This is a genomic window from Ralstonia mannitolilytica, from assembly GCF_905397375.1.
GTDB lineage: Bacteria > Pseudomonadota > Gammaproteobacteria > Burkholderiales > Burkholderiaceae > Ralstonia > Ralstonia mannitolilytica.
In genome coordinates, this window is the sequence record NZ_CAJPVG010000004.1 from 1 (window position 1) to 114,368 (window position 114,368).

Consider the following 114,368-nt stretch of genomic DNA (forward strand, 5'->3'; position numbering starts at 1 on the left):
CGCGACACAAATCCAAGGGGAAGTCGCCATCTCGGGCGCGCCTTTCTTTTGCTTACTTTTCTTTGGCAAGACAAAGAAAAGTGAGTCGGTCCCGGCAGGGAACGAAAGGGGAGTGGACCACCAAGGCCCATCCCGAAACACCCATTACCGCACCCGCATCCCCGGCACCGCCCCAGAATGCGGCTCAAGAATATAAAGCCCAGGCTGAGCCTTCTCATCAGCAGCCGAAGCCGCCAACACCATCCCTTCCGACATCCCGAACTTCATCTTGCGCGGTGCCAGGTTGGCGACCATCACGGTCAGCTTGCCCACGAGATCTTCCGGCGCATACGCCGACTGGATGCCCGAAAACACATTCCGCGTCTGGCCTTCGCCCACATCCAGCGTCAGCTGCAGCAGCTTGTTCGATCCTTCCACGCGCTGGCAGGCGACGATCTTGGCGACACGCAGGTCGATCTTGGCGAAGTCGTCGATGGTGATGGTCTCGGCGATCGGCTCGATGGCGGCAGCACCGTTGGTGGCAGCAGCCGGGGCATCGGGGGTCGCCTGCAGGGACTGACGATTTGCCTCCACCAGCGCATCCACCTGCTTTTTGTCCACGCGCGTCATCAGGTGCGAATACGGCTGGATCGGCTTGGCCGACGACAGCTGCGAGTCAATCGCGTGCCAGGTCAGCGGCTCGATGTTCAGGAACGCTTCGATGCGTGCGACCGTGGCCGGCAGGACCGGCTTGAGGTAGATCGCGAGCAGGCGGAACGCTTCCAGCGCAACGGAGCACGTGGCGTGCAGCTTCTCGCGGTTCGCTTCGTCCTTGGCCAGATCCCACGGTTTTTCGGTGTCGACGAAGGCGTTGACGGCGTCGGCCAGTTCCATCACGGCACGCAGCGCCTTGCTGTACTCGCGCTTTTCGTACAGATCGGCAATCTGCGGGGCGGCTTCGCGCAGTTGCACCATGAGCGGATGGCCCAGCGCGGCATCGCTCACGCGGCCCTCGAAGCGCTTGACGAGGAAGCCCGCCGAGCGGCTGGCGATGTTGACGAACTTGCCGACCAGGTCGCTGTTCACCCGGGCGATGAAATCGTCCAGGTTCAGGTCCAGGTCTTCCATCGTCGCGTTCAGCTTGGCGGCAAAGTAGTAGCGCAGCCATTCCGGATTCAGGCCGGTGTCGATGTAGCTCTGCGCGGTGATGAACGTGCCGCGCGACTTGCTCATCTTGGCACCGTCCACGGTCAGGAAGCCGTGCGCGAACACGTTGGTCGGCGTGCGGTGGCCCGAGAACTTGAGCATGGCCGGCCAGAACAGCGTGTGGAAGTACAGGATGTCCTTGCCGATGAAGTGGTATTGCTCGGTGGTGGAGTGCTCGTTGATCCACGATTCGAAATCGAGGCCGAGCTTGCCGCACAGGTTCTTGAAACTGGCGTAGTAGCCGACCGGTGCGTCCAGCCACACGTAGAAATACTTGCCCGGCGCGCCGGGAATCTCGAAGCCGAAGTACGGGGCATCGCGCGAGATGTCCCAGTCCGACAGCTTGGCTTCGCCATCGTCGCCGAGCCACTCGCGCATCTTGTTGGTCGCTTCCGGCTGGGCCAGGTCGGCCACCCATTCGCGCAGGAACGTCTCGCAGCGCGGGTCGGAGAGCTTGAAGAAGTAATGTTCCGACGACTTGCGCACCGGCGTCGCGCCCGATACCACGGAATACGGGTTCTTCAGGTCGGTCGGCTGGTACGTCGCGCCGCAGACTTCACACGAATCACCGTATTGGTCCTTCGCGCCGCACTTGGGGCACTCGCCCTTGATGAAGCGATCCGGCAGGAACATCTCCTTGACGGGGTCGTAGAACTGCTCGACCTCGCGCACGTCGATCAGGCCGTTTTCCTTGAGCTGCAGGTAGATGCGTTCGGACAACGCCTTGTTCTCGTCCGAGTCGGTGCTGTAGTAGTTGTCGAACGAGATCAGGAAGTTGTCGAAATCGCGCTTGTGCTCCGCCCATACGCGCTCGATCAGCTGGCGCGGGGTCAGGCCTTCCTTCTCGGCGCGCAGCATGACGGGCGTGCCGTGCGTGTCGTCCGCGCCCACGTAGTAGGTCTCATGGCCGCGCATGCGCTGGAAGCGCACCCAGATGTCGGTCTGAATGTACTCGACGAGGTGGCCGATGTGGATCGGCCCGTTGGCATAGGGCAGGGCGGAAGTGACGAGGATGCGACGTTCGGACATGGGCAGGCCAGAAGAGTGCAGGCGGGCCGCAAACTGAGCGCGGCGCGCGGAGAAACGCATATTTTAGCGCGCCCGGGCCGCGCGAGCCCGCCACGGGTGAATACCGCCGATCTGCACGCCGGACCTGCGGCAGGACGCCGCATTCTGCGCAAGCCAAAAAAAAGCGCCGGTCTGAGCCGGCGCAGCTTTCCACAACGGAAAAGGAGGAGAAATCAGGTGCCGCCCGGGAGGTCAGCCACGCATCGCGAGCCAGCAACGTGTGGCAAGCGGCACCCGTTCTCTATGACTGGTCACCCTTGGATTGGTTTCAAATAAATTTCGACGCGGCGGTTTTGTGCGCGGCCGGCCTCGGTGGCGTTGTCTGCAACGGGCTGCGTCTGGCCGCGGCCTTCCGCGTTCAGGCGGTTGCGGGCGACACCGCGGTCAGTCAGGTAGCTGGCCACGCTCTGGGCGCGCTTTTGCGACAGCGTCATGTTGTAGTTCGGGTTGCCCGTGCTGTCGGTGTGGCCGACCACGGTGGCAGCCAGTTCCGGATGCTGCGTGAGCGTCTGTGCCACGCTATCCAGCGCGCCGCGGAACGAGGGCTTGATCACCGCGCTGTCGGTATCGAACGACACCTGGCTCGGGATGTTCAGCTTGAGCGACCCGTCGGGCTGTTCGGAAATTTGCGTGCCCGTGCCAGCGGTGTCACCGGCCAGCTTCGATTTGATCGCACCCCAGTTGTAGCCCACGGCTGCACCGGTTGCCGCGCCCAGCGCACCGCCGATGGCCGCGCCACGGCCATTGCCGACCAGCGCACCGATGCCGGCACCCACGGCCGCGCCGACCCCCGTGCCCACGGCGGTCTGGTTCTGCTGCTCGGTGGCGCAGCCCGCTGCCAGCAAGGCGACGAGCGAAACGGAAATAAGCTTGGCTTTCATGATTTCTCCTACGAGGTAACGGGATCGGTTCTTGTTGAGTCTGCCGATAGCCGGCGTGCCGAAGGGTTTTGGGGGGAATCGGACGAATGTTGCGCCGGCAAAATACAATAGCAAACCAGCACGTAGAGTGGCGAGTGCATTGCAAAGTTCATGTGACGCCCCTGTTGGACCGTCCCCCATTCGCATTAGATTCGTGGAGCAAATGTTGAGCGTAACCATCGAACTGATCACCGAAGCCTTGCGCGGCGTGGTCGATCCCAATACCCAGCGCGACCTGGTGTCGTCGAAATCGGTGCGCAACATCCGGGTCGATGGCGGCGAGGTGTCGCTCGACGTCGAACTCGGCTACCCGGCCAAGAGCCAGTTCGATGCGATCCGCAAGCTGGTGATCGGCGCGCTGCGCCAGGTGCAAGGTGTCGAGAATGTGAGCGTGCAGGTCTCGATGAAGATCGTCGCGCACGCGGTGCAGCGCGGTGTGAACCTGCTGCCGAACGTGAAGAACATCATCGCCGTGGCGTCGGGCAAGGGTGGCGTGGGCAAGTCGACCACCGCCGTGAACCTGGCGCTCGCACTGGCCGCTGAAGGCGCCAGCGTCGGCATTCTCGATGCCGACATCTATGGCCCGAGCCAGCCGATGATGCTCGGCATCCACGGCCAGCCGGAGTCGGCCGACGGCAAGACGATGGAGCCGATGGAGGGCCACGGCCTGCAGGCCAATTCGATCGGTTTCCTGATCGAGCAGGACAACCCGATGGTGTGGCGCGGCCCGATGGTGACCTCGGCGCTGGAGCAACTGCTCAAGCAGACGAACTGGCGCGACCTCGATTACCTCATCGTCGACATGCCGCCGGGCACGGGCGACATCCAGCTCACGCTGTCGCAGAAGGTGCCCGTGACGGGCGCGGTGATCGTCACCACGCCGCAGGACATCGCGCTGCTCGACGCCAAGAAGGGCCTGAAGATGTTCGAGAAGGTGGGGATTCCCATCATTGGCGTGGTCGAGAACATGGCGGTCTACTGCTGCCCGAACTGCGGCCACACCGAACACATTTTCGGTGCCGGCGGCGGCGAGAAGATGTGCGCGCAGTACGGCGTGCCGTTCCTGGGCAGCCTGCCGTTGAATCTCTCCATCCGCGAGCAGGCCGATTCGGGCCGGCCCACCGTGGTGGCCGACCCGGACGGCGCGATCGCCGGCGTGTACAAGCAGATCGCGCGTCGCGTCGCCATTGCCGTGGCCGAGAAGGCGAAAGACATGACGAGCAAGTTCCCGTCGATCGTCGTGCAGAACACATAAGCCATGGAACCGCGCGAGCCCTCGACCGAGCGCCCCTCCGTGCGGGTCGCGGTGGTGCTGTGCCGCCGTCCTACGGCCAACCGCTGGCAGCCGTTCCAGTGGCGGCTCGAGGCCGTGGTGCCGGATCTTGGCGAATACGGCACCGAGCCGCGCTGCCTTGATCGCACCGAGACCGAAGAGCGCTGGCTGACCCCTGGCTTTACCGTCACGCTGTTCCGCGACGAGGCCGAGGGCTACTACCTGAACGTGACGTCGGCCGCTCCATGCTGGTTTGTGCTGTGGCGCCTTGGCGAAGCCGGGACGGCCGATGAAGGACGTGCGGTTCCGCATACCGTCTGCCTCAGCTACAACGAGGCGGGCCGCTGGCTCGACGGCGGCGAGACGGTCGAGAACGCGCCGCTCGATGCCGCTGCGCTCGCGTGGCTGGAGGCTTACGTGGCCGAGAACTACCGGCCCGAGCCGAAAAAACGGCGCCGGCCGGAATCGTTCCTGCGGCCGGAAGATCGCGCCAAGTATTGATCGAGCGACATTGCCGTGAGCGACGAATCCTTCCTTTCACGCTGGTCGCGTCGCAAGGCCGCGCAGCGCCGTGGCACGCCCGAACCAGAGGCACCACCGCGTGCCGAGGTCGTGCGTCCACCGCAGCCAGAGTCGGCGCCTGCGCCTGCTGAACCGGCACCCGACGCACCGCCGCCGCTCACGCTGGAAGACGCGGCCAAGCTCACGCCCGCCGACGACTTTGCCCCATTCGTCGCGCGCGGCGTCGACGAGGTCGTCAAGCGTGCCGCCCTGAAGAAGCTCTTCGCCGATCCGCATTTCAACGTGATGGACGGGCTCGATACGTATATCGACGACTACTCCCAGCCCGACCCGATTCCGCCCGACATGCTGCGTGAACTGCGCCACACCGTAGAGCTGCGGCTGTTCGATCCGCTGGACGAGGAGGTTCCGCCGCCGGTGGCCGCGGAACCGGTATCCCAGGCAACGCCAGCCGTGACGGAGGAAACGCGCGCACAATCGCCCGCGCCGCCGGCGCAGGACGGCTCCGCCCAGGCAACCCCGCATGGCGAGGCCAGGCCGCCGTCCGTAGAATAAGAAAGCGGTCCGCGCGGCAGCCACCGCCCGGCCATGTCCCCACAGCCCGCGCGACAGACGCGGGCGTTCACGCACACATCCATGCCTACGCTGGTCTGCAGTTGCAATCACACCATGCCGCTCGATGCCGGGGCGGTGAGCGACGCCCTGCGCGCCGCCGACACGCCCATCGATGCGCCTGGCCAGACACACCACCTGCTGTGCCGCCGCGAAATCGGCGCTTTCACGCAGGCGCTCGGCGGCGCGGAGGACGTGATCGTCGCGTGCACGCAAGAGCAGGCGCTGTTTGCTGAAGTGGCCGCGCAGCAGGAAGGCGTGGTCGCGCCGATCCGCTTCGTCAATGTGCGGGAGACGGGCGGCTGGTCGGCGGGCGCCAGGCGGGACCGGCGCGGCTTTCACGCAAAGACGGCCGCACTGCTGGCCGTGGCGGGTCTGCCCGCCCCGGACCCGGTGCCGGTGGTGGATTACCGCTCCGATGGCAACCTGCTGATTGTCGGTCCGGCCGAGCGCGTGATGCCGTGGGCCGAACGCCTGGCCGATCAGCTGAGCCTGACGGTGCTGGCCACAGGCCGAGATCGCACCCTCGGGCCGCTGTCGGTGCCGATGGAACGCCGCTGGCCCGTCCACGCTGGCGAACTAGTGGCGGTCAAGGGCTGGCTGGGCGCGTTCGATGTGCAATGGCGCAGCCGCAATCCGATCGACCTCGACCGCTGCACGCGCTGCAACGCCTGCATCGATGCCTGCCCCGAAGACGCCATCGACGCGCTCTACCAGATCGACCTGGACCGCTGCCGCGATCACCGCGCCTGCGTGAATGCGTGCGGTGACGCAATGGCCATCGACTTTGGCCGTGCGCAGGCGCCGCAAACGCTATCCGGCCAGTTCGACCTTGTCTTCGATCTGAACGACGCACCCGCCTTCACGCAGCACCAGCCGCCGCAAGGCTATTTCCATGCCGGTGCGGACGCCGGGAAGCAGTTGAGCGCCTCGTTGGCGCTGCTGCAGATGGTGGGTGAATTCGAGAAACCGAAGTTCTTCCAGTACAAGGAATCCATCTGCGCGCACGGACGCAACGGGCAGGTGGGCTGCGATGCGTGTGTGCAGGTGTGTTCAGCGTCGGCCATCTCGTCGAAGTGGAAGGACGGGCGTGGCAGCGTGCAGGTCACGCCCAACCTGTGCGTGGGCTGCGGCGCCTGTACGACGGCGTGCCCGACCGGCGCGATGACCTATGCCTACCCGAGCGCGCCGTATCAGGGGCGCAAGCTCAAGACGCTGCTGAATGCGTATGCATCGGCAGGTGGGCGTGATGCCGTGGTTCTGCTCCACAACGGCGAGCGCGGCCGCGCCCTCGTCCAACACGTCGGGCGCGCCGCGCGCATCGGCAAGGCGCAGGGCCTGCCGGTGAACGTGCTGCCGGTCGAAGTCTTCCATGCGGCGTCGACCGGGCTCGAGCTGTGGTTCACGGCCCTGGCCTACGGCGCCGCACGCGTCGTCATCCTGCTCACCGAGGACGACGCGCCGCAGTACCGGGCGATGCTGGCCGAACAGGTGGCCGTGGCGCAAGCCGTGCTGCAGGGGCTGGGCGAGCCGGCCGATGGGTCGCCCGTCGTGCTGATCGACGTGACCGATGCCGCCGCGCTCGACGCGCGCCTGAACGCCGCCGACGTGTCGGGCCCGCTGCGAGGTTTCCGCCGCGACATGCCGGCCGCCACCTTCGCCGTGGCCGCCGCCAAGCGGGAGACGCTCGACTTCGCGCTGGACCACCTCGCACGTCACGCCAAGGCTACCGAGGCAATCATCCCGCTGCCCGCCGGAGCGCCGTTTGGCGCCGTCACCGTCGACCGGGAAAGCTGCACGCTGTGCATGGCGTGCGTGGGCGCATGCCCATCGCAGGCGTTGCGCGATACCGCCGAGCGCCCGGTGCTCGCCATGATCGAGCGCAACTGCGTTCAGTGCGGCCTGTGCGAGACCACCTGCCCCGAAGAAGCCATCGCCCTGGTGCCGCGCCTGAACCTGACCGCGCAGGCCCGCCAAGCCGTCACGCTGAACGAGACGCAGCCGTTCCACTGCATCCGCTGCAGCAAGCCGTTCGGCACCGCGCAGATGGTGGCGACCATGCTGGCCAAGCTCGGCGCGCATCCCGCCTTTTCGGGCGCGGCTGCCGAACGCCTCAAGATGTGCGGCGACTGCCGCGTGATCGACATGATGGAGCGCGGCGAACGCCCGGGCGCCACGCATTGAAGACTCCGTTCCCGATTCCATGACCGACGCCCAGCCCCTGCAATTCCAGCTCGCCGCCACGCCCCCCGACAGCGCCGAGGACCTGGCCCGTGCCGACCTGTACGGCTTGCTCGCGACGCTGTTCTTTCGCGCGCCCGATGCCGATTTGCTGCAGCGCATCGCCGCCGCGCCGCTGGACCCGGTGGACGACGGCAGCGCCGATCCGGCCGATGCCGAAGCCGCCGCCGGCAGCGCCCTGAGCCAGGCCTGGCGCCGCCTTGTCACGCGTGCCGGCAAGACTGGCGCCGCGCAGGCGGACGACGAGTACACCGACCTCTTCATCGGCGTCGGCAAGCCCGAAGTCTTTCTGTACGGCTCGTACTACCAGGCCGGCTTTCTCAACGAAAAGCCGCTCGTGGTGCTGCGCGACGACCTGCGCCGCTATGGCCTGGAGCGCGCCGAGGGCATCACCGAGACCGAAGACCACATTGCCACGCTGTGCGAGGTCATGCGTTACCTGATCGCGGGGGACGATGCGAAGCTCGGCCGCATTGAAGAGCAGCGCGCCTTCTTCCAGCGTCATCTAGCACCGTGGGTGGACACCGCGTGCGATGCTGTGTTGCAGCATCCGCGTGCGGGGTTTTATGCCGATGTCGCAGGTTTGGCGAAAGCGTTTTTTGATGTGGAACGGCTCGCGCTCGAACTCGCGTGACCGTGGTCCGCATCGTTGCCTAGAAAATAAGCACAACACGAAGACTTGCGCCCTGTGAGCATCCCGGCGGGGTGGGACAACGCTTGCCGATTGAAAAAATTCATCGGCAAATCGTCAGGAAAATCCCGAGTTGAGCGGTACTGAGCATGGTTTTCTGGTGCCGTTACTTCTAGAATGTGTCGGATATTTCCTATTACATTCGGTCATCGGTCCGGCAAAGCCGGGGAGCTTCGACATGCCAACCGTCCCTCACGCCCATGCTCAAGCGGATTCCCTTGATTCCGCACCTACGCGCCGCCGCTTCCTGATGGGCGCCGCCGTGGCGGCCGCCGGCACGGCCGCCACGGCAGGTCACCTGGCCCAGCAGGCCAGCGCCGGCTCCGCGCAGCCGGCCCAGCCCGCCGACGATGGCACCACGGGCTACCGTCTGACCGAACACATCCGCAAGTACTACAAGACGACCTGGATCTGACGCGCCGCGTTCGCGCGCCCGTTTCCATTTCGCAGACCCCACATCTTCAGGTGACCCCATGCTTCTGACCCGCAAACCGGCGGTACAGGACACCAAAGCCGCCCCGGCACGCCGCTCGGGCACAACCTCGCTCACGGGCAGCCTGGCCCGCAGCCTGGCCGGCGCGCTGCCGACCATGGACCGCCGCACGTTCCTCAAGCGCTCCGGCATTGGCGTGGGCGCGGGGCTGGCCGCCACGCAGCTTTCGCTCGTGAAGAAGTCGGTGGTGGGCGAGGCGCAGGCGGCCGAGGGCAAGGGGGACATCGTGGTGCGCCGTACCGTGTGCTCGCACTGCTCGGTCGGGTGCGCCGTCGATGCCGTCGTGCAAAACGGTGTGTGGGTGCGCCAGGAGCCGGTGTTCGATTCGCCGATCAACATGGGCGCGCACTGCGCCAAGGGTGCCGCGCTGCGCGAACACGGCCACGGCGAATACCGCCTCAAGACGCCGATGAAGCTCGTTGACGGCCGCTACCAGCGCATCAGCTGGGAGCAGGCGCTCAACGAGATCGTCGCCAAGATGAAGACCATCCGCGAGGAAACCGGCCCGGATTCGTTCTTCTTTGTTGGCTCATCCAAGCACAGCAACGAGCAGGCGTACCTGCTGCGCAAGTGGGTGTCGTTCTTCGGCACCAACAACTGCGACCACCAGGCGCGCATCTGTCACAGCACCACGGTGGCGGGCGTCGCCAACACGTGGGGCTATGGCGCGATGACCAATTCGTACAACGACATGCAGAACGCCAAGTGCGCGCTGTACATCGGCTCGAACGCGGCCGAGGCGCACCCGGTGTCGATGCTGCATCTGCTGCATGCCAAGGAGAACGGCTGCAAGGTCATCGTGGTCGACCCGCGCTACACGCGCACGGCGGCCAAGTCCGATGAATACGTCCGCATCCGTTCGGGCACCGACATCGCGTTCCTGTTCGGGGTGCTGTACCACATCTTCAAAAACGGCTGGGAAGACAAGCAGTACATCCACGACCGCGTCTATGGCATGGACAAGGTGCGCGAGGAAGTGCTCGCCAAATGGACGCCGGACAAGGTCGAGGAAGTGTGCGGCGTGCCGGAGGCGCAGGTGCACAAGGTCGCCGAGATGATGGCGATGAACCGCCCGAGCACACTCGTGTGGTGCATGGGCCAGACGCAGCACACCATCGGCAACGCCATCGTGCGTGCGTCGTGCATCGTGCAGCTGGCGCTGGGCAACATCGGCAAGTCGGGCGGCGGGGCCAACATCTTCCGCGGGCACGACAACGTGCAGGGCGCGACCGACGTCGGCCCGAACCCCGATTCGCTGCCGGGCTACTACGGTCTGGCCGCCGGGGCGTGGAAGCACTTCGCGGCCGTGTGGGGCGTCGATTACGACTGGATCAAGGGCCGCTTCGCCTCGCAGGCCATGATGGAAAAGTCCGGCACGACGGTCTCGCGCTGGGCCGACGCAGTGCTCGAGAAGAACGACCTGATCGACCAGGACAACAACGTCCGCGCCGTCTTCTATTGGGGCCATGCACCCAACTCGCAGACGCGTGGCATGGACATGAAACGCGCGCTCGACAAGCTGGACTTGCTGGTGGTGGTGGATCCGTATCCGTCGGCCACGGCGGCGATGGCCAACATGCCCTCGGCCGAAGGCACGCCACCGAACCCGAACCGCGCGGTCTATCTGTTGCCGGCTGCCACGCAGTTCGAAACGTCGGGTTCATGCACGGCGTCGAACCGCTCGCTGCAGTGGCGCGAGAAGGTCATCGAGCCGCTGTTTGAGTCGCAGCCCGACCACGTCATCATGCAGGCGTTTGCCGACCGCCTGGGTTTCGGCAAGGAGCTGTCGAAGAACTACAAGATCAGCGAATACAAGCGCGCCGGCATGACATGGCGCGAGCCCGAGATCGAATCGATCCTGCGCGAGATCAATCGCGGCAACTGGACGATCGGCTACACCGGTCAGTCGCCGGAACGCCTGAAGGCGCACATGCGCAACATGCACCTGTTTGACGTGCGCACCCTGCGCTGCAAGGGCGGCAAGGATCCGCAAACCGGCTACGACCTCACCGGGGATTACTTCGGCCTGCCGTGGCCGTGCTACGGCACGCCGGAACTGAAGCATCCGGGCTCGCCCAACCTGTACGACACCAGCAGGCACGTGATGGACGGCGGCGGCAACTTCCGCGCCAACTTCGGCGTGGAGCGCGACGGCGTCAACCTCCTGGCCGAAGACGGCTCGTGCTCGCTGGGCGCCGAGCTCACCACGGGCTACCCCGAATTCGACCACGTCTTCCTCAAGAAACTCGGCTGGTGGGATGACCTGACCGACGCCGAAAAGAAGGCCGCCGAAGGCAAGAACTGGAAGACCGATCTGTCCGGCGGCATCCAGCGCGTGGCGATGAAGCACGGCTGCCATCCGTTTGGCAACGCCAAGGCGCGCGCCGTCGTGTGGAACTTCCCCGACGGCATTCCGCAGCACCGCGAGCCGCTGTATTCCACACGGCCCGACATGGTCGCCAAGTACCCGACGCACGACGACAAGAAGGTGTTCTGGCGCCTGCCCACGCTGTACAAGACGGTGCAGCAGCGCAACATCGAGAACAAGGTCTACGAGAAATTCCCGATCATCCTCACGTCCGGCCGCCTGGTCGAATACGAGGGCGGGGGTGAAGAGACGCGCTCGAACCCGTGGCTGGCTGAGCTGCAGCAGGAGAACTTTGTCGAGATCAACCCGAAGGCCGCGGCCGACCGGGGCATCCGCCACAACGACTTCGTCTGGGTCAAGACGCCGACCGGCGCCCAGATCAAGGTGCGCGCGCTGGTGACGGAGCGCGTGGGCGTGGACCACGCCTTCATCCCGTTCCACTTCTCGGGCTGGTGGCAGGGCAAGGATCTGCTCGGCTATTACCCGGAAGGCGCTCACCCGATCGTGCGCGGCGAGGCCGTCAACACAGCCACCACCTACGGCTACGACTCGGTGACGATGATGCAGGAAACGAAAACGACGGTCTGCCAGATCGAGCGTTTCGCATAACGGGGAGCGATCATGGCGCGCATGAAATTCATCTGTGACAGCGAGCGCTGCATCGAATGCAACGCCTGCGCCACGGCCTGCAAGAACGAACACGAAGTGCCCTGGGGCGTGAACCGGCGCCGCGTGGTCACGATCAACGACGGCATGATCGGCGCGGAGAAATCCATCTCCGTGGCGTGCATGCATTGCTCCGATGCGCCGTGCATGGCGGTCTGCCCGGTGGACTGCTTCTACCGCACCGAAGACGGCGTGGTGCTGCACGACAAGGACGTCTGCATCGGCTGCGGCTACTGCTCGTATGCGTGCCCGTTCGGTGCGCCGCAGTTCCCGAGCCAGGGCACGTTCGGCGTGCGCGGCAAGATGGACAAGTGCACGTTCTGCGCCGGCGGCCCCGAGAAGAACGGCAGCGAGGAAGAATTCGAGAAGTACGGCCGCAACCGCCTGGCCGAAGGCAAGCTGCCGCTGTGCGCGGAAATGTGCTCGACCAAGGCGCTGCTCGGCGGCGATGGCGATGTCATTTCCGACATCCTGCGTAACCGTGTCATGAAACGCGGGAAGGGCGCGGAGTTGTTCGGATGGGGCACGGCCTACGGCGGCACGCAGGGTAAGGGCGGTCAGGCGGCACCGGCGGGCCAGCCTGCGCCCGCTGCACCGGCTTCCACGCCAGGAGCCCAATCATGAGCCCGCGCGTCAAGATGCCTTCGCGACCGACGGGGCTGCTGATCGCGCTCGGCGCGGTGCTGCTGCTCGGCGCTTGCGGCGAGCGCTCGCAAACCGCCCTTGCATCGCACCGCAAGGACGACGCTCCCGCCTACAAGGGCGCGCAGGACGATCCGTTTGTGGCCAAAGGCTGGACGCCCGGTGACCGCACGAGCTGGGTGAACCAGATCCGCGCGCGCGGCCAGTACCAGAACGAGTACAACAAGACGCCATGACGCGCGCAAGCGGAGGTCTGTCCATGGGTACGTCCTGGAAACACCTTGTGATGGCGGTGCTGTTGGGGGGAGCTGCCACGCTGGCGGTTGCGCAGCAAGCGGCCAGCGGGCCGGCAGCGAACGCGCAACCCCTCAATCCGGCCGTGCAGCCGGCGCAGCCGTTTTCCAACATCGTTTCGGAGAACGTCTTTGACGTGCAGAAGCGTGATCTCGCCAAGGAAGCGCAGGACCAGGCCGCGCGACGCACGACGCAGCCCGGCAACAATGCGCCCGTCTGGCGCGAGGTGAATTCGGACCAGGCGCACTACGCCAGCATCCCCGGGCTCGAGGCCGGCGTGCTGATCCAGCGCACGGGCCAGAAATGGCGTCTGTTCCGCAACGGCGTCATCACCGTGTGGGGCGGCTGGCTGCTGGTGCTGGTGCCGCTGGCCATCCTGGGCTTCTTCCTGTGGAAGGGGACGATCCGCCTGAAGGAAGCGCCCACCGGCCGCAAGATCGAACGTTTCACGCCCACCGAACGCTACGTCCACTGGACGATGGCGATCTCGTTCGTCACGCTCGGCGTGTCTGGCATCGTCATGCTGTGGGGCAAGCACTTCCTGCTGCCGGTCCTGGGGCACCAGCTGTTCGGCTGGCTGACGTATGTGCTGAAGAACCTGCACAACCTGGTCGGGCCGTTGTTTACGGTCAGCATCGTCGTTGCCTTCGTGATGTGGGTCCGCGACAACCTCCCGCGCCGCGGCGACCTCAAATGGCTGCTGAGCCTGGGCGGCATGTTTGCCGGCGACCACGGGGCCGAAGTCCCGTCGCATCGCTTCAATGCGGGCGAGAAGCTCTGGTTCTGGGGCGGCCTGGTCGTATTCGGGTTGATTCTCTCGGCGTCGGGCTGGGTGCTCGATCGCATCGTCCCGGGCGTCGACTATTACCGCAGCACCATGCAACTCGCCGAGATCATCCACGCCATTGCGGCGGTGGGCATGATGTGCATGTCGCTGGGCCATATCTACCTCGGCACGATCGGCATGGAAGGCGCCTACCGGGCCATGCGCGACGGCTATGTCGACGAGGCCTGGGCCAAGGAGCACCACGAGCTCTGGTACGACGACATCAAGGCCGGCAAGATTGCCGCGCAGCGCTCGCAGCCGCCCGCTCCCCCGGCGGCGGAGCATCCCGTCAAATCCTGACGCCATCGATTCAAGGAGCTTCACCATGCATGCATCCGCGATGACGCGCGCCGCACGTATGGCCGTCGCGGCCAGCCTGCTGAGTCTCGCGAGCGGGCTGGCTTTCGCAAAACTGCCGGCCCTGACAGAAGAGCAACAGGCACAGGCCGCGCTGGCCAAGGCCAAGGCAGCGTGGACCGACAAGGTGGCTGCATTCCAGACCTGCAAGGCGCAAGACAAGGTGGCGGCGGCGTATCGGGCCAGCGGCAAGGGCGCGCTTACGCAGCCGGGCACGCCGTGTGCGGATCCGGGGCCGTTCGTGGCGCCTGCGCCGGCCGCGCCGGCGCCCGCTGCAAAAGGCTGATCGGCTGCCGATGTTGCGGGTTCATCATCCGGCAGTACAATCGTCTGCTCGCAAGTGAACCCTGACTGGAGGTGACACATGAAGCAACTCGCGATTGGACTTGCCGTGCTGGGCCTGATGGCTGGCTGTGCATCGAATACCGGCTCGACAGCCAGGACGGCTGACTCGGCCATGGCCGCTTCGGCCGTGCTGGCGCCCAAGAGCGGCAGCACCGTGCAAGGCAGCGTGAAGCTGGTGCAACAAGGCGACAATCGGGTTGCCATGGCCGTGGACATTTCGGGCCTGCCGGCCAACGGCATGTTCGGTTTCCATGTGCACGAGAAGGGCGATTGCTCGTCGCCGGACGGCAACAGCGCCGGCGGCCACTTCAATCCGACCGGCCAGCAGCATGGCGATCCGCGCAGCGGCGCGCACCATGCCGGCGACATCCCGATGCTCCAATCCGACGCCAACGGCAAGGCCGTCGGCTCGATCGTCCTCTCCGGCGTGACGCTGACCCCGGGACCGACCAGCCTCGTTGGCCATGCGCTGATCGTGCATGCCGGCAAGGATGACTACAAGACCCAGCCCACCGGCAATTCCGGCGGGCGCATCGCCTGCGGCGTGATCGTGGCGAACTGATCGCCGGAGCACGTGCCCATCTGCGGATGGGCATTGCCTGCATGCCAATGCGCACGCCTGCCGTGCGCATTTTTGTTTGAAACCCGATTCGATGCCGCTGCGCCCTTACCTGACCAACGCTTCTGTTCCGCTGCTCGATGAGGTCGACGTCGTCGACGAGCTCGGCCGTACGCGCACCGTCCACATTCCCGGCGAGCGGCCACTCACCGTCTACCTCGACAAGCGCGAACTCGTGACGTTGATGACGCTCGGCGCCGCCCCCGAGGCGCTGGTGCTCGGCTACCTGCGCAACCAGCGCCTCATCGGAAGCATTGAGGACATCGCCTCGGTGCAGGTCGACTGGGAGACCGAATCCGCGGCGGTCACCACGCGCGCCGGCATTGCAGACCTGGACGAAAAGACCGCGCGCCGCACTGTCACGACCGGCTGCGGGCAGGGCACGGTGTTCGGCTCGCTGATGGACGAAGTGGACGCCATCCACCTGCGGCCCGACGCGCGCATGACGCAGACAACGCTGTACCGCGTGGTCGATACCATCCGCCTGCAGCAGTCGATCTACAAGCAGGCGGGCTCCGTGCATGGCTGCGCGCTGTTCGATGCGCGCGGCGAGCTGCTCGTCTTTATTGAAGACGTGGGCCGCCACAATGCCGTGGACGCGATTGCCGGCCGCATGTGGCTCGACGGCATGGAAGGCGGCGACAAGATCTTCTACACCACCGGGCGCCTGACCTCCGAAATGGTCATCAAGGGCGCGCAGATGGGCATCCCGTTCCTGCTGTCGCGCTCGGGTGTCACACAGATGGGCTACCAGATGGCACAGCGGGTGAACCTCACGCTGTTTGCGCGATGCACCGGCCGGCATTTTCTGCTCTATACCGGACCGGAGCGCTTTGTGGCCGAACCGGAGATGGCCGGGGTGGTCGGCGCGCGCGGCCAACTGCCGCAGCCCGTCAATTCCAGCGGGTAAGCCCTGCGCAAGCCATCGCCCGGCCCGGGGTTTTCCGTCACAGGTTTGGGAGTACAATCCGCGTTCCAAAGCGGACCGGGCATCGACCTTGCGACCCGGCGTGACCAAATGGGGACAGTTTTCGCACCGCGAAGGCTGCCCCCATTTGTTCATCCAAGGTATCTGGACGCTCCATGAGCATCAAATCCGACAAATGGATCCGCCGCATGGCCGAGCAGCACGGCATGATCGAGCCGTTCGAGCCCGGTCAGGTGCGCGAGGCAGACGGCCGGCGCATCGTCTCGTACGGCACGTCGAGCTACGGCTACGACATCCGCTGCGCCGACGAATTCAAGATCTTCACCAACATCAACAGCACCATCGTCGATCCGAAGAACTTCGACGAGAAGTCGTTTGTCGACTTCAAGGGCGATGTGTGCATCATCCCGCCGAACTCCTTCGCACTCGCTCGCACGGTCGAGTACTTCCGCATCCCGCGCACGGTGCTGACGGTGTGTCTGGGCAAGAGCACGTACGCGCGCTGCGGGATCATCGTCAACGTGACGCCGTTCGAACCCGAATGGGAAGGCTACGTGACGCTGGAGTTCTCGAACACGACGCCCCTGCCCGCCAAGATCTACGCCGGCGAGGGCTGCGCGCAGGTGCTGTTCTTCGAGAGCGACGAGGAATGCGAAACCTCGTACAAGGACCGCGGTGGCAAATACCAGGGCCAGCACGGCGTGACGCTTCCCAAGACCTAGTTTTCTCTCCGTTTCCGACCTACGGAGCGGTGCCTTTCTGCATTAAGGAACCACGATGAAATTCCGCTTTCCCGTCATCATCATCGACGAGGACTTCCGCTCCGAGAACGTCTCCGGGTCGGGCATTCGCGCGCTGGCCCAGGCCATCGAGCAGGAAGGGATGGAGGTCACGGGCCTCACCAGCTACGGTGACCTGACGTCGTTTGCACAACAGTCGAGCCGCGCGTCGACCTTCATCGTCTCGATCGACGACGACGAGTTCATCAACCCGGACAGCGACAAGCCGGAGCCGGAAGCGGTCGAGAACCTGCGCGCCTTCGTGGCCGAAGTGCGCCGCCGCAATGCCGACATCCCGATCTTCCTGTACGGCGAGACGCGCACCTCGCGCCACCTGCCCAACGATGTCCTGCGCGAGCTGCACGGCTTCATCCACATGTTCGAGGACACGCCGGAGTTCGTGGCCCGGCACATCATCCGCGAAGCGCGCAACTATCTCGATTCACTGCCGCCGCCGTTCTTCAAGGCGCTGATCGACTACGCGCAGGACAGCTCGTATTCGTGGCACTGCCCGGGGCACTCGGGTGGCGTGGCGTTCCTCAAGAGCCCCGTCGGCCAAGTGTTCCACCAGTTCTTCGGCGAGAACATGCTGCGCGCCGACGTCTGCAACGCAGTGGAAGAGCTCGGCCAGCTGCTCGACCACACGGGCCCGGTAGCAGCATCGGAGCGCAATGCCGCGCGCATCTTCGGCTCGGACCACATGTTCTTCGTGACCAACGGTACGTCCACGTCGAACAAGATGGTCTGGCACGCCAACGTGGCCCCCGGCGACATCGTCGTGGTGGACCGCAACTGCCACAAGTCGATCCTGCACGCGATCATGATGACGGGCGCGATTCCCGTGTTCCTGATGCCGACGCGCAACCACTACGGCATCATCGGCCCGATTCCGCAGAGCGAGTTCGAGCCGGAGACGATCGCCAAGAAGATCGCCGACCACCCCTTCGCCAGCCAGGCCAAGAACAAGAAGCCGCGCATCCTGACCATCACGCAGGGCACGTACGACGGCGTGCTCTACAACGCCGAGCGCATCAAGCACATGCTGTCGACCGAGATCGACACGCTGCACTTTGACGAGGCCTGGCTGCCGCACGCCGCCTTCCACCCGTTCTACCGCGACATGCACGCCATCGGCCACGGCCGCGCGCGCAGCAAGGACGCGCTGGTGTTTGCCACACAGAGTACGCACAAGCTGCTGGCCGGTCTGTCGCAGGCGTCGCAGATCCTCGTGCAGGATTCCGAGACGCGCAAGCTCGATACGTACCGCTTCAACGAGGCGTATCTCATGCATACGTCGACGAGCCCGCAGTACTCGATCATTGCCTCGTGCGACGTGGCCGCGGCGATGATGGAAGCGCCGGGCGGCACCGCGCTGGTGGAGGAGAGCATTGCCGAAGCGCTGGACTTCCGCCGCGCCATGCGCAAGGTCGAGCACGAATACCTGGGCGCGAATGGCGGCAACGGCCGCGGCGACGACTGGTGGTTCAAGGTCTGGGGCCCGAACGATCTGTCCGACGAAGGCATCGAAGATCGCGAAGCCTGGATGCTCAAGGCCAACGACCGCTGGCACGGCTTCGGCAACCTGGCCGAAGACTTCAACCTGCTCGACCCGATCAAGGCCACGATCATCACCCCGGGCCTCGACGTGGACGGCAAGTTCAGCGACTCGGGCATCCCGGCCGCCATCGTTACGCGCTACTTGGCCGAGCACGGCATCATCGTCGAGAAGACCGGCCTGTACTCGTTTTTCATCATGTTCACCATCGGCATCACCAAGGGCCGCTGGAACTCGATGGTGACCGAGCTGCAGCAGTTCAAGGACGACTACGACAACAACCAGCCGCTGTGGCGCGTGTTGCCGGAGTTCGTGCGCCAGTATCCGCAGTACGAGCGCATCGGCCTGCGCGAGCTGTGCGACAGCATCCACAGCGTCTACCAGGCCAACGATGTCGCGCGCGTGACGACCGAGATGTACTTGTCCAACATGGAGCCTGCGATGAAGCCGTCCGACGCCTGGGCCAAGATGGCGCACCGCGAAACTGAGCGCGTGGCGATCGACGAGCTGGAAGGCCGCATTACCGCCATCCTGCTGACGCCGTATCCGCCGGGCATTCCGCTGCTGATTCCGGGCGAGCGCTTCAACAAGACGATCGTGCAGTACCTGCAGTTCGCGCGCGACTTCAACCGCCTGTTCCCTGGCTTCGAGACCGACATCCACGGGCTGGTGGAAGAGGAAGTCGACGGCAAGATGGGGTACTTTGTGGACTGCGTGCGCTGAGATCCAGCCGCACAAAAACAAAACGCCGCGCAGAGATTGCGCGGCGTTTTTGTTTGGGGCTTTCGACGGATAGGGACACTGCAGGCCCTTATCGTTGCGGTACGGCCCTTTGCCGCTATACGTCAGTAACGTACGCCACAAAAAAATAGGCTTTTCACTACGGATCAATATCAGCCCATCTGCCGCTCTCGTTAGGTTGCTCGCAGGCGAAACGCACTGTAAGGAGGTTAAAGTGACTGTCCGTGCGCCACTCCGACACTTCTGTTATGACCACAAGAACAAAAATCACTGACCTTCGCGATTATCCGGCTATCAAGAAACTTGCTTCAGCGTTGCATCGCATGGATGCCCGTCATCACGGCGCTGCCATCATGGTTGGAGCCGGGTTCACCCGGAGCGCGGCCCTTCACGTCGGCGGAGAGAAAAAGGTTCCACTCTGGGGCGAATTTACAGGAAGTCTGGCGCGGGACCTGTATGGAGACGAAACGACCTTCAACTTTACTGATCCTCTGCGAGTTGCCGAAGAGTATCGAACGTATTTCGGACAAGGAGCGCTCAATGAAAGAATCCGCAATGAGATCGACGATAAAGCTTGGCGGATGGGGCCTCTCTACCAGGCGCTCCTGACCCTTCCCTGGTCGGAAGTTCTAACGACCAATTGGGATTCCTTACTTGAGAGAGCGGCAGAGGAAATTCACAGCCCTTATTACACCACTGTCACGAAGACTTCGGATCTTGCCTGGGCATCCTCGCCGCGCATCGTGAAGCTCCACGGGACCATCGGCGTTACGGACACCTTCATCGCAGCGCAAGAAGACTATCGCACGTACCCGGAGCGTTTTGCGCCTTTCGTAAACATGGCGCGACAGGTATTTATCGAAAACGAACTCTGTCTACTCGGATTTTCGGGTGATGATCCCAACTTCCTTCAATGGGCAGGCTGGGTTCGTGACCATCTCGCCGATCATGCACGAAAAATTTATCTCGTCGGTGCCTTGAACCTATCAGCGGCGCGTCGAAAACAGCTCGAGTCGATCAATATCGCGCCGGTTGACCTGTTTGCGGCAGTCGCGCATATCAGCGATCCAGACCTTCGTCATCAAGAAGCCATCTCGCAGTTTCTACAGGAAATGAGGAACGCGGAGGAGTTGCGGATCAAACCTCACGACTGGCGGCCTACCAGCTTGCACGGCGGCTCGGTAAGTAACGAAGAACACACGCGCATATACCGTGATGCCGAGTATGGCGCCCGTCTGCTTGCTAGCCAGTTGGAGACATTGCGCGAGGATCGAAAATCTTATCCAGGTTGGTTGGTATGTCCCCCCTCGTTGCGCTCAAGTTTGGTAGGCCAAGTAAGCACTCCTTTTCCGAATGCAGAAAACTTGGCTGCCCTAGCACCGGATGACCGGGCGAGTCTGCTGTATGAGATTGCTTGGCGACACAGTACTGCATTGGAATACATCCGACCTTGGCTTGTGGACGCCCTTTTTGAAGTGGCGCAGCAAGATCGGCCGTGCGGCATCAGCGAGCGTCAACAGGCGGAGATTGCGCTGGCGTTGCTCAATAATACTCGCTGGCTTTTGCCGGAAGATGAAGAGCAACAGCACGCTGTTGATCAGCGTGTTCAGGCTCTGATTGCTATAGTGGACAAACGCGCGTTCTACCTCCCTGACAGCACTGCTGAGGTGGCTTATCACCAAGCGCTCTCGGCGCGAGAGCAGCTTGACTATGATCGGCTAGCCGAGCTGGTTGAAAAAATATCCGGAGAAGACCCTGTTTGGAGGCTGAGAAAGGCGGCGTTGCTCATGGACCTAGGGCGTGCAGAGGAAGCGGGAAAATTGCTCGCATTGGCATACGGGAACTTGCGTGAGAACCATCGCCGGGACCGTCAGTCGATTCCCATCATGTCGCGATTGCTTTGGGCTCATTGGCTCATGGAAGCGGAGCGCCGCTGTCGTTGGCAGAGCAGGTCCGAGGAATTGCCACCTTTTGTCGAAAGTAACTATCGAAAATGGCGATGTGATCCCTGGTCGTGGCTGGACTCGCTTGATGACGCTGTTGAGAAGCGCCGGGAACAATATATCAAGCGTCGAAATCCGATCGAACCGCAATTCGCACAAGGCCACTACCTAGATCGTTCGCAGGAATCCTCGCACGGCAACGATATTTCTGACTTCCTACTACTCGATGGGCTAAGCAGAATCTGCGGGATTCCGTTGCGCATGGAAAGTGGTGGAGCTAACGTCGGTCTGTTGGCGGACAGAGCTTCACACGTCGTGCGTTATGGCGGCGTGGGTGATGAACTCCTTGATCTTGGTCTGGCAATACGCTCTGCCAGCAGCGAGGACTCTTCTGCGATCAAGGACGTTTTGGGGCGTGTCAATGTAGCTTGTTTCGCTCAACGTACTGTCGATCTACTGGTCTCTCGGCTTCTGTCGGCCATCAAGTATTGGCAGCGGGAGAGAAATAAGGCTCTCGACAGACGCGATAGCCTGTCCCGGCTTCGCGTTCTCATGGAGGTCCTCGCGCGGCTGGTAGTCCGCGTGTCTCCCGCCCAAGCGAAGGACATCTTCGTCTTCGCGGTGTCGATAGGCGAGCAACCGGAAATGCAGGATATGTGGCTCAGCGCGGCTCTCGACTCTCTGCTGACCAATTCGCTTACAAGCATTTCTGAATCCGAGCAAGCTAGTGTGCTGACCGTCGCGCTGAAATTCCCGCTCGCGCAAGAGATTGGCACGAGAAACACCCATCGGTGGCCAAATCCAGTAGTCGAACATCCCGGAGAACGCGTAGTCTCCTCCGCTATTGACGAGCGCATCGCTGAATTGATAGGTGCTGTGCGAGGAGCTGCCGGACCTTTTCGAGCCGCTCCCTTGCTCAGGTTACTTCCGCTAGTTCGTCAACCTGGGTTTCTAACTCAGGACGAACGTAACGATCTTGCGGATGCGGTATGGGGGGATGCTCCTGAATATGCTGTCTTGCCTGATGTTGGTTTGTTTCCACATGCGCTTATGATCCTTCCGACAAGAGATGTAGGGCGGGTGGAGGCGCTTCTTCGGTCGCATCTGTATGAGCACGGACCGGGAATTCAAGAGGATACTCAGAAGGAACTTCGCAGCCATCCTTCGCCGGAGATTAGCTCGGCTGTGTTGATATACGACGGGATGGCGAATGCCGCAGCAAATGATTTAATCGATCTGCTCCCGACCGCAGCCCAAGCCCTCGCTCTATTCGAGCGCCTTACTTCTTGGCGACCCGCTTCCAGGCAAGATGACCTCGAGAGTTTCTTCGGAGACCAGAGGAGGCCGCTTGCGAAAAGCATCGGTCGTGCGCTCGCATTTTCAATCGTCCCGGCGCTGGCGAGCGAGGAAAGAACTGCATCTCGGCTTCAAAAACTGATGGACTTCTATTCGGAAGTAGACGGAGCTAGAACGGCGCTTCCGGGTTTCGTCTACTTCTTGGCCGCAGATATGCGGTCAATCAAGATTGTGGAGAAAGCGATCGCATCTGCATTGCGTGGGCGGGATCCGGTTCAACTCCGCTATGGGGCATTAGCATTGCATTGCTGGATGGGTATGAAGGAATCAGCTTCCTCGCCAGAGTTCACGAAGCTTACGTCCATGGCAATTGGCATCATAGAGTCCGGCCGCACGATCGCGTTGCACCAGCTCCTTTGGCTCGCAAGGCAATTGTTTGCTGGCGATTGTTTGACGGACGATCAATGCACAACACTTTCCGATGTCGTGCCGGACATTTTTCGAGCGGTTGATTACAAGAACGTCGAACCAGGAGGGGAGGAAGCTGTTACCGCGTCAACTATAAGAGCCGAGTGTGTGAGGTTGGCGAGGGCGCTTGCCCAAAGATTTGAGGACAATCGGGAATTAAAGGAACTCGTTGCGCTGTCCAAAGCGGATCCTCTACCTGAGGTGCGATTCGCATTGAATTCAGATCGTTGAGGTGGTGCACGGCAGCGACAAAAACAAGACGCCGCGCAGAGATTGCGCGGCGTTTTTGTTTGGAGCGTTGCGCAGCTTATTCAGCCAGCGCAGCCCGTGCAAACGCAATGGCCTGCTTCACCTGCTCCGGCGCGGTCCCGCCGATGTGGTTGCGCGAAGCGACCGAACCTTCCAGCGTCAGCACGGCGTGCACATCGTCGCTGATCAGATCGGCCTTGTCGCCCAGGCCGCTGATGTCGCGCAGCTGCGCAACGCTCAAGTCGGCCAGGTCGCAGCGCAGGTCGTCGCAGGCGCGCACGGCGTGGGCCACGGCTTCGTGCGCATCGCGGAAGGGGAGGCCGCGCTTGACGAGGTAGTCGGCGAGGTCTGTGGCGGTGGCATAGCCCTGCAACGCGGCGGCACGCATGGCGTCGGCCTTGACAGTGATGCCCGACACCATGTCGGCAAAGATGCGCAGCGTGTCGACCACGGTATCGACGGTGTCGAACAGCGGTTCCTTGTCTTCCTGGTTGTCCTTGTTGTACGCCAGCGGCTGGCCCTTCATCAGCGTCAGCAGCCCGATCAGGTGGCCGTTGACGCGTCCCGTCTTGCCGCGTGCGAGTTCGGGCACGTCGGGGTTCTTCTTCTGCGGCATGATCGAGCTGCCGGTGCAGAAGCGGTCTGCAATGTCGATGAAGCCCACGCGCGGGCTCATCCACAGCACCAGCTCTTCAGAGAAGCGCGAGATGTGCGTCATGATGAGCGCGGCGGCGGCGCAGAATTCGATGGCGAAGTCGCGGTCCGATACGGCGTCGAGCGAGTTGCGGCACACACCGTCAAAGCCGAGTTGCTGGGCGACGAATTCGCGGTCGATCGGGTAGCTCGTGCCGGCCAGCGCGGCGGCGCCCAGCGGCAGGCGGTTGACGCGCTTGCGGGCGTCGAGCATGCGCTCGGTGTCGCGCGTGAACATCTCGACGTAGGCCAGCAGGTGGTGGCCGAACACCACCGGTTGCGCGACCTGCAGGTGCGTGAAGCCCGGGACGATGGTGTTGGTGTGTTGCTCCGCCAAGTCCAGCAGCGCGCTGCGCAGGGCCTTGAGCAGACCGACGATGTTGTCGATCTCGCTGCGCAGCCACAGGCGGATGTCGGTGGCGACCTGGTCGTTGCGCGAGCGGCCCGTGTGCAGGCGCTTGCCGGCGTCGCCCACCAGCGCGGTCAGGCGCGCTTCGATGTTCAGATGCACGTCTTCCAGGTCCAGCTTCCACTCGAACGCGCCGGATTCGATCTCCTGGCGGATCTGCGCCATGCCCTGTTCGATGGCGGCGCGATCGGCTTCGGCGATGATGCCCTGCCTGGCGAGCATGGCCGCATGCGCGAGCGAGCCCTGGATGTCGAACAGCGCGAGGCGCTTGTCGAAGAACACCGACGCGGTATAGCGCTTGACGAGGTCGGACATCGGCTCGTTAAAGCGGGCGGACCACGCTTCGGCCTTCTTGGCGAGTTGGGAGGTCATGGGCGGACTGCGGGAGGAGGGCGGCCAGGCAAACGCTTCGGCTGCAAATTCAGGAAACCGCGATTATATCGCCCGCCGGGTCTCCCGGCCGCCCGCTGGGGTGCCTACAGCGTGCTGCCGATCAGCGCCCCCTTGAAGACCACCGGCCCCGTCGGCCCCTCCGGATTGGGCGAGCCTCCACGCGGTTCCACGCTGATGGCGAGGGCCGGGACTTGCCGCAACGGCTGCAGCACCGTCAAGCGGACGGCGCGCTGGTGCCCGATCACCCCAAGTGACTGCGGATGCCCGCCGGGCGGCAGGGCCCACAGCTGCAAGGCCTGCTCGCCGGAAAGCGGCGTGGCGTCGAGTCGCTTGAGCGACAGGATGCCGGTCCGGGCGTCCCACGTGACGAGCACGGCCGCCTGCGCCTGTGCGTCCTGCAGCACGGCGACAGCGTCGGCAATGGGCGCCTCGCGCAACTGCTGCGCCAGCCGCAGGTTCAGCCCGACGGCCACGACGGCGACCAGCGCGGCGGCGGCCGTCGCTGCGCGCCAGAAGCCCGTGCCCTGCCAAAGCCGTTGCCACCATCGCTCGCGCGCCGGTGGAGGGTCGCGCCAGCCCAGTTGCACTTCCACGCGGCAGAGAATCTCGGGCAGCGGCGCGGTGGCGGGCTGCAGCGCCGGCAGATCCGCCAGATAGCGCTGCCAGCGCTCCACAGTCGCGCGCACGGCGTCGTCACGGCGAATGATCTGCTCGAAGCGCCGCCTGGCGCCCGCGCGTAGCGTGCCCACCGCATATTCGGCGGCCAGCTTGTCGACGAGATCGGGGTGGCGGCGAGGGTCCATCACGGCGCTCCGAGGCATGCGCGCAGGCGGTCCAGGCTGCGCCGCATCCACGATTTGACGGTGCCCAGCGGCAATGAGAGTGCCTGGGCCAGCTCGGTGTGCGACAGGTCGCGCAGATAGGCCAGCGTGACGACTTCACGCTGCCGCGGGTCCAGGCGCTTCAGGCATTCCGCGAGCGCCCGTGCCTGCTGGCCAGCGAGCGCGAGGTCAGCCGGACCGGGCGCGTGATCGGCCAGTACGTCGGCGTACGACGCATCCAGCGGTACGGATTCCTGCACCCGCTCTGCATGCTGGCGGCGCAGGCAGTCCAGCGCGCGGTTGCGCACGATGGTGGTCATCCACGTCATGGGGGCGGCCAAGTGCGGGCGGTAGTCGCCGGCGTGGCGCCAGATGTTGACGAAACTTTCCTGCAAGACGTCCTCGGCCCAATCCTTCCTGACCAAGATACGCAGCGCGAGCCCGAACAGTTTCGGCGCGCATCGCGCATAGAGCGCACGCAGCGCATCGCGCTCGCCCAGGCCGATGCGCTGCAGCAGGGCGGCCAGTTCGTCGGCCTCGCTTCCCTGCGGGCGTCCGGTTGCGGCCGCCGCTGGTGCGCTGGCGTTTTCGGCTGCGTGGTCTGCGGCGGTGCGCTGGAAGGTGAGCACGGGGCGGCGTTGTGGTGTGTCCTGCACGAAGTGTAGGAAGAATCCGGCGTCGTGGGGCAATTCACGATGAGGTCGGGAGGTTTTGCATCCAGTGGCGACTGCGCTCCGTATAAGCGGGCAGGCGGTGGATAAAACGCCGCCGGCCCGCATCCCGTGGGCCGCTTCCTCCACGAAAGCACAGGAGTCCAACCATGGATACGACGAAAGAGCGGGATCTGCTCGATACCGATACACCGCGCATGGACGCACGCCGCCGCGTACTGCTGCGCGCGCCGGGGCTGATGGCGCTCGGTTCGCTGGCGGCGGTGACGCTGGGGCGCTCGATGCCAGCCTGGGCGCAGACGCAGTCGGGCAGCGTGAAAGACGACATCAACATCCTCAACGTGGCGCTCGGGCTGGAGTACCAAGCCATCGCCGCATACCAGGTGGGGGCGGAGAGCGGGCTGCTGCAAAAGCCGGTGCTGGCGACGGCGGTGAAGTTCCAGGGCCATCACAAGGCGCACGCCGCCGTGCTCGCGGACACCGTTTCCAAGCTGGGTGGCACGCCGGTCATGGACAAGAAGGTGTCGGAATACAACTTCCCGATCAGCCAGTTGAAGACGCAGGCCGATGTCCTGCGCTTTGCCGCCGGGCTCGAGAAGGGCGCGACGTCCGCCTACATGGGCGTGATGCCCAATTTCCATACGCGTGAGCTGACCAAGGCTGCGGCCAGCATCATGGGCGACGAAGCCATGCACTGGGCGGTGCTGCTGTCGGCGCTCGGCGAGGATCCGGTGCCGGTCGCTTTCATCAGTTAGCCCAGATTGCGCCGCTGCGCCACCGGGCCCGTTACGGCGCAGCCGTCTTCTTGAGCGCGTCGAAGGCCTCGACGATGCACTCCATCAGCGCCCGGATGCGCGCGGTCTTGTGCAGATCGGCATGCGTGACGAGCCACACGTCCTGCATGCTGCGGCGGTTCGGCAGAACACGCACGAGTTGCGGATAGGCCTCGGCACGGCGGCATACCAGTTCGGTGATCCCCATGCCCGCGGCTACCGCCTCGATGAGTGCGGTCGCCGAATTGCTCTGCAGCACGACCCGGCCGCGCGTGATGGGCTCGCCGCAGAGGTCGTCCCACATCCATGGCACTTCGTTGCGCGGGTAAAGCACGAGGTCGTGGCCCGCAAAGGCGCTTCCCTCTTCGGGCTCGCCGCGCGCGGCGACGTAGCCTCGGCTTGCGTAGACGCCCGTTTCCATGTGTCCGATACGCCGGGCGATGAGGTCGGGCGCGTCCGGGCGCAGCGTGCGCACCGCCACGTCGGCCTCGCGCTTGGTGAGGTTGGCGATGCTCTTGGAGGCCATGCACACCACGTCGATACCCGGATGCCGCTGCCGCAACTGCGCAATGGCCGGCAGCACGAAGGTGGCGGCCATGGTGTCGGTGGTGGCCACGCGGATGGTGCCGGCGAGCTGCGCGTCGATGCCGGCCACGCGGCGCTCGATGGCGTGCGCGGCTTGCTCCATCGCCTCGGCCGGGGCCAGCAGCGCCTCGCCGGCGGGCGTCAGAACCAGCGCGGTGGATGTCCGCAGGAACAACTTGGCCGACAGCTCTTCTTCCAGTCCCGCAACGCGGCGGCCGACCGTGGCCTGATCGACGCACAGCCGCTGTGCCGCGCCGCGCAGCGTGCCGGTGCGCGCCACAGCCAGGAAAAAGCGGGCGTTGTCCCAGTTCATGGTTCGGCTCCTGGTCTTCGTAGTCTGGGTGATGCAGATTTGCAGCGGAGTGATGCAAAAACACTGCTTTTTTGCATGCCCTGCCAAGCCTACACTTCGGCGCATGAACTTGCCAAGATTGCCGAAGGATTCCGTCATGTCTTCTTGCAACGCCCACGCATTGTGTGCTCCTCAGCGGCCCGACCTCAGCCGCTGGCGCCGCAATGCCACGCTGGGCATCCTTACGTCGGGTGTGTTCATGGCCGTGCTCGATACGACCGTGGTCAACGTGGCCCTCATCGCCATGCGCGACAGCCTGCACAGCAGCGTCGCCGAACTTGCCTGGATCGTCGACGCTTACACGCTGGCGTTTGCCGCGTTCATCCTCACCGGGGGCCTGCTCAGCGACCGTATCGGCGCGCGCACGGTGTTCATGGCCGGCATGGCCGTGTTCATCGTGGCGTCGGCCGGCTGCGGGCTGGCGCCTTCGGTTGCCACGCTGATCGCCGCGCGCATCCTGCAGGGTGTGGGCGCGGCGATGTTCCTGCCGAGCTCGCTGTCGCTGATCCGCAGCACCTTTGAAGACCCGCGCGAGCGCGCCTGGGCCATCGGCCTGTGGGGCGCCATCGTCGCGACTGCGGCGGCGGTGGGGCCGGCGCTCGGCGGCATTCTTGTCGATACGTACGGCTGGCGCAGCGCGTTCCTCATCAACGTGCCGCTGGGCGTGGCGGGCATGCTCGGCACGTGGGTGATCGTGCGCGAGGTCCAGCCGGTGCGTGCCCGGCCCTTCGATTGGGCAGGGCAGGTCACCAGCGCGGTGATGCTCGCGGCGCTGTGCTTCGCGGCCATCGAGTGGCCGGTGCGCGGCGGGCAGTCGCCGTGGGTGTGGGGCGCTGCGCTGTTGACGCTGGCGGCCGGCGCGCTGTTCGTCATGGCCGAACGCCGCGCGCCTGCCCCGCTGGTGCCGCTGGCGTGGTTTGCGCACCGCACGCTGGGTGCCGTCAACGGCATGGGCTTCCTGCTGAACTTCGGCTATTTCGGCGCGCTGTTCGTGTTGAGCCTGCATTTGCAGAACGCGGAGCACCTGAGCGCGCGCCAGACCGGTCTCGTCATGCTGCCGATGGCGATCAGCCTGTCTGCGGGCAACATCTCTGCGGGCAAGCTGATGGGGCGGTTCTCTGCGTACAGCATGATGCTCAGCGGCCTGCTGATCGCCGCGTTGGGCCTGATGGCGACATCGGCCGCGCTGAGCGGGCACGCGCCACTGTGGCTCGCCAGCGCGACGATGGTGGCGTACGGCGGCGGCACCGCGCTCGCCATTGCACCGATGACCTCGACCATCCTGTCCGCCGCACCGGGCGAGCTCGCCGGCACGGCGTCGGGCCTGCTCAATGCGGCGCGGCAGACCGGCAGCCTGCTGGGCGTGGCGGCGGCCGGCGCCGTCGTGACGGTGGTGCCCGACGTCGCGCGCGCCGCGCCCACCGTGTTTGGGCTAATGACGCTGTCCTACGCCGGCGCGATGGCGATGGCGTGGATCAGCCGCCGCCCCGCCGCCACCGCGCTGGCCTGAGCGTCAGCCGCTATTGCGCAGCCCGGCCGCGATCCCGTTGATCGACAGGTGGATGCCGCGGCGCACGCGTGCATCGTCGCTGCCGGCCTTGCCCGAGCGGAACCGCTTGAGCAGTTCGACCTGCAAGTGGTTCAGCGGGTCCAGGTAGGGGAAGCGGTTTTTGATGGAGCGCGCGAGCAGCGGGTTGTCGGCCAGGCGCTCCGATTGCCCCGTGATGGCGGCCAGCATCTGCTCGGTCAACGTGAACTCCGCCGAGATGCGCGAGAACACCGCGTTGCGCAGCTTGCGGTCCTCGCACAGCTGCGCATAACGCGAGGCCACGTTGAGGTCCGCCTTGGACAACACCATGTCCATGTTCGACAGCAGGTTCGCAAAGAACGGCCACTGCTTGTACATGCGCTTGAGCGTGGCCAGGCGTGCCGCGCGGGCCCGGGCGCTGCCGGCGGCGTCCAGCCACTGCTGCACGGCGCTGCCAAAGCCGAACCAGCCCGGCAGCAGCAGGCGGCACTGGCCCCACGAGAAGCCCCACGGAATCGCGCGCAGGTCTTCGATGCGACGATGCTTCTTGTCCATCAGCTTGCGCGAGGCCGGGCGCGAACCGAGGTTCAGGTCGGCAATCTCGGTGATGGGCGTGGTGGCGAAGAAGTAGTCCTTGAAGCCCGGCGTTTCGTAGACGAGGTTCCGGTATGCGGCAAAGGCGTTGTCCGACAGCGCCTGCATGGCGGCTTCGAACTCTTCCAGGCCCTTGGGGCGGTTGCGCGTAGGCAGCAGCGTCGCTTCCAGCGTGGCGGCGACGATGGTCTCCAGGTTGCGCCGGCCGATCTCGGGGTTGGCGAACTTGCTGGAGATGATTTCGCCCTGTTCGGTCAGGCGGATCTGACCGTTCACGGTGCCTGGCGGCTGCGACAGGATGGCCTGGTAAGTCGGGCCGCCGCCTCGGCCCACCGTGCCGCCGCGGCCGTGGAACAGGCGCAGGCGCACGCCCTTGCGCTCGAACAGCTCCACGAGGGCGAGTTCTGCCTTGTACAACTCCCAGTTGGAGGTGAGGAAACCGCCGTCCTTGTTGGAGTCGGAATAGCCGAGCATGACCTCCTGCTCGTTGCCCTGCGCGGCCAGCACCGCATCGAAGCCGGGCAGGGCCAGCAGCTCGCCCATGATCTCCGGGGCGTTGCGCAAGTCTTCAATGGTTTCGAACAGCGGGATCACCATCACGTCCAGCCCTGCGCCTGCACCCTCGGCGCCCGTGCGGAACATGCCGGCTTCCTTCTGCAGCAGCATCACTTCGAGCAGGTCGGACAGCGTCTCGGTGTGCGAGATGATGTAGTTGCGCACGATGCGGTTGCCGTAGCGGGCCCGCACCTCGCGCGCGGCACGGAAGATGTCGAGCTCCGACGTGGTCTGCTCGCTGTACGTATGGAACGGCAGCGTCAGCAGGCGCGGCTGTTGCAGCTCGCGCAGCAGCAGCGTGCGCTTCTCGGCTTCGGACAGCGCCGCGTACGCGCTTTCCACGCCCGCGACCTTGAGCAATTCGGCGACGGTCGCTTCGTGCACGTCCGACACCTGCCGCAAGTCGATCGAAGACAGGTGGAAGCCGAACACATCGATCGCGCGCGCCAGCGAGCTCAGGCGCGCATCTGCCAGCGCCTCGCCGTGGTGCGCGGCCAGCGAATCGATGACGGTCTGGATGTCGGCGCGCAGTTCCTCCGCGCTGGCATAGGCGGGTGCCGGGCCCACGGCATGGCGGCCTGCGTCTTCGCCAGTCAGCTCGCGGCACGTGGCAGCCAGCCGGGCGTAGACGCCGATCAGCGCGCGGCGGTAGGGCTCGTCCGCGCGATGCTCGGAGCGGTCGGGCGATTGCTCTGCCAGCGCCAGCAGTTCGGCGCTTACATCGACCTGCGACGTTGACATCGACAGCTCGGCGCCCAGTGCGTGGATCTCTTCCAGGTACCACGCGAGGATCACGCTCGCCTGCTTGCGGGCGGCGTAGCGCAGCGTTTCTGCCGTGACGAACGGGTTGCCGTCGCGGTCGCCGCCGATCCACGAGCCCATCTGGAAGAAGGCGGGCAGCGGAGCCGGCGCGCCACGGGCGCCGCGGCGCGGGAAGACGGTCGCCAGATCCTCTTCGAGCTCGCGGTACAGCGCGGGAATCTCGCGCAGGAACGTTGTCTGGTAGTACGACAGCGCGTTTTCGATCTCGTCGGCCACCATCAGGCGCGTGGTGCGCAGCATGCGCGTCTGCCACAGCTTGGTCACGTGCGCGCGCAGCAGCGTCGTGTTGCGTTCGCGCTCGCGCGTCGTGAGCGGCGTGTCGCGTTCGGCCAGCAGGCGCGCAATCTCGCGCTGCGCATCGAGAATGCTCTTGCGCTGCACCTCGGTCGGGTGCGCAGTGAGCACCGGCACGATCAGCGCGGCATCAAAGAACCGGCGCAGCGTCTCGCCAGACACCCCTTCATCGGCCACCGACAGCAGCGCCCGCATCAGGCTGCCCGGCTGCGGCGGCGAGCCGGCCAGCGCATGCACGCGGCGGCGGCGGTTGTGGTGCTGGTCTTCGGCAATGTTGGCCAGGTGCGAGAAATAGCTGAACGCGCGCACCACGGAGTTCGTCTGCTCGCGCGAGAGCGTCTTGAGCAGGCGGTCGAGTTCCTGCTCGGCCTGGCGGTCGCCATCGCGGCGAAAGCGTACGGCGGTCTGGCGGATGGTCTCGACGGTTTCGAAGGCGGCGGCGCCTTCCTGTTCGCGCAGCACATCGCCCAGCAGGCGGCCGAGGAAGCGGATGTCTTCCTTGAGCGGCTGGTCCTTGGCCGCCGCACTGCCAGACGAGCGCCGTGCGACTGGCCCGAACGATGGCGCACCGAGTGATGTGCCGTTGGCCTGGTCCACGCCATTGGCCTTGGCCACCGGCGGTGTCGCGGCTTTGGCCGCCCTGGTGGCCTTGGCCGGCTTGGCGGGGGCGGCGGATGCCTTGCGGGCGGGGGTCGCGCGCGAGGAAGCGCGGCGCGCGGCGGGCTGCGTCATTACTGTCTCCTGAATGGGATGGGTAGGGTGCTGGATGCGCACCGTTTTCGGCATCATTTCAACGTGATAGTCGGGCTGTCGCGAAAATGCTGCGTGCTACCATTGCCGCATGTCTTCCAACACCCGTCCGACCCCCGTCGAATCCCAGCTTGCAACGACTCCTGCAGCCCAGGCGCCGACCAAGCTGGTCATCGCCTCGCGCGAAAGCCGGCTTGCACTTTGGCAGGCCGAACACGTGCGTGCTGCATTGCAAAAATACTATCCCGCGTGCGACGTGTCCATCCTCGGCATGACCACGCGCGGCGACCAGATCCTCGACCGCTCGCTCGCCAAGGTGGGGGGCAAAGGCTTGTTCGTGAAGGAGCTGGAAGTCGCGTTGGCCGAGGGGCGGGCCGACCTGGCCGTCCATTCGCTCAAGGACGTGCCGATGGAGCTGCCGCAGGGCTTTGCGCTGCCGACCATCCTCGAGCGCGAAGACCCGCGCGACGCCTTCGTCTCCAACGACTACGCAGACCTTGCATCGCTGCCGGCCGGCGCCGTGGTGGGCACGTCCAGCCTGCGCCGCGAGGCTTCGCTGCGCGCGCGCTTTCCGCACTTGGTAATCCGGCCGCTGCGGGGCAACCTCGACACGCGCCTGGGCAAGCTGGATCGCGGCGATTACGCGGCCATCATCCTGGCTGCGGCCGGGCTCAAGCGCCTCGGTCTGGGCAATCGCATCCGCTCGATCATCGCGCCGGAAGAATCGTTGCCCGCGGCAGGCCAGGGCGCACTCGGCATCGAAATCCGCGCCGATCGTGCCGACGTGCAAGCGTGGCTGGCGCCTCTGTATCACCTGCCGACAGCGCTGGCGGTCACGGCCGAGCGTGCCGTTTCGCGCATCCTGGGCGGTTCTTGCCAGGTGCCGCTGGCTGCGTTTGCGCAGTGGTCGGACGCCGGCACGCTGCGCCTGCGCGCCTTCGTTGCCTCGCAGGACGGCACCCGCAAGCTCGCCGCCGACGGCGAAGCCGCACCTGCCACGCTGGCCGAAGCCGATGCGCTGGGCGTGCGCGTTGCCCGGCAGATGCTGGACGGCGGTGCGCGCGACATCCTTGCCATGCTGGGCGCCGACGCGCCGCCTGCCACCTGATTCCAACGGCTCGCCATGGACGATCAATTGCCGCCGAACTCGTCGCCATCATCGCCCGCCTCCAGCGCGCCACCCGCTGCCCAGCTTCCTGCCGATCCGCCTGTCGTGGTGGTCACGCGCCCGCGTGCGCAGGCGCCCATGCTGGTGGCGGCGCTCGAGCGCCACGGCTTGCGCACGCACCAGTTCCCGCTGCTCGACATCGCACCGACGCCGAACCTGGACGACTTGCGCGCGGCGCTGGGTGACCCGTCCCGCTATGCGCTCGTTGTATTTGTCAGCCCAAACGCCGTGCAGCAGGCGTTTGCTGCCATGCCCGAGGGCTACCGGTGGCCTCAGGAAGTGCCGGTGGCCGTTGTCGGACCAGCGAGCGCCCAGGCACTGGCCGCCCATGGCGTTGCGCCGCCCGCGCATCGCGTGATCCAACCCGACACGCACGCCGACGATGCCCGGCAGGATTCGGAGGCGCTGTATGGGCGGCTCGACGTGCCGTCCCTGCACGGCCGCGAGGTGCTGATCGTGCGCGGCAACGGCGGGCGCGAATGGCTGGCCGATCAGCTGCGCGAAGCCGGCGCATCGGTTCGCACGGTGGAGGCGTATCGGCGCAGTGTGCCCGCGCCTGATGCCGCGGCGTGGCTGGCGTTGCGCGCCGTGCTCTCGCGTCGCCACGCGTGGACGCTCACCAGCTCAGAAGCCGTTCGCAATCTCGATGAGCTGGCCCGCGCCAACCTGTCGCCGCCGGACCTCGATACGCTGCATGGCGCGCCATGCTTCGCTTCGCATGCGCGCATCGTCGAACAGGCGAAATCACTGGGTTTCCGCGACGTCACCCTTACCGGGGCCGGCGATGATCGCCTGCTCGCCAGCGTGCTGGCCTGGGCCGGGCCCGTGTCGGTACCGGTGCCCGTGCCGGCCGCTGCAGAATCGAACATTCCTTCTTCCTCATCCACCGTGACGCACACTCCCGTTCCCTCGTCCGCTCCTGCGCCGGCACCCGCCCCGACATCGGGCGCCACGCCGGCGGCGGACAAACCCAGCCCCGCTCCCGCACCGTTCGCGCCCAGCATGACCGTCAACCATGCGCCGCGCCGTGGCGGCTGGCTGATCTGGGTGGTGCTGGTGATCGTGGTGGTGGCGGTGGCTGCGCTGCAGGTGCGCAACGAACGCTTGGCACGCGACATCCGCCAGCGCGCGCAGCAGAACGAAGCGCTGGCGCAGGAGATGCGCGTGCTTTCGCGTGCCGACCAGGATGCCGTCGCGCAACTGCAGCAAAAGTTCGGCGCGCTCGATGCCCGCACGACCGAAACGCGCGACCGGCAGACTGCCCTCGAGCAAGCCAATCAAGACCTGCTGCGCAACCGCGACGACTGGCAGCGCGCCGAGATTCAACGCTCACTGGAGGTCGCGGCGGAGCAACTGCAGTTGACGGGCAATGCGGCGGGCGCGCTGACTGCGCTGCAAGCCGTCGAAGCGCGTCTGGCTGCCCTCGACAAGCCGCCGTTCAACGCCGTGCGCCGCGCGGTTTCGCGGGATATCGCCAAGCTCAAGGCGATGCCGTCGCTCGACCTGTCGGGCGCGGCGCTGCGGTTGGACGACGCCATCAACGCGATCGATACGCTGCCTGTTCTGGCTTCGGCCCAGCCGCTGGATGCAGAACGTGCCGCGCAGGAGAGGCCGCGCGAGCCGGCAGCAAAATCCACCGGACATGCGAAGGCGCACGCGGCTGCGGCATCGGCTCCCGGCGCGTCTGAGCAGGCCGCTGCCGGCTGGTCTGCCGGCGTGCGCACCTGGTGGTACCGGCTCTGGGACGACGTGCGCGGTGAACTCGGCCAGATCGTGCAGGTGCGCCGCGTCGACCAGCCCGAGGCGTTGCTGCTCTCGTCCGACCAGGAGTGGTTCCTGCGCGAGAACCTCAAGCTGCGGCTCATGAACGCGCGCCTCGCGCTGCTTTCCCGCAACGACGCCGTCTTCCGTGCCGATCTGGCGCGCGCCGATACGCTGCTCTCGCACTATTTCGACACGAAGTCGGCGCAGGTGACGGCGGTCCAGAACCAGTTGACGCAAGTGCGTGCCGCGGTCGGCACGCTGCAGGTGCCGACGCTGGCTGAGAGCCTGGCGGCCGTGCGCGGCCAGGGCAAGGAGTGAGTATGCGCTGGGTATTCTGGGTCGCGCTCCTGTTTGCCGCCGCTGTCGGACTGGCGCTCTTTACCGAACTGAACCTGAGCAACGTGGTGCTCTTCTACCCGCCGTACCGGGTGGAAATGTCGCTCAACTTCGTCTTGGCGGCGTTGCTGCTGACGTTCGTGGTGCTGCATCTGCTGATGCGGGTGTTTCATCACGTCGCGGGCATGCCGGCGCGGGCGGCCGCCTACCGCGAGCGCAACCGGATCCTGAAGGCGTCCGCCGCGCTGCGTGAAGCGATGGAAAGCCTGTTTGCCGGCCGCTTTGGGCGCGCCGAGCGCCTTGCGCGCGAAGCGCAGGCCTGGGAGCCACAACGCGAGACAGCGGCCCTGATCGGGGCTCGTGCCGCACACCGCATGCAGGAAACCGAGCGCCGCGACGCCTGGATGGCCGAGGTCGTCTCGCCGGATCGCGAGCAGGCCAAGCTCGTATCGATGGCCGAGCTGCTCGTCGATGCGCGCGATGCGGAAGGCGCGCTCGAGAAGATCGCGCAACTGCAATCGCAGGGTGCGCGCCAGATTCACGCGCAACGCATCGCACTGCGCGCGCACCAGCACCTGAAGAACTGGAGCGAGGTGCTGCGCCTAACGCGCGCACTGGAAAAGCGCAACGCGATTCACTCGGTGCTGGCGGCGCGTCTCAAGCAGATGGCGTGCGAAACGCTGCTGGCCGAGCGCCGCCATGACGCCGATGCCCTCAACAGCTTCTGGCGCGAGTTGACCACCGAAGAACGCCGCTCGCCGCGCATTGCGTCCCAGGCCGCGCTGTACTTTGCGCAGTTGGGCCGCACCGAGGATGCCAAGCGCATTGTCGAAGACGGGTTGAAGACGCACTGGGACGGCCGCCTGATCCGCCGCTATGCCGACTGCGCGGTGCCCGGGAAGGCATTGCCGCTCATCCAGCAGGCCGAGAAATGGCTGGCGCAACATCCCGTGGACGCCGACCTGTTCTACACGCTCGGCATGCTGTGCTTCAAGGAGCAGCTCTGGGGCAAGGCCCAGTCGAACCTGGACGCGGCCTTGAAGTACGCCGATGCCGACCATTCCGGCAACCTGTGCGCGCATGCGCATCTGGCGCTCGCGCAGATGTACGAGCAGACCGAACGGCTGGAAGAGGCCCAGCGCCACTACCGGCAGAGTGCCTTGCTGGCCGTCAAATAGGCGGACGGCGTGCGGAGCGTGCGTCAGTCGTGGCGCCGCTTCTTGCCGGTGAGCATTGCGAGGATGAGGTTGTCCTTGTGTACTACGCTCATGACGATGGCTGCGCTCACGTGCAGCACCACCAGCGCCAGAAGCGCGTACGCGGCCCAGGCATGCAGAACGATGGGCCAGTCCTCGCCCCAGAATGCATCGAGGCGCGATAGCCAGCCCGTGGCGGTGAGCGCGGCGACGAGGCCCCACATTGCCAGCATCCCCAGCGCGCCGAGCGGGTTGTGGCTGGCGAACTTCATCGGGGTGCGCGTGCGCAGCGAGGCAAGATAGCCGCGCAACGTCGATACGCGCGGCCACCATGCGGCAAACCGTGCGTTCCGGCTGCCTACCACACCCCACACCAGCCGCGCCGCGACCAGCGCGGCAGCGGCATAGCCGAGATTGCGGTGCAAGGGGCCGCCCGAATCTTCAAACAGATTCCACAGCACCAGTGCCGCCACGCTCCAATGCGTGAGGCGGACGACGGCATCCCACGCCGGCGCGGGCGTGGGCGATTCCTGCGTCACGGCCTTATTTCTCGATCTCGGATTTCACGACTTCCAGGGTCTTGGTGTCGTAGTAGATCTCGACTTTCTTGCCGTCCTTGTTGGTGCCGTAGATTTCGTAGCAGTTGCCGTCGACCTTGAACTTCTTGATGTTGTAGCCCTCGGCCTTGATCTTGGCCTGCGCTTCGGCCTCGGGCATCCATTCGTTCTTCGGGTGCTTGGCGCACTTGGCGCTGGCCAGCGCGCTGGTGGAGCAGGCAATGGCCAGGGCCGCGACGGTGATCTTCAGCATGCGGTCTCCTCGTTGAGGGTTCAGGGAGAACGCAGTCTGGGCCAGTCGAGAATGATTCGCAATACGGGATTTCCGCCAGGGGCGGCGGCGCTGTAATGCGATGGAAAGGAAGACGCGCCACCGCTATCGTGAGGCGGTGGCGCGGATCTGCCCCGGGGTTACTTGTTGACCGTCCGCGCGGGCACCGAGAGCGTCAGGGCCGCGCCCAGCACCATCGAGGCCGCCAGCATGTACATGCCCGAATCGGTGCTCTGCGTGGCGTCCTTGAGCCAGCCGACGGCGTAGGGGCTCAGGAAGCCCGCCAGGTTGCCCAGCGAGTTGATCAGCGCAATACCGGCCGCGGCGCCCGTGCCCGCCAGGAAGGCGGTTGGCAGGCTCCAGAACAGCGGCAGCGTGGTCAGGATGCCCATGGTGCCCAGCGTGAGCGCGGCCATGGCAAGCGTCGTGTTGGTGTGCCACACGGCCGACAGCACCAGCCCCACCGCGCCCGCAACGGCCGGAATGGCAATGTGCCAGCGCCGTTCGCGTGTGCGGTCTGCGCTGCGGGCGACCAGGATCATGGCGACGACCGCCGCGCCGTACGGAATGGCCGTCAGCAGCCCCACCGAGAACGGATCGGCCACGCCCGTCTGCTTGATCAGCGTCGGCAGCCAGAAGCTCACGCCGTACAGTCCCATCACGAAAGTGAAGTAGATCAGGCTCATCAGCCACACGCGCGGGCTGGACAGCACGGTGCCGATGGGCGGGTCTTCCTTTTCGGCGTCTTCCGCGGCGATGTTGCGGGCGAGCAGGGCCTTCTCATCGTCGGTCAGCCACTTGGCGTGCGCGATGCGGTCATCCAGATAGAACAGCACGATGATGCCCACGATGACCGACGGAAGACCTTCGATCAGGAACATCCATTGCCAGCCGGCCAGGCCCTGGACGCCGGCAAACGTCTTCATCGCCCAGCCAGAGAGCGGCCCGCCAATCACGCCGGACAGTGCCACTGCCGTCATGAAGAAGGTGGTGGTCCGTCCGCGCCGGTGTGCCGGATACCAGTAAGTGAGGTACAGGATGATGCCCGGGAAGAAGCCCGCTTCGGCCAGCCCCAGCAGGAAGCGCATCACGTAGAACATGGCCGGCGTGGTCACGAACATCATGGCCGCCGAGATGATGCCCCACGAGATCATGATCCGCGCGATCCACAGGCGCGCTCCCACGCGGTGGAGGATCACGTTGCTCGGCACCTCGAACAGGAAGTAGCCGATAAAGAAGATGCCCGCACCGAGCCCGTAGACGGTCTCGCTGAACTTCAGGTCGTTGAGCATCTGCAGCTTGGCAAAGCCAACGTTCACGCGGTCCAGATACGCCACCACGTAGCACAGCAACAGGAACGGAACCAGGCGCCAGCTCACCTTGCGGTAAGTGGCCTCTTCGAATGCGCTTGCGGACTGCGGCGGCAACGTGCCTGCGCCGCCAACCGGTGAGGGTGGGGTGGTGGTGGCCATCGGGTCTCCTTGTGTTGTTGTGAGCTCAGGCCGAGGAATGCCTCGTCACCAACCTCGGCCCGGAAAACCGCCACCGCATTCTGCGCTCGTCGGCGCGTGCCGCCAAGCGTTTGCGGGTCAGGGCTTACACGCAGCGCCCGCCATCCACCTCGAGGCACGTGCCGGTGATGAACTCGGCTTCGTCCGAGGCCAGGTACAGGCACGCATTGGCCACATCCTGCGGCGTGGACAGGCGCCCCATCGGGATCGTCGCCAGAAAGCGGGCGCGGTTCTCGGGCGTGTCGGGCATGCCCATGAACTGTTCGATGAGGCCGGTCGCGCCCATCACGGGGTTCACGCAGTTCACGCGGATCTTGTCCGGCCCCAGCTCCGCGGCCATCGCCTTGCTGGCCGTGATGACGGCGCCTTTGCTCGCGTTGTACCAGACCAGTCCGGGCCGCGGCCGGATGCCGGCGGTGGACGCCACATTGACGAACACGCCGCCGCCGCGTGCACGGAAGTGCGGCACCATGTGGTGCGCCGTCCAGTAGACGCTCTTCACGTTGACGGCCATCACGCGGTCGAACTCGGCCTCGGTGATCTCCAGGATCGGCTTGTTCCTGTGTGTGGTGCCGGCGTTGTTCACGACGATGTGCAGGTCGCCATAGCGCGCCAGCGTGGCGCCGAGGAGCTTGGCCACGGAATCGCCATCGGACACGTCGGCCTGTACGAAGTGCGCGTTGCCGCCGGCCACGCGGATGGCGCTGGCGACGCGCTCGCCGGCTTCGGCGTTCAGGTCATTGACAATGACGCGGGCGCCTTCGCGGGCAAAGGTGTTGGCGATGCCCTCGCCGAAACCCGAACCCGCGCCCGTGACGATGGCGATCTTGCCGGCAAGCCGCATGGTGTCTCCTCGTGTTGTCTGCGTTGTAGGTGTGTCAGCCGTGGCGGATGGCGATGGTCTTCAGCATTGTGAAGCCGTACAGCGCCTCGAAGCCTTTCTCGCGGCCGTGGCCGGATTGGCCCGTGCCGCCGAAGGGCAGCTCCACGCCGCCGCCCGCGCCGTAGTTGTTGATGAAGACCTGGCCCGCCTTCAGCTTGCGCGCCAGGCGCATCTGCCGGGCACCGTCCAGCGTCCACACGCCGGCGACCAGGCCGTACGGCGTGCCGTTGGCCAGTGCCAGCGCCTCGGCTTCCGTATCGAACGGCATCGCGGCGAGCAGCGGGCCGAACACTTCTTCCTGCGCCAGGCGGTGCGTGTGCGGCACGTCGCGCAGCAGCATCGGCGCCTGGTAGTAGCCGGTTTCCGGCGCCTCCGGGACGATCTGCCCCTGCGCCATCACCGGGATGTGGGCGTGCTGCGCATCCGAGACGAAATCCCACACGCGCTGCTGCTGCTTCGGGTTGATGAGCGGGCCGCAGTCAAGGTCCAGCGACGACGGGCCGACCTTGATGGCTTCGAACACCGTCGCCAGGCGGTCCAGTACTGTTTCATAGACGCTGCGCTCGATGAGCACGCGGCTGCCGGCCGAGCACGTCTGCCCGGCGTTCTGCACGATACCGTTCACCACGGCCGGGATCGCCGCTTCCAGATCGGCATCCGCAAAGAGAACCTGCGGAGACTTGCCGCCGAGTTCCAGCGTCACTGGCACGTGGTTTTCGGCCGCCGCGCGCGCGATGGCCTTGCCGGTTTCCGGCGACCCGGTGAACGACATGTGGTTGATGCCCGGATGCGCTGCCAGCGCCGCGCCGGCCTCATGGCCGTAGCCGGTCACGATGTTGAGCGCGCCATCGGGCAGCCCGGCCTCGGCGGCCAGCTCTGCCACGCGCAGGATGGACAGGCACGCGTCTTCGGCCGGCTTGACCACGCACGCATTGCCCGCGGCCAAGGCGGCCCCCACGCTGCGGCCGAAGATCTGCATCGGGTAGTTCCACGGGATGATGTGCGCCGTCACGCCATGCGGCTCGCGCACCGTCAGCACCGTCGTATCAGCCGGATAGGGGATCGTCTGGCCGTGCAACTTGTCCGCCGCACCGGCGTAGAACTCGAAGTAACGGGCGACGGCACGGGCGTCGGCGCGGGCCTGGCGCATCGGCTTGCCGGTGTCGCGGGCTTCCAGGCGGGCGAGTTCTTCTTCGTGATCGGCCAGGCGCAGCGCCACGCGCATGAGCAGGCGGCCGCGCTCGGCCGGGCTCAGCTGGCCCCACACGCCGTCAAAGGCACGCCGGGCGGCGTGCACGGCCACGTTGATGTCGGTGGCGTTGCCGCGTGCAATCTCGGCAAAGGACTGGCCATCGGACGGATCGAACACTTTGATGCGCATGCCCGAATCGGGCGACATCAGGCGGTTGGCGATGAAGTGCTGGGCGTGCATGGGGGGGTTCCTGCAGAAGATCGGCAACGCACGATTCTCGCACGGGCACAGCGGGGCGGGCAGCCGGTAGTCAGGGGCTATAATGCCCGCCGACAGTTTTTCACGCTTCTTTTCAACCCTCTGCGCCGCGTTTCTACGCACTTCGCGCATTCCGGAGCATTTCCATGAGCTTCAACAACGTCTCGCCGGGCAAGGACATCCCCAACGATTTCAACGTCATCATCGAGATTCCGGCGCAGAGCGACCCGGTCAAGTATGAAGCCGACAAGGAAACGGGCATGCTGCACGTCGACCGCTTCGTCGGCACCGGCATGCGCTACCCGGCCAACTACGGCTTCATCCCGCAGACCCTGTCGGGCGATGGCGACCCCGTGGACGTGCTGGTTGTCACGCCGTTCCCGCTGATCCACGGCTGCGTTGTCCGCTGCCGCGCGCTCGGCATGCTGAAGATGACGGATGAATCGGGCGTCGACGCCAAGCTGGTGGCCGTGCCGGTCAACAAGCTGAGCCCCGCTACCGCCCACATGACCGACCTGTCCGACATCGGCCAGAACCTGCTGGACCAGATCAAGCACTTCTTCGAGAACTACAAGGCGCTCGAAGCCGGCAAGTGGGTCAAGGTCGAAGGCTGGGGCGGCATCGAAGAAGCCCATAAGGAAATCGTCGACGGCGTGGCCAACTATAAGAAGTAAGCCACTTCCGGTTTTTGCCGTACGGCTTGTCCGACAAATCCCGGCCTCCGAAAGGAGGGCCGGGATTTTTTCATGGCAGCGACGCACCGATGGCGCAGCCGGAGCGCCGTCGAGGCCCGTCGGACCGCCATCTGCGCCGATCGGGGATGAACCATGCGAATCTCGATGATTATGTCGATTTATGCATAATCGAGTCGCGTAATGGCGCTATACAGAGATTTAAGTAACGCTCATTTGCTCGCGGGAAACGAGCCCTCTAGACTCCCCGTCAAGTTTGACTCCAACCCCTGGTATTGCGATGTTGAACAAGACCGTTGTCGTTCCCGTCCTCTCCGCTGCTGCCATGGCCGCGTTCACGGTGTGGGCGCTGCTCGTCGGTCCGCCAGACAGCGCACATGCCGGCGAACGTGCTGTTGCGTCGACCACCGCGGCCGCTCCTGACGGGGCGCATTGTGTGATCGCCCAGCAACAGCCTGCGGCCCACTGAATTGACCTCCAGCGTCCGCCGTTCGCGCGGACGCGGTCTTTCCACTTCTGCTGTTCTTCCGCCGCACGGCCTCACGGCTCGCGCCTGAATGGCGAGCGGTCCGTCAGTTCATCGCGATACGCCTGCATGCCCGCCGTTTCCCGCTCCAGGAACCGGCTCACCGCATCGGCAAAGGCCGGGTGCGCCAGCCAATGCGCCGACAGCGTCGCCACAGGCTCGAACCCGCGCGCCATCTTGTGCTCGCCCTGGGCGCCGCCCTCGAATGTGCGGATGCCGTGTTCGATGCAATACGCCAGTGGCTGGTAATACGCGGTCTCGAAGTGCAGGCAGGGGTGATGTTCGACCGCCCCCCAGTACCTTCCATACATGACCGAAGCCTCCGGCCGCCTGTCGATCACCAGCAGCGCGCTGGCGATGTCGTTGCCGTCGCGCGAGGCAATCACGAGCAGCAGGTTCTCCGGCATCGTCTGGCCGATCTGCTGGAAGAACGCCAGGTTCAGGTACGGCGACGAGTGATGCTCACGATAGGTCGCCCGATAGCAGCGGTGGAAAAAGCGCCAGTCGGCTTCGGTGGCCGCGGCGCCCGGCACATGGCGGAACGTGATGCCGGCCTCGCGCACCCGCCGGCGTTCCGCGCGGATGTTCTTGCGCTTTTTCTGCTCCAACGCGCCGAGGAAGTCGTCAAAGCTGGCAAACCCGGCGTTGCACCAGTGGAACTGCACGCCCTCGCGCAGCAGCATGCCGGCCGCGCGCATCTGCTCGGCCTCATCAGCGGTCGGGAAGAGCACGTGCAGCGACGACAGCTCGCTCTGGCGCGCGATGGCGAGCAGCGTGGCGAGCAGCGCCGCCCGTGAAGCCGCATCGCGCGCCAGGAGACGGGCACCCTGCACCGGCGTGAACGGCACGGCCGACAGCCATTTCGGGTAGTACTCCAGCCCGTGCTGCGCATACGCGTTGGCCCACGCCCAGTCGAAGACGTATTCGCCGTAGGAGTGGCCCTTCACATACAGCGGCATGGCCGCGGCCAGCACATCGCCATCGGAGGTGGGCTCCCACAGCGTCAGGTATTGCGGCGACCAGCCGGTTTCCGGTGAGGCGCTGCCGCTTTCGTGCAGTGCCTGCAGGAAGTCGAAGCGCAGAAATGGCGTGGCTTCGGGCTGCAGGGCCAGCAGGGCGTCCCACGCGACGCGGCCGATGTCGCGCAGATCGGTCACGAGCTGCGTGCGATAATTGGCCGATTCGTGTCGCGAACCAGTGCGAGCTTCGGGCCCGGGAAAAAGGGGGCGAGAGGTCATGCCGCCGATTCTAATTCCAGCCCGGAATGCCGCGCTTGCCTTCCACATACCCCCATGACCGTCACAGTCGCTCTTGCACAGATCAACTGCACCGTCGGCGATTTCGCCGGCAATGCCGCCCGCATCGTTGCCGCCGCACGTGAGGCGCACCAGGCCGGTGCGCGCATTCTGGTTACGCCGGAACTTTCGCTCACCGGCTATCCGCCCGAAGACCTGCTGTTGCGCCCGGCGTTCATCGACGCCAGCGCGCGTGCGCTGGACGCGCTGATCGCAGAGTTGGCGGCGTTTGCAGGCCTGCACGTGCTGATCGGGCATCCGCAGGTCTCGCTGGAGCCCCCGGCGCCGGGCGTGCTGCCCAAGCCCACCAACGCCTGCACCGTGGCCGCCGATGGCCGCGTGGTCGGCCGCTACCACAAGCTCGATCTGCCCAATAGCGAGGTCTTTGACGAAAAGCGCTACTTCCAGCCCGGCACCGAGCCCTTCGTGTTCGAGGTGGATGGCACGCGGTTCGGCGTCATCATCTGCGAAGACGCGTGGTACCCCACGGCCACGGCCTACGCCAAGGCCGCTGGCGCGCAGGTGGTGCTGATCCCCAACGCGTCGCCGTATCACCTCGACAAGGAAGACCTGCGCGAGCAGATTATCGGCGCGCGCGTGAAGGAATCGAGCTTGCCGCATGTGTATGCGAACCTCGTCGGCGGGCAGGACGAGCTCGTGTTCGACGGCGGCTCCTTCGTGCTCGATGCCGACGGCAAGGTGGTCGTGCAGATGGGCCAGTTTGTCGAAGGCCTCGGCTATGCGCAGTTCGACGGCGGCAAGGCGCTGCCCGGCACGATCGTGCCCGAGGCGCCGCTGGAAGCGCAGGTGTACGAAGCACTCAAGCTCGGCGTGCGCGATTACCTCGGCAAGAACGGTTTTCCGGGCGCGATCATTGGTCTTTCTGGCGGGGTCGACTCCGCCCTCGTGCTGGCGATTGCCGTCGATGCGCTGGGCGCCGACCGCGTGCGCGCCGTCATGATGCCGTCGCGCTACACGGCCGACATCTCCTGGCTCGATGCGCGCGACATGGCCGCCCGCCTCGGCGTGCAATACGACGAAATCCCCATCGCGCCGATGTTCGACGCGTTCAAGGGTGCGCTGGCGGAGGAATTCCGCGACCTCCCGGAAGACGCCACGGAAGAGAACATCCAGGCGCGCATTCGAGGCACGCTGCTGATGGCGCTGTCCAACAAGTCCGGCCGCATCGTGCTGACCACCGGCAATAAAAGCGAGATGGCGGTCGGCTACTGCACGCTGTACGGCGACATGGCCGGCGGCTTTGCGGTCATCAAGGACATCTTCAAGACGCTGGTCTACCGGCTGTGCCGCTACCGCAATACGCTGTCGGACGTGATTCCCGAGCGCATCCTCACGCGCGCGCCGTCAGCCGAGCTGCGTGAAAACCAGACCGACCAGGACAGCCTGCCCGAATACGATGCGCTCGATGCCATCGTGCAGCGTTACATGGAGCAGAACCAGCCGGTGGCCGACATCATCGCGGCCGGCTTTGCCGCGGCCGACGTGCAGAAGATCGTGCGTCTCATCAAGATCAACGAGTACAAGCGCCGTCAGGCCCCGGTGGGCATCCGCGTCACGCAGCGGGCGTTCGGCCGGGATTGGCGGTATCCGATCACCTCGCGCTTCAAGGAATAGGCCGACGCCATGCTCGACTACTACGCCAGGCGCGCCCCCGAATACGAAGGCATCTATGCGAAGCCGGAGCGGCAGGGCGATCTGGCGTGGCTGAAGGCGCGCGTGCGCGACATCACGCGTGGTGCACGGGTGCTGGACCTGGCGTGCGGCACCGGCTTCTGGACCGAGGCCATGGCGGACGCGCGCAGCATCGTCGGCGCCGACTACAACGACACCGTGCTGCGTATCGCGCGCGACAAGCGCATCGCCGGGGCGTCCTTCGTGCGTGCGGACAACGATGCGCTGCCGTTCGTGCCCGGTGCGTTTGATGTGATGACCGCAGGATGCTGGTGGTCGCATGTGCCGCTGCAGCGTTTGCGTGCACACGTCGAAGGGTTGCACCGCGTCGTCGGGCCAGGCGTACGCGTGCTCTGGTTCGACAACCAGTATGTGGCCGGCTCCAGCACGCCCATCGCCTACCGCGACGAACATGGCAACACGTGGCAGCGTCGCCCCCTGCAGGACGGCACCGAGCACGATGTGCTGAAGAACTTTCCCGACGACCCCGTGCTGCTGCAGACGGTGGCCGGCATCGGCAGGGATGTGCGCGTCACCCGCCTCCAGTATTATTGGACGCTTGAATACCTCACCAACTAGTTTGCGAGACACCCCATGAAACAGATCACCGCCATCATCAAGCCCTTCAAACTGGACGAAGTGCGCGAGTCGCTCGCCGACGTGGGGGTGACCGGGCTGACCGTCACCGAAGTCAAGGGTTTCGGCCGGCAGAAGGGCCACACCGAGCTGTATCGCGGCGCCGAATACGTGGTCGACTTCCTGCCGAAGATCAAGATCGAGGTGGTGGTGGCCGACAGCCAGGTCGAGAACGTGATCGATACCATCGTCAAGGCTGCCAAGACGGGCAAGATCGGCGACGGCAAGATTTTCGTGATGCCGGTGGAGCAGGTGATCCGCATCCGCACCGGCGAGAAGGACGAAGCCGCCGTGTAAGCGGTTCTTGGCCGGCGTGCCAACGCCGGCCGGTGTCGATCAGCGCGGCAGGGTGATGTTCCAGCGCAGCGCCACCAGCCGCCCGATCACGATCGCCAGCGTGGCGATCACCACGGATACGCTCGGCAGCAGGTCCGTATGCGTCAGCCCGACGTAGAGGAAGCACCCGAGAAATGCGCACGTCGCGTACGGGTGGTTGTCCCGCAGCAGCATGGGCACTTCATTGCAGACGACATCGCGCAGCAGGCCGCCAAAGGCCGCCGTGATGACGCCCATCATCACCGAGACGAAGACCGGCACGCCCGCATCCAGCGCCAGCTGCGTGCCAAGCACGCCAAAGAGCCCGAGGCCGATGGCATCGGTCACGATCAGCAGGCGGTCCGAGACCAATTGGCTTACCAGCCGGATCACCCAGTTGGCGAACAGGCTCATCACGAACAGCGCCAGCAGGTAGTGCTCGTGTTCCACCCAGTAGAAGGGCCGGCGATCGAGCAGCAGATCGCGTAGCGTGCCGCCGCCAAACGCGGTGAGGAACGCCACGATGAACGCGCCCACGGCATCGAGCCGTCGCCGCTTCGCCTCGGCCAGCCCCGAGATGGCAAACGAGAAGACCGCGAGGATCTCCATCCAGTGCATGACGAGTTCCAGGCGCGAGTGCATGGGCGTGCTGTTCTTGTTGTATCGACTGGGTGCTGCTTCAGGAGCCGTGCGGCTGGCGCAGCAGCACCAGCACCGCGCCGGCGCCGCCGGCCGTGTTGCGCGGCTCGACGAAGGCGATCACTTCTTCCTTCTGCACCAGCCAGGAACGCACCTTGCCCTTGAGCACGGGCGTCCGGTCGGGCGAGCCAAGGCCCTTGCCGTGGATCACGCGCACGCAGCGGATGCCGCGCTGCACCGCCCGGCGCAGGAACCCCGCCAGCGCCTCGCGGGCTTCATCGCGGCGCAGGCCATGCAGGTCGATCTGGTCTTGCGTGGCCCACTCGCCGCGGCGCAGTTTCTTCAGTACGTCGGCGCCGATGCCGGGGCGGCGGTACGACAGCGTGTCGTCGGTGTCGAGCAGGTTGTCCACGTCGAATTCGTCCGACAGGGAGGCATCGAGCACGCGCTTGTCTTCGGCGCGCGAGTGCACCGGGTCGGGGGCCGGAGGATTGCGCGGATGCTCCACGCGCCTGTTCTGGCGCAGCGCACTGACCTCGCCGATGCTGGCGCGGAAGATGTTGGCCTCTTCGGCCGCCTGGCGTGCCGCCGCTTCGGCGCGCTGGCGTTCGGCTTCACGGGCCTCGGTCTCGTGCTTGAGCTGCTCGCGCAGCTTGGCAAGATCGGTCAGCCCGAGCTTGTTGGCGGGAGTGGAGGCGCGTTTCATGGCGAAGGGCAGATCAGGTGGACCGTGCGTGGATTATACGAATGCGCCGCACATGGCAAAGCGGCCGATGGTCGCCCATCGGCCGCTGCCAGGACGGGGCGCAGCCCGCTTAGTTCTGCAGGCCCTCCAGGTAGCGCTGCGCGTCCAGCGCGGCCATGCAGCCCGTGCCGGCGCTGGTGATGGCCTGGCGGTAGATGTGGTCCTGCACGTCGCCGGCGGCGAACACGCCAGGGATGTTTGTGGCCGTGGCCATACCGTCCAGGCCGCTCTTCGTGCGGATGTAGCCCGTGTCGTTCATCTCGAGCTGACCCTTGAAGATGTCGGTGTTCGGCTTGTGGCCGATGGCGATGAACACGCCCGCCACCTTGATCTCTTCGGTCTTGCCTTCATTTTCGTTGGTGCCCTTGAGGCGGGCGCCAGTGACACCGGACTCGTCGCCGAGGATCTCGTCGAGCACCATGTTCGTCCGGAGCTCGATCTTGCCTTTCTTCTCCTGCTCGTGCAGGCGGTCGACCAGGATCGGCTCGGCGCGGAACTTGTCGCGGCGGTGGATGAGCGTGACCTTGCTGGCGATGTTCGACAGGTACAGCGCTTCTTCCACGGCGGTGTTGCCGCCGCCCACCACGGCCACTTCCTGGCCCTTGTAGAAGAAGCCGTCGCAGGTGGCGCATGCGGACACGCCGCGGCCCGCGAACTTCTCTTCCGACGGCAGGCCGAGGTACTGCGCCGAGGCGCCGGTGGAGATGATCAGCGCGTCGCAGGTGTACTCGCCGGAATCGCCGATCAGGCGGATCGGCTTTTCATGCAGATGCGCAGTGTGGATGTGGTCGAACAGCACCTCGGTCTTGAAACGCTCGGCGTGCTCCAGGAAGCGCTGCATCAGCTCGGGGCCTTGCAGGTGCTCCTTGTCGGCGGGCCAGTTTTCAACGTCGGTGGTGGTCATGAGCTGGCCACCCTGGGCCAGGCCCGTGATCAGCACCGGGTTCAGGTTGGCCCGGGCGGCGTAGATGGCGGCCGTGTAGCCGGCGGGGCCGGAGCCGAGAATCAGCACTTTTGCGTGTTTTGCCATGATGCGTTCGGTTTGTGCGCGGCACGGGGTGAAGGGTGAAAGTAAAGCGGCCGCCGTGCAGGCTAGGTGAGGGTGATGGCCGCCATTATAAAGTGGGCCCCCCTCGTCCGCCCGGTTGTAAATTCCAATGGCGGTGATAGGGCCGCGTTACAATCGTTGCCATCGCATTCGTGCAGTCCCAAGCCGCGCGGCCCACCTGCCGGGCGGCATATCCGTCTCCCGCATGGCCCGAGCTTCCACCACTCCGACGACCCGTACCGACCCCGCCGCACTGCCCTCCCGCATCGGGCGGCTGCTGGGCGAGGTCCGCTGGTTCCTGTTGCTGGCGGTGACCATCGCCTTCCTGATCATCCTCCTGTCATACAACAGGGCCGATCCCGGCTTCACCCACGCCAGCCAGGTCGACCAGATCCGCAACCTGGGCGGCCGCGTGGGCGCGTGGCTGGCCGATCTGCTGCTGTTTGTCTTTGGCGCGTCGGCCTACTGGTGGGCGGTGCTGCTGGTGCGCAAGGTGTGGCGCGGCTGGCGCGAGCTGATGTCGGACGAGCGCCTGCCCCGCACGGCCATGCCGCGCGTTGACGCCAGCGTCACGTGGATCGGCTTTGCGCTGATTTTGGCTTCCAGCATGGGCCTGGAAGCCATCCGCATGTACAGCATGCACATGAAGCTGCCGCGTGCGCCTGGCGGCGTGCTGGGCGACCTGATCGGCGGGGCGATGCAGCATTCGCTCGGCTTTACCGGCGGCACACTGGCGCTGCTGTTTGCGTTTCTGGTGGGGCTGTCGCTGTTCTTCCACTTTTCGTGGCTGAACCTCGCCGAGCAGATCGGCGCGGGCGTCGAGATGCTGTTCGTCGGCTTCAAGACGCGCCGCGAGAGCAAGCAGGACCGGGCCATCGGCGAGGCCGCCAAGGTCGAGCGCGAAGAGGTGGTCGAAACCCGCCGCGTGCGCATTGAAGAATCGCCGCCGGTGCAGATCGTGCGCCCGGCCGCCGTGGTCAAGAGCGAGCGTGTGGAGCGCGAGAAGCAGCAGCCGCTGTTTGTCGACATTCACGATTCCGACCTGCCGCCGCTGGCGCTGCTTGATCCGGTTCCGCCCGTGGTGGAAACCGTGAGCGCCGAGACGCTGGAATTCACCTCGCGCCTGATCGAGAAGAAGCTCAAGGATTTCGGCGTGGAAGTGCAGGTGGTGGCGGCCTATCCGGGCCCGGTCATCACGCGCTATGAAATCGAGCCCGCCACGGGCGTGAAGGGCAGCCAGATCGTCAACCTGGCGAAGGACTTGGCGCGTTCGCTGTCGCTGGTGTCGATCCGCGTAGTCGAGACGATTCCGGGCAAGAACTACATGGGCCTAGAGCTGCCGAACCCCAAGCGCCAGGCCGTGCGCCTGTCGGAGATTCTCGGTTCGCAGGTCTACAACGAGAGCGCATCGCAACTCACGCTCGCGCTGGGCAAGGACATCGCCGGCAAGCCGGTGGTGGCCGACCTGGCAAAGATGCCGCACTGCATGGTGGCCGGCACCACGGGTTCCGGCAAGTCGGTCGGCATCAACGCGATGATCCTGTCGCTGCTGTACAAGGCGAAGGCCGACGCGGTGCGCCTGATCCTGATTGACCCGAAGATGCTGGAACTGAGCATCTACGAAGGCATTCCGCACCTGCTGTGCCCGGTCGTGACGGACATGCGCCAGGCCGGCCACGCGCTCAACTGGGCCGTGGGCGAAATGGAGCGCCGCTACAAGCTCATGAGCAAGATGGGCGTGCGCAACCTGGCCGGCTTCAACAAGAAGATCGAAGAAGCCGCCGCGCGCGAAGAAAAGATTCCCAACCCGTTCAGCCTCACGCCCGACGCGCCGGAGCCGCTCGACAAGCTGCCGATGATCGTCATCGTGATCGACGAACTGGCCGACCTGATGATGGTGGTCGGCAAGAAGGTCGAAGAGCTGATCGCGCGGATTGCGCAGAAGGCGCGTGCGGCCGGCATCCACCTCGTGCTGGCGACGCAGCGTCCGTCGGTGGACGTGATCACGGGCCTGATCAAGGCCAACGTGCCGACGCGGATCGCGTTCCAGGTCAGCAGCAAGATCGACTCGCGCACGATTCTCGACCAGCAGGGTGCCGAAGCGCTGCTCGGCATGGGCGACATGCTGTACCTGGCGCCCGGCACCGGCTTGCCGGTGCGCGTGCACGGCGCGTTCGTGTCGGACGACGAAGTGCATCGCGTGGTGGAAAACCTCAAGGCGCAGGGCGAGCCGAACTACATCGAGGGCATTCTCGAAGGCGGTGTGGCCGACGACGGCGGCGGCGACGGGTTCGGCGGCGGCGCAGGCATTGCAGGCGGCGGTGGCGGCGAAGCCGACCCGCTGTACGACCAGGCGGTCGACGTGGTGCTCAAGAACCGGCGCGCGTCGATCTCGCTGGTGCAGCGTCACCTGCGCATCGGCTACAACCGCGCCGCGCGCCTGCTCGAAGACATGGAAAAGGCGGGGCTTGTGTCCGCCATGTCGGGCAACGGCAACCGCGAAATCCTGGCGCCCAATCGCAACGGCAACGTCGTCGAAGAGGAATGACGCTGCCGTTACATCGCGTTACCGCGCGAGTGGAATGTTCCGGCGCGCTCGACGACTAACCACCACATCAACTGCTTACCGGGATTCCGATGTTTGTGTTGAAAGCACGTCACCTGATGGCCGCCGGGCTGGTCTCGCTGGCGGCATGGTCTGCCGGGGCCTACGCAGGCGCCGTCGAACAGCTCAACGCCTTCGTGAGCAACGTCACCACCGCGCGCGGCGAGTTCGTGCAGCGCCAGGTGAAGGGCGGCACCAACGGCAACCCGCTGCGTGTGGCCGGCACGTCCAGCGGCGACTTTGTCTTCTCGCGCCCGGGCCGCTTCGTCTGGCGCTATGTGAAGCCCTATGAACAGCAGCTCTCCGCCGACGGCCAGACGCTTTACATCTTCGACAAAGACCTGAACCAGGTCACGGAGCGCAAGCTCGATGCGTCGCTGGGTTCCAGCCCGGCCGCCATCCTGTTCGGCAGCAACGACCTGTCGAAGAACTTCGCGCTCAAGGAGGGCGGCACCAAGGACGGTATCGACTGGGTTGAGCTCACGCCCAAGGCGAAGGACACCCAGTTCGAGCGCATCGCCATCGGTTTTCGCAGCGGCGAGCTGCAGGGGATGGAGCTGCGCGACGCCTTCGGGAACACCACCCTCCTGACGTTCTCGAACATCCAGAAGAATCCGCAACTGCCGGCCAACGTGTTCCGCTTTACGCCGCCCAAAGGGGCCGACGTCATCAAGCAATGACGCGTGGAGGCCGGCGCCGTTGCTGTCCTAGACCAGGAGACCGACCATGCCTTTGCCGTTCACCACGTCGCTGCACCGAGCCGCCGCTGTTGTCGCTGCGGCGTCAGCGGCGGTTGTGCTTGCGGGATGCGCCTCGATGGGTGCGTCCCGTTTTGATATCGATTCGTTCCTCACCGCGCCAGACACGGTGCTGGCCGAGGCCTTGGTCAACAAGGATTTCCTGCACGCGACCGAACTGCCCAGCGCCGAGTGCAGCGCATTGGTGAAAGGCCACGCCGGGCAGGTCGTGCCGATCCAGGCGCCGGCCGATCCACGCCTGCCCGAAGCGTCGGCGCGTCAGCCGTTCGTGATTCAGCCGCCGGCCAGCGAAAACGTCTGGCTGCTGCTGCGCGCGGCCAACGGCACGCAGTCGTGCCATGGGCCGCTTCCGGCCAAGGCGTTCATGGGATTGGTGCAGCGCGCGTCGAACTGACGGCATGCGCGTCTTTTAGGCGTGGGCCGCTTTCATGTCGGCAATGAAGGCGGCCAGCAGATCATTGCGCCGGGCATCGCGGCGCACCACCATGTCGAACGGCACCTCGTAGCGCATGGCAGCGGGTGCCAACGGCGTCAGCAGGCCCTGGGCCACATAGGGCGCCGCAAAGTGCTCCGGCAGGTAACCCAGGTGCCGGCCTGACAGCACCAGCATTGCCACCGCTTCCATGTTGTCTGCCACCGCAGTCACCGGCCGCTCGGCCGGCGAGCCCGCCGCTTCCGGCAGCGGATAGCTGCGCCACGCCCACGCGTGCGCCAGTGCCTGCGCGGGCGTCACGTCCCCAGCCTTCTTGAACAGCGGATGGCCGCGCCCCGCATACGCAAGCTGCGTCTCGTGGAAGATCGTCGTGTAGTCCAGCGCCGGCACGCGGTGCCAGAAGTAGCCGATCGCCATATGGATCTTGTTGTCGAGCAGCAGTCCTTCCAGCTCCCCGGGCGGGCGTACCGAGACCGTGAAATGCACGGATTCATCGCGTTGCCGAAAGCGCTCGATGGCCTGGCTGATACGCGCATTCGCGTTGACGGGCGCATGGCCGATCAAGCCGAGATTCAACGTGCCGACCAGCGTGCGGCCCACCTTGCGCGCCTCCGCGCTGAAGACGTCGAGTGCGCCCAGCAGCTTGCGGGCGGAATCGACGAAGCGTTCGCCGCGCGCGGTGAGCCGGAAGCCACTGCGGCCGCGCTCGCATAGCCGGTAGCCCAGTCGCGTCTCCAGCGTGGACAGCTGCGTGCTGATGGTGGATTGCCCCACGTTCAGCGTTGCCTGGGCAGGGGTGATGCCGCCCGCGTCGACCACGGCGAGAAATACGCGGATCAGTCGCAGATCAAGATCGGAAGCTTGTCCCAGCACGGTCGATACATCGATCCATATCGATGTTTGATTCGGAGATTTCGCATTCTACGTGCGAAATCCATCGGCAAGAATGCAGCTTATTGACACTCATTACATCGTCTCGGGACGATGTGACCATGCGACTGCCATGAACGACCGCGCCGACCTCTTCCAGCCCGCTTCGGGCAACGCCATGCCGCGTTTTGGCGGCATTGCCACCATGATGCGGCTGCCCGCCGCCACGTCTGCCGCCGGGCTGGACGCCTGCTTTGTCGGCGTGCCGTTCGACCTGGGCACGTCCAATCGCAACGGCGCACGGCTCGGGCCCCGGCAGATCCGCGCGGAATCCGTCCTCCTGCGGCCGTACAACATGGCCACACGCGCTGCGCCGTTCGACTCGCTGCGCGTGGCCGACATCGGCGACGTGCCGACCAACCCATACAACCTGCATGACTCGATCGCGCGCATCGAGGCCGCATACCGGGAGATCATCGCCGGCGGCTGCCGCCCGATCGGCCTGGGCGGCGACCACACCGTCACGCTGCCCATCCTGCGCGCGATGCATGCCAAGTACGGCCGCATCGGCCTCATCCACGTGGACGCGCATGCCGACGTCAACGACACGATGTTCGGCGAGAAGATCGCGCACGGCACGCCATTTCGCCGCGCGGTGGAGGAGGGCTTGCTCGATTGCAACCGTGTCGTGCAGATCGGCCTGCGCGGCACGGGCTACGCGGCCGAGGATTTCGACTGGTGTCGTGAACAGGGCTTTCGCGTGGTGACCGCTGAGGAATGCTGGCACCGATCGCTCGCGCCGCTCATGGAAGAGGTGCGCGCTCGCGTGCAGGGCGGCCCGGTCTACATCAGCTTCGACATCGACGGGATCGACCCGGCCTATGCGCCGGGTACCGGTACGCCGGAGATTGGCGGCCTGACCGTGCCGCAGGCGCTGGAGATCGTGCGCGGCGCACGCGGTCTCGACATCGTCGGCGCGGATCTGGTCGAGGTGTCCCCGCCATACGACCCGTTCGGGACGACGGCGTTGCTCGGCGCCAACCTCGCGTTCGAGATGCTGTGCGTGCTGCCCGGCGTCGAATACCGCGCCTGATGCGACACCCATAAGAACAGAGAGGAGACCCCATGCAAGCAGCGCAGTCGATCGCCCAGCCACGCCGTGCGGCGATGGCATCGTTCATCGGCACCACCATCGAGTGGTACGACTTCTACAGCTACGCCACGGCGGCGGCGCTTGTCTTCGGGCCGCTGTTCTTCCCGGGAGAGAACCGCTTGCTGGGGCTGCTGGCTTCGTTCGGGTCGTTCGCCATCGGATTTCTTGCCCGGCCCATCGGCGGCGTGCTGTTCGGCCGCATCGGCGACAGGCTCGGCCGCAAGCGCGCGCTGATGGGCACGCTCACCCTCATGGCCGTTGCCACCGTGCTGATCGGTTGTCTGCCCACCTATGCGCAGGCCGGATGGATTGCGCCGGTCGCGCTGGTGGCGTTGCGTGTGCTGCAAGGCATTGCCGTGGGTGGCGAGTGGGGCGGCGCAGTGCTGTTGGCCGGCGAGCATGCGCCGAAAGGCCGGCGTACCTTCTTTGCTTCGTTCGCGCAGCTTGGCAGCGCCGGTGGCCTGATTCTGTCGATGCTGGCCTTTTCCGCCGTCAGCCGGCTCGAGCCGGAGGCCTTCATGGCGTGGGGCTGGCGCCTGCCCTTCCTGGCGAGCGCGGTGCTGCTGGCCGTGGGCTTTGTGATCCGCATGTCGGTCAACGAATCGCCGGAATTCGAGGCGATGCAGGCCTCCGGCGACGTGGCGAAGCAGCCGCTGGCGGAGGCGTTCAAGGCGTGGCCGCTGATCGCGCTGGCCATCGGCGCCAACGTGTACGGCATCGCGGGCGTGTACTTCAGCAACATCTTCATGATTTCGTATGCCACGCAGTACCTGCAGCTCGATCGCGCGATGATTCTCGACTGCATGTTCTGGGTCGCCGTGCTGCAGTTCTTCGTGCAGCTTGGGGCGGCCACGCTGGCCGACCGTTTCGGAACGCGCCGCATGCTGGTCATCCTCGCGGCCTTCGCGGTGGTCGTGCCGTTCATCATGCTCCCGCTGGTCCGCATGGGCGAGGCGCATACCGTGTTTGCAGGAGTGGCCATCGCCACGCTGGCCGAGTCCGGCTACTACGCGATCATCGCGGGCTTTGTCAGCGGCATGTTTGCGGCGCGCATCCGCTACACGGCGATTTCGTTGTCGTATCAGGTGTGCGGCGCCTTTGCGGGTGGCCTGACACCGCTGCTTGCCACGGTGCTGGCTGATCGCTTTTTCCCGCTGTGGTGGCCGATGGCGATCTTCTATGCCGGTTTTGCGGCGCTGTCGCTGGTCTGTGTGCTTTTGATCGGCCGGAGCAGGATGGCCGCAGAGGCGCCGGCGCTGGACGCACGCGCCGCCTGAGGTTGCCGGGGAAGCGGCCGGCGGACGGATTCTGCGACAATCTCCGCATGAACGCTTCCGCTTCTCTCTTCCCCAACGCGCCCGCCCACATGCCGCTGGCCGAGCGCCTCCGCCCCCATTCCGCCGACGATGTGATCGGTCAGCAGCACCTGCTGGGGCCGGGCAAGCCGCTGCGCGTGGCGTTTGCCTCCGGGGAGCCGCATTCGATGATCCTCTGGGGCCCGCCCGGCGTCGGCAAGACCACGCTGGCGCGGCTGATGGCCGATGCGTTCGATGCCGAGTTCATCGCGCTGTCGGCCGTGCTGTCTGGCGTGAAGGACATCCGCGAGGCGGTGGAACGCGCCGAGCAGTTCCGCGCCAACGGGCGCCGGACGCTGGTGTTCGTCGATGAAGTCCACCGCTTCAACAAGAGCCAGCAGGACGCCTTCCTGCCGCACGTGGAAAGCGGCCTGTTCACCTTCATCGGCGCGACGACCGAGAACCCCTCCTTCGAGGTGAACGGGGCGTTGCTCTCGCGTGCGGCTGTCTACGTGCTCAAGAGCCTGTCGGACGACGAGCTCAAGCAGCTGGCCGAGCGCGCGCGCCTGGCGCTGGGCAGCCTTGAGTGGACACCCGCCGCGCTCGATGCCATCGTGGCTTCCGCCGATGGCGATGGCCGCAAACTGCTCAACAACATCGAGATCGTCACGCGCGCCGCGCGCTCGCAGGCCGAGGGCGCGGGGGCCGGAAACCAAGTGCCGGTCATCGACGAGGCGCTGCTGGCTTCGGCGCTGTCCGAAAACCTACGCCGCTTCGACAAGGGCGGCGACGCGTTCTACGACCAGATCAGCGCGCTGCACAAGTCCGTGCGCGGCTCCGATCCGGATGCGGCGCTGTACTGGTTCTGCCGCATGCTCGACGGCGGCGCCGATCCGCGCTACCTCGCGCGCCGCATCGTGCGCATGGCCTGGGAAGACATCGGCTTGGCCGACCCCCGCGCCGCGCGCATCACCCTCGATGCGGCGGAAACCTACGAGCGGCTCGGCTCGCCCGAAGGCGAACTGGCGCTCGCGCAGGCGCTGATCTACCTGGCCGTCGCGCCCAAGTCCAATGCGGGCTACAACGCCTACAACGCGGCCCGCGCGTTCGTCAGTCAGGACAAGTCGCGCGCGGTGCCCGTGCATCTGCGCAATGCGCCGACCAAGCTGATGAAGGAGCTCGGCTACGGCCACGCCTATCGCTACGCCCACGACGAGCCCGAAGCCTATGCTGCCGGCGAAACGTACTTTCCCGACGATCTGCCCGCGCAGAACTGGTACGTCCCGACGCCACGCGGCCTCGAAGGCAAGATCGGCGACAAGCTGCGCCACCTGCGCGAGCTGGATGCGCAGTGGCACGCCGAACAGGACAAATCGTCCCGCAGCAAATAAAGGCGGCAGGCCGGTGCGATAAAATCGGCCTTTTCGGTCATTCCGATCGTTCGCAATCCTCGGTTTCCTCTCCCCACCATGCTTGATATCCAACTGCTGCGCAAAGACATCGACGCCGTTGCTGCGCGCCTCAAAGACCGCGGCTATGTGCTCGACGTGGCCGGCTTTGCCGCGCTCGAAGCGGAGCGCAAGGCCATCCAGACCCGCACGGAAGAGCTGCAGGCCCGCCGCAACAGCCTCTCGAAGCAGATCGGCATGCTCAAGGGCAAGGGCGAGGACGCCTCGGCGGTGATGGCGGAAGTGTCGGGCATCGGCGACGAACTCAAGGCCTCGGCTTCGCAGCTCGACGTGGTGCAGGCCAAGCTGCAGGACCTGATGCTGTCGATCCCGAACGTGCCGCACGAGAGCGTTCCGGTCGGCAAGGACGAAACGCAGAACGTGGAAGTGCGCCGTGAAGGCACCCCGCGCACGTTCGACTTTCCGGTCAAGGATCACGTGGATCTGGGCGCCGGGCTGGGGCTTGATTTCGACGCCGGCGCCAAGCTGTCGGGTGCGCGTTTCACGGTGCTCACGGGCCAGGTTGCGCGCCTGCACCGTGCGCTCGCGCAGTTCATGCTCGACACGCACACGCAGGAGCACGGCTATACCGAGGCATACGTGCCCTACATCGTCAACGCCGCGTCGATGCGCGGCACGGGCCAGCTGCCGAAGTTCGAGGAAGACCTGTTCCGCGTGCCGCGCAAGATGGGGCAGGGCGCGGACGGCGAAGCCGGCGAGCACGTCGAGAATTTCTACCTGATCCCGACGGCCGAGGTGCCGCTCACCAACCTCGTGCGCGACGAGATCGTCCCCGCGGATGCGCTGCCGATGAAGTTCGCTGCGCATTCGCCGTGCTTCCGCTCCGAGGCCGGTTCGTACGGCAAGGACACGCGCGGCATGATCCGCCAGCACCAGTTCGACAAGGTTGAGATGGTGCAGATCGTGCAGCCTGACACGTCGTTCGATGCGCTGGAAGCCATGACGAACGCCGCCGAGAACATCCTGCGCAAGCTCGAACTGCCGTTCCGCACCGTCGTGCTGTGCACCGGCGACATGGGCTTCGGCAGCACCAAGACGTACGACATCGAAGTGTGGATCCCCGCGCAGAACACGTATCGCGAGATCAGCTCGTGCTCCAACATGGGCGACTTCCAGGCGCGCCGCATGCAGGCCCGCTTCCGCAACGCGCAGGGCAAGCCAGAGCTGGTGCACACGCTCAACGGCTCGGGCCTCGCCGTGGGCCGCACGCTGGTGGCCGTGCTGGAGAACTACCAGAACGCGGACGGCTCGGTCACCGTGCCGGCGGCGCTGCGCCCGTACCTGGGCGGCCAGGAGGTCCTGAAACCGGCGGGTTGACGCTGTTGTGTCAGCCTGTTGATTTCGGCGGAAGAAATCTGCTATAGTCGCGGTTTCGCGATTCAGCGACCCAGTTACCGGAGAGGTGGCAGAGTGGTCGAATGTACCTGACTCGAAATCAGGCGTACCGGCGACGGTACCGTGGGTTCGAATCCCACCCTCTCCGCCAGCAATAGCAGAAGCCCCTTGGTCTCACGGCCAAGGGGCTTTTTGTTTGGCTCCGCAGCACGCCGAGGTTCGCGCAGGCCGGACGCGCCATGTGCCGGCTTTGCCGGGCCGTCCGCGGCGATTTCGCCGCCCCAGAGTTTGATGGCATCGGCCACGCTTCGATCCCGTTCTGAGTCCTGAATGAAGTGCCCGCGTCGTCACGGTGCCATCCACTTCGCTGCGCCGCGCGCCGGGGGCTTGCCGCGCAGCGCCTCGACGAGGTAATCGACGAAGGAGGCAATGCGTGCAGAGATGGCTGTGTTGCGGTAGTACACGGCCTGGATGGGCTGCCGCACGTCCTGCGTCTGGCGCGCCAGCACCTGCAGGAGCCGGCCGGATTCCCGATCCTGCGCGGTCATGAAATCCGACAGGCAGACGATGCCTGTGCCCTCCAGGGCAAGCTGCCGGAGCGTCTCGCCGCTGGACGACCACACCGCAGGCGTGATCCTGTATGGCTCGCCATCGGGCCCGAGTGCGGGCCAGAGGTTCAGCGATTCCGGCTCGGTGAAGCCGAGCAGGGTGTGCCTGGCAAGATCCTCGACCTTGCGCGGCTGGCCGTGCGCCTCGAGGTAGGCAGGGCTGGCCAGCATGCGCACGCGGCTGTGTCCGATGAGCCTGCTGTGCAGCGTCGAGTCTTTGAGCCGACCGATGCGGATGGCCACGTCGGTACGCCGCTCGAGCAGGTCGATGATGCCGTCGTTGCTGTTCAGCTCCAGCTCCACCTGCGGAAAGCGCTCGCGGTAGCCGCGCACCAGCGGCACGATCACATGCAGCATGAAGGGCGAAGCCGCATCCACCCGCAGGCGTCCCGATGGCTTCTCACGCCGCGTGCGCATCTGCTCTTCTGCGCTTTCCACCGAATCGATGATGGCCCGTGCGTTCTGCAGAAACGCGCGGCCCTCTTCGGTCAGTTCGAGCCGGCGCGTGGTCCGGCGCAGCAGTGTGGTCCTGAGCTTGTCTTCGAGCCGCGCCAGCGTGCGGCTCGTGGCGGACACGGTCAACTCAAGCTGTTGTGCGGCCGCGGTGATCGAGCCGGTGTCGACTACCGTGGCAAAGGCCTGGAGTTCATCCAGCGTGATCTTCATTGTTGATCTGAAATCAAGATATTTTCGTTTATAGACCGGTTTTTTGGCAAAAGTAAAGCGGGCACACTGCGCTCCATTCGCATCGGACCCTGGAGTGCCCACCATGCCACTCGCCTTACTCGCGCTGACCCGCGGCCGTCACGCTCGGGGCAGTTGGCCTGAGGGCGCACACCGGCCCGCTCGACGACCGCGAAGGCCTGCCCGCCCGCACCGCCGAGCCGCTCGAACTCGCCCACTGAACGCCGCCGTTTCGTCACCCGCATGCTTTCCGGAGCCCTTGCCATGCACCCACCCAGCTGCTGCCGCCGTTTGCCGGCAATACGTTCGAAGTCCGCTATGAAGGCCTCACCGCCACCAACGCCTATGCCGACGACGGCATCCACATGCGCTACGCGATCACGGAAGGGCCTTTGCCGGCGCCGAGGGCGAAGTGGCCTACACCTGGCAGCACGTCGCCGGCGAGGTCTACGTGATCACGTGGCAGGAAGCCGACCGCGCGACCGTGGTGCACATTGACGATTTCGCGGCGGGCACGTCGCGTTCGTTTTTTACCGCGCCGTCGCTGGACTTCTACCGGCTGGAAGGCAGCCTGCGCTTGCTGTGAGCGAGAGGCCGCCGATACTTGATCTCAAGTCAAATATTTCTGTCCGGTAACGGCGTTTATTTCAGTAGTGGCAACCGCCAGAATGCCTGGGCATACCGCCGCATGCATTCGTTTCCAGAAATTCCACCATGAGCAACATTCCCGCATTCGGCCTTGGCACCTTCCGCCTGCAGGGCCAGGTCGTCATCGACGCCGTCCGCAACGCCCTCGAACTCGGCTACCGCGCCATCGACACGGCGCAGATCTACGGCAACGAAGCCGAGGTGGGCGAGGCCATTGCCGCCTCCGGCGTGCGCCGCGAAGACCTCTTCCTCACCACCAAGATCTGGGTGGACAACGCCGCCCGGGACAAGCTTGCGCCGAGCCTCGAAGAGAGTCTCGCCAAGCTGCGGACCGATTACGTGGACCTCACGCTGATCCACTGGCCGGCGCCCGGCAAAGGCGTTTCCGTTGACGAATCCATGACGGCGCTGGCCGATGCCAAGGCGCGCGGGCTGACCCGCCAGATCGGTATCTCCAACTTCAACATCGCGCTGACGAAGGAAGCGATGGCCGCCGTGGGCAAGGACGCGATCGCCACGAACCAGATCGAACTGAGCCCGTATCTGCAGAACCGCAAGCTGGTGAGCTTTCTGCAGGGCGAGGGCATTCATGTGACGTCGTACATGACGCTCGCGTACGGCAAGGTGCTGGGCGATCCGGTGATCGGCACGATTGCACAGCGGCACCAGGCGACGCCCGCGCAGGTGGTGCTCGCATGGGCGATGCAGCTTGGCTACTCGGTCATTCCGTCGTCCACCAGGCGCGAGAACCTCGCCAGCAACCTGATCGCACGGACGCTGCGCCTGACCGACGACGACATGGCGCAGATCGCCGCGCTGGAGCGCAATGGCCGCGAGGTGAGCCCGCAGGGGCTGGCCCCGGCGTGGGACTGAACTTGCCCCACATCCGCCACAGAGAATCCACATCATGCAGAACGACCCGCTGTTCCAACCGCTGCAGCTCGGCCCGCTGACATTGCCGAACCGCATCGTCATGCCGCCAATGACCCGCTCGCGTGCGAGCCAACCCGGCGATGTCGCCAACGAACTGATGGCCGCGTACTACGCGCAGCGTGCGAGCGCCGGTCTCATCGTCAGTGAAGGCACGTACGTGGCGCCGCTCGGCAAGGGCTACGCGTGGACGCCCGGCATCCACACCCCCGAGCAGGTCGCGGGCTGGCGCAAGGTGACCGACGCTGTGCATGCCCACGGCGGGCGCATCTTCGCGCAGCTCTGGCACGTTGGGCGCCTGAGCCACACGAGCCTGCTGGGTGGCCGCCAGCCGGTATCGGCGTCGCCCCTCCAGGCCAAGGGCGTGAACGTGTTCATCGCTGGCGAAGACGGCCGCACGCCGGGCTTCGTGCAGGCATCGGCACCGCGTGCGCTGACGGTGGGCGAGATCGCAGAGGTCGTGGGCCAATACCGTGCCGCCGCGCGCAACGCCATGCAAGCCGGGTTTGACGGCGTCGAGCTGCATGGCGCCAACGGCTATCTCGTAAACCAGTTCATCGATTCGCAGGCCAACGCGCGCACCGATGCCTACGGCGGCTCGCTGCAAAACCGGCTGCGCTTTCTCGACGAAGTCACGCGTGCCCTCATCGAAGGCACGGGCGACGCCTCGCGTGTCGGCATCCGTCTTGCACCGCTGACCACCCTCAACGGCTGCGTGGACGACGACCCCGAGACAACGTACCTCGCCGCCGCCCGGCTGCTGGATGCGCTTGGCGTGGGCTACATCCACATTGCCGAAGCCGACTGGGACGATGCCCCGCTGATGCCCGTCGCCTTCAAGCAGCAACTGCGCGCGGCCTACGCCGGTGTGCTCATCTATGCCGGCAAGTACACCGCGGAACGCGCACGCGAAGCGATTGGCGCGGGCTGGGCAGAGCTGATTGCGTTCGGGCGTCCGTTCGTCGCCAATCCGGATCTGCCGGCGCGCCTGCGCACCGGTGCGCCGCTCGCGCTGCACGATCGCGAGACGCTGTTTGGCGGTGGCGCGCGCGGCCTCACGGACTATCCGACGCTGCACGCTGCCTGACCGCAACGGCGCCCGGTGGTGACAAGCGCCCCTTTGGTGGTCTCGCCAAGGGACGTTTCTGCTGCGTGGTGATCCGCCGGTCAGAACGTGTGCCGCAAGCCCACGCCGCCCAGGATGGTCTTCGCGCCCGGGGCCGTGCCGCCCGCGACGATCGACGTCTTCAGGCCTTCGAGCGGATCGGCCGTGCCCACCGCGCCCGCGTCGGCGTAGACCAGCTGCGCATACAGCGTCGTGCGCTTGGAGAACGCGTAGTCGTTGCTCAGCACGATCGACTTGGTCGAGCTGTCGTGCGCGCTGCTCTTGTACTTGCTGTAGTAGCCAGCGAGCGTGGCGGTATTGGCGGCGCTCCACTTGTAGTCCAGGCCCACGCCGATCGATTGCACATCAGACACGCGCGCACCGCTGGGCGCGTTGTTCGTCACGTCCAGGTAATTCACGCGGCCGGTGAAGGCGCCGACCGGAACGGCGATGCCAGCGTTCCACAGCCTGCTGAGCGTTTCGCCAGAGCCGCTGTCGGCGATCTGCTGATAGCCGAGGCCGACGGTGACCGGGCCCGTGTACGTGGCGCCCACCGAGAGCTCGTTGCCCTTCCTGAAGCTGCCGGCAGCCTCGCCCAGCGAATAGGCGACGCCGAGCCAGACCGGCCCGAAGTTGTTGGCGTACTGCACCGTGTTCCCCGTGAACACACCAACGTCGTTGCCCGGGTTCGTGCCGGCGCCGAGCGCGTTGCCGGGCGCGGCCAACTGGTTGTACGCCCAGCCGTACAGGTTCGAGAACTGCTCCTTGAAGCCGCGCGGCTCCGTGCCGATGGTGCCGAGCAGGGCCGGGCTGTACTGGCGGCCCAGCGTGATCGCGCCCCATTCGCCGCCGAGCCCGACGTTGGCTTGCCGGCGGAAGAGCTGCGAGCTGAAACCGGGGCCGCTGGTGAGCGTGCCCGTATCGCTGCTGTAGTGTCCTTCGAGGTTGAAGGTCGCCTTCAGCCCATGGCCAAGGTCTTCCACGCCGCGCAGGCCCCAGATGCTGGGGCTAATGCCGCCGGTGTGCATCTCGGTGAGGCTCCCCGCGTTGTCGGCGCTGCGGTTGCGGTACTGCACGCCGGCATCGATGGTGCCGTAGATGGTGACGGACGACTGCGCGAAGGCGGCGCTGGCAGCGCAGCCCAGGGTGGCTGCCACGGCGTATCGTCGAAGGCTCTTGTTCTGCATGGTGTCTCCGTATCTTCTCGTTGTGATGGGCCCCGCGGATTGGGCGCGAGCCTGTTCAGGGGGCGGCGTCGGACACAAGGCCTGCGTTCGACGCCGGGCGTGCATTGCAATATGCGTACCACGCGCATCGCGCCGGTTTGCGCGACATTGCAAGGAGTTGCAGTGCGTTGAATAACGTTTGCGCGCGGTAGGTGGGTGTCACGCGTGTGACATCGCGAGACACTCGATGCAACACGTGTCTCGTTGCGTGTTCAGCCATGGAGCAGCGCCTAGCGCAGCGGCGCGTTCTGCGTCCAGCGGTCTTCGAGTTCACGCCAGGCGCGTGCGACATTCAGCGCATGCCGCGGATGGAAGTTGCGCCAATCGCGATACGCGCCGCCCGGTGCATAGGTGAGGGCATGCGCTGCGTCGCCGCCTGCATCGAGCGCATCGGCAATCGCGTCGTTGAGCGCGTCGAGATACGACAGCGTGGGCAGCAGTGTCTGCATCGGTGTGCCGACGGCCGTGCCGACGACGATGCCGGCATCCAGCCGCTCGAGGCCGCGCAGGGCCTGCCGCCACCCGAGCAGCGAGCCGTCCTGCAGTTCGGGCACGCGCTGCCGATACGCCAGGCCGCCCACACACAGCACGCGCTGCTGCGGGGCGTACAGCACCGTGTCGGAGGCGCTGTGCGCGGCGGTGTGGATGTGCACCTGCCACGCGGTCTTGCCGGTGTGCAGCCAGTCGCCGTCGCGCAGGGCCGGCTCGGGGTAGACGATGTGCGTGCCCCGCATGGCCTGCGTGCCGAGCATGGACGCCAGCCGTGCCAGGCAAGCCTGGCAGCGCTCGCGCATCAGGCTGGCCGTGGCCGCAGAAGCCAGGAAGGCTGGGCGAGGCTGCAGCCGTGCAAACGCTGCGTTGGCCAGCACATGCTCGGGGTGCGCGTGTGTGTTGACCACCCAGCGGACCGGCTCCGCCGTGATGTGCCGGATGGCGGTGATGAGCCGGTCGCCCCACGCCGCGTGCGGGCCGGGGTCCACCACGAGCACGCCGTTGCCCGTCACGTGCACGAGCGTGGGAACGACTTCCCCTGCGTTGGCGCGCGCGGCTTCGGCGTTGTTGGCGCGTGCGGCGTACAGGCCGTGCTGCAGCCGCAGGAGACGCAGCGACACCGGGGGCTGCGGCGCCGCCAGCGTGGCCAACGGTGGTTCGAGCGCGAGTGCGAGCATCAGGCCCATCCAGCGTCGTCGGGCAGGCGTGGGCGCCGCCATGTCATGGCACCAGCGCCGCGCTTTCATAGCGGGGGTAGAAGTGCGTCACGTTGCGTACGTACTCGGCAGGCATGCCGGCCCAGTGGGCATACTCGTCGGCGACCGGCATGGCCAGCACCTCGGCCAGGTCGCGGCCGTCTTCGGCGGCGCGGCGCAGGCGCGCATCGAGCCAGCGCAGGTACTGGCGCGTCTGCGCGATGGCGTCTGCGTGGTCGAGCGCGGGCCCGTGGCTGGGGATCAACACATACCCGTGGTGGCGTGCAACGATGGCTTGCAGGCGATCGAGGCTGGCGAGCCAGCGCGCGATGTCGGCGTGCGGTGTGGTGGGGATGCGGTTGCGGAAGACCAGACCTCCGGCAAAGATCACGCCGCTCGTGTGGTCGATGACGACGAGGTCATCGTCGGTATGCCCATCGAACCGGATCAGCTCGATGCGGTGACGGCCGAACGTGCGCTCGCCGGGCGCCACTGGCAGCGTGGGCGGCGTCGACACGGTGCTCTGCATCCAGTCGCCGCAGAGGCGGTAGAGGTTGTCGGCATATGCGGCGCCTTCACGCTGGGCGCCGGCCATCGTGCCCGGCAGCGCCTGCGCGCCAACATCGGCATACGCCTGGTTGCCGAAGAAGTAGTCTGGGTGCAGATTCAGGTTGAACACCCAGCGCACCGGCGCACGCGTGACGCGGCTGATGGCCTCACGCTGCTGCTCGCCGTACCGCAATGACGGCCCGGTGTTGATCACCATCACACCGTCGCCCGTATCGATGAAGCCCGTGTTGATGATGTTGCAGCCGTTGGCACGGGCGAAGTCGGCGTTGGCGCCTTGCAGCACCCAGACGTCCGGCGCGACCGGTCGCGGGGCGAGGCGATAGTCGAGGTCCTGAGCCTGTGCGCCACCGGCGAGCATTGCAAGGGCCAGCAGCGCGCCGTGCAGTCGTCTCATGGCGTCACCTGTGCGCGGATGCGGTTGCCGTTGTTGTCGACGCCGGCCACGGTGATGCCGCGCGCGGCCGGGCCGTCCAGATCGAACGAGAAGATCGGGTTTTCGGCCACGGGTTCGTACAGCGCAAGCCGCAGCAACGGCTGGCGCCTGCTGTCGAGCAGTTCGAGCCGTTCGATATGGAACGACGGAATGCCCGCCACCAGACCGGTGTCCATGGGATGCATGACGCGCAGGCGGATGCGGCTGCCTGCGCCGCTGAAGCCCGGGAACACGCGTGATTCCACGCGGTTCAGCGTGGTGCTCCAGGTGGCGTTCGCGCGCGTGGCGCCGGGCAGCGTGCAGCCGCCGCCGGTGGCATCGACGACGAGCGTCGCCACATGCCAGACACCATCCGTGGTGCGCGCAGCCACCCGCACGGGCGACGCCTCCTGAAGCTTGAAGCGGAACGAGAGCGCGGGGCGCGCCTGCATCGGCTCGAACTCCAGCACCTTGCGGATCGGGTTGCGATCGACCACGACGACGATGCGGTCCACCTTGCCCAGCGCCGACGCGTCGAAGGCGATGGGCACCTGCATCGGGTCTTCCGCAAACGCGGGGCCGGTGATCGTGATGCGGGTGTCGAAGGTTGCGGGCGCGGTGCCGAGCGCCTCCTGCCGGACCGTCGGCCAGAGCGGCGAGCCGGCAGGGTCGGCGTTGGCGTCGGCGGCCGCCGGCCATGGCAGGCAGGCGGCCATCAGCACGGCGATGCCTCGCGCGATGGCGCAGGCGTTGGCTTGGAGCCTTCTCATCGAGGGTCTGTCCGGTTCAGGTGAACCGGTGCTCCTGCGAAATGCATGCCATGCGCGAGGCGTGTTCGCACGGCACTGCCAGGCCGATGGCCGTTGCGGTTTGCAACAGCCGCTGTTGCATTCTGGAGCACTCCTGGCAGCGCGCAGCAGCGGGTGGGCGATCGCGGGCCGCGCAAACGTCATCCGCGCGACATGGCCCGGCTCTTGCAGAGAAGAGGCAGACACAGCGCAAGCCAAGACGCTGACGTCATCACTCATCCATCAGGAGACAACCCATGCGTTACGCTCATCCCGGCACGCCGGGCGCCATCGTTTCGTTCAAGTCGCGCTATGGCAACTACATCGGCGGCGAGTTTGTCGCGCCGGTCAAGGGCCAGTACTTCACCAACACCACGCCGGTCACGGGCGAGGTGATTGCCGAGTTCCCGCGTTCCACGGCCGAAGACATCGACCGCGCGCTCGACGCCGCGCATGCCGCAGCCGACGCGTGGGGCCGCACGTCGGTGCAGGACCGCTCGCTGATCCTGCTCAGGATTGCCGACCGCATCGAGCAGAACCTTGAAATGCTGGCCGTGACGGAGACGTGGGACAACGGCAAACCCGTGCGCGAAACGCTGAACGCCGACATCCCGCTGGCGGCGGACCATTTCCGCTACTTCGCCGGCTGCATCCGCGCGCAGGAAGGTTCGGCGGCCGAAATCAACGAGCACACCGTGGCGTATCACATCCACGAGCCGCTGGGTGTGGTGGGCCAGATCATCCCGTGGAACTTTCCGCTGCTGATGGCCGCGTGGAAGCTGGCGCCCGCGCTGGCTGCCGGCAACTGCATCGTGCTCAAGCCCGCCGAGCAGACGCCGCTGGGCATCTGCGTGCTGCTGGAACTCATCGGCGATCTGCTGCCGCCCGGCGTGCTCAACGTCGTGCACGGCTACGGCAAGGAGGCCGGCGAGGCGCTCGCCACCAGCAAGCGCATCGCCAAGATCGCCTTTACGGGCTCGACGCCGGTCGGCTCGCACATCATGAAGTGCGCGGCGGAGAACATCATTCCGTCGACGGTGGAGCTGGGTGGCAAATCGCCCAACATCTACTTCGAAGACATCATGCAGGCCGAGCCGAGCTTCATCGAAAAGGCCGCCGAAGGCCTGGTGCTGGGCTTCTTCAACCAGGGCGAGGTGTGCACGTGCCCGTCGCGCGCGCTGGTGCAGGAATCGATCTACAGCCGCTTCATGGACGCAGTGATGACCAAGGTGGCCGCCATCAAGCGCGGCGACCCGCTCGACACAGAAACGATGGTCGGCGCGCAGGCTTCGGAGCAGCAGTTCTACAAGATCCGCAGCTACCTCGAGATCGCGCAGGAAGAGGGCGCCGAATGCCTGGTCGGCGGCGATGTGGAAGTGCTGCCCGGCAACCTCGCCAAGGGCTACTACATCAAGCCGACGCTGCTCAAGGGCGACAACAGCATGCGCGTGTTCCAGGAAGAGATCTTCGGCCCGGTGATTGCCGTGACGACCTTCAAGGACGAGGCGCAGGCCATCCACATCGCCAACGACACCGAGTACGGCCTGGGCGCCGGCGTGTGGACGCGCGACATCAACCGCGCCTACCGCGTGGGCCGCGCCATCAAGGCGGGGCGCGTGTGGACGAACTGCTACCACCTGTATCCCGCGCATGCGGCTTTTGGCGGCTACAAGAAGTCGGGCGTGGGCCGCGAGACCCACAAGATGATGCTCGACCACTATCAGCAGACCAAGAATCTGCTGGTGAGCTACGACACCAAGCCGCTGGGCTTCTTCTGATGGTGTAGCAGGACGGCTGGCGCACGGCCATCGACACCCGTGCGCCGGCCGCTGACCTGCCGGGCAACGACCCGCAGGCAGAGACAAGAGCAAGAGAAGAGGAGACACGGCCATGCGCCAACCCAACGCACTGTCGCGCCGCGTGCGCGCACAGGTGTCTGCCCCATCGCTACTGGTGCCTTGCCACCCATAACCCATGCCATGCCGGGTTGCCCGGTGCATCGTCCGCACACGGGGGCACGGCGACGGAACACTTCGGGAGACACACGGTGCATTCGCGTACCAGCCGCCTGTGCAAGGCCGCGCCCCGCCTGAGCGGTGTGGTGCTCGCGCTCGCTGCCGCGGGCCTTCACTCGGGAGCCTGGGCGGAAGACCAGCTTGTTGCGGTGGCATTGCCTGCGGCCGAGGTCGTGGGTGCCACGCCCATCGACAGCATTGGCGTGCCGCTCTCGCAGTTTCCCGCCAACGCCCAGCGCATCAGCGGCAAGGATGTTCGGGAGCAGCGCGCCTCGAACCTGGCGGACGTGCTGAACGAGAACCTCGGCCAGGTCAGCGTCAGCAACGGCTCCGGCAACCCGTACCAGAACGACGTCAACTACCGCGGCTTCCAGGTGTCGTCGCTGCTGGGCGTGCCGATCGGGCTGTCGGTCTACTTTGACGGCGTGCGGGTGAACGAGCCGTTCGGCTCGATCGTGAACTGGGATCTCATTCCCATGAACGCCGTGTCGAGCGTCAACATCCTGCCCGGCTCCAACCCGATGTTCGGGCTCAACACACTGGGCGGGGCGCTCGTCGTCAACACCAAGACCGGCAAGGACCACCCAGGAACGTCGATCGACGTGCTGGGCGGCTCGTTCGGCCGCAAGGCCGTGAGCTTCGAGACAGGCGGTGTTGACGCGTCGCGTGGCGTCGACTATTTCGCAGCCGGCAACTTCGATAAGCAGAACGGCTTCCGCGACCACTCCGGCTCGGAAGTGAAGCAGCTGTACGGCAAGGTGCGATGGCGCGGCAACGAGGGCGCGACGCAGCTGGAGCTCTCCGCTGCGCTGGCCGATACGTCGCTGAGCGGCACGCAGTCGTTGCCGATGGACATGATGTCCAACCGCAGCGCCGCCTATACGTGGCCCGACACCATCTCGAACCGGATGGCGCTGCTGAACCTGAAAGGCAGCCACTGGCTGAACGACGACAACCAGATCGCGGGCAGCGCCTACTACCGCAAGGCAAGCCTGCGCAACGTCAACAGCAACGCCGAGCTGGACGACGGCTGCTTCAACGATGACGGATCGCTCGCCACATCCACCACGGCCGGCGTCACGGCCAACAGGTGTGCCAACAGGGCGCCCAACGGCACCGCCGCGAATGCCGTGACGGGTGCGAATGCGCTGGCACTCGGCTATGGGCGTTGGACCAGCGCGATCAACACCAGCGTGGTGGACTCGGCCACGCACGAAGACACGGTCGGCGCGTCCATCCAGTGGTCGAACTTCGACAAGCTGGCCGGGCACAAGAATGCGTTCACGCTGGGCGCGGCGTTCGACCATACGCGCATCACGTATGACCAGACCACGTACCTGGCCCGGCTGATCAACTACGAGACCGTGGTCACGCCCAACCAGCAGTACGGCTTCACGGGCAACGGGCTGGCACCGTCGGCATCGAACCCTGCGTCGTTTACGGGCAGCAACGTCATCGGCGCGGTCAACCTGTCGTCCAGCGTCAACAACTTCAGCGCGTACTTCACCGATACGTTCAGCGTGACGAAGCGGCTGAGCGTGACGGCCTTCGGCAGCTTCAACTACACCACGCTCAACCAGGGCGGCGCGAACCGGCGGTACCTGAACGAAGACGGCGGCTATGCGTGGACGGACGACGTATCGGGCGTGTCGTACTACAACCCCGATTACGTCAACGCCTACCGGTATGCCAACACGGGGTCTGGCAGCGCGTCCGCCCCGAACGGCATCCCCGACGGCGCGGTGGCGGGCCCGGAAACCAACAGCCTGGCCGGCTCGCACCACTATCACCGGTTCAACCCGGCGCTGGGCTTCAACTACGACCTCGGCGGGGGGCAGGGCATCTTCGGCAACTACAGCGAATCGATGCGCGCGCCCACCTCGATCGAACTGTCCTGCGCAGACCCGAACAGCCCATGTTCACTGCCCACCGGCTTCAACGGCGACCCGGACCTCAAGGCCGTCGTGGCCAAGACCATCGAACTGGGCGGACGCGGCAAGATCGGCCAGTCGACCTACTGGAGTGCCTCGTTCTACGACTCGCGCCTGAGCGACGACATCCAGTTCATCGCCACGTCCAACACGTACGGCTACTTCGCCAACGTCGGCAAGACGCAGCGCCGAGGGTTCGAACTGGGCGCCAGCACGAAGCTCGACAAATGGACGCTGTCGGCCAACTTCGGCTATGTCGACGCGGTCTACAAATCGGCATTCACGACGGCGACGGGCCAGCACGTCGTGAGCGGCAACCGGATCCCGGGCATCCCGGACAAGACGCTCAAGCTCGGCGCGTCGTATGCGTTCAGCCCGAGCCTGTCAGTGGGCGGCAGCTTGATCCTGGTCGGCAAGCAGGTGGCGCACGGCAACGAGAGCAACACCGACCCGAACGGCACGGTGGCCGGGTATGGCGTCGTCAACCTGAACCTGCACTACAAGCCGACCAAGCATCTCGAGATCTCGGCGTACATCAACAACCTGTTCAACAAGCGCTATTCCACCTACGGCCTGTCGGGCATCACGAGCATCTACACGCTGACCACGCAGCAGTTCGTGACGCCGGCGCCGCCGCGCGCGATCTGGATCGGCCTGACGTACTCGTTTGGCGGCAAGGCTTCCGGCGTCGACAAGGACTGACCCCACAGCACGAACGACCACCATGACTGCGTTGACCTACTACCTCCGCATCGCCACGCTGCTCAGCGTCGGCTGGGTGTCCATCCTGCAGGCGGGCGCCGAGGTGCCGGACCCCGTTGCCTATGTCACGAACCAGGGCGGGGGCGTCACGGTGCTGAACGCGCGCACGTTCAAGCCCGTGGCCGAGATTGCCGTCGGCAAGGACCCGCGCGGGCTTGCCGTCACGCCCGACGGGCGCTGGCTGCTGACCGCGAACCAGGGCAGTGCCGATGTCTCGGTGGTCGATACGGGCACGCGCAAGGAGGTCAAGCGCATCCCGGTCGGCCGGAACGTCGAGTTCATGCGCATGTCCCCCGATGGCCGGCGGGCCTTCGTGACGTACGAGCCTTCGTCCGGTGGCGGGCCGCCCGGCAAGAGTGCGCCCGCGCACAAGCCGGACGACGACGCACCCGCGGAAGTCGCCGTCATCGACGTCGGTCAATGGACGGTGGTCGGACGCATCAAGGCCGCGCGCGAGACCGAGGCCATCGAGTTCTCGCCCGACGGCAAGCGGCTGCTGGTGGCCAACGAGGGCGACGACACGGTCGGCATCTACAACCTCGCCACGCTCGAGAAGATGCAGTCGATCGACGTGTCGCCGTTCGGCAACCGGCCGCGCGGCATCAAGATCTCGCCCGACGCAAAGGCCTACGTGGTGACGCTCGAGAACTCGAACAACCTGTTGGTGCTCGACGCGGCGCTCAAGCCGGTCAAGACGATACCGACCGAGCGCGGCCCCTACGGTGTCGCGTTTGACCGTGCAGGCCGTTACCTGTGGGTGGCGGCAAGCCGCGCCGATCTGCTGCAGGTGTTCGACGCCCGCACGCTTGCACCCGTGGGCGCGATTCCCGTCGGCAAGCGCTGCTGGCATTTCAGCTTCACGCCGGACGACCGGGCGCTGCTGCTGGCGTGCGGACGCTCGAACAGCGTGCAGGTCATCGACCCGGGCCGGCGGGAGGTGGCCGAGACGCTACAAGGCTACAAGCTGCCCTGGGGCGTGGTGACGTTTCCGAGTTCCATGGGGAGCCTCGATGCGCCGCGCTGACAGACGGACCGGCATGCTGATGCGCGGCGTGACCGGCACCTACACGCACACGCAGATGGTCCTGCACTGGGTGAGCGCGTTGCTGCTGCTGTCCTTGTTTTCGCTCGGCTATTACATGACAGGCCTGCCCAAGGGCGCGCCGGGAAAAGGGCAGTGGGTCAACCTGCATAAATCGCTGGGGCTGACTGCCGCGCTGGTGATCGCATGGCGCGTGGTCGTGCGGCTTCACCGGCCCGCGCCGGCCCCGCTCGCGGGGCTGCGTTGCTGGGAGGCGGAGCTCGCGCGCATCACACATCGCCTGCTCTACATGTGCATGGTGGTCATGCCGCTCTCGGGCTACCTGGGGTCTTCGTTCAACCAGTATGGGACGCGCTTGTGGGGCATCCCGCTGCCGCGCTGGGGCCGGGTCGACAGTGCGTTGCAGCACCTGTTCTACACGCTGCACGGCATGACGGCCTATCTGCTGCTCGGCCTGGTCGTGTTGCACGTGGCGGCGGTGGTCAAGCACCAATGGTTCGACGCACAGCGATGCCTGCAACGCATGCTGCCGCGGCGGCACGAGCATGCGCCATAGGCGGCCGCAACGGTTGCACAGTTGCGCTGTTCCATTTCGCAACAGAACAAACCATGTGTTCAAGCGTGGCACGCAACAGCGCTGCGGCACGGCTTGCAACACGCGGTTTCCCGGTGTTTCCCGATGGCACGGGATTTGCCCTGGGTTCTGCCGGTGTGACATCACACTGCCGGACCTGGACCACAAAGAAAGAGGTAGAGGAGATAAGAATGAGGACACTACGAGTGATCGCGCTTGCAGCTGCCGTGGTAGCGGCAAGCCTTGCGGCGCATGCGGCGACGCCCCCCGTCACGGACGCCATGATCGACAACGACGCCAAATCCCCCGGCGACGTGCTCAGCTGGGGCATGGGCCCGCAAGGGCAGCGCTACTCGACGCTGACCAAGATCAACACGAAGAACGTCAGCCAGCTCGTGCCGGCGTGGTCGTTCTCGTTTGGCGGCGAAAAGCAGCGCGGGCAGGAAGCGCAGCCGGTCATCCACAACGGCAAGATGTTCGTGACCGCGTCGTACTCGCGCATCTACGCCATTGACCTGAAGACCGGCCAGAAGCTGTGGAAGTACGAGCAGCGCCTGCCTGAGGGCATCATGCCGTGCTGTGACGTGGTCAACCGCGGTGCGGCGCTGTATGACAACCTCGTCATCTTCGGCACCCTCGATGCGCAGCTGATCGCGCTTGACCAGGACACCGGCAAGGTCGTGTGGAAGGAGAAGATCGACGATTATGCGGCCGGCTACTCCTACACCGCCGCCCCCCTCATCGTGAAAGGCATGGTGCTGACCGGCGTCTCGGGCGGCGAGTTCGGCGTGGTGGGCCGCGTGGAAGCGCGCGATGCCAAGACGGGCCGGTTGATCTGGACCCGCCCGACCGTCGAAGGCCACATGGGCTACAAGTACGACAAGGACGGCAACAAGGTCGAGAACGGCATGACCGGCACGCTCAACGCCAGTTGGCCGGGCGAGACCTGGAAGACCGGCGGCGCATCGACGTGGCTGGGCGGCACGTATGACCCGCAGACGGGGCTGGCCTACTTCGGCACCGGCAACCCCGGGCCGTGGAACAGCCACATCCGCAAGGGCGACAACCTGTATTCGTCTTCCACGCTGGCCATCGATCCCGACAGCGGCAAGATCGTCTGGCACTACCAGAACACCCCCAACGACGGCTGGGATTTCGACGGCGTGAACGAGTTCGTGACGTTCGACATGGACGGCCGCCGCGTGGGCGGCAAGGCCGACCGCAACGGCTTCTTCTACGTCAACGACGCGAAGACGGGCAAGCTGCTCAACGCCTTCCCGTTCGTGAAGGTGAACTGGGCCACCGGCATCGACCTCAAGACGGGGCGCCCGAACTACTCGCCCGACCATCGCCCTGGGGATCCGGCTGCCGCCACCGGTGAAGACAAGAAGGGCAAGTCGGTATTCGCCGCACCCGGCTTCCTCGGCGGCAAGAACCAGATGCCGATGGCCTACAGCCCGCAGACCGGCCTCTTCTACGTGCCGGCCAACGAATGGGGCATGGACATCTGGAACGAGCCGATCAGCTACAAGAAGGGCGCGGCGTACCTGGGTGCCGGCTTCACCATCAAGCCGCTCAATGACGATTACATCGGCGCGCTGCGGGCGATCAATCCGAAGACCGGCAAGGTCGAATGGCAGATCAAGAACGGCGCGCCGCTGTGGGGCGGGGTGATGACGACCGCCGGCGGCCTGGTGTTCTGGGGCACGCCCGAAGGCTACCTGAAGGCGGCGGACGCGAAGACCGGCAAGGAGCTGTGGAAATTCCAGACCGGCAGCGGCATCGTGGCGCCGCCCGTCACGTGGGAGGACAACGGCGAACAGTTCGTGGCCGTCGTCTCGGGTTGGGGTGGCGCAGTGCCGCTGTGGGGCGGGGAAGTGGCCAAGCGCGTGAACTTCCTGGAACAGGGCGGTTCGGTCTGGGTATTCAAGCTGCACAAGAGCTGACGTGCATTGCCGATTGCCGCGCGCCCGTAGCGGCGCGCGGCGTCTGCGGCTTCATGGAGTATTCGAACGTGATTACGCGCAATGGAGTGTTTTCGCTGCTCGCCCTCGCGGCTGCAGCCCTCGGTGCGGCGCCCGCGCATGCGGCGCCCGACATGCAGGCCCTGGCGGAGAAGAGCGGCTGCTTTTCGTGCCACAGCATGAAGACCAAGGTGGTCGGCCCGGCGTTTGCCGACGTGGCCGCCAAGTACAAGGGCGATGCCGACGCGCCCGCCAAACTCGCGCAGAAAGTGCGTGAAGGCGGCAAGGGTGTGTGGGGCCGCATCCCCATGCCACCGCATCCGAACCTCAAGGACGACGAGGCCAGGCAGCTCGTGGCATGGATTCTGAACGGGGGTTCCTGACCTGCGTTCGCCAGCACGCTGGGCCGGCGTCATCCGGCCCATTTTTGTCGCTATGCCCGTGTCAGGCGGCGCGAGTTGGCGTCGGTACGGAAGAGGATCGGGACTTCACCAGTGCGGGCGTCGCGCATCTGGCCGAAGCCGTTCACCGCGGCCATCCGGCCTTGCAGTACCACCTTCTGCAGCGCGCCGTGATCGGCGGATTTTCCGCACACCGGATCGGTGCGGGTCGCATCGCCCGTGAGCAGATAGCTCTGGCAGCGGCAGCCGCCGAAGTCTTCTTCGCGCGCGTCGCACGACTGGCAGGGCTCGGGCATCCAATGCGTGCCACGAAAGCGCTGGAAGGCATCGCTGGTCTGCCAGATCTCACGCAGCGGCTGCTGCAGAACGTTGGGCAGCGCGAGCCCCGGCAGCATGCGTGCCGAATGACAGGGCAATGCCACGCCATCAGGCGCAATCCCCAGGAACGTCGTGCCCCAGCCATTCATGCATTTCTTCGGGCGCTGCTCGAAGTAATCGGGCACCACGTAGAGCAACTGGCATCGGTTGCCGATGCGTGTGCGGTAGTCGTTGACCACGGCTTCCGCCTCCCGCAGCTGCTCGAGCGTGGGCATCAGCGCGAGGCGGTTTTCCCACGCCCAGCCGTAGTACTGCGTGTTCGCCAGCTCCAGGTATTCGGCGCCGATCTCCAGCGCCATGTCGATGATGGCGCCCACGTGCGGCAGGTTGTGCCGGTGCATCACGCAGTTCATCACCATCGGGTAGCCGTGCGCCTTGATGAGCCCGGCGATGCGGCGCTTGAGGTCAAACGTGCGCGTGCTCGACAGGAAGTCGTTGAGCTCCCGCGTGGAATCCTGGAACGACAGCTGGATGTGGTCGAGCCCCGCTGCGCGCAACGCACCAAGGCGCTGGTCCGTCAGGCCCACCCCCGAGGTGACGAGGTTCACGTAGAAGCCGAGGCCATGCGCGTGCGCCACCAGCGTCTCCAGGTCCTTGCGCAGGAGCGGCTCGCCGCCGGAGAGGCCCAGCTGCACCGCGCCCAGCGCCCGTGCCTGCGTGAGGACATCGCACCATTGCGCGGTACTCAGCTCAAGGTCGTGCCGCGTGTAGTCGACCGGGTTGGAACAGAACGCGCAATGCAGCGGGCAGCGATAGGTCAGCTCGGCCAGCAGCCACAGCGGCGGCCCCGGCATGGGAGGCGCAGCCGGCATCAGCAGCGATTCGGCCTCAAACGAGCCAGCCGCGTTCGAAGGCATGTTTGACAAAGGCGTGGACCTCCGGCGCGATGCCCTGCACCCCAAAGGCAGACTGCAGGTCATCGATGAGCATGTCGAGGGTGTGGGCGCCGTCGCAGCGCTGCAGGATTGCGGCGGCGCTGTCGTTCAGGGTCACCATGCCCTCGGGATACAGCAGCACCCAGCTCTGCTGCGCGTCTTCCCATTGCAGGCGGAAGGTGCGGTGCAGCGTCGGGCAGAGCGGGTCAGACACGGGTAGCGTCATGGGCGTGGGCTTGTTGAATGGCATCGAGCATCGACCACAGGATGTCGAGCTTGAATTGCAGGATGTCGAGTGCACGCTGCTGTTGCTCGGGCGTGCGGAAATACGCCAGTGTCACGCGCAGGCCATGTTCGACGTCGCGCGAGGCCAGCGGAATGCGCGATCGGAAGTACGCCAGCCCCTCGGGCTGCACCCACGGGTAGTGCTCCGGCCAGCCGGCCAGCCGCTCCTTGTGGATGTCGGGCGCGAACATCTCCGTGAGCGATGAGCACACGGCCTCCTGCCAGGGCGCGCGCCTGGCGAAATTGACGTACGCATCCACGGCAAAGCGCACACCCGGCAGCAGATGTCGGTGGTCCCACAGCGCCTCGCGCGTGAGGCCAACGGCCTCGCCCAGCCGCACCCAGCTCTCGATGCCGCCGGGCTGCGTGTCATTGCCGTCGTGGTCGTGGATGCGCACGATCCACTCGCGGCGCGTTTCGCGGTCGGGGCAGTTCGAGAGGATGGCCGCGTCCTTGAGCGGGATGTTGACCTGGTAGTAGAACCGGTTGGCCACCCAGGTGCGGATCTCTTCGGGCGTGCACTCGCCGGCGCGCATGCGGCGGTTGAACGGATGGTGGATGTGGTAGCCGGCCTGCTTGGCGCGCAGGCGCGCTTCAAATTCTTCGGCGGTCCACGCAACGGGGTGCGTCATAGCCGGATCTCCATGCCGTCGTAGGCCACCTCGATGCCATGCGCCTCCAGCTCGCGGCGTTGCGGCGAGTCTTCGTCGAGGATGGGGTTGGTGTTGTTGATGTGGATGAGGATCTTGCGCGTGGCCGGCAACGTGTCGAGCGTCTCGATCATGCCGCCAGGCCCCGATTGCGCCAGGTGTCCCATGTCGGCCGCCGTCTTGGTGGAGAAGCCGAGCATGCGCATCTCGTCGTCGGTCCAGCACGTGCCGTCCACGAGCACCACGTCGGCGGCGCCGAGTTCATCGAGCACGTGCGGTTCGATGCAGGCCAGGCCCGGCGCATAGAAGGCCCGCTTGCGGCTCTTGCGGTCGACGATGCGCAGGCCGATGTTGTCGCCGGTGCGGCGCGCGTTGCGGCTGGGCGAGTACGGCGGCGCCTTGCTCTGCAGCGGTATGGCGGTCAACGCGACGTCTTCCAGCGGCGGGATGGAGAACGCCGTGCCGTCCAGCGGCAGCACGCGCGTATCGAGCCCGCAGTAGTGCGACAGCATGCGCGTGAGCGGGAACGCGGTCGACAGGTCGCTCAGCACCGCGGCCGAGGCATACACGGGCAGCGCCTGCTGGTGCTCGCGCAGCATCAGCAGACCGGTCACGTGATCGATCTGGGCGTCCATCAGCACGACGCTGACGATGCCGGTGTCGCGCGGCGCGCGCGCCGGCTGCAGCGCGGGGCTGTTGCGCAGCTGCGCGAGGATGTCGGGCGACGCGTTCACCACGATCCAGTGGTGCGCATCGTCGCCGAGCGCGATGGACGATTGCGTGCGCGCCGTCGCGCGGATCGTGCCGCGCCGCACGCCGTCACAGTTGCGGCAGTTGCAGTTCCACTGCGGGAAACCGCCGCCGGCGGCCGAGCCAAGAACCCTGAGTGTCGTCATGATGCAGAACCTGCGTGATGGGCGGATCGAGCAAGAAGCCGGCCAGGTGATGGCGCAGAGAAAAGAAGCCCGCCGTGGAACGTCGGCGGGCCCGCAGAGCGCTGTGTCTTCAGTCGCCTTGCATCAGCGATTGGCGATGTACATCGTGATCTCGAAACCCAGTCGCAGTTCGGTGTAGGCGGGCGTCGTCCAGTTCATGTCTCCTCCTAGAGGGTTGGCATAGTTAGTGAATGCAAGGGCTTGCTGTGCGGCGGGCGCAGGCCTGTTGCCCGACGCCGCCGCAGCGTGTGAAAGGCAACATCCATGCCCGCTTCTGCCTGGCCCGACGAGACGATCCGGTTTGACCTGCGCACCCCGGATGCCCACCGCTTGCACGTGCGGCAATGCGGCCCGCAGCACGGCGAGCCGTGGCTCGTGCTGCATGGCGGGCCGGGCAGTGGCTGCCAGCCCGCCATGGCGGCGTGGTTCGACCCGCTGCGGCATCGCGTCGTGCTGCCGGACCAGCGCGGCGCAGGGCATTCGGCGCCCGCCGGCACGCGCCGCCGCAACACCGTCCCCGCGCTGCTCGCCGACCTGGAGCAGTTGCGCAAGACACTTGGCATCGAGCGCTGGGGCGTGGTCGGCGGGTCGTGGGGCGCGGCGCTTGCCGTGGCCTACGCCGATCGCTTTCCGCAGGCCGTGTCGGCGTTGGTTCTGCGCGGCACGTTCCTCACCGGCTTCGATGATGTGCAGGCGCTGTTCAACGCGCGCGGCGCGGGGCGGGCGCTGCTGCGCGGCACCCGCCGCATGGGGCAGGGCCTGCCGGGGGCGCGCGGGCGGCTCGTTGTTGCGTCCCGACTGTTGCAGCGTGGGACACCTGTTCAGAAATTGAACATTGCCGCGCAGTGGCAGCAGGCGGAGCGCCGTCTGCTGAGGTTGCCGCCCGCGCGGCGGGCCAGGCCGGCACAGCAGAAGCAGATGGACACGCTGCGCAAGTACCAGATCCAGGCGCACTACCTGATGCGCCGTGCCGGCTTGGGCAAACCAGCCCTGCTTGCGGCGGCGGCGCGCATCGGCGCACGCGGGCTTCCGGTGACGCTGCTGCATGGGCAGGACGACAACGTTTGCAGGCCGGCCAACGCGCGGCGCGTGCAGGCCGTCATACCGCAGGCAAGGCTGGTGTGGGTGCCGGGCGGACACCTGGCAGTCGGCAAGATGGTGCAGGCGCTGCGGGCGGCCATCCGCAGCGCGGGCGGTTCAGTCGCTGCGCGCCAAGCCGCCGGCCTCGTCGATCTTGCGGTAGACCGTGTTGCGTGAAATACCCAGCGCCTTGGCCGCCGCCGAGATATTGCCGTTGTGCGCCTTCACTGCCGCCAGGATCGCCATGGTTTCGACATCGGCCAGGCGCGTGGGCTGCGTGCCCGCTTCAGCGACAGGCGCGGGCGATGCCGGCGCCGCGGCGGCATTCGTGGGGGCCGCCGGTGTGCCGTGCCGCGCGTGCCAGTCTTCAAGAAAATCGTCGGGCAGGTGGTCTTCGGTAATTTCCGGCGCCCCCTCGGCCATCAGGCAGGCGGTGCGCAGCAGGTTGCTGAGCTGGCGGATGTTGCCGGGCCAGTGGTAGCTGCGGAACATCTGCGCCACCGATGCGCTGAGCGGCGGCGCGCCGGCCTGGTCCTGCTGCAGCAGCTTGTTGGCCACCGCGTCGAGGTCGCTGCGCTCGCGCAATGCCGGCAGGCGCACCACCAGGCCGTTGAGGCGGTAGTACAGGTCTTCGCGAAACTGTCCGCTGGCGACCATCTCGCGCATGTTGCGGTGGGTCGCGCACACGACCGCCACGTCCACCTGGACGAGCTTGCTGCTGCCCAGCGGCGATACCGCACGCTCCTGCAGCGCGCGCAGCAGCCGGGCCTGCAGGTGCAGCGGCATGTCGCCGATCTCATCGAGGAACAGCGTGCCGCCATTGGCCAGCACCATCTTGCCGATGCCGCCTTTCTTGCGTGCGCCGGTGAAGGCGCCTTCTTCGTAGCCGAACAGTTCCGACTCGATGAGCGCTTCCGGGATCGACGCGCAGTTGACGGCGACGAACGGGCCGGCGTGGCGCGGGCTGTCGGCGTGGATGGCGCGCGCCAGCAGCTCCTTGCCGGTGCCGGTCTCGCCCAGCACCATGATCGTGATGTCCTTGCCGATGACCTTGCGCAGCTTGCCGATGACGCTTTTGATCTGCGCGTCGCCCGTGTCCAGCGCGTCGAGGCTTGCCGCCTGGCGCGCTGGCTCGGCGTAGGCCCGGCGTGCCGAGGCGGTATTGCGCGCACCGGTGGCATCGTTCTCGAGGGCGCCCGTTGCGATCGGGCTGCCCGGCCGTTTCCATTCGACACGGGCGAACACCTTGACGCCGCTGGGCAGCTGCAATTGCACGACGCCCGCCGGCGCGCGGCGCGCCGCGTCCATCAACTGCGACATCGACAGCCCGAACAGCGACGAGAAGGTATGCGCGTGCAATGACCGGATCGACAGCCCGAGCTGGAACTCCCCGCTGCGGTTGGCCGACAGGAACCGCCCCGCCGGCGTGAATGCCGCGATGCCCTCGACCAGCGTGCCGATGAACTCCGGACGCGAATGAAAGTGGATGCAGACGACGTCCTGGAACGCGTTGGCAAACAGGTGGTTCTCGATCATCTGGGCCGACATCCGCACCAGCGCCATGGTGTGCTTGTGGAAACCGCGATGGTCGCCCGTGACGTCGAGCGCACCCACCGTCTTGCCGTACGGGTCGAAGATCGGCGCGCACGAGCACGTCAGGAACCGGTTGGCTTCGAGGTAATGGTCGGCGCCGTGGACGAGCGTGGGCTTGCTCTCGGCCAGGGCGGTGCCGATGGCATTGGTGCCGCGGCTTTCTTCCGACCACGACGCGCCGGGCTGCAGGGCGACCTTGCTGGCCTTCGCGAGGAAGTCGTCGTCCCCGAGCGAATGCAGGATCAGGCCCGACGTATCGGTCAGGATCACCATGCTCTGCGTGTTCACGATCTGGCTGTAGAGCGTCTCCATGACCGGCAGCGCGTGCGTGAACAGCGATTGGCTGCGCTCGATCTGCGTCCTCAGCTCGCTTTGCTGGACCGGGCAGAAATCGGGCGATTCATACCGGCGCAGGCCATACGACTTCGAGCGCTCGTGCGCTTGGGCGATCAGCTCGGGCTGATCATGTTCCGGCGTTTCACCGGGCGTGGCGGGGGCACTGTCGGAGGCGCGCTGGGCGGCTGCCGCGGGGTGGGTCATGGTTGTCTCCTTGAAGTCGCCCGCCATCTGTGAGCGGGTCGCCCGGCTTGCGGTGGTCGGCATGCCGGAAGTGTTGCGCCATGAAGCAAAACGCTTGCCAGCGTGTTGCATTCCTGAGCACCCGTGTCATGCGCGCTGTGGCGTCGGGCGCAAGCCCGTTTGCGATGCCGCCTGTGCGGATCGCCGCGTCAGCACCTTGGTATGGCTTTTGCAGAAATGTCTCCAAAACGCATTTCCACAACACACAGGAGACACTCTTGAAAACGCCACGCAACGTGTTCGCGCTGCTTTCCGCCTGCGCGCTTCTGGCCGGGGGACTGCCCGCCACCGCCACCGCCCACGGCGACGTGACACCGCAGGCCGTGGACACGCACACCTTACCGCAACTCGGCGCCGACTGGCGTCAGGACAATCCATACCGCACGGGGCCCGCGCACGACGAGGCGCAGCGCATCGGTTCGTCTGCGTACAACCAGAACTGCGCGCGCTGCCACGGTCTGGAGGCCATCTCCGGCGGCATCGCCCCCGACCTGCGCAAGCTCGATACCGACTGCATGTCGCTGGCCGACGCCAAGAAGAAGGAGGCCTGCTACGCCGAGGTTTCGCAGTACTTCACGGCGACGGTGCGCAAGGGGCGCACCCGCGACGGCCGCGTCTACATGCCGCCGTTTGAAGGCGTGCTGAGCCAGGAAGCCGTCTGGGCCATCAAGACGTATCTCGAATCGCGCCGCGTCAAAGACTGAGGCCTGGCCGCCCGCCGGCGTGCCCGGCGGTGCACCGGCGCCCACCTGCCAGGAGAAGCCCATGAGCCCCCGTCCGTTGCTGGACATAGGACGCGTCTGCCGCCGCCTTGTCGGCCTGTGCGTTGCCGTGGCCGCCGTTTTCGCGGCCGCCGCGCCGGCGCACGCCGACATGGCGAAGATCCGCGCGAGCGGCAGCCTGAAGATCGCGCTGTACAAGGGGTTGCCGCCGTTCTCGGGCAACGTCGGCGACCAGTTCGAGGGGATCGACGTAGCGCTGGCCCGTGCGCTGAGCAGGCAGATGGGCTTGTCGACCGCCTTGCTGCCGTTTGACGCCAGCGACGACAGCATGTCGGACGATCTGCGCAACATGGTGTGGCGCGGACACTACCTCGGCTATGGCCCGGCCGACGTCATGCTGCACGTGCCGGTGGACCCCGCCTTCATCCGGGAGAACCCGCAGGTGCTGATCTTCGCGCCGTATCACCGCGAGGAGTTCGTGCTCGCGTACGACCGTGAACGCATCCCGCAGGTCAGCCGGTTCGACGATCTCGTGGGCCAGGCCACCGGTGCCGAGGGCGGCTCGGCCGGCGCCAATGCGTTGCTCTCCACCGGCCAGGGGCTGCTGCGCGACAAGGTGAAGATCTACGCCGACGCCGATGCGGCATTGCGTGCGTTGTTCTCGGGCGAGATCGTCGCAGCCATGGTGACACGCGCGCAGTATGAAAGCGCGCTCAAGGCACAGGGCCAGCCTGCCGCGCGTTTTGCCGTCACGCAGCTTCAGTCGCCGCTGCTGCCTGCGCGCGGGTGGGCGATCGGGATGGCGGTGAAGGCGGATCAGCGCGCCCTGGCGCAGGCGCTGGAAGAGGCGCTGAACGCATTGCGCGCGAGTGGCGAACTACAGCGCATCTTTGCGCAGTACGGCGTGTCGATGGTCGCGCCATAGGCGGCACCATGTCGACGTATCCGGCCAATTGGCAGTGCGGACTGCAATCGGCGGCCAGTTCGCGCGCTACAGCTTCTCGCTTGCGGCGTGCTTGGACGGCAACGCACTCACGTTGTCGTCGAACGGGGAGTCGACTGGCAGTTTGGAGAAGTGGTGGATCTTGGGCGCATGCGAGTCGTCGGCCTGCGCGTCGTGCGGCTCGATGAACGACATGGCCGTGCGCCGCTTGATCGCGTGCGGCTCGCGTGCCTGCGATTCACGCCACAGCTCGGCAGTGAACTTCAGCCCTGCGCGCAGCGCATGCGCGCTTTCCTGCTTGCCCTTGCGCTGGTCCGATACGCGCTCGATGCCCTTCTTGACGACGTCTTCCAGGAACGTGATGCGCGCGCGGTAATAGTCGGCGTGCATCTGCGCGTCGAGCACGCGCTGCTCTGCCTGGTACAGCTCCATGCGCAACTCGCTCAGCGCGCGCTCGGCCTGCTTTTCGGGAGAGGGAGCATGGTTCAAGGCCCAGTTTGCAATCCACCGCAACATGGTCAAGCCCTCCTGTCTTGCGGGCGTGTCGGTTTCATGACGGACACCGCTCGCCGCCCACGCGCCGATCGGGTTGATCGCCGCTTGCAGAACAGACTATCAAAAAAGCGAGATCACTTGCGCTAGTCCAGGTGCATGCCTGTTGCGAAAAGGAAGCATGGTCCGTTTGGGTGAGATGCACGCTGCGCAACTTCTGGTGTGATGTCCGGATTGGCTCGCGTAAAACCGTTGCCGAGGCAAGCCGCGGCGTGCGTTGCGCAAGCGATTGCGCCGCGTGGGCGCACACGTGCGACGGGGAATTCAGCGGAAGCGGTACGTCAGCGACGCCATCGCCGTGGTCTGCTGGCGGCGCTGCGTGATGGGGCTGCCTGCCGCATCGCCGCGCAGCCGCGCAACCGTCACCGAGCCGTTGGCCGTCCAGCGGTCGTCGAGCTTGCAGCTGACGATGGCGTTGACGTGCAGGTCGCGCACGCCGGCATGCGTCACGAAGACAGGCAAGCCCGAACGCGCGCTCTGCCCATCGTCCACGCCAAAGAACGTGCGCATGTACTGGCCGTTCGTCCAGGACACGCCCGTGCCGAGGCTGAACAGCCAGCGGCCGACCGGCGCACTCGCGTAGGCATCGGCATTGGCGATCAACCCTTGGCGATTGCCAAGAATGTCCTGCTCCGCATCGGTGGACAGCGTGAGGAACGACACTGTGACCTGCGCGAACGCCTTCGCGCGCACCGTGGCGTTGACATTGCCGAGGCCATTCAGCCGCGCGTCGTCATGCGCATGGCGCCACGTCGGGTCGAACTGGAAGTTGCCGCCCACCTGCCACGTGTCGTTGTTGGCGAGGTACACGCCGGCAAAGTCCATCCCCTTGGAAAAGAACCGATGCTTGTACTCGATCTCCTGATCGATCCACGGAAACACGAAGCTCGATTTCGCGCCCGGATATCTGGGCGACACGTAGACCGCCGGGCCGACGGCCACGCTCCAGTCGGATGAAGGCGCATCCGCCACCGAGGCCCGCGCGGATGTCGCGCACAGCGATGCGGTCACGAGGCAGGCAGGCAACGCAGAGGATGCGAGACGACGCAGCATGGGAAGGGCGCGAGCAGAAGTGGAGGGCGCGCCATTGTAGAGCACCGATGCGGCCGCGCGCGCCAATGGAAAACGCCGGGCGAGCCCGGCGTTCCTGACGGCAAAGCGAGCCTTATTGCTTGGCCGGCTCGGCGGCCTTCGGGGCCGATGCTGCGTCGGTCTTGGCTTCCGACTTGGCGGCAGCCCTGGCCTTCTGGTGTGCGTGGTGCTTCTTCTTGGCGTGCTTGGTGTCGGCCTTCGGCGCGGAGGCCGTATCAGCTGCCGCAGCCGTGGCGGCCGGAGCCGAAGCAGGTGCGGCGGCCGGTGCGGACGCGGTGCCAGCTGCGAACACCGGGGCTGCGAAGGCACCGGCAACGATCAGGGCGGCCAGGGATTGAGCGACTTTCATGTGAGACTCCTTGAGCGGAACAAGCGGGATAGTGGCGGGACTCCAGATACATGGATCTCGTCCCATTTGCGATCCATGTCTCCAAAAACGCCCCGCATTGCGGCCGCGATGACCGCCGTTTGTAAGCGTTCTTCCCGCGGTGTAAGCGGGCGTAACGGCGCACTGGCCCTCGGTGCTGCGCAGCGCTTCTCCCGGCGGCCTGCAAAATCGCGCTAAAGTGGCTTGACTTAGAGTGCGCTCTAACTCCTAAGCTGCGTTCATGACCACTTTCCTGACCATCGCCCAAGTTGCCGAGGCTACGGGCCTGTCGACGCACACGCTGCGCTATTACGAGCGCATCGGGCTGCTCGACACCGTGCAGCGGCGCGATAACGGCCATCGCGTGTTCCGTGCGCAAGACATGTCGTGGCTCGCGTTCGTGCTGCGCCTGCGCGACACCGGAATGCCGATTGCGCGGATGCGGCAGTACGCGGCGCTGCGGCGGCAGGGCGATACCCTGGAGAGTGTGTCGGCGCGCCGGCGCCTGCTGGAAGAGCATGCGGCGGCGCTGGAAGCGGAGCTGCGTGCCCGGGCCGAAACGTTGGCCGTGCTGCGCGCGAAGCTCGTCGTCTACGACGACATCCGGGCCCGGATCGAAGGCGCGGATGATGTGGGCGGCTCCCCTTCCCCATCTCGCCAACCTAAACGCCAATTGAGAGGAAGCGCATGACCCCGATCACCCGCATCGCAGACGCCGCACCGCAGGCCGCACACCAAGCCAACCCGCAGAACGACCGCTACGCCCGGGGCTGGCAAAAGCTCAAGGAGGTCGATGATGTGGCCGGCGAACGCGTGGTCGAGGCCATGGCCGACATCTCACCCGATCTCGGCCGCTATATCGTCGAATTCGGCTTTGGCGACATCTACAGCCGTGCCGGCCTGACGCTGCGCGAGCGCGAGATCGCCACCATCGCCGCGCTCACGGCGATGGGCAACGCGACGCCGCAGCTGAAGGTGCACATCGCGGCAGGGCTGAACGTGGGCCTCACGCGAAATGAGATCACCGAGACGATCCTGCAGATGGCGCTATATGCCGGCTTTCCGGCGGCGCTCAACGGCATGTTTGCCGCCAAGGAGGTGTTTGCCGATCACGATGCCGATGCCGCCGCGCCGGCGGGCGGGTCGATGCGGCGCGAGACGAGCAGCTGATCGATGCGGTGGTTGTCGATGTCGAGCACTTCAATGTGCAGCGGCCCGATGTCGACCGTCTCGCTCTTCTTCGGAATGCGCTTGAGCGCATAGATGACCAGCCCGGCAAGCGTTTCGACATGATGTTCGCCGGGCAGGTCGTCCAGGTCGAACGCGCGCTTGACGTCGCCCAGCGGCGTGACGCCGTCGATCAGGCACGAGCCGTCGTCGCGGCGCACGATCTGTTCGTCTTCGCCGAGGTAGAGGATGTCGCCCATCACCGCGCCGACGATGTCATCGAGCGTGACCACGCCCACCACCAGCCCGTATTCGTTCACCACCGCGCCAAAGCGCTCGTGCATCTCGCGAAAGCGCGTGAGCGCCTGCGACAGGTTCAGCGTGTCGGGCAGCACCAGCAGGTTCTTGTCATAGTGCTTGCCGAGGTTGCGGATCACGGCCGACGACTCTTCCGAGAGGATTTGCTGCAGGATGTCCTTGGACGCGATGAAGCCGAGCACGGAATCGATATCGTCGCGGCAGACGAGGTATTCCGCGTGCGGCTGCGCGATGATCTTCTTCTTGATGGATTCCAGCGGCTCGTCCACCGTGAAATAGACGACCTCGTCGCGCACCGTCATCACCGAGGTGATGGTGCGCGACTCCAGCTCGAACACGTTCTCGATCACGGCAAGCTCGTGCTTGCGCAGCACGCCGGCCTCGGCCCCCGCGCCCACCATGGCAGTGATGTCTTCCGTGGTGATCTGCTCCACCCGCTGCGTGGGCACCCCCAACAGCTTCAGGAACACGTCGGCCGTGCCGTTAAACAGCCAGACGATGGGCCGCAGCACCCGCAGGCATGTCTGCATGGGACCGATGATGCCCATGGCGCAGCGCTCGGGGTAGAGCACCGCCAGGCGCTTGGGCAGCAGGTCGGCAAACAGGATGAACAGCCCCGTGACGATGATGAAGCCGGCAATGTTGGCAATGCGTTCGGCGCGCCCGGCCGGCAGCCAGTCGCCCAGCCATGCCGCCAGCGGCGCGGACACCTGGCTGTCACCGATGATGCCGGCGAGGATGGCGACGGCATTCACGCCGATCTGCACCACTGTAAAGAAGTTTCCTGGCATGTCCTTCAGCTGCAGCACGCGCAGGGCGCGGTTGTCGCCGTCGTCGGCCAGGGTTTGCAGGCGCGTACGGCGCGAGGCCGTCAGGGCAATCTCGGAGGCAGAGAAGAAGGCGCTGATCAGCATCAGCGCAACAAGCGTGAAGGCAGACATGATGTGGGGGCGGGCGGCGCTGCAGCATGGCCCGCTCGGGCGGAATGTGGCTCCGGCTCATCATGGTGCAGCGCCGATTGGTTTGTCAAACCGCTCCCAACGATGCAGCGCTGGCGACAATGCAAACAATTGTCTATGTCAAAGAGGGGGGTGCGGTCAACAAAAAAGTGGTTTGCCCGGTGCCCGCACCATCGGCGATACTTGCGCTCTCGGACATACTGTCTCGATAAGCCTTGCGGGGCCTGCATCTTGGGCTGGCGGTCGAGAACTCAGCAGATGTTCCGGCAGGCGCAACCATAAGCGTCAATTTTCCGTGCCGGCGTAGACCGGCCCAACCGATGCACACAGTTGCATACCGGAGTCGCAGTTCATGGGGATTCTCAGCCGTCTACAACGGCGCACCGGGGGGAAACGGGGGAATGCAACAAGGATGCTCAAGCGGTGGGCCGTGCTTTGCGCGGCTGCGATCAGCCTGACGCCTTGCGTGTCGATTGCGCAGCAAGCGACCGCCACTTCCGGTTCCGGTGCGCTCAGCGCTGCGTCATCAGCGGTCGCCTCGCCGAATATCGCGTGGTATTACGGGGACAAGCCGCCTGTGGCGCAGCTGCGCGCCTTCGATGTGGTCGTGGTGGAGCCTGACCACGGCTTCGACCCCTCCCGCTGGAACACACCGCACACGCAGTGGTTCGCGTATGTCAGCGTGGGCGAGGTGACGCCGCAGCGGCAGTGGTACAAGGCATTGCCGAAGGCCTGGCTGCTGGGCGACAACGCCGCGTGGGCTTCGCGCGTGGTCGACCAGGCCCAGCCCGAGTGGCCGGCGTTCTATGTCGAGCATGTCATCAAGCCGCTGTGGGACAAGGGTTACCGGGGCTTCTTCCTCGATACCCTCGATTCGTACCAGCTCGTCGCCAAGGACGATGCTGCACGCGCTGCGCAGGAAGCCGGCATGGTGCGCACGATCCGCGCGATCAAGGCGCGCTATCCGGAGGCGAAGCTCATCTTCAACCGCGGCTTCGAGATCCTTCCGCAGGTGCATGGCCAGGCGTACGCCGTGGCGTTCGAGTCGCTGTATCGCGGGTGGGATCAAGGCGCCAAGCAGTACAGGAACGTGAGCGACGCCGACCGTGCATGGCTGATGGGCCAGGCGCGCACGATCCGCGACGAATACCACCTGCCGGTCATCTCCATCGACTATTGCCCCGCCGCCGACCGCGCCTGCGCACGCGAGACGGCCCAGCGCATCAAGGCACAGGGCTTGATTCCGTATGTGACCGATCCGGAGCTTTCGACCATTGGCGTGGGCCGCATCGAGGTACTGCCGCGCAAGGTGCTGTTCCTGCAGGAGCGCGACCCCCGCAACACGATCGACACGAGCGAGGGCGTGCGCTTTGTCGCCATGCCGCTCAACTTCCTCGGCTACGACGTCGAATACGCCGACATCAACAAGCCGCTGCCCGCCGACGTGCCGCCCGACCGCTACGCTGGCGTGGTCGTGTGGGTCAATACGAGCCCGATCAAGCAGGTGGGGGCGCTGACGTCATGGGTGCGGCAGCGCATCCGAGACGGCGTGCGCATCGCCTTCATGAACCAGTTCGGCATGCCGGCCGATGCGGGCATGGCCAGCCTGCTCAAGCTGCAGCTTGTCTCGGGGCGCGCCACCGGCCCGCTGACCGTGGTGTCGCAAGACAAGATGATCGGCTTCGAGATGGCCCCCCGCCCTGAGCGGCGCGAGGCTCAGCCGATCCAGGTGGGCGCGCATGGGCAGTCGCTGTTGCGCCTGAAGTCGGGCAATTTCGAGTTCGATGCCGCGGCCGTCACCGAGTGGGGCGGTTATGTGCTGAACCCGTACGCGGTGTTTTCGATGGACACCCTCGAGCAGGCGCGCTGGATCGTGCAGCCGCTCGAATTCTTGCGCCGCGCCCTGGCATTGCCCGACATGCCCATCCCCGACGTGACGAGCGAGAATGGCCGCCGGCTGATGCTCGTTCACGTGGATGGCGACGGGTTTGCTTCGCGCGCCGAGTTTCCTGGCCCGGAGTATTCGGGCGAGGTGCTGCTGCAGGACATCTGGGACAAGTACCGCATTCCGACCACGCTGTCGGTGATTGAAGGCGAGGTCGGCTCCACGGGCCTGTATCCGAAGCTCTCGCCGCGCCTGGAGGCGGTTGCGCGCAAGATGTTCGCGCTACCGTACGTCGAGCTCGGCTCGCATACCTACTCGCACCCGTTCGACTGGAGCCGCACGGTGCTGGGCGCTGCATCGGCGGGGCCGGGCAAGGATGCGGGCGGCGGCGACACGGCCTTCGCGCTGACCATTCCGGGCTACAAGTTCAGCCTGGAGCGCGAGATTGCCGGTTCCATCCGCTACATCGACGAACGCCTTGCGCCGCCGGGCAAGCGCGTGAAGATCCTGCAGTGGTCGGGCGACTGCCAGCCGCCGGACGTGGCGGTGCGCATGGCGTGGCAGGCCGGCGTGGTCAACATCAACGGCGGCGACACCGTCATCACGCGCAGCTCTCCGTCGTGGACGGAGATCGCGCCGCTCGGCATCGACAAGGGCGCGGGGGCCTACCAGGTGTTTGCGCCGAACCAGAACGAAAACGTTTACACGAACGACTGGACCGGTCCCTTCTACGGTTTCGACCGGCTGATCGAAACGCTGCAGATGACCGATACGCCGTATCGCTTCAAGCCCATCAACATCTACTACCACATGTATTCGGGCACCAAGCTGGCGTCGCTCAAGGCCTTGAAGAAGGTCTACGACTACGCGTTGTCGCAGCCCGTGCTGCCCCTGTACACCACCGAGTACGTCGCCAAGGTGCTCGACTTTCGCGACATGGCGATCGCGCGTGACGGCGACCAATGGGTCGTGCGCGGCAACGGTGACCTGCGCGAGCTGCGCTGGATGGCGCCCGGCACGCCGCGCCTGGCCGACGCACACGGCGTGACGGGCTATGACAAGGCCGCCGGCGGCCTCTACATCCACCTCGATGACGGTGCCGCGCGCTTTGCCATGACGTCCGCCGCCGAGCCCGCCCGCCTGCCTTACATTGCCGAGGCCGCCGCGTTTGTGCGCAGGTTCGAGCGCACCGGCAACGGCATCTCGTTCGAGGTGGGGGGCTATTACAAGCCGTTCGTGCGCGTTGCCAACGCCGGTGCATGCCGTGTGAAGGTCGACCCGCCCGCGCCGGCCGTGGCGCAGGGTGACAGCCTGCGCATCGACTTGCCCGGTGGCGCCGCCCAATCCGTGACTTATCAGCGCGTCGATGTGGTCTGCTGACCTGCCCCCCCGTGAACGGCTGCTGCCGCCCTGGCTGATCGGTGCGCTCGGTGCGCTGATCGGGCTGGCGCTCGCGCTGATGTTCCCGCGCGAGCGGCTGGAGGCGCGCCTGCTGGAGGGCGGCAAGGTCGATGCCCTGTCGGTGGCGTATCTCGAAGCGTGGCTGCGTGTCCGCCCGAACGATGGCGAGTTCCTGAGCGTGCTGGCTGCGCAGTACGTCCGCACCGGGCGCCTGGACGAGGCTGAAGCCATGCTCGTCCGCATGCGTGCGCTGCACGACGCATCGGTCGACCGCGAAGCGCTCTTGCTCGAGATCGCCATCCGCGAACAGCGTGCGTATGCGCTGCAGCCGAACGATCCGCAGCGTCTTGCCATGCTCGATGCGTTGCGCGGGCTCCTGAAGCAGGCACAGGGGTTCCAGTGGACGGCGCCGGAACTGGAGGTACTCGCCGCCAAGGCTCGCGCGCTGGATCAGGGCGCGATCGCGGTGCAGTTCTATCAGCGTCTCGCCAGGCAGGACGTCGCCCGCGCGTCGCAATGGCAGGCGCGCACGGCGGAGATCGCGCTCGGCGTTGGCGAATATCGCGCCGCGGCGGAGGCCAACTTTGCCGCGCAGGCCCAGGCCAAGTCGATCGACGCGCAGCGCCGCTACTTCATCGCCGGCCTGCAGGCCCTGCAGGGCGGCAACCTGCTCAACGACGCCATGGCCGAAGCGCAGCGGCGCGCAGGTCCGCTGCTCGACGATGCCGAAACGCTGCGCTTTCTCACGCGCCTGGCCCTGGCCTGCAACCGGCCGGATCTGGCCGACCAGTACGCGCGACGCCTGCTGCATCTGTCGTGGCGCGGGGCAGAGGGGCAGCCCGCCCTGGTGGCGGGCACGGCGCCGCACGAGTGGACGTTTGCCGGCCGCCCGGAGCCGCTGCCGACGCTGGCGGACGTGGTGTTCATGGATGGCCCGCAAGGCCTCTCGCATCCGCAGCGCCATGCCGCGCGCATCCGCACCGTGGCCGAGAGCGCCGGTCCGGCGGGCGAGGCCATCGCACGTGGCATTGCCCCCTTCAATGCAGACGATTACGACCTCGCGTATCGCGTCTTCCTGAGCAGCGGGAACCTGCGCGACGCCTTGCGCGTGGCAGAAGCGGCCGTGCGCCAGCGCCCCGACCTGAAGATCTGGACCGAGCGCGCCGCGCAGGTGGCCGAATGGGATCGCCAGCCGATGGCGGCGCTCAAGTACTGGCTGGCCTACGCGCAATCGAGCGGCGACGATGCAGCCTGGCAGAACGTCCTGCGCCTGGCGCCGGCGCTCAATGAAGACCACGCCTATCTGGCCGCCCTGCGTTACGAGGCCAGCCGCCAGCCGGGCGACATGAAGCTGCTCGACCAGGTCATCGCGGCGTATGAGCGCTTGGGCGAGCCGGAGCAGGCGCTGGCCTATCTGACCGGCATCGCGCGCGGCGCGCATCGCCAGGCTGTGCTCGAGCGCTATGCCATGCTGGCCGAACGCGCCGGCAAGGACGACGTGGCCTACGATGCCTACGTGCGCCTGCAGAAGGAATTCGGCCCCAACGCCGGGTATGCGCTCAAGCTCGCGAACCTGCTCTACGTGCGGGTGCGGTTCGAGCAGGCGCTTGCCGCCATGCAGGCCGCGCGCAACGTGGCGTCGCCGACGGACGATCTCTACTGGCGCACATTCGCCCAGCTCGCGCGACTGAACCAGCGCGACGACCTCTCGCGCGAGGCCTATCGCCAGCTGCTGATTGGCGGCAACGTGCAGCCGGATGACCTGGCGACGATGATCGACTTCTACGACGGCAGCCCCATCGACGCCGGCCGTCTGGCCGAGCTCGCCTTCCGCAAGGACGGCACGATGACCCAGCTGCAGCAGGCCATCTACTACTACACGCGGGCGCGTGCGTTCCGCCGCATCGACGCGCTGCTGGCGTCGCTCAGGCCGGAACAGCGGCGCGCCGCCGAGCAGTCCGCGGGGGTGCTCGGAGCGCGCGCCGAGTATTACCGCCTGAGCGGCCGCTGGGATGCCGCCATGCGCGATCTGCGCCGCGGTGTTTCGCTGCCCGACGCCGGCAGCGACGTGAAGGCCGCCTACCTGTGGAGCCTGCTGGATTCCGGCCAGAACGGCGAGCTCAGGCGCGCCCTGGCGCGGTGGCGTGGCGAGGCCGAGAACGACTCCGCCTACTGGGCCGCCTATGCGGCAGCCGGCCTGCAGCTGTTCGATGCCAATCTTGCGCTGCATTTCCTGGGCCGCCAGGGCAGGTCGATGCAGACCGATCCGCTGTGGCTGCTAGCCTATGCCGACGCGCGCGACATGGCCGGTCAGGCCGATGCCGCCTGGGGCCTGCGTCGCGAGGCATGGTGGCTGCTGTGGAAGGCGGATGGCGCGCGCGCCGCCAAGCCGTCGGGCGCCGCGCCGGCCGCCCGCCGCACGGGCACGCGCGTCACGGTGGGCGAGGACGATGCCGTGCCGCTGGAACAGGACGCACGCACCGAGCTGCGGGCGCGCCGTGTTGCGCTGGCCCAGACGTTCGCGTCGGGCGACCTGTCGCAGCGTCTGCTGATCGAGTTGCTGCGTGACGATCGCCGCGCCACGAAGCAGGCGCGCGAAGGCGGCCGCTCCGCCATGGCCCAATCCGAACTGGGCGACATCGATACGCTGCCGCCCGAGCCGCCCGAAAGCCCGGCCGACAAGCGCAAGCGCGACCCCGTGAGCGACCAGCTCGTTTCCGCCGTCGCCAAGGAGGCCGCGCTGGGCTGGGCACTGTCACAGGAAGCGAACGATCTGGCCCGCGCCTGGCTGCTGCAGCAATACGCCCGCCGCATGACGCGCCCGGCCTATGCCGAAATCTCCATCGCGCTGGCCGAGCGCGATCTGCAGACGCTCAATCGCCTGCTCGACGACACGCCCGATCGCATCCCGCTGTACAACCGTATCGACGCCAATGTGCTGACGGACCGCCTGGGCGAGGCCCAGCGCCTGTCGTTCGAAGGCTTGTCCACGGCACCCGACGACGAGCAGCTCCACCAGCGGGTGCGGGAAACGCTGCTGACCAACGCGCAGGCGCTGGAGCCGCGCGAGACCTGGTTCAAGCAGGCGCCGCTCACGTACTTCGAGACGAGCGCGGCCGCCGGCATCCGTCTGACCGACCACGCCAGCGCGCTGCTGCGCGCGACCCAGCGCAACCAGCGCTCGACCGACGACACGCAGCTCACCGGGGTGCCGGCGCAGGACCGCAGCGTCGACTGGATCTCGCAGTACCAGACGCAAGACACGCAATGGAAGGGCACGGTCGGCTGGCGCCAGGGCCTGGCCTCGTTCTATGCATTCCGGGTGGACGGGCTGCTCGGGCAGGCCGGACCGTTCGGTACCGAGCTGTCGGCCGGCCGCAACCAGCCCGCCAACGAAACCACGCAACTGCGTGTGGGCGGCGTGAAAGACCTGGTGGCGATCGGCGGCAACTGGCGCCTCACGCAGCGCGAGTACATCCGCGCGCGTGTGGAGGGCAACCGGTTCTACGGCCAGGATCGCTCGTTCCTCGGCAGTGGCATGGTCTTCGACGCCGAAGCCGGTTACCGCTTCCGCATGGAGTATCCGGACTACACCGTCCGCGTGGTCGGCACCCACGCGCGCTACAACGCTTCGGGCACGCCCAGCGCGCTGCTCGGACGCCTGCTGCCGAGCGGGGCGACGCTGGAGGCCGATGCCTTCATGCCGCGCTCGTTCACGCAATTCGGACTGCTGTTCGGGTTTGGCACCGACTATCTTGAGCGCTATACGCGTGCGTGGCGGCCGTTCATGGACGTCGGGGTGCTGCGTGACAATCGCGAAGGGTGGGGGACGCAGGTGCAGCTCGGCGTGGCCGGCAGTGTCTTCGGCAACGACCATCTGGCGCTGGTGTTCAGCCATGCCTCCATCACGCGCGCGGGCACGTCGCCCATGACGGAGATCGGGCTGCGCTACCGCTGGCTTTACTGACACACAGGAACAGGCATACGGGGAAAGAACGACATGAAGCACACAACGGAGAAAGCAATGACACCCTGGCTCAACAAGATCAAGGCCGGCCGCCGCCGCTGGCTGGGTGCGGTTGCGGGCGTCGGGCTGGCGCTCGCGCTGTCGGCCTGCGCGGTCGTCGACAGCGGGCGCGCGCCGGCGACGAGCGCGTCCGATGCGTGGGTCGTGCTGCCCATCGCCAACTACACCGAAACGCCGCAGGCCGGGCTGCGCGCCGAGACCATCGTCGCCAGCCTGCTGAAGGCGCGCGGCTTCACCAACCTCAAGCAGTATCCGGCCAGCCTGAATAGCGAGTCCCTGTTCGAGCCGGCCGAGCGCGAGGCCGTGGCACGTGCGCTGGAATGGGCGCGTGGCGAAAAGGCCCGCTACGCCGTGACCGGCGCCGTGGACGAGTGGCGCTACAAGGTCGGCGTGGACGGCGAGCCCGCAGTGGGGATCACGCTGCAGGTGATCGACGTGCAGAGCGGCAACGTGATCTGGAGCGCCGCCGGCAGCCGCACGGGCTGGAGCCGCGACGCCGTGTCGGCCGTGGCGCAGAAGCTGCTGCGCGAGTTGCTGTCGCCGCTGGGCCGGAGCTGATGAAGACCGAAGCGGCACAACAGGCACGCGGTCAGGTCGGGTCCAACGAGCGCCGCCGCAACGCGCAGGGCATCGGCGCATCGACCTGGTATGGGCGGCTCATCGCACCGGCGGCTTCGAGCCCGACCGCCGTGCTCGAAACGCTGGGCGCCGCGGTGGCGGCCATCGGCCTGGTCTGGCTGTTCGTTCCGGACAATCCCTTGCTGCTCGGCTACGGTTTTCCGTGGATGTGGCTGGTGCCGCTCATCCTGGCGCTGCGCTACGGCACGCTGCTCGGCGCGATGGCCGCGCTGGTGGTGCTGGGCGCATGGTGGCTGTTCTACGGACACGCGGCCGCTGCCAGCGGCTTCCCGCGGATGTACTTCCTGGGCGGGCTGATGTTGGTGCTCATCGGCGGGCAGTTTGGCGACATCTGGGGCGCGCGGCTTTCGCGCGCACGCACCGTCAACGGTTATCTCAACGACCGGCTAGCCGCGCTCACGAAGAACCACTTCCTGCTGCGCCTGTCGCACGAGCGCCTGGAAAACGATTTGCTGGCCAAGCCCACCACGCTGCGCGACACGCTCACGCACCTGCGCAACATCGCATTGGCCGCGCGCGAGCATGGCGACGGCACAGCGCAGGCCGATGTCGCGCAACTGCCCGGTGCCGTGGCGTTCCTGCAATGGACGGCGCAGGCCTGCCAGCTGGAGGTTGCCGCCATGGCGCGCGTGACAGGCAACCGCATCGAGGCCGAACCGGTGGCGCGCGTGGGTGCACCATTCGAGATCGTGGCGGACGACCCGCTGATCCGCCACTGCATCGAGACGCATACGCTGGCGCATCCGCAGGCGCCCGAACTGCGCCACGAAGGCAGCTCGCGTTATGTGGCGTGCGCGCCCGTGCTCTCGGGCGCCGACGAGCTGATCGGCGTTGTGGTCGTGCAGCAGATGCCGTTCCTCTCGCTGTCGTACGAGAACCTGCAGTTCCTGATGGTGCTGCTCGGCTATTACGCCGATGGCGTGCGCCACCTCACCGTCAGCTCGGAGATTCTCGACCTCGTGCCCGATGCGCCGTACGAGTTTGCGCTCGACCTCGGCCGCCTGGCGCGGCTGCATCGCGATACCGGCATCGATTCGTCGGTGGTGGCGCTCATCTTTGACCAGGACGAAGCCAGCGATGCCTTGTTCGAGAGCGTCGTGCGCAGCCGCCGCGCGCTGGATGTCGTGTGGCAGGCCAGCGGCAAGGCGCGCCGCGCCATCATCACGCTGATGCCGCTGTCTGGCGCGGGCGCCGTGTCGGCGTACCTGGTGCGCATCGAAGACAGCCTGCGCGCGCAGTTCGGCGTGGATTTCGAAGGCGCGCATGTGAGCGTGCAGACGCTGCATGTGACCGGCGAGCACCCGGGCGAAGCGCTGCAGCGCTTCCTCACGCGCTGCCACCTCGACGGCTGAGCCAAGGGGCACATCGACATGTTCAAGCTCACGCTCGGCGGGATCGCGGCGCAGATCGCCGCAGTCACCATGGCACTGCGTGCCGGCAACAGCCTCGCGCTGCTGCTGTCGTGCCTGGTGCTGCAGGCGGGGGCGGCGGCGCTGATCGGGCTGGCTGCCTGGCGCCTGCTGCCGCGCCGCTATCGCGTGCCGTTCGTCTGGACGTACGGCTACCTGGCGGCCCTGTCCTTCTTCGTGCCGGTGGGCGGTGGCGTGGTCGTGCTGGGCGGCCTGCTGTTGGGCAAGCTGTTCCCTCGGCCCGAAGACGACAAGGACATCGCCGAGGTGGGGCTGCCCGTTTTCGTGGCGCACCTGGTCTCGCGCGTGACGCACGGCGGCGGGGCCCGGCTGCGCGCCCAGCTCGGCAACGCACGCGCACCGGTGCAGAGCCGCATGACCGCGCTGGTGGCCATGCAGTCGATGCCCACGCGCACCGCCAGCCCCGTGCTGCGCGACCTGCTGGCCGACCCCGTGGACGACATCCGCCTGCTGGCCTACGGCATGCTCGACAACGCCGAGAAGGTGCTCACGCAGAAAATCCTGACCGAGCTGCCGCGCCTGGAAGAGGCCGCCACGCCCGAGGCCCGCTACGAGATCAACAAGCGCCTCGCTGACCTGTACTGGGAGCTGATCTACCAGAACCTCGTGCAGGGCGACGTGTACCGCTATACCGCCGAGCAGGTCGAGCGCTACGCCAGCGCCGCGCTCGACATCCAGCCCGACAACGCCGCGCTGTGGTACATGCGCGGCCGGCTGGCACTGTCGCGCCGCGAGCCGGACGTGGCCGAGGCTCACCTGCGCCGCGCCGAGGCGCTCGGCTTCCCGCGCGACCGCCTGCTGCCGCCCCTGGCCGAGGCCTGCTACCTGCGCCGCGATTACGCGGGCGCGCGCGCGGCGCTGGCGCAATTCTCCAGCCGGTCGCCGCTGCCGTTGCTGCGCCCGCTGTTGCGCTACTGGACATCATGAGCGACGACCAATTCCCACGCGCCCAGTCCGCCGACGTTGCGCTCCTGCTCGAAGGGACGTTCCCCTACGTCAGCGGCGGGGTGTCGAGCTGGGTCAACCAGATGATCCGGGCATTTCCAGACATCCGCTTCGCCGTTGTCTTCATCGGCAGCCGCCGCGAGGATTACGGCAAGCCCGTCTACGCCCTTCCCGACAACGTGGTGCACCTCGAGTGCCACTACCTGTACGACTTCCCGCCGCCGCCGCTGGTACAGGCCAGCGGCGGCGATGCCGCTGCCTTCGAGCGCTCGCGCAAGCTGCACGATGCCTTGCGCCACGCCACCACTGCCGCGCACAGGGAAGAGACGGCCGAGCTGATCCGTGCCTCCATCGCCGACCTGCGCGACGGCGGACCGCTTGCCGAGGAGCAGTTCCTCTACAGCCACCGCGCCTGGGACATGATGACGGACTACTACCGGCGCTACTGCACCGACCCGTCGTTCACCGATTACTTCTGGACCGTGCGGATCATGCACAAGCCGCTGTGGCAGCTCGTGCGCATTGCCGAGAACCTCATCCCGGTGAAGGTGTTCCACACCGTTTCCACCGGCTATGCGGGCTTCCTGGGCGCGCTGCTGCGCTACCGGCGCGGGCGTCCGCTGCTGGTGTCGGAGCACGGTATCTACACCAAGGAACGCAAGATCGACCTGTTCCAGAGCCAGTGGATCCGCGACAACCGCAGCATCTTCGAAAAGGACATCGCGCAGATCAGCTATTTCCGCGACCTCTGGGTGCGCTTTTTCGAGACCATGGGCCGCGTCTGCTACGACGCCGCCGAAGAGATCGTCGCGCTGTATGAAGGCAACCGCCGGCGTCAGGTGCTCGACGGCGCGCCGGAAGAGAAGACGCGCAGCATCCCGAACGGCATCAACCTGCCGCGCCTGGCCGCGCTGCGCGAGAAGCGCCCGGCAAACGTGCCGCCTGTGATGTGCCTGATCGGCCGGGTGGTGCCCATCAAGGACGTGAAGACCTTCATTCGCGCGATGCTCACCATCACGCGCGAGATGCCCGATGCCGAAGGCTGGATCGCCGGCCCCGAAGACGAAGACCCGGAATACGCACAGGAATGCCACAGCCTGGCCGAAAGCCTGGGCCTGGGCGATCGCATCAAGTTCCTGGGCTTCCAGAAGATCGACGACATCCTGCCCAAGGTCGGCGTACTGGTGCTGAGCTCCATCAGCGAGGCGCTGCCCCTGGTGGTGCTCGAGGGTTTTGCCGCGGGCGTGCCGGCCGTGACGACGGATGTCGGGTCGTGCCGGCAATTGCTGTTCGGCCTCGATGGCGAAGACGCAGCCCTGGGTGCCGCCGGCGCGGTCGTCCGCATTGCCGACCCCGCCGCATTGGCCGCTGAAGTGCTGACGCTGCTGCGCGACGAAACGCGCTGGCAGCAGGCGCAAGCCGCCGGCATCGCCCGCGTCGAGCGTTATTACACGCAAGAGATGATGGTGGGGGCCTACCGCGCGCTGTACGACCACCTGCGCACGCTGCCGGACCACACCGCAGACACGGGTGCCAAGGCCGCTTCTGCTGCCGCGGCGGCGTGCCCGCACCACGCCCGGCAGAACAAGCCGCACGAGGGAGCCCGCTGATGGCCGGCATTGGTTTCGAACTGCGCAAGATGCTCAAGCGCGACAGCCTGCTCGGGCTGCTGCGCGCCTACACTTACGCCGGCATCATCAGTTCCGGGCCGTGGATCCTGTCCATCGTCGGAATCTTGCTGATCGGTATTCTCAGCCTGCCGTTCGTGATTCCGGGCTCGCTCATCACGCAGTTCCAGGTGTCGGTCACGTACCTGATTGCGGTGAGCCTGATCCTGACCGGGCCGCTGCAGCTTGCCTTCACGCGCTTCACGTCCGACCGGCTGTTCGAGAAGCGCGACGACCTGATCCTGCCGAACTACCACGCCGTGTCGCTGGTGATGACGCTGGTCGCGGGCGGGCTTGGGCTGTTGGTGATCCTGTTTGCGTTTGCGCAGCAGTCGGCCATCTACCGGCTGCTGATGCTGGCCGGTTTCGTGGTCATGGCCAACATCTGGATCGCGGTGATCTTCCTGTCGGGCATGAAGCAGTACAAGGCGATCGTCTGGATCTTCCTGCTCGGCTACACGCTCACGGTGCTGCTGGCGCTGCTGTTCAACCGGCTGGGGCTGGAAGGGCTGCTGCTGGGCTTCGTCACGGGGCAACTGTGCCTGCTGATCGGCATGGCCGCGCTCATCTACCGCAATTTCAGCGGCCGGCGCTTCCTGTCGTTCGAGGTGTTCGATCGGCGGTTCGCGTACCCGTCGCTCATGCTGATCGGGTTGCTGTACAACCTCGGCATCTGGCTCGACAAGTTCATGTTCTGGTATGCGCCGGGCACGGGGCAGCAGGTGATCGGCCCGCTGAATGCGTCGGTCATCTATGACATTCCGGTGTTCCTGGCGTACCTCGGCATCATTCCCGGCATGGCGGTGTTCCTCGTGCGCATCGAGACGGACTTCGTCGAGTACTACGACGCGTTCTACGACGCCGTGCGGGGCGGGGCATCGCTGGAGCACATCGAAGACATGCGCAACACGATGGTGCAGACCATCCGCGCGGGCCTGTACGAGATCGTGAAGATCCAGGCCATGGCCGCGCTGGTGCTGTTTGCGGTGGGCGCGTCGGTGCTGCGCGTGCTGCAGATTTCGGAGCTGTACCTGCCGCTGCTGTATGTCGACACCATTGCCGCGAGCTTGCAGGTCGTCTTTCTCGGCGTGGTGAACATCTTCTTCTACCTCGACCGGCGGCGCGTCGTGCTCGCCCTGACCGCGGCGTTTGTCGTGCTCAACGGCGTGCTGACGTGGATCACACTCCAGCTTGGGCCGGCCTGGTACGGGTATGGGTTTGCCGTGTCGCTGCTGCTGGTGGTGATGGCGAGCCTGGTGATGCTGGATCGGAAGCTTGGGCGGTTGGAGTACGAGACGTTTATGTTGCAGTGAGGGGATGAAACCGGGGATGCACCGAACACGCCCCGGAATCCCGAGGCAAAGACCCATAGCCGCACAACATCCCCCCCAACAACTCCGCATTTGCGCAACCCCGCCCACGCTCCTTAAGCTGCGCACCATCTCCTCAACTCGCAGCTCCTTCATGCACATCGCAGTCGTCGGCGCAGGCATCATCGGCATCAGCACAGCCTACGCCCTGGCTCAGGACGGCCATCAGGTCACCCTGGTCGAGCGTCATCCCGGGCCGGGCGAGGGCACCAGCTATGCCAATGGCGGCCAGCTGAGCTACAGCTACGTGGCGCCGCTGGCAGGCCCCGGCGTCCTGTCGCATGTGCCCGGCTGGCTGCTGCGCCGCGATTCGCCGTTGCGCCTGCGGCCCTCGCTCGACCCGGCGCTGCTGCGCTGGGGCCTGCGCTTCATTGCCGCGTGCAATCGTGAGCGTGCCGAGCGCACCACGCGCGAGCTGCTGGCCCTGTCGTTCTACAGCCGTACGCGCATGCAAGCGCTGCGCGAGGCGGCGCCGGACCTGGCGTTCAGCTTTGCGCGGCGGGGCAAGCTGGTGGTGCACCGCGATGCGGCGGCGTTTGAATCGGCCCGCGCGCAGGTCGGTTATCAGGCCACGTTGGGTTGTGAGCAGCACGCGCTGTCGCCCGACGAGACCATCGCTCACGAGCCAGCGCTTGCCGGCGTGCGCGACCAGATCGTCGGTGCCATCTACACGCCTGACGAAGATGTGGCCGATTGCCATCAACTCTGCGTCGGCCTGTTCAACCGGCTGCGTGAGATGCCGAACGTGACGCTGCGCTTCAATACCGGCGTGCAATCCTTGTGGACGGAAGGCCGCCGTGTGCGTGGTCTCAAGCTTGAGGATGGCGAACAGGTTGCTGCCGATGCGGTGGTGATGGCAGCGGGCGTGACGAGCGCAAGGCTGCTCAGTCCATTGCGCATCGACCCCGGCCTGTATCCGCTGAAGGGGTACAGCATCAGCCTGCCGTTGGAGGAAGGCGACGTTGCTCCGGTGATCAGCGTGACGGATGCCGCGCGCAAGATCGTCTATGCCCGCATCGGGCAGACGTTGCGTGTGGCGGGCATGGCCGATCTGGTGGGCTGGTCGACAGCGCTGGATACGCGCCGCGCCCAGACGCTGTATGACGAAACGCGCGCGCTGTTTCCGGGCGCCATGCGCGCCAGTGACGCGGGTGCCGATGCGGCGCCGTGGGCGGGCATGCGGCCTGCAACGCCAACGGGGGTGCCCGTGGTGGGGGCGTCGCCGGTGGAAGGGTTGTGGTTGAACGTTGGTCACGGAGCGCTGGGCTTTACGCTGGCGCTGGGCAGTGCAGGCTTGTTGGCGGATCTGATTGCCGGCCGCAAGCCCGCGGTTTCCCCAGTGCCGTATGCGCTGGCGTCGTGACACAAGAGCGAGATTCAAAAGACCGAGCGCGCAGGCTCGATGATGCGTATCCGGCCCGCGCCAATTGGTAACCCAAGTAGTCTGGAGCGAACACACCCATAGGAGGGGAAGCATGAAGACCTTGCATTCGACCAAACGTATTCTGTCTGGCCTGACGCTGGTTGCGGCCGGTGCGCTGGCCGCGCTGTCCACCGGTGCGCAGGCGCAGTCGAGCGACACGCTGGCCAAGATCAAGCAATCGGGCGTGATCTCGGTCGGCTATCGCGAGTCGTCCATTCCGTTCTCGTACCAGGCTGACGCAAACACCATCACCGGCTATTCGCAGGAGATCTCCAACATGATCGTTGCCGGCGTGGAAAAGGCGGTGGGCAAGAAGCTGCAGGTCAAGCTCACGCCGATCACGTCGCAGAACCGCATCTCGCTGCTGCAGAACGGGACGATCGACTTTGAGTGCGGCTCGACCACCAACAACCTGGAGCGCCAGAAGCAGGTCGCGTTCTCGAACAACATCTTCATCTACGGCATGCTGATGCTGGTGAAGAAGGACTCGGGCATCAAGGACTTCCCCGACCTGAAGGGCAAGACCGTGGTGACCACCGCCGGCACCACCGAAGACCGCATCCTGCAGAAGATGAATGGCGAGGCCAAGGACGCCGACAAGATGAACCTGATCCTGGCGAAGGATCACGGCCAGGCGTTCCTGACGCTGGAATCGGGCCGCGCCGTGGCATTCGTGATGGACGAGCCGCTGCTGTACGGCGAGCGCACCAAGGCCAAGAACCAGAACGACTGGGTGGTCACGGGCACGCCGCTGCAGACCGAAACCTACGCCTGCATGATGCGCAAGGACGATCCGGCGTTCAAGAAAGTGGCCGACGACGTGATTGCCGACCTGATGAAGTCGGGCAAGGCGAATGACCTGTACAAGAAGTGGTTCCTGTCGCCGATTCCGCCGAAGGGCCTGAACCTGAACTACCCGATGACGGCCGGCATGAAGGAGCTGTACGCGCATCCGAACGACAAGGCCATTCAATAAGCCGCGTTGCCGCGCATCCAAAGAAAACGGGGAACAGTGTTCCCCGTTTTTTTATTTGGCCGCTGTCCAAAGGTTCAGGCCGGTTCGCTCCACGGCGAGCGGATGTCCGCCAGGAAGCGTTGCGCCCGCGGGTGCTGCGGTCGCTGGAAGAAATCTTCGGGCGTGGCGCGTTCCAGCACCTGACCCTGGTCCATGAAGAGGACGCGGTCGGCCACCTCGCGTGCAAAGCCCATTTCGTGCGTGACGCAGACCATGGTCATGCCGTCGCGGGCGAGGTCCTTCATCACCTGCAGCACCTCGTTGACCATCTCAGGGTCGAGGGCGGAAGTCGGTTCGTCAAACAGCATCACCGGCGGTTTCATCGCCAGCGCGCGGGCAATCGCCACACGCTGTTGCTGGCCGCCCGACAGTTCGCTCGGATAGGCGCCGGCCTTGTGCGGCAGGCCCACGCGCTCCAGCAGCCCCATCGCAAAGTCCTTGGCTTCCTGGGGCTGCATGCGCTTGAGCTGCACCGGGGCCAGTGTGCAGTTCTGCAGGACGGTCAGGTGCGGGAACAGGTTGAACTGCTGGAAGACGAAGCCGATGCCGCTGCGCAGGGCGTTCACGTTCACGCCATGCGCGTGCACGTCTTGCCCGTTGACGGTGATGCGGCCCTTCTGGATCGCTTCGAGCCGGTTCAGCGTGCGGATGAGCGTGGACTTGCCCGAGCCCGACGGCCCGCACACCACCACCACTTCGCCCTTGGCGACGGTTTCGTTGACGTCGACCAGGGCGTGGTAATCGCCGTACCACTTGTCGACGTGTTCGATCGTGATCATGTTCATGGTTTGGATGGAGCACGCGCTGCGAGCCGGCGCTCCAGGTAGAACGCCACGCGCGTCAGGCTGAAGCACATGACGAAGTAGCTGATGCCGAGCAGGCCGTACACCTCGGCGGACTTGACCATCACGGCGGTGCTGATTTGCCCCGCCACGAACGATACCTCGGGCAGGCTGATGATGTAGCCCAGCGACGTCTCCTTGATGGTGGAGACAAGCTGGTTGACCAGCGACGGCAGCATGTTGCGCAGCGCCTGCGGCAGGATCACGAGCCGCATCGCCTGCATGTACGACAGGCCGAGGGAGCGCGCCGTTTCCATCTGGCCGCGCGGCAGGCCCTGGATGCCGGCGCGCACGATCTCCGCCAGGTAGGCGCCGTCGAAGATCACCAGCGCGGTAAGCATGGTGCTGAACTGGTCGGTACGGTGCCCGGTGACGGTGGGCAGCAGGAAGTACGCCCAGAAGATCACCATCAGCAGCGGGGTGCCGCGCACCACGTAGACCAGCGCCGTGGCCGGCACGCGCAGCGCGGCGATCGGGCTCACGCGGCACAGGCCCAGCACGATGCCCACCGGCAGCGCCAGCACGAGGCCGGCCGATGCCAGCAGGAACGTCAGCGCCAGCCCGCCCAGCGGCCCGTTCGGATACTGGCCGACGAGGTAATAGACGCCGTAGGTCTGGATGAGGTCGAGCATGGCTACAGCGTCCTCACCGGAAAGCGATGCTGGTACCAGGCCGAGAACACCGTGATCGCGATCGAGATGGTCAGATAGGCCGCGGTGGCAAACGCAAAGGCCTCGAAGCCGCGGAAGGTCGCGCTTTCCACCTGCTGCGCCTGGTACATCAGCTCCGCCACGCCGATGACCATGGCGATGCTCGAGTTCTTCCAGAGGTTCAACGTTTGGCTGACCAGCGGCGGGACGGTCACGCGCAGCGATTGCGGCAGCACCACCAGCCGCATGGCCTGCAGGAACGAGAGTCCGAGCGCGCGGCTGGCCTCAAGCTGTTCCTTCGGAATCGAGCGGATGCCGCTGCGGATGTCCTCCGCCATGTAGGCCGCCGTATACAGCACCAGCGCAATGACGGCGCTCGCCGCCTCGTAGTTCAGGCTGTAGAGCCAGTCGCGGATGAACTCCGGCAGGATCTGCGGCGCGCCGAAATACCAGAACAGCATGTGGGCGAGCAGCGGTACGTTGCGGATGGCCTCGACGAACGTCTGGCCGATGCCGCGCAAGGGCGCAACCGGCGCCAGCCGCAGCAGCGCCACGACGATGGCAAGCGGCAGCGCCAGCACGAAGGCCAGCACCGACAGCTTGATCGACAGGAAGAAACCGCTGACGAGCCACTGGTGATACTGCCCCGAGAGCAGCATCGACAAATCGAATTGGGGCATGGAATCTCATACCGCCCAGCGCAGCGTCTGGGCGGCCCGACGTGCAATTAATCGATCTTGTCGGTCGAGATCTTGAAGGCGCGCGGCGGGAAGTTCATCTTCGTGCCGGGCCCGAACCACTTGTCGTAGAGCTTCTGCGCTTCGCCGCTCTTCTCCATGCCGAGCAGCACGTCGTCCACTTGCTTCTTGAAGCCCGCCTCGCCCTTGCGGATGCCCAGCGCCATGTGCTCGGTCGACAGGCTCTGCGGCAGGATCGCGTAGTCCTTGGCCGTCGGGCCCATCTTGGCCATGTTGCCGACCAGCGTGGTCTCGTCGTTCACGTAAGCCACCCCCTTGCCTTGTTGCAGCGCCAGCAACGCCTGCGGGCTGTTGTCGAACGACACGACATCGGCATTCTTGATGGTCTTGGCGATGTTGGCTTCCATGGTGGAGCCCTTGACCGTCAGCAGCTTCTTGCCATCGAGCTGGGCGAGGGACGTGATGCCGCTGCTCTTCTTGACCATGGCTTTCTGGCCGGTGATGAAGGTCGACACCGAAAAGTCGATCTGTGCCTCCCGCTCGTGGTTGTGCGTGAGCGAGGCGGCCAGCAGGTCGACGCGGCCTTGCTGCAGCTCGGGCAGGCGCGCGGCCACGGCCAGTTGCTTGAGCACCGGCTTCACGCCGAGGCTCTTGGCCACGGCATCGCACATGTCGACGTCATAGCCCACGATCTCGCGGCTCATCGGGTCCTTCAGGAAGCTGAACGGCTCGTCGGTGCCGAGCACGCCGCAGACGAGTTCGCCTTTCTTCTTGATGTCGGCGAGCTGGTCGGCATGCGCCGTGGTGGCGACCAGCGTGGCAGCAGCGAGGACGGCGGCGCCGGCCAATTGCGTCAGACGTCGGTCTGTTTTCATCGTGTTTCCTCCTTGACGACTTGGGTGGGTGACAGCGTGCAGATCAAGATCGACCGCGAGCATACAGGCATGCAGCCGGGTTGGCTGCGCGAACTCCGGATAACCATATGACAGCTGTGGAACGCCCAACTATAGCCCAGGCGGCAGCACGAGAGGCGGGTTGGCAAGCGGGTCGGGACAGGGCGCACAAGCGGGTGTCGGGCGTGCGTGGATGGGCAGGGAGCGGCCTTCGCGAAAAGAACGGCCGGCGGGGCTGGCGCGGCAAAGGCGCAGGCACGACAGCCATGTCTCCAGACAGGTTTGGCCGCCATTAATGACATGGCAGGCGATGCGGCTCCATCCGGGGATTCCCGGGGCAGACCGCCTGCCCTAGAGCGTGCCGCAGATCGATTCGTTGATCGGCACGTCGCCGACCATCTCGTGGTCGTTGCCGCGATAGCGGTAGATCAGGCTCAGCCCCAGGCGCGTCAGGATGCGCACGTCGCCGTTGTTGCAGATGTTCTTCTGCAGGATCGGTACAAAGTTCAGCCGGAAACCCTGCGACGCGGCGCTATGCGCGGCGTAGTTCGTCAGCGTGATGACGAAGACGAGATTCTTCTTCTGGGCCAGCGAGCACTGGGCCAGGGCGGTCTCGCGGTCGAGCGGGACGGGGGTGAAGCGGTTGATTTCGGTACAGGCCTGCGTGAGCGCCCGGTCGGCATTGCGCGCGGGGCCCGTGAGTGCGGGCACACCGGCGGCGGCGGTGCTGCGGCCTGTCGCGGCCCCGACCAGCATGCGGGCCAGCGGCGACAATTCGAGCAGACCACCGGCCGGCGGCGACTGCGCCCACAGCGGGCCGGCCGCCAACGGCAGGGCAAGCGTCAGGATGCGCGCAGCACAGGCTCGGCGGCGGCGACCTTTCACATCCAGACCGGCGCGAATGGCGGTGTGTTGAGTCACAGACATCCTCTTTGCCCACGGAGCCACAATTTTATTGAAAAACCAGCCCGGATGCGAGGCGCGCAGCGCACCTGGACGACTGTGTTCGCACTTCGCTCAGGTCCGCACACGCACCATCGCCGAAATACGCTCCGCCGCCTGCTGCAGCGGGCCGAGAAACTGCTTCGTCATCTGCCTGGCCGAGGTCCGGTTGGCCTGCCCGCTGATGTTCATGGCGGCGATGATGTCGCCTGCGCGGTTGCGGATCGGCGCCGACAGCGAGATCAGGCCTTCTTCAAGTTCCTGGTCCACCAGCGCCCAGCCTTGTTCGCGCACGCCGGCAATGACGGCCTTCAGGGCGTCGACCTCGGTGATGGTGCGCTGCGTGCGGGGGCGGCGGTCGGATTCGCGCAGGACGATGTCGAGCCGCTCTTCGGGCAGGCCCGACAGCAGCACCCGCCCCATCGACGTGCAGAATGCCGGCAGCCGGCTGCCGACCGACAGGTTCAGGGCGATGATCTTCTGCGTCGGCACGCGCAGCACGTAGACGATCTCGGTCCCGTCGAGCACCGACGCCGAGCAGCTTTCGTGCACGGTCTGCACGAGCTCTTCCATCACCGGCTCCGCCAGGTTCCAGAACGGCATCGAGGTCAGGTAGGCGAAGCCAAGGTCGAGGATCTTCGGGGTGAGGCGGAACAGGCGTCCCTCAAAGCTGACGTAGCCGAGGCTCACCAGCGTGAGCAGGATGCGCCGGGCGCCTGCGCGGGTCAGACCCGTGGCCTCCGCCACTTCGGAGAGCGTCTGCGCCGGGCGCTCCGCATTGAACGCGCGGATGACCGACAGCCCCCGCGCGAAGGACTGGACATAGGAGTCGCTGGGTTTTTCAGCGGGCAGTTCGGCAGCAGACATGCAACAAGGCGAAAGCGATTCAGTGGCTCCAAGCCTACTGGCATTGCGTGGATTTCGCCAGTCGAACAGGCGACCGGCATCCGTACGCCTTGACACGGCTCACGCAGCGGGCGTAGATTCGTTCTTGGATCGAACGTGAGTTCGTATAGCGAACAAATCGACGGAAAACAAAGCGCGGCCGGATAGCAAAGGCCCGTGTCGATCCACTCAAACAGGAGATTCGCAAGCCGCGCGGTTGCGGTTGGGCCCATTCCGGCCCGGCGGTGCTCCAAGCGGTGCCACGCACGCAACGCGGGCACCCTTGCCGGAGAATGTCACGTGATCAACAAGCTCTGTCCGTCTGTGGAGGCCGCGCTGGCGGACATTCCCGACGGTGCCACCATCATGATCGGCGGGTTCGGAACCGCCGGCATGCCTGCCGAACTCATCGACGGGCTCATCGCGCAGGGCGCGCGCGAGCTGACCATCATCAACAACAACGCCGGCAATGGCGAGACGGGCCTGGCGGCGCTGCTCAAGGCGCGGCGCGTGCGCAAGATCGTGTGTTCGTTTCCGCGCCAGGCCGATTCGTACGTATTCGACGCGCTCTACCGCGCGGGTGAAATCGAGCTCGAACTGGTGCCGCAGGGCAACCTGGCCGAGCGCATCCGCGCGGCCGGGGCCGGCATCGGCGGGTTCTTCTGCCCGACCGCGTACGGCACGCAATTGGCCGAAGGCAAGGAGACGCGCATCATCGACGGCAAGCCGTACGTGTTCGAATTGCCGCTCACTGCCGATTACGCACTCATCAAGGCCCTGCGCGCCGATCGCTGGGGCAATCTCGTCTATCGCAAGACCGCGCGCAATTTCGGCCCGGTGATGGCCATGGCGGCCAAGTGCACCATCGCGCAAGTCAGCGAAACCGTGGAACTGGGCGAACTGGACCCGGAGCACATCGTCACGCCCGGCATTTTCGTCAAGCGCGTCGTGCAGATCGCTGCCGCCCAGCCCGCCAGGGAGGCCGCATGAGCACCGAAGCCACCGCCAAGATCCAGCGCTGGACGCGCGACCAGATCGCCGCTCGCGTCGCGCGCGACATTCCCGACGGCTCGGTCGTCAACCTGGGCATCGGGCTGCCGACGCTGGTGGCCAACCAGCTGCCGGCCGACCGGGAAATCATCCTGCACACCGAGAACGGCCTGCTCGGCATGGGCCCGGCGCCTGCCCCCGGCGAGGAAGACGAAGACCTCATCAACGCGGGCAAGCAGCCGGTCACCATCAAGCCCGGGGCGTCGTTCTTCCATCATGCCGATTCGTTTGCCATGATGCGGGGCGGCCATCTCGACTACTGCGTGCTCGGCGCCTTCCAGGTGTCGGCCACTGGGGACCTGGCCAACTGGCACACCGGCGCACCGGACGCGATTCCGGCCGTGGGCGGGGCGATGGACCTGGCTATCGGCGCCAAGCGTGTCTTCGTGATGATGGAGCACCAGACCAAGCACGGCGAGAGCAAGATCGTGCCGTCGTGCACGTATCCGCTGACGGGCATCGGCTGCGTCGATACCATCTACACCGACCTCGCCGTGATCGACATCACGCCCGACGGACTGGTGGTGCGCGAGATGGCCGAGGGGCTGGATTTCGCGTCACTGCAGGCATTGACCGCGGCGCCGCTGCGTCAGGCATAACGATTGTTGGAGACAGACACATCATGACCGAAGCCTTTATCTGCGACGCCATCCGCACCCCCATCGGCCGTTACGGCGGCAGCCTCTCCGCCGTGCGTGCCGACGACCTGGGCGCCGTGCCGCTCAAGGCGCTGATGGCGCGCAACCCGCAGGTCGACTGGTCCGCGATCGACGACGTCATCTACGGCTGCGCCAACCAGGCAGGCGAAGACAACCGCAACGTGGCCCGCATGTCGCTGCTGCTGGCAGGCCTGTCGGACAGCGTGCCGGGCTCGACCATCAACCGCCTCTGCGGCTCCGGCATGGACGCCACGGGCACTGCCGCACGTGCCATCCGCGCGGGCGAAACCTCCCTGATGATCGCTGGCGGCGTGGAGAGCATGAGCCGCGCGCCGTTCGTGATGGGCAAGGCGACGAGCGCCTTCTCGCGCGACGCGGCCATCTACGACACCACCATCGGCTGGCGCTTCATCAACCCGCTGATGAAGGCGCAGTACGGCGTCGACTCGATGCCGGAGACTGCCGAGAACGTCGCCGCCGACTACAACATCGGCCGCGAAGACCAGGATCGCTTCGCCCTGCGCAGCCAGGCCAGCGCCGCACGTGCGCAGGAAGACGGCACGCTCGCGCAGGAAATCACGCCGGTGACGATTGCGCAGAAGAAGGGGGACCCCATCGTCGTCAGCCGTGACGAACACCCGCGTGCGACGAGCATGGAAGCGCTCGCCAAGCTCAAGGGCGTGGTGCGCCCGGACGGCACCGTCACCGCCGGCAACGCGTCGGGCGTGAACGACGGCGCCTGCGCACTGCTGCTCGCCAATGAGGCATCGGCCAAGCGCTTTGGCCTGACGCCGCGTGCGCGCATTGTGGGCATGGCGACCGCCGGTGTGCCGCCGCGCGTGATGGGCATCGGCCCGGCGCCGGCTTCGCAGAAGCTGCTCAAGCAGCTCGGCCTGACGATCGACCAGATGGACGTGATCGAGCTGAACGAGGCATTTGCCGCGCAGGGCCTGGCGGTGATGCGCCAGCTCGGCTTGCGTGACGACGACCCGCGCGTCAACCCGAACGGCGGCGCCATCGCGCTGGGTCATCCGCTCGGCATGAGCGGTGCGCGCCTGGTGACGACGGCGATGTATCAGCTGCAGCGCACCGGTGGCCGCTACGCGCTGTGCACGATGTGCATCGGCGTGGGCCAGGGCATCGCGCTGGTGATCGAACGCGTTTGAGCTGGCGGCAGCCATGACCAGCGGACTGCTCGATCGCGCGTTCTCCACGCCGGCCATGCTGGCGGTATGGTCCGATGCGGCCACTGTGCGTGCGATGCTCGATGTGGAAGCGGCGCTTGCGCAGGCCGAGGGCGCGGTGGGCGTGATTCCGGCGCATGCCGTCGCGCCGATCCGCGCGGTGTGCGCGAACGCGACGCTGGATCTCGAGGCGCTGGGCAATGCGGCTGTCAGCGCCGGCAATCTCGCGATTCCGCTGGTCAAGCAGCTCACGGCCGCCGTCGCGCAGCATGATGAAGACGCTGCGCGCTATGTCCATTGGGGCGCGACCAGCCAGGACATCATCGATACCGGCCTGATGCTGCAGTGGCGCGAGTCGGCCGAGCTGATCGAGGCAGATCTGCAAAAGCTTGCCGATGCGCTCGCCGCACTGGCGCAGCGCCATCGCAATACGCCGATGGTGGCGCGCACGTGGCTGCAGCAGGCCTTGCCGACGACCTTCGGCCGCAAGCTGGCCGGCTGGCTGGAGGCCGTGCATCGCACGCAGGACCGCTTTGCCGCGCTGCGTGCGCATGTGCCGGTGCTGCAGTTTGGCGGCGCGGCGGGCACGCTCGCGAGCCTCGGGGAGCACGGGCGCGCCGTGGCCCAGTCGCTGGCGCATGAACTGGACCTGCCGCTGCCCTCGCTCTCCTGGCACGGCGAGCAGGATCGCGTGGCCGACATTGGTACCACGCTCGCGTTGCTGGTCGGGACGTTGGGCCATTTCGCACGCGACCTCTCCTTGATGATGCAGACCGAAGTAGGCGAGTCGGCCGAGCCATCAGGCGCGGGCAAGGGCGGGTCTTCCACCATGCCGCACAAGCGCAACCCGGTCGGCTGTGCCACGGTGCTGGCCGCGGCCACGCGCATGCCCGGGCTGGCGAGTACGCTGCTGTCGGCATTGCCGCAGGAACACGAACGTGCACTCGGCGGCTGGCAGGCCCAGTGGGCGACGCTGCGCGAGATGGCATGCCTGGCCGCCGGCGCGCTCGACCGCATGCGGGACATCATCGAAGGCCTGCAGGTCGATACGGCGCGCATGCGCGCGAACCTCGACCTGACGCAGGGCCTGATCCTCGGTGAAGCGGTGATGCTCGCGCTGGGCGCAGACCTTGGCCGCCTGCAGGCCCATCACGTGGTCGAAGCGGCCAGCCGCAAGGCGGTACAGAACCACACAACGCTGCGCGACGTGCTGGCCGAAGACGCCGACGTGCAGCGCATCTGGGGCGGGGCAGCGCCGCAGCGGCTCGATGCGCTGCTCGACCCCGCACACTATCTTGGCGACGCGGGCGCGGCCGTTGACCGCGTGCTGGCGGAACACGCTCGCCGCCACCCGTAATACGCATCCACGGAGACACCATGCCCTGGCTCGAACACGACAACGTCCGCCTGTATCACGAACTCGACGACACGCACGAGGCGGGCAAGCCGGTGCTGGTGCTGTCCAATTCGCTCGGCACCAGCCTCGGGATGTGGGCGCCGCAGCTCGACGCGCTGCGCCAGCACTTCCGCCTGCTGCGCTATGACCAGCGCGGCCATGGCCAGACCAGCGTGCCCGATGCGCCGTTCGGCGTGGCGCAGCTTGGCGGCGATGTGCTGGCGCTGCTCGATCACTACGACATCGACCTCGCGCTGTTCTGTGGCCTGTCGATGGGCGGTCTCACAGGTTTGTGGCTGGCCGCGCATCACGGCGAGCGCTTCCCGCGCATGGTTGTGAGCAACACCGCGCCGCTCATCGGTTCGCAGCAAGGCTGGAACGACCGCATCGCGCTGGTCGAGCGCGGCGGCATGGCGGCCATCACCGACAAGCTGATGAGCTGGTTTTCTCCGGGCTACCCCGAGGCCCATCCGACGGCCATCGACGGCTTCATGAAGGTGTTCCTCGCCACGCCCACGGCGGGTTACAACGGCTGCTGCGCAGCGATCCGGGATGCGGATCTGCGCGCGCAACTACCGAACATCCGTGTGCCGCTGCTGGTGATCGGAGGCACGCACGATGTGTCGACGCCTCCGGCACAGACCCAGGCCATCGCCGATGGCGTCCCGGGCGCGCAATACGTTCAGCTCGCCGCCGGGCATCTCTCCAACTGGGAGCAGGCCGACGGCTATACCGAAGCGCTTGTCAGCTTCCTGACAACCGGCGTGGTGCGCGAGGTGGCCCATGGATGACCGCGAACGCTACGCCGCCGGCATGCAGGTGCGCCGCGCCGTGCTGGGCGACACGCACGTCGACCGCGCGAACGCTGCCCAGACCGAGCTCACCGCACCGTTCCAGGATCTCATCACGCGCTATGCCTGGGGCGAGATCTGGACGCGCCCAGGCCTGCCGCGCCATACACGCAGCCTGCTGACGATCGCCATGATGGTGGCGCTGGGCCGCGACGGCGAGCTGCGCCTGCACCTGCGTGCCGCCGCCAACAACGGCGTGACGCGCGACGAG

Annotated in this window: 99 protein-coding genes, 1 tRNA gene and 1 pseudogene (1 of these 101 running past the window's edge); 63 read left to right on the forward strand and 38 right to left on the reverse strand. The window is 66.2% G+C overall.

The genetic code is table 11. The annotated features are described in order from the left end of the window. Positions 1-144: 144 nt before the first annotated feature. Together metG and KHN96_RS10010 are read right to left on the reverse strand one after the other, a co-directional pair. A complete protein-coding gene (gene metG, locus KHN96_RS10005; protein WP_062738384.1) occupies positions 145-2,214 on the reverse strand; it encodes a methionine--tRNA ligase in 2,070 nt (689 codons plus the stop codon). Between the two features lie 290 nt (positions 2,215-2,504). Next, entirely contained in the window at positions 2,505-3,134 is a 630-nt protein-coding gene (locus tag KHN96_RS10010) for a YiaD family glycine zipper/OmpA-like lipoprotein (protein ID WP_045787451.1), read from the reverse strand. A gap of 202 nt (positions 3,135-3,336) precedes the next feature. On the opposite strand from KHN96_RS10010, the gene apbC reads away from it, so the two are divergent. From apbC to KHN96_RS10090, 16 genes are all read left to right on the forward strand, one after another. After that, positions 3,337-4,428, forward strand: coding sequence for an iron-sulfur cluster carrier protein ApbC (apbC, locus tag KHN96_RS10015; protein ID WP_202966846.1), 1,092 nt, complete (start codon positions 3,337-3,339; stop codon positions 4,426-4,428). A 3-nt stretch (positions 4,429-4,431) separates the two neighbouring features. After that, positions 4,432-4,947, forward strand: coding sequence for a DUF3305 domain-containing protein (locus KHN96_RS10020; protein WP_062738274.1), 516 nt, complete (start codon positions 4,432-4,434; stop codon positions 4,945-4,947). A 15-nt stretch (positions 4,948-4,962) separates the two neighbouring features. Continuing rightward, positions 4,963-5,523, forward strand: coding sequence for a DUF3306 domain-containing protein (locus KHN96_RS10025; RefSeq protein WP_045787449.1), 561 nt, complete (start codon positions 4,963-4,965; stop codon positions 5,521-5,523). A gap of 81 nt (positions 5,524-5,604) precedes the next feature. After that, positions 5,605-7,764 (forward strand): 4Fe-4S binding protein, encoded by a 2,160-nt coding sequence (locus KHN96_RS10030; protein WP_062738275.1) that lies wholly within the window; start codon positions 5,605-5,607, stop codon positions 7,762-7,764. 19 nt (positions 7,765-7,783) lie between these two features. Beyond that, positions 7,784-8,455 (forward strand): TorD/DmsD family molecular chaperone, encoded by a 672-nt coding sequence (locus tag KHN96_RS10035; protein ID WP_045787447.1) that lies wholly within the window; start codon positions 7,784-7,786, stop codon positions 8,453-8,455. Between the two features lie 235 nt (positions 8,456-8,690). Continuing rightward, the gene (locus KHN96_RS10040) at positions 8,691-8,927 is read left to right on the forward strand and encodes a formate dehydrogenase (RefSeq protein ID WP_062738276.1); all 237 of its coding nucleotides are present in this window, start codon (positions 8,691-8,693) and stop codon (positions 8,925-8,927) included. A gap of 58 nt (positions 8,928-8,985) precedes the next feature. After that, positions 8,986-11,982, forward strand: a complete 2,997-nt coding sequence (locus KHN96_RS10045) for a molybdopterin-dependent oxidoreductase (RefSeq protein WP_062738277.1) — start codon at positions 8,986-8,988, stop codon at positions 11,980-11,982. Between the two features lie 12 nt (positions 11,983-11,994). Then, positions 11,995-12,663, forward strand: a complete 669-nt coding sequence (gene fdh3B / locus KHN96_RS10050; protein WP_045787444.1) for a formate dehydrogenase FDH3 subunit beta — start codon at positions 11,995-11,997, stop codon at positions 12,661-12,663. Positions 12,664-12,677: 14 nt separating this feature from the next. Further along, entirely contained in the window at positions 12,678-12,917 is a 240-nt protein-coding gene (locus KHN96_RS10055; protein ID WP_045787916.1) for a hypothetical protein, read from the forward strand. A 23-nt stretch (positions 12,918-12,940) separates the two neighbouring features. Next, a complete protein-coding gene (locus tag KHN96_RS10060) occupies positions 12,941-14,101 on the forward strand; it encodes a formate dehydrogenase subunit gamma (protein WP_062738278.1) in 1,161 nt (386 codons plus the stop codon). Positions 14,102-14,126: 25 nt separating this feature from the next. Beyond that, positions 14,127-14,444, forward strand: a complete 318-nt coding sequence (locus tag KHN96_RS10065) for a hypothetical protein (RefSeq protein ID WP_045787442.1) — start codon at positions 14,127-14,129, stop codon at positions 14,442-14,444. A gap of 78 nt (positions 14,445-14,522) precedes the next feature. Beyond that, entirely contained in the window at positions 14,523-15,065 is a 543-nt protein-coding gene (locus KHN96_RS10070; protein WP_045787441.1) for a superoxide dismutase family protein, read from the forward strand. Positions 15,066-15,156: 91 nt separating this feature from the next. Further along, a complete protein-coding gene (locus tag KHN96_RS10075) occupies positions 15,157-16,032 on the forward strand; it encodes a formate dehydrogenase accessory sulfurtransferase FdhD (RefSeq protein WP_045787440.1) in 876 nt (291 codons plus the stop codon). Between the two features lie 173 nt (positions 16,033-16,205). After that, positions 16,206-16,772, forward strand: a complete 567-nt coding sequence (dcd, locus tag KHN96_RS10080) for a dCTP deaminase (protein WP_045787439.1) — start codon at positions 16,206-16,208, stop codon at positions 16,770-16,772. 55 nt (positions 16,773-16,827) lie between these two features. Further along, positions 16,828-19,107 (forward strand): arginine/lysine/ornithine decarboxylase, encoded by a 2,280-nt coding sequence (locus KHN96_RS10085; protein ID WP_045787438.1) that lies wholly within the window; start codon positions 16,828-16,830, stop codon positions 19,105-19,107. A gap of 242 nt (positions 19,108-19,349) precedes the next feature. Continuing rightward, entirely contained in the window at positions 19,350-23,063 is a 3,714-nt protein-coding gene (locus tag KHN96_RS10090; RefSeq protein WP_115077073.1) for an SIR2 family NAD-dependent protein deacylase, read from the forward strand. A 76-nt stretch (positions 23,064-23,139) separates the two neighbouring features. Here the strand turns inward: KHN96_RS10090 and argH are convergent, their stop codons facing one another. The 3 genes from argH to KHN96_RS10105 all read right to left on the reverse strand — a co-directional run bounded on the left by argH (position 23,140) and on the right by KHN96_RS10105 (position 26,026). Then, the gene (gene argH / locus KHN96_RS10095; protein ID WP_115043858.1) at positions 23,140-24,555 is read right to left on the reverse strand and encodes an argininosuccinate lyase; all 1,416 of its coding nucleotides are present in this window, start codon (positions 24,553-24,555) and stop codon (positions 23,140-23,142) included. Between the two features lie 104 nt (positions 24,556-24,659). Next, positions 24,660-25,379, reverse strand: a complete 720-nt coding sequence (locus KHN96_RS10100) for an anti-sigma factor (protein ID WP_062738284.1) — start codon at positions 25,377-25,379, stop codon at positions 24,660-24,662. Continuing rightward, positions 25,379-26,026 (reverse strand): RNA polymerase sigma factor, encoded by a 648-nt coding sequence (locus KHN96_RS10105; protein WP_062738285.1) that lies wholly within the window; start codon positions 26,024-26,026, stop codon positions 25,379-25,381. The genes KHN96_RS10100 and KHN96_RS10105 overlap by 1 nt, the downstream gene beginning before the upstream one ends. Before the next feature lie 191 nt (positions 26,027-26,217). On the opposite strand from KHN96_RS10105, the gene KHN96_RS10110 reads away from it, so the two are divergent. Further along, the gene (locus tag KHN96_RS10110; protein ID WP_062738286.1) at positions 26,218-26,823 is read left to right on the forward strand and encodes a ferritin-like domain-containing protein; all 606 of its coding nucleotides are present in this window, start codon (positions 26,218-26,220) and stop codon (positions 26,821-26,823) included. A gap of 31 nt (positions 26,824-26,854) precedes the next feature. Here KHN96_RS10110 and KHN96_RS10115 read toward each other — a convergent pair whose 3' ends face one another. Continuing rightward, entirely contained in the window at positions 26,855-27,739 is an 885-nt protein-coding gene (locus KHN96_RS10115; RefSeq protein WP_045787433.1) for a LysR family transcriptional regulator, read from the reverse strand. A gap of 136 nt (positions 27,740-27,875) precedes the next feature. Here KHN96_RS10115 and KHN96_RS10120 point away from each other — a divergent pair, with 136 nt between their 5' ends. Then, a complete protein-coding gene (locus tag KHN96_RS10120; RefSeq protein ID WP_062738287.1) occupies positions 27,876-29,288 on the forward strand; it encodes an MFS transporter in 1,413 nt (470 codons plus the stop codon). Between the two features lie 3 nt (positions 29,289-29,291). Here KHN96_RS10120 and ppc read toward each other — a convergent pair whose 3' ends face one another. Beyond that, on the reverse strand, positions 29,292-32,303 hold the full coding sequence (gene ppc, locus KHN96_RS10125; protein WP_062738288.1) for a phosphoenolpyruvate carboxylase: 3,012 nt from the start codon (positions 32,301-32,303) through the stop codon (positions 29,292-29,294). A gap of 109 nt (positions 32,304-32,412) precedes the next feature. On the opposite strand from ppc, the gene hemC reads away from it, so the two are divergent. From hemC to KHN96_RS10140, 3 genes are read left to right on the forward strand one after another with little or no spacing between them, the layout of a single operon-like run. Beyond that, the gene (gene hemC, locus KHN96_RS10130) at positions 32,413-33,429 is read left to right on the forward strand and encodes a hydroxymethylbilane synthase (protein ID WP_045787430.1); all 1,017 of its coding nucleotides are present in this window, start codon (positions 32,413-32,415) and stop codon (positions 33,427-33,429) included. A gap of 15 nt (positions 33,430-33,444) precedes the next feature. Continuing rightward, complete coding sequence (gene hemDX, locus KHN96_RS10135; protein ID WP_062738289.1) at positions 33,445-35,571, forward strand: fused uroporphyrinogen-III synthase HemD/membrane protein HemX; 2,127 nt, start codon at positions 33,445-33,447, stop codon at positions 35,569-35,571. A gap of 2 nt (positions 35,572-35,573) precedes the next feature. Further along, the gene (locus tag KHN96_RS10140; RefSeq protein WP_062738290.1) at positions 35,574-36,767 is read left to right on the forward strand and encodes a heme biosynthesis protein HemY; all 1,194 of its coding nucleotides are present in this window, start codon (positions 35,574-35,576) and stop codon (positions 36,765-36,767) included. Between the two features lie 23 nt (positions 36,768-36,790). On the opposite strand, the gene KHN96_RS10145 is transcribed toward KHN96_RS10140, so the two are convergent. The 5 genes from KHN96_RS10145 to KHN96_RS10165 all read right to left on the reverse strand — a co-directional run bounded on the left by KHN96_RS10145 (position 36,791) and on the right by KHN96_RS10165 (position 41,439). After that, the gene (locus KHN96_RS10145) at positions 36,791-37,324 is read right to left on the reverse strand and encodes a cytochrome b/b6 domain-containing protein (protein WP_062738291.1); all 534 of its coding nucleotides are present in this window, start codon (positions 37,322-37,324) and stop codon (positions 36,791-36,793) included. A gap of 4 nt (positions 37,325-37,328) precedes the next feature. Then, positions 37,329-37,595, reverse strand: a complete 267-nt coding sequence (locus tag KHN96_RS10150; RefSeq protein WP_045787426.1) for a PepSY domain-containing protein — start codon at positions 37,593-37,595, stop codon at positions 37,329-37,331. Between the two features lie 158 nt (positions 37,596-37,753). Further along, positions 37,754-39,085, reverse strand: coding sequence for an MFS transporter (locus tag KHN96_RS10155; protein WP_062738292.1), 1,332 nt, complete (start codon positions 39,083-39,085; stop codon positions 37,754-37,756). Between the two features lie 124 nt (positions 39,086-39,209). Continuing rightward, positions 39,210-39,968 (reverse strand): SDR family oxidoreductase, encoded by a 759-nt coding sequence (locus tag KHN96_RS10160; RefSeq protein ID WP_062738293.1) that lies wholly within the window; start codon positions 39,966-39,968, stop codon positions 39,210-39,212. Between the two features lie 34 nt (positions 39,969-40,002). Continuing rightward, positions 40,003-41,439 (reverse strand): aldehyde dehydrogenase family protein, encoded by a 1,437-nt coding sequence (locus tag KHN96_RS10165; RefSeq protein ID WP_045787423.1) that lies wholly within the window; start codon positions 41,437-41,439, stop codon positions 40,003-40,005. Positions 41,440-41,603: 164 nt separating this feature from the next. On the opposite strand from KHN96_RS10165, the gene ppa reads away from it, so the two are divergent. Both ppa and KHN96_RS10175 read left to right on the forward strand, forming a co-directional pair. Further along, positions 41,604-42,131, forward strand: coding sequence for an inorganic diphosphatase (gene ppa, locus KHN96_RS10170; RefSeq protein ID WP_045787422.1), 528 nt, complete (start codon positions 41,604-41,606; stop codon positions 42,129-42,131). 298 nt (positions 42,132-42,429) lie between these two features. Then, positions 42,430-42,618: a hypothetical protein gene (locus KHN96_RS10175; protein ID WP_082062881.1), complete on the forward strand. Its 189-nt coding sequence runs from the start codon at positions 42,430-42,432 to the stop codon at positions 42,616-42,618. Positions 42,619-42,689: 71 nt separating this feature from the next. Here KHN96_RS10175 and KHN96_RS10180 read toward each other — a convergent pair whose 3' ends face one another. Further along, positions 42,690-43,913, reverse strand: coding sequence for a GNAT family N-acetyltransferase (locus KHN96_RS10180; RefSeq protein WP_062738294.1), 1,224 nt, complete (start codon positions 43,911-43,913; stop codon positions 42,690-42,692). A 54-nt stretch (positions 43,914-43,967) separates the two neighbouring features. Between KHN96_RS10180 and KHN96_RS10185 the strand changes: the two genes are divergently transcribed. Genes KHN96_RS10185 through glnK form a run of 3 tightly spaced genes read left to right on the forward strand, consistent with a single transcriptional unit; the run spans position 43,968 to position 46,595 of the window. Beyond that, the gene (locus KHN96_RS10185; RefSeq protein WP_062738295.1) at positions 43,968-45,605 is read left to right on the forward strand and encodes an NAD+ synthase; all 1,638 of its coding nucleotides are present in this window, start codon (positions 43,968-43,970) and stop codon (positions 45,603-45,605) included. 9 nt (positions 45,606-45,614) lie between these two features. Further along, positions 45,615-46,241: a class I SAM-dependent methyltransferase gene (locus KHN96_RS10190; protein WP_045787418.1), complete on the forward strand. Its 627-nt coding sequence runs from the start codon at positions 45,615-45,617 to the stop codon at positions 46,239-46,241. Between the two features lie 15 nt (positions 46,242-46,256). Then, positions 46,257-46,595 (forward strand): P-II family nitrogen regulator, encoded by a 339-nt coding sequence (gene glnK / locus KHN96_RS10195; protein WP_045787417.1) that lies wholly within the window; start codon positions 46,257-46,259, stop codon positions 46,593-46,595. 39 nt (positions 46,596-46,634) lie between these two features. Here the strand turns inward: glnK and KHN96_RS10200 are convergent, their stop codons facing one another. The 3 genes from KHN96_RS10200 to trxB form a co-directional block, all read right to left on the reverse strand. Then, the gene (locus tag KHN96_RS10200; RefSeq protein WP_045787416.1) at positions 46,635-47,255 is read right to left on the reverse strand and encodes a trimeric intracellular cation channel family protein; all 621 of its coding nucleotides are present in this window, start codon (positions 47,253-47,255) and stop codon (positions 46,635-46,637) included. A gap of 37 nt (positions 47,256-47,292) precedes the next feature. Continuing rightward, positions 47,293-47,958: a Smr/MutS family protein gene (locus tag KHN96_RS10205; RefSeq protein WP_062738296.1), complete on the reverse strand. Its 666-nt coding sequence runs from the start codon at positions 47,956-47,958 to the stop codon at positions 47,293-47,295. Between the two features lie 109 nt (positions 47,959-48,067). After that, positions 48,068-49,027 carry a thioredoxin-disulfide reductase gene (gene trxB / locus KHN96_RS10210; RefSeq protein ID WP_045787414.1) on the reverse strand — a complete coding sequence of 320 codons (960 nt, stop codon included), beginning with the start codon at positions 49,025-49,027 and terminating at the stop codon, positions 48,068-48,070. A 223-nt stretch (positions 49,028-49,250) separates the two neighbouring features. On the opposite strand from trxB, the gene KHN96_RS10215 reads away from it, so the two are divergent. From KHN96_RS10215 to KHN96_RS10225, 3 genes are all read left to right on the forward strand, one after another. Continuing rightward, positions 49,251-51,593, forward strand: a complete 2,343-nt coding sequence (locus tag KHN96_RS10215) for a DNA translocase FtsK (RefSeq protein WP_045787413.1) — start codon at positions 49,251-49,253, stop codon at positions 51,591-51,593. A gap of 89 nt (positions 51,594-51,682) precedes the next feature. Next, entirely contained in the window at positions 51,683-52,330 is a 648-nt protein-coding gene (gene lolA, locus KHN96_RS10220; RefSeq protein WP_045787412.1) for an outer membrane lipoprotein chaperone LolA, read from the forward strand. 46 nt (positions 52,331-52,376) lie between these two features. Further along, positions 52,377-52,802, forward strand: a complete 426-nt coding sequence (locus KHN96_RS10225) for a hypothetical protein (RefSeq protein WP_045787411.1) — start codon at positions 52,377-52,379, stop codon at positions 52,800-52,802. Between the two features lie 15 nt (positions 52,803-52,817). Here KHN96_RS10225 and KHN96_RS10230 read toward each other — a convergent pair whose 3' ends face one another. Next, positions 52,818-53,714 (reverse strand): LysR family transcriptional regulator, encoded by an 897-nt coding sequence (locus KHN96_RS10230; RefSeq protein ID WP_045787410.1) that lies wholly within the window; start codon positions 53,712-53,714, stop codon positions 52,818-52,820. Positions 53,715-53,844: 130 nt separating this feature from the next. Here KHN96_RS10230 and speB point away from each other — a divergent pair, with 130 nt between their 5' ends. The 5 genes from speB to KHN96_RS10255 all read left to right on the forward strand — a co-directional run bounded on the left by speB (position 53,845) and on the right by KHN96_RS10255 (position 59,114). Next, a complete protein-coding gene (gene speB, locus KHN96_RS10235; protein WP_045787409.1) occupies positions 53,845-54,804 on the forward strand; it encodes an agmatinase in 960 nt (319 codons plus the stop codon). A 32-nt stretch (positions 54,805-54,836) separates the two neighbouring features. Then, positions 54,837-56,141: an MFS transporter gene (locus KHN96_RS10240; protein ID WP_045787408.1), complete on the forward strand. Its 1,305-nt coding sequence runs from the start codon at positions 54,837-54,839 to the stop codon at positions 56,139-56,141. 89 nt (positions 56,142-56,230) lie between these two features. Beyond that, on the forward strand, positions 56,231-57,550 hold the full coding sequence (locus tag KHN96_RS10245; protein ID WP_045787407.1) for a replication-associated recombination protein A: 1,320 nt from the start codon (positions 56,231-56,233) through the stop codon (positions 57,548-57,550). Positions 57,551-57,628: 78 nt separating this feature from the next. After that, the gene (serS, locus tag KHN96_RS10250) at positions 57,629-58,945 is read left to right on the forward strand and encodes a serine--tRNA ligase (RefSeq protein ID WP_045787406.1); all 1,317 of its coding nucleotides are present in this window, start codon (positions 57,629-57,631) and stop codon (positions 58,943-58,945) included. A gap of 79 nt (positions 58,946-59,024) precedes the next feature. Continuing rightward, positions 59,025-59,114 (forward strand) — tRNA-Ser (locus KHN96_RS10255). 196 nt (positions 59,115-59,310) lie between these two features. Here the strand turns inward: KHN96_RS10255 and KHN96_RS10260 are convergent. After that, a complete protein-coding gene (locus KHN96_RS10260) occupies positions 59,311-60,237 on the reverse strand; it encodes a LysR family transcriptional regulator (protein ID WP_045787405.1) in 927 nt (308 codons plus the stop codon). Between the two features lie 296 nt (positions 60,238-60,533). On the opposite strand from KHN96_RS10260, the pseudogene KHN96_RS10265 reads away from it, so the two are divergent. From KHN96_RS10265 to KHN96_RS10275, 3 genes and pseudogenes are all read left to right on the forward strand, one after another. After that, positions 60,534-60,841 (forward strand): annotated as a pseudogene (locus KHN96_RS10265) (MoaF-related domain-containing protein). Positions 60,842-60,969: 128 nt separating this feature from the next. Beyond that, complete coding sequence (gene dkgB, locus KHN96_RS10270; protein WP_045787404.1) at positions 60,970-61,776, forward strand: 2,5-didehydrogluconate reductase DkgB; 807 nt, start codon at positions 60,970-60,972, stop codon at positions 61,774-61,776. A 34-nt stretch (positions 61,777-61,810) separates the two neighbouring features. Continuing rightward, positions 61,811-62,920: an alkene reductase gene (locus KHN96_RS10275; RefSeq protein ID WP_045787403.1), complete on the forward strand. Its 1,110-nt coding sequence runs from the start codon at positions 61,811-61,813 to the stop codon at positions 62,918-62,920. A gap of 80 nt (positions 62,921-63,000) precedes the next feature. Here KHN96_RS10275 and KHN96_RS10280 read toward each other — a convergent pair whose 3' ends face one another. From KHN96_RS10280 to KHN96_RS10295, 4 genes are all read right to left on the reverse strand, one after another. Then, positions 63,001-64,125: a porin gene (locus tag KHN96_RS10280; RefSeq protein ID WP_045787402.1), complete on the reverse strand. Its 1,125-nt coding sequence runs from the start codon at positions 64,123-64,125 to the stop codon at positions 63,001-63,003. Positions 64,126-64,394: 269 nt separating this feature from the next. After that, positions 64,395-65,342, reverse strand: a complete 948-nt coding sequence (locus KHN96_RS10285; protein WP_045787913.1) for an MBL fold metallo-hydrolase — start codon at positions 65,340-65,342, stop codon at positions 64,395-64,397. Between the two features lie 34 nt (positions 65,343-65,376). Continuing rightward, complete coding sequence (locus KHN96_RS10290) at positions 65,377-66,315, reverse strand: quinoprotein relay system zinc metallohydrolase 1 (RefSeq protein ID WP_045787401.1); 939 nt, start codon at positions 66,313-66,315, stop codon at positions 65,377-65,379. Next, complete coding sequence (locus tag KHN96_RS10295; protein WP_099050677.1) at positions 66,312-67,049, reverse strand: quinoprotein dehydrogenase-associated SoxYZ-like carrier; 738 nt, start codon at positions 67,047-67,049, stop codon at positions 66,312-66,314. Before KHN96_RS10295 ends, KHN96_RS10290 begins: the two co-directional genes overlap by 4 nt. Before the next feature lie 329 nt (positions 67,050-67,378). On the opposite strand from KHN96_RS10295, the gene exaC reads away from it, so the two are divergent. The 6 genes from exaC to KHN96_RS10325 all read left to right on the forward strand — a co-directional run bounded on the left by exaC (position 67,379) and on the right by KHN96_RS10325 (position 75,792). Further along, positions 67,379-68,899, forward strand: coding sequence for an acetaldehyde dehydrogenase ExaC (exaC, locus tag KHN96_RS10300; protein WP_045787399.1), 1,521 nt, complete (start codon positions 67,379-67,381; stop codon positions 68,897-68,899). Between the two features lie 269 nt (positions 68,900-69,168). Continuing rightward, positions 69,169-71,769, forward strand: a complete 2,601-nt coding sequence (locus KHN96_RS10305; protein ID WP_115043860.1) for a TonB-dependent receptor domain-containing protein — start codon at positions 69,169-69,171, stop codon at positions 71,767-71,769. 22 nt (positions 71,770-71,791) lie between these two features. Continuing rightward, entirely contained in the window at positions 71,792-72,853 is a 1,062-nt protein-coding gene (locus KHN96_RS10310; protein WP_045787397.1) for a beta-propeller fold lactonase family protein, read from the forward strand. Continuing rightward, the gene (locus tag KHN96_RS10315) at positions 72,840-73,427 is read left to right on the forward strand and encodes a cytochrome b (protein ID WP_238587559.1); all 588 of its coding nucleotides are present in this window, start codon (positions 72,840-72,842) and stop codon (positions 73,425-73,427) included. Before KHN96_RS10310 ends, KHN96_RS10315 begins: the two co-directional genes overlap by 14 nt. Before the next feature lie 209 nt (positions 73,428-73,636). Continuing rightward, positions 73,637-75,391 (forward strand): PQQ-dependent methanol/ethanol family dehydrogenase, encoded by a 1,755-nt coding sequence (locus KHN96_RS10320; RefSeq protein ID WP_045787395.1) that lies wholly within the window; start codon positions 73,637-73,639, stop codon positions 75,389-75,391. A gap of 53 nt (positions 75,392-75,444) precedes the next feature. Continuing rightward, positions 75,445-75,792 (forward strand): c-type cytochrome, encoded by a 348-nt coding sequence (locus tag KHN96_RS10325; RefSeq protein ID WP_373994651.1) that lies wholly within the window; start codon positions 75,445-75,447, stop codon positions 75,790-75,792. 50 nt (positions 75,793-75,842) lie between these two features. Here KHN96_RS10325 and pqqE read toward each other — a convergent pair whose 3' ends face one another. The 5 genes from pqqE to pqqA all read right to left on the reverse strand — a co-directional run bounded on the left by pqqE (position 75,843) and on the right by pqqA (position 79,092). After that, positions 75,843-77,045: a pyrroloquinoline quinone biosynthesis protein PqqE gene (pqqE, locus tag KHN96_RS10330; RefSeq protein WP_045787394.1), complete on the reverse strand. Its 1,203-nt coding sequence runs from the start codon at positions 77,043-77,045 to the stop codon at positions 75,843-75,845. Next, positions 77,017-77,289: a pyrroloquinoline quinone biosynthesis peptide chaperone PqqD gene (pqqD, locus tag KHN96_RS10335; RefSeq protein WP_045787393.1), complete on the reverse strand. Its 273-nt coding sequence runs from the start codon at positions 77,287-77,289 to the stop codon at positions 77,017-77,019. The genes pqqE and pqqD overlap by 29 nt, the downstream gene beginning before the upstream one ends. Continuing rightward, complete coding sequence (pqqC, locus tag KHN96_RS10340; RefSeq protein WP_045787392.1) at positions 77,270-77,980, reverse strand: pyrroloquinoline-quinone synthase PqqC; 711 nt, start codon at positions 77,978-77,980, stop codon at positions 77,270-77,272. Before pqqC ends, pqqD begins: the two co-directional genes overlap by 20 nt. After that, entirely contained in the window at positions 77,977-78,894 is a 918-nt protein-coding gene (gene pqqB / locus KHN96_RS10345; RefSeq protein ID WP_045787391.1) for a pyrroloquinoline quinone biosynthesis protein PqqB, read from the reverse strand. Before pqqB ends, pqqC begins: the two co-directional genes overlap by 4 nt. Before the next feature lie 123 nt (positions 78,895-79,017). Beyond that, positions 79,018-79,092, reverse strand: a complete 75-nt coding sequence (pqqA, locus tag KHN96_RS10350; RefSeq protein WP_009277446.1) for a pyrroloquinoline quinone precursor peptide PqqA — start codon at positions 79,090-79,092, stop codon at positions 79,018-79,020. 105 nt (positions 79,093-79,197) lie between these two features. Here pqqA and KHN96_RS10355 point away from each other — a divergent pair, with 105 nt between their 5' ends. Continuing rightward, positions 79,198-80,190 carry an alpha/beta fold hydrolase gene (locus KHN96_RS10355; RefSeq protein WP_045787389.1) on the forward strand — a complete coding sequence of 331 codons (993 nt, stop codon included), beginning with the start codon at positions 79,198-79,200 and terminating at the stop codon, positions 80,188-80,190. On the opposite strand, the gene KHN96_RS10360 is transcribed toward KHN96_RS10355, so the two are convergent. Beyond that, positions 80,131-82,146, reverse strand: coding sequence for a sigma-54-dependent Fis family transcriptional regulator (locus KHN96_RS10360; RefSeq protein WP_045787911.1), 2,016 nt, complete (start codon positions 82,144-82,146; stop codon positions 80,131-80,133). The two genes, KHN96_RS10355 and KHN96_RS10360, sit on opposite strands and share 60 nt — an antisense overlap. Before the next feature lie 257 nt (positions 82,147-82,403). Here KHN96_RS10360 and pedF point away from each other — a divergent pair, with 257 nt between their 5' ends. Beyond that, positions 82,404-82,889 carry a cytochrome c-550 PedF gene (gene pedF / locus KHN96_RS10365; protein WP_045787388.1) on the forward strand — a complete coding sequence of 162 codons (486 nt, stop codon included), beginning with the start codon at positions 82,404-82,406 and terminating at the stop codon, positions 82,887-82,889. A 61-nt stretch (positions 82,890-82,950) separates the two neighbouring features. Next, positions 82,951-83,832, forward strand: a complete 882-nt coding sequence (locus KHN96_RS10370) for a substrate-binding periplasmic protein (protein ID WP_045787387.1) — start codon at positions 82,951-82,953, stop codon at positions 83,830-83,832. Positions 83,833-83,898: 66 nt separating this feature from the next. Here the strand turns inward: KHN96_RS10370 and KHN96_RS10375 are convergent, their stop codons facing one another. From KHN96_RS10375 to KHN96_RS10385, 3 genes are all read right to left on the reverse strand, one after another. After that, positions 83,899-84,339 (reverse strand): hypothetical protein, encoded by a 441-nt coding sequence (locus tag KHN96_RS10375; protein WP_233902585.1) that lies wholly within the window; start codon positions 84,337-84,339, stop codon positions 83,899-83,901. Between the two features lie 327 nt (positions 84,340-84,666). Then, positions 84,667-85,455: a MipA/OmpV family protein gene (locus KHN96_RS10380; RefSeq protein WP_045787385.1), complete on the reverse strand. Its 789-nt coding sequence runs from the start codon at positions 85,453-85,455 to the stop codon at positions 84,667-84,669. 112 nt (positions 85,456-85,567) lie between these two features. Continuing rightward, positions 85,568-85,843, reverse strand: coding sequence for a hypothetical protein (locus tag KHN96_RS10385; protein ID WP_045787384.1), 276 nt, complete (start codon positions 85,841-85,843; stop codon positions 85,568-85,570). Positions 85,844-86,102: 259 nt separating this feature from the next. On the opposite strand from KHN96_RS10385, the gene KHN96_RS10390 reads away from it, so the two are divergent. Then, a complete protein-coding gene (locus tag KHN96_RS10390) occupies positions 86,103-86,552 on the forward strand; it encodes a MerR family transcriptional regulator (protein ID WP_244855861.1) in 450 nt (149 codons plus the stop codon). After that, positions 86,549-87,031, forward strand: coding sequence for a carboxymuconolactone decarboxylase family protein (locus KHN96_RS10395; protein WP_045787382.1), 483 nt, complete (start codon positions 86,549-86,551; stop codon positions 87,029-87,031). The genes KHN96_RS10390 and KHN96_RS10395 overlap by 4 nt, the downstream gene beginning before the upstream one ends. Here KHN96_RS10395 and paeA read toward each other — a convergent pair. Next, a complete protein-coding gene (gene paeA / locus KHN96_RS10400; protein ID WP_045787381.1) occupies positions 86,971-88,287 on the reverse strand; it encodes a polyamine export protein PaeA in 1,317 nt (438 codons plus the stop codon). The two genes, KHN96_RS10395 and paeA, sit on opposite strands and share 61 nt — an antisense overlap. Before the next feature lie 430 nt (positions 88,288-88,717). Between paeA and KHN96_RS10405 the strand changes: the two genes are divergently transcribed. The 9 genes from KHN96_RS10405 (at position 88,718) to KHN96_RS10445 (ending at position 104,068) form a co-directional block, all read left to right on the forward strand. Then, the gene (locus KHN96_RS10405) at positions 88,718-91,570 is read left to right on the forward strand and encodes a bifunctional glycoside hydrolase/polysaccharide deacetylase family protein (protein WP_244855862.1); all 2,853 of its coding nucleotides are present in this window, start codon (positions 88,718-88,720) and stop codon (positions 91,568-91,570) included. Then, positions 91,557-95,558 (forward strand): tetratricopeptide repeat protein, encoded by a 4,002-nt coding sequence (locus KHN96_RS10410; protein WP_045787380.1) that lies wholly within the window; start codon positions 91,557-91,559, stop codon positions 95,556-95,558. Before KHN96_RS10405 ends, KHN96_RS10410 begins: the two co-directional genes overlap by 14 nt. Positions 95,559-95,615: 57 nt before the next feature. Further along, a complete protein-coding gene (locus KHN96_RS10415) occupies positions 95,616-96,176 on the forward strand; it encodes a transporter (RefSeq protein ID WP_045787379.1) in 561 nt (186 codons plus the stop codon). Next, entirely contained in the window at positions 96,176-97,609 is a 1,434-nt protein-coding gene (locus KHN96_RS10420; protein ID WP_062738298.1) for a PelD GGDEF domain-containing protein, read from the forward strand. The genes KHN96_RS10415 and KHN96_RS10420 overlap by 1 nt, the downstream gene beginning before the upstream one ends. An 18-nt stretch (positions 97,610-97,627) precedes the next feature. Then, positions 97,628-98,614, forward strand: a complete 987-nt coding sequence (locus KHN96_RS10425) for a tetratricopeptide repeat protein (RefSeq protein ID WP_045787377.1) — start codon at positions 97,628-97,630, stop codon at positions 98,612-98,614. After that, positions 98,611-100,242 carry a GT4 family glycosyltransferase PelF gene (gene pelF / locus KHN96_RS10430; RefSeq protein ID WP_045787376.1) on the forward strand — a complete coding sequence of 544 codons (1,632 nt, stop codon included), beginning with the start codon at positions 98,611-98,613 and terminating at the stop codon, positions 100,240-100,242. Before KHN96_RS10425 ends, pelF begins: the two co-directional genes overlap by 4 nt. Further along, positions 100,242-101,612: an exopolysaccharide Pel transporter PelG gene (pelG, locus tag KHN96_RS10435; RefSeq protein ID WP_045787375.1), complete on the forward strand. Its 1,371-nt coding sequence runs from the start codon at positions 100,242-100,244 to the stop codon at positions 101,610-101,612. The genes pelF and pelG overlap by 1 nt, the downstream gene beginning before the upstream one ends. A gap of 151 nt (positions 101,613-101,763) precedes the next feature. Next, on the forward strand, positions 101,764-103,032 hold the full coding sequence (locus tag KHN96_RS10440; protein ID WP_045787374.1) for a D-amino acid dehydrogenase: 1,269 nt from the start codon (positions 101,764-101,766) through the stop codon (positions 103,030-103,032). 112 nt (positions 103,033-103,144) lie between these two features. Further along, the gene (locus tag KHN96_RS10445; RefSeq protein ID WP_045787373.1) at positions 103,145-104,068 is read left to right on the forward strand and encodes a glutamate/aspartate ABC transporter substrate-binding protein; all 924 of its coding nucleotides are present in this window, start codon (positions 103,145-103,147) and stop codon (positions 104,066-104,068) included. A 74-nt stretch (positions 104,069-104,142) separates the two neighbouring features. On the opposite strand, the gene KHN96_RS10450 is transcribed toward KHN96_RS10445, so the two are convergent. The 6 genes from KHN96_RS10450 to KHN96_RS10475 all read right to left on the reverse strand — a co-directional run bounded on the left by KHN96_RS10450 (position 104,143) and on the right by KHN96_RS10475 (position 108,999). Then, complete coding sequence (locus tag KHN96_RS10450; RefSeq protein ID WP_274520118.1) at positions 104,143-104,892, reverse strand: amino acid ABC transporter ATP-binding protein; 750 nt, start codon at positions 104,890-104,892, stop codon at positions 104,143-104,145. Further along, positions 104,889-105,581, reverse strand: coding sequence for an amino acid ABC transporter permease (locus KHN96_RS10455; RefSeq protein WP_045787372.1), 693 nt, complete (start codon positions 105,579-105,581; stop codon positions 104,889-104,891). Before KHN96_RS10455 ends, KHN96_RS10450 begins: the two co-directional genes overlap by 4 nt. Before the next feature lie 2 nt (positions 105,582-105,583). After that, entirely contained in the window at positions 105,584-106,279 is a 696-nt protein-coding gene (locus KHN96_RS10460; RefSeq protein WP_045787371.1) for an amino acid ABC transporter permease, read from the reverse strand. A 47-nt stretch (positions 106,280-106,326) separates the two neighbouring features. Beyond that, a complete protein-coding gene (locus tag KHN96_RS10465; protein ID WP_045787370.1) occupies positions 106,327-107,172 on the reverse strand; it encodes an ABC transporter substrate-binding protein in 846 nt (281 codons plus the stop codon). Positions 107,173-107,541: 369 nt separating this feature from the next. Next, on the reverse strand, positions 107,542-108,117 hold the full coding sequence (locus KHN96_RS10470; RefSeq protein ID WP_062738299.1) for a hypothetical protein: 576 nt from the start codon (positions 108,115-108,117) through the stop codon (positions 107,542-107,544). A 90-nt stretch (positions 108,118-108,207) separates the two neighbouring features. Next, positions 108,208-108,999, reverse strand: coding sequence for an IclR family transcriptional regulator (locus KHN96_RS10475; RefSeq protein ID WP_045787368.1), 792 nt, complete (start codon positions 108,997-108,999; stop codon positions 108,208-108,210). Between the two features lie 318 nt (positions 109,000-109,317). On the opposite strand from KHN96_RS10475, the gene KHN96_RS10480 reads away from it, so the two are divergent. The 6 genes in view from KHN96_RS10480 to pcaC are tightly spaced (at most 23 nt apart) and all read left to right on the forward strand, a layout consistent with a single transcriptional unit that may run on beyond the window. Beyond that, complete coding sequence (locus KHN96_RS10480) at positions 109,318-110,007, forward strand: 3-oxoacid CoA-transferase subunit A (protein WP_045787367.1); 690 nt, start codon at positions 109,318-109,320, stop codon at positions 110,005-110,007. Beyond that, positions 110,004-110,666: a CoA transferase subunit B gene (locus tag KHN96_RS10485; RefSeq protein WP_045787366.1), complete on the forward strand. Its 663-nt coding sequence runs from the start codon at positions 110,004-110,006 to the stop codon at positions 110,664-110,666. The genes KHN96_RS10480 and KHN96_RS10485 overlap by 4 nt, the downstream gene beginning before the upstream one ends. Before the next feature lie 23 nt (positions 110,667-110,689). Beyond that, a complete protein-coding gene (gene pcaF / locus KHN96_RS10490) occupies positions 110,690-111,892 on the forward strand; it encodes a 3-oxoadipyl-CoA thiolase (protein WP_045787365.1) in 1,203 nt (400 codons plus the stop codon). Between the two features lie 13 nt (positions 111,893-111,905). After that, the gene (locus KHN96_RS10495) at positions 111,906-113,267 is read left to right on the forward strand and encodes a 3-carboxy-cis,cis-muconate cycloisomerase (protein ID WP_045787364.1); all 1,362 of its coding nucleotides are present in this window, start codon (positions 111,906-111,908) and stop codon (positions 113,265-113,267) included. 20 nt (positions 113,268-113,287) lie between these two features. Then, positions 113,288-114,097, forward strand: coding sequence for a 3-oxoadipate enol-lactonase (gene pcaD, locus KHN96_RS10500; RefSeq protein ID WP_045787363.1), 810 nt, complete (start codon positions 113,288-113,290; stop codon positions 114,095-114,097). Continuing rightward, on the forward strand, positions 114,090-114,368 hold the 5' portion of the coding sequence (gene pcaC, locus KHN96_RS10505; protein WP_045787362.1) for a 4-carboxymuconolactone decarboxylase. 120 nt of this gene lie beyond the right edge of the window; the window shows 279 of its 399 coding nt (coding positions 1-279); its start codon is at positions 114,090-114,092; its stop codon lies off the right edge, out of view. The genes pcaD and pcaC overlap by 8 nt, the downstream gene beginning before the upstream one ends.

What these genes read in the sequence shown, in the direction of transcription:
- metG (WP_062738384.1), bottom strand. Translation starts at nt 2,214, where the DNA reads ATGTCCGAACGTCGCATCCTCGTCACTTCCGCCCTGCCCTATGCCAAC.
- KHN96_RS10010 (WP_045787451.1), bottom strand. Translation starts at nt 3,134, where the DNA reads ATGAAAGCCAAGCTTATTTCCGTTTCGCTCGTCGCCTTGCTGGCAGCG.
- apbC (WP_202966846.1), top strand. Translation starts at nt 3,337, where the DNA reads ATGTTGAGCGTAACCATCGAACTGATCACCGAAGCCTTGCGCGGCGTG.
- KHN96_RS10020 (WP_062738274.1), top strand. Translation starts at nt 4,432, where the DNA reads ATGGAACCGCGCGAGCCCTCGACCGAGCGCCCCTCCGTGCGGGTCGCG.
- KHN96_RS10030 (WP_062738275.1), top strand. Translation starts at nt 5,605, where the DNA reads ATGCCTACGCTGGTCTGCAGTTGCAATCACACCATGCCGCTCGATGCC.
- KHN96_RS10035 (WP_045787447.1), top strand. Translation starts at nt 7,784, where the DNA reads ATGACCGACGCCCAGCCCCTGCAATTCCAGCTCGCCGCCACGCCCCCC.
- KHN96_RS10040 (WP_062738276.1), top strand. Translation starts at nt 8,691, where the DNA reads ATGCCAACCGTCCCTCACGCCCATGCTCAAGCGGATTCCCTTGATTCC.
- KHN96_RS10045 (WP_062738277.1), top strand. Translation starts at nt 8,986, where the DNA reads ATGCTTCTGACCCGCAAACCGGCGGTACAGGACACCAAAGCCGCCCCG.
- fdh3B (WP_045787444.1), top strand. Translation starts at nt 11,995, where the DNA reads ATGGCGCGCATGAAATTCATCTGTGACAGCGAGCGCTGCATCGAATGC.
- KHN96_RS10055 (WP_045787916.1), top strand. Translation starts at nt 12,678, where the DNA reads ATGCCTTCGCGACCGACGGGGCTGCTGATCGCGCTCGGCGCGGTGCTG.
- KHN96_RS10060 (WP_062738278.1), top strand. Translation starts at nt 12,941, where the DNA reads ATGGGTACGTCCTGGAAACACCTTGTGATGGCGGTGCTGTTGGGGGGA.
- KHN96_RS10065 (WP_045787442.1), top strand. Translation starts at nt 14,127, where the DNA reads ATGCATGCATCCGCGATGACGCGCGCCGCACGTATGGCCGTCGCGGCC.
- KHN96_RS10070 (WP_045787441.1), top strand. Translation starts at nt 14,523, where the DNA reads ATGAAGCAACTCGCGATTGGACTTGCCGTGCTGGGCCTGATGGCTGGC.
- KHN96_RS10075 (WP_045787440.1), top strand. Translation starts at nt 15,157, where the DNA reads ATGCCGCTGCGCCCTTACCTGACCAACGCTTCTGTTCCGCTGCTCGAT.
- dcd (WP_045787439.1), top strand. Translation starts at nt 16,206, where the DNA reads ATGAGCATCAAATCCGACAAATGGATCCGCCGCATGGCCGAGCAGCAC.
- KHN96_RS10085 (WP_045787438.1), top strand. Translation starts at nt 16,828, where the DNA reads ATGAAATTCCGCTTTCCCGTCATCATCATCGACGAGGACTTCCGCTCC.
- argH (WP_115043858.1), bottom strand. Translation starts at nt 24,555, where the DNA reads ATGACCTCCCAACTCGCCAAGAAGGCCGAAGCGTGGTCCGCCCGCTTT.
- KHN96_RS10100 (WP_062738284.1), bottom strand. Translation starts at nt 25,379, where the DNA reads ATGGACCCTCGCCGCCACCCCGATCTCGTCGACAAGCTGGCCGCCGAA.
- KHN96_RS10110 (WP_062738286.1), top strand. Translation starts at nt 26,218, where the DNA reads ATGGATACGACGAAAGAGCGGGATCTGCTCGATACCGATACACCGCGC.
- KHN96_RS10115 (WP_045787433.1), bottom strand. Translation starts at nt 27,739, where the DNA reads ATGAACTGGGACAACGCCCGCTTTTTCCTGGCTGTGGCGCGCACCGGC.
- KHN96_RS10120 (WP_062738287.1), top strand. Translation starts at nt 27,876, where the DNA reads ATGTCTTCTTGCAACGCCCACGCATTGTGTGCTCCTCAGCGGCCCGAC.
- ppc (WP_062738288.1), bottom strand. Translation starts at nt 32,303, where the DNA reads ATGACGCAGCCCGCCGCGCGCCGCGCTTCCTCGCGCGCGACCCCCGCC.
- hemC (WP_045787430.1), top strand. Translation starts at nt 32,413, where the DNA reads ATGTCTTCCAACACCCGTCCGACCCCCGTCGAATCCCAGCTTGCAACG.
- hemDX (WP_062738289.1), top strand. Translation starts at nt 33,445, where the DNA reads ATGGACGATCAATTGCCGCCGAACTCGTCGCCATCATCGCCCGCCTCC.
- KHN96_RS10140 (WP_062738290.1), top strand. Translation starts at nt 35,574, where the DNA reads ATGCGCTGGGTATTCTGGGTCGCGCTCCTGTTTGCCGCCGCTGTCGGA.
- KHN96_RS10150 (WP_045787426.1), bottom strand. Translation starts at nt 37,595, where the DNA reads ATGCTGAAGATCACCGTCGCGGCCCTGGCCATTGCCTGCTCCACCAGC.
- KHN96_RS10155 (WP_062738292.1), bottom strand. Translation starts at nt 39,085, where the DNA reads ATGGCCACCACCACCCCACCCTCACCGGTTGGCGGCGCAGGCACGTTG.
- KHN96_RS10160 (WP_062738293.1), bottom strand. Translation starts at nt 39,968, where the DNA reads ATGCGGCTTGCCGGCAAGATCGCCATCGTCACGGGCGCGGGTTCGGGT.
- KHN96_RS10165 (WP_045787423.1), bottom strand. Translation starts at nt 41,439, where the DNA reads ATGCACGCCCAGCACTTCATCGCCAACCGCCTGATGTCGCCCGATTCG.
- ppa (WP_045787422.1), top strand. Translation starts at nt 41,604, where the DNA reads ATGAGCTTCAACAACGTCTCGCCGGGCAAGGACATCCCCAACGATTTC.
- KHN96_RS10175 (WP_082062881.1), top strand. Translation starts at nt 42,430, where the DNA reads ATGTTGAACAAGACCGTTGTCGTTCCCGTCCTCTCCGCTGCTGCCATG.
- KHN96_RS10180 (WP_062738294.1), bottom strand. Translation starts at nt 43,913, where the DNA reads ATGACCTCTCGCCCCCTTTTTCCCGGGCCCGAAGCTCGCACTGGTTCG.
- KHN96_RS10185 (WP_062738295.1), top strand. Translation starts at nt 43,968, where the DNA reads ATGACCGTCACAGTCGCTCTTGCACAGATCAACTGCACCGTCGGCGAT.
- KHN96_RS10190 (WP_045787418.1), top strand. Translation starts at nt 45,615, where the DNA reads ATGCTCGACTACTACGCCAGGCGCGCCCCCGAATACGAAGGCATCTAT.
- glnK (WP_045787417.1), top strand. Translation starts at nt 46,257, where the DNA reads ATGAAACAGATCACCGCCATCATCAAGCCCTTCAAACTGGACGAAGTG.
- KHN96_RS10200 (WP_045787416.1), bottom strand. Translation starts at nt 47,255, where the DNA reads ATGCACTCGCGCCTGGAACTCGTCATGCACTGGATGGAGATCCTCGCG.
- KHN96_RS10205 (WP_062738296.1), bottom strand. Translation starts at nt 47,958, where the DNA reads ATGAAACGCGCCTCCACTCCCGCCAACAAGCTCGGGCTGACCGATCTT.
- trxB (WP_045787414.1), bottom strand. Translation starts at nt 49,027, where the DNA reads ATGGCAAAACACGCAAAAGTGCTGATTCTCGGCTCCGGCCCCGCCGGC.
- KHN96_RS10215 (WP_045787413.1), top strand. Translation starts at nt 49,251, where the DNA reads ATGGCCCGAGCTTCCACCACTCCGACGACCCGTACCGACCCCGCCGCA.
- lolA (WP_045787412.1), top strand. Translation starts at nt 51,683, where the DNA reads ATGTTTGTGTTGAAAGCACGTCACCTGATGGCCGCCGGGCTGGTCTCG.
- KHN96_RS10225 (WP_045787411.1), top strand. Translation starts at nt 52,377, where the DNA reads ATGCCTTTGCCGTTCACCACGTCGCTGCACCGAGCCGCCGCTGTTGTC.
- speB (WP_045787409.1), top strand. Translation starts at nt 53,845, where the DNA reads ATGAACGACCGCGCCGACCTCTTCCAGCCCGCTTCGGGCAACGCCATG.
- KHN96_RS10240 (WP_045787408.1), top strand. Translation starts at nt 54,837, where the DNA reads ATGCAAGCAGCGCAGTCGATCGCCCAGCCACGCCGTGCGGCGATGGCA.
- KHN96_RS10245 (WP_045787407.1), top strand. Translation starts at nt 56,231, where the DNA reads ATGCCGCTGGCCGAGCGCCTCCGCCCCCATTCCGCCGACGATGTGATC.
- serS (WP_045787406.1), top strand. Translation starts at nt 57,629, where the DNA reads ATGCTTGATATCCAACTGCTGCGCAAAGACATCGACGCCGTTGCTGCG.
- KHN96_RS10260 (WP_045787405.1), bottom strand. Translation starts at nt 60,237, where the DNA reads ATGAAGATCACGCTGGATGAACTCCAGGCCTTTGCCACGGTAGTCGAC.
- dkgB (WP_045787404.1), top strand. Translation starts at nt 60,970, where the DNA reads ATGAGCAACATTCCCGCATTCGGCCTTGGCACCTTCCGCCTGCAGGGC.
- KHN96_RS10275 (WP_045787403.1), top strand. Translation starts at nt 61,811, where the DNA reads ATGCAGAACGACCCGCTGTTCCAACCGCTGCAGCTCGGCCCGCTGACA.
- KHN96_RS10280 (WP_045787402.1), bottom strand. Translation starts at nt 64,125, where the DNA reads ATGCAGAACAAGAGCCTTCGACGATACGCCGTGGCAGCCACCCTGGGC.
- KHN96_RS10285 (WP_045787913.1), bottom strand. Translation starts at nt 65,342, where the DNA reads ATGGGCCTGATGCTCGCACTCGCGCTCGAACCACCGTTGGCCACGCTG.
- KHN96_RS10290 (WP_045787401.1), bottom strand. Translation starts at nt 66,315, where the DNA reads ATGAGACGACTGCACGGCGCGCTGCTGGCCCTTGCAATGCTCGCCGGT.
- KHN96_RS10295 (WP_099050677.1), bottom strand. Translation starts at nt 67,049, where the DNA reads ATGGCCGCCTGCCTGCCATGGCCGGCGGCCGCCGACGCCAACGCCGAC.
- exaC (WP_045787399.1), top strand. Translation starts at nt 67,379, where the DNA reads ATGCGTTACGCTCATCCCGGCACGCCGGGCGCCATCGTTTCGTTCAAG.
- KHN96_RS10310 (WP_045787397.1), top strand. Translation starts at nt 71,792, where the DNA reads ATGACTGCGTTGACCTACTACCTCCGCATCGCCACGCTGCTCAGCGTC.
- KHN96_RS10315 (WP_238587559.1), top strand. Translation starts at nt 72,840, where the DNA reads ATGCGCCGCGCTGACAGACGGACCGGCATGCTGATGCGCGGCGTGACC.
- KHN96_RS10320 (WP_045787395.1), top strand. Translation starts at nt 73,637, where the DNA reads ATGAGGACACTACGAGTGATCGCGCTTGCAGCTGCCGTGGTAGCGGCA.
- KHN96_RS10325 (WP_373994651.1), top strand. Translation starts at nt 75,445, where the DNA reads ATGGAGTATTCGAACGTGATTACGCGCAATGGAGTGTTTTCGCTGCTC.
- pqqE (WP_045787394.1), bottom strand. Translation starts at nt 77,045, where the DNA reads ATGCCTTCGAACGCGGCTGGCTCGTTTGAGGCCGAATCGCTGCTGATG.
- pqqD (WP_045787393.1), bottom strand. Translation starts at nt 77,289, where the DNA reads ATGACGCTACCCGTGTCTGACCCGCTCTGCCCGACGCTGCACCGCACC.
- pqqC (WP_045787392.1), bottom strand. Translation starts at nt 77,980, where the DNA reads ATGACGCACCCCGTTGCGTGGACCGCCGAAGAATTTGAAGCGCGCCTG.
- pqqB (WP_045787391.1), bottom strand. Translation starts at nt 78,894, where the DNA reads ATGACGACACTCAGGGTTCTTGGCTCGGCCGCCGGCGGCGGTTTCCCG.
- KHN96_RS10355 (WP_045787389.1), top strand. Translation starts at nt 79,198, where the DNA reads ATGCCCGCTTCTGCCTGGCCCGACGAGACGATCCGGTTTGACCTGCGC.
- KHN96_RS10360 (WP_045787911.1), bottom strand. Translation starts at nt 82,146, where the DNA reads ATGACCCACCCCGCGGCAGCCGCCCAGCGCGCCTCCGACAGTGCCCCC.
- KHN96_RS10370 (WP_045787387.1), top strand. Translation starts at nt 82,951, where the DNA reads ATGAGCCCCCGTCCGTTGCTGGACATAGGACGCGTCTGCCGCCGCCTT.
- KHN96_RS10380 (WP_045787385.1), bottom strand. Translation starts at nt 85,455, where the DNA reads ATGCTGCGTCGTCTCGCATCCTCTGCGTTGCCTGCCTGCCTCGTGACC.
- KHN96_RS10385 (WP_045787384.1), bottom strand. Translation starts at nt 85,843, where the DNA reads ATGAAAGTCGCTCAATCCCTGGCCGCCCTGATCGTTGCCGGTGCCTTC.
- KHN96_RS10390 (WP_244855861.1), top strand. Translation starts at nt 86,103, where the DNA reads ATGACCACTTTCCTGACCATCGCCCAAGTTGCCGAGGCTACGGGCCTG.
- KHN96_RS10395 (WP_045787382.1), top strand. Translation starts at nt 86,549, where the DNA reads ATGACCCCGATCACCCGCATCGCAGACGCCGCACCGCAGGCCGCACAC.
- paeA (WP_045787381.1), bottom strand. Translation starts at nt 88,287, where the DNA reads ATGTCTGCCTTCACGCTTGTTGCGCTGATGCTGATCAGCGCCTTCTTC.
- KHN96_RS10405 (WP_244855862.1), top strand. Translation starts at nt 88,718, where the DNA reads ATGCTCAAGCGGTGGGCCGTGCTTTGCGCGGCTGCGATCAGCCTGACG.
- KHN96_RS10410 (WP_045787380.1), top strand. Translation starts at nt 91,557, where the DNA reads ATGTGGTCTGCTGACCTGCCCCCCCGTGAACGGCTGCTGCCGCCCTGG.
- KHN96_RS10415 (WP_045787379.1), top strand. Translation starts at nt 95,616, where the DNA reads ATGACACCCTGGCTCAACAAGATCAAGGCCGGCCGCCGCCGCTGGCTG.
- KHN96_RS10420 (WP_062738298.1), top strand. Translation starts at nt 96,176, where the DNA reads ATGAAGACCGAAGCGGCACAACAGGCACGCGGTCAGGTCGGGTCCAAC.
- KHN96_RS10425 (WP_045787377.1), top strand. Translation starts at nt 97,628, where the DNA reads ATGTTCAAGCTCACGCTCGGCGGGATCGCGGCGCAGATCGCCGCAGTC.
- pelF (WP_045787376.1), top strand. Translation starts at nt 98,611, where the DNA reads ATGAGCGACGACCAATTCCCACGCGCCCAGTCCGCCGACGTTGCGCTC.
- pelG (WP_045787375.1), top strand. Translation starts at nt 100,242, where the DNA reads ATGGCCGGCATTGGTTTCGAACTGCGCAAGATGCTCAAGCGCGACAGC.
- KHN96_RS10440 (WP_045787374.1), top strand. Translation starts at nt 101,764, where the DNA reads ATGCACATCGCAGTCGTCGGCGCAGGCATCATCGGCATCAGCACAGCC.
- KHN96_RS10445 (WP_045787373.1), top strand. Translation starts at nt 103,145, where the DNA reads ATGAAGACCTTGCATTCGACCAAACGTATTCTGTCTGGCCTGACGCTG.
- KHN96_RS10450 (WP_274520118.1), bottom strand. Translation starts at nt 104,892, where the DNA reads ATGAACATGATCACGATCGAACACGTCGACAAGTGGTACGGCGATTAC.
- KHN96_RS10455 (WP_045787372.1), bottom strand. Translation starts at nt 105,581, where the DNA reads ATGCTCGACCTCATCCAGACCTACGGCGTCTATTACCTCGTCGGCCAG.
- KHN96_RS10460 (WP_045787371.1), bottom strand. Translation starts at nt 106,279, where the DNA reads ATGCCCCAATTCGATTTGTCGATGCTGCTCTCGGGGCAGTATCACCAG.
- KHN96_RS10465 (WP_045787370.1), bottom strand. Translation starts at nt 107,172, where the DNA reads ATGAAAACAGACCGACGTCTGACGCAATTGGCCGGCGCCGCCGTCCTC.
- KHN96_RS10470 (WP_062738299.1), bottom strand. Translation starts at nt 108,117, where the DNA reads ATGTCTGTGACTCAACACACCGCCATTCGCGCCGGTCTGGATGTGAAA.
- KHN96_RS10475 (WP_045787368.1), bottom strand. Translation starts at nt 108,999, where the DNA reads ATGTCTGCTGCCGAACTGCCCGCTGAAAAACCCAGCGACTCCTATGTC.
- KHN96_RS10485 (WP_045787366.1), top strand. Translation starts at nt 110,004, where the DNA reads ATGAGCACCGAAGCCACCGCCAAGATCCAGCGCTGGACGCGCGACCAG.
- pcaF (WP_045787365.1), top strand. Translation starts at nt 110,690, where the DNA reads ATGACCGAAGCCTTTATCTGCGACGCCATCCGCACCCCCATCGGCCGT.
- KHN96_RS10495 (WP_045787364.1), top strand. Translation starts at nt 111,906, where the DNA reads ATGACCAGCGGACTGCTCGATCGCGCGTTCTCCACGCCGGCCATGCTG.
- pcaD (WP_045787363.1), top strand. Translation starts at nt 113,288, where the DNA reads ATGCCCTGGCTCGAACACGACAACGTCCGCCTGTATCACGAACTCGAC.